The sequence below is a fragment of the Cellulomonas gilvus ATCC 13127 genome (assembly GCF_000218545.1).
Classification (GTDB): Bacteria; Actinomycetota; Actinomycetes; order Actinomycetales; family Cellulomonadaceae; genus Cellulomonas; species Cellulomonas gilvus.
Genome location: NC_015671.1, coordinates 1,080,875 through 1,195,342 on the forward strand (window position 1 = coordinate 1,080,875; position 114,468 = coordinate 1,195,342).

Annotated in this window: 100 protein-coding genes, 1 tRNA gene and 1 pseudogene (2 of these 102 only partly in view); 48 read left to right on the plus strand and 54 right to left on the minus strand. The window is 74.7% G+C overall.

From position 1 onward, the window contains the following. The 3 genes in view from CELGI_RS05015 to CELGI_RS05025 are tightly spaced (each overlapping or abutting the next) and all read left to right on the plus strand, a layout consistent with a single transcriptional unit that may run on beyond the window. Positions 1-822, plus strand: the 3' portion of a protein-coding gene (locus CELGI_RS05015; protein WP_013883026.1) for a metal ABC transporter solute-binding protein, Zn/Mn family. It extends 84 nt beyond the left edge of the window; 822 of the gene's 906 nt are visible here — the last part of the coding sequence; the start codon falls outside the window, past its left edge; it ends in the stop codon at positions 820-822. Then, positions 819-1,619: a metal ABC transporter ATP-binding protein gene (locus CELGI_RS05020; protein WP_013883027.1), complete on the plus strand. Its 801-nt coding sequence runs from the start codon at positions 819-821 to the stop codon at positions 1,617-1,619. Before CELGI_RS05015 ends, CELGI_RS05020 begins: the two co-directional genes overlap by 4 nt. Then, a complete protein-coding gene (locus tag CELGI_RS05025; RefSeq protein ID WP_013883028.1) occupies positions 1,616-2,530 on the plus strand; it encodes a metal ABC transporter permease in 915 nt (304 codons plus the stop codon). Before CELGI_RS05020 ends, CELGI_RS05025 begins: the two co-directional genes overlap by 4 nt. Positions 2,531-2,532: 2 nt before the next feature. Here CELGI_RS05025 and CELGI_RS05030 read toward each other — a convergent pair whose 3' ends face one another. After that, positions 2,533-2,946: a Fur family transcriptional regulator gene (locus tag CELGI_RS05030; RefSeq protein WP_013883029.1), complete on the minus strand. Its 414-nt coding sequence runs from the start codon at positions 2,944-2,946 to the stop codon at positions 2,533-2,535. An 88-nt stretch (positions 2,947-3,034) separates the two neighbouring features. On the opposite strand from CELGI_RS05030, the gene CELGI_RS05035 reads away from it, so the two are divergent. Then, entirely contained in the window at positions 3,035-3,865 is an 831-nt protein-coding gene (locus CELGI_RS05035; RefSeq protein WP_150104666.1) for a hypothetical protein, read from the plus strand. Between the two features lie 72 nt (positions 3,866-3,937). On the opposite strand, the gene CELGI_RS05040 is transcribed toward CELGI_RS05035, so the two are convergent. Beyond that, complete coding sequence (locus CELGI_RS05040) at positions 3,938-4,129, minus strand: CsbD family protein (RefSeq protein WP_013883031.1); 192 nt, start codon at positions 4,127-4,129, stop codon at positions 3,938-3,940. A 210-nt stretch (positions 4,130-4,339) separates the two neighbouring features. Between CELGI_RS05040 and CELGI_RS05045 the strand changes: the two genes are divergently transcribed. After that, a complete protein-coding gene (locus tag CELGI_RS05045) occupies positions 4,340-4,609 on the plus strand; it encodes a DUF7218 family protein (RefSeq protein ID WP_013883032.1) in 270 nt (89 codons plus the stop codon). Positions 4,610-4,616: 7 nt separating this feature from the next. Here CELGI_RS05045 and CELGI_RS05050 read toward each other — a convergent pair whose 3' ends face one another. Continuing rightward, positions 4,617-4,823, minus strand: coding sequence for a hypothetical protein (locus CELGI_RS05050; RefSeq protein ID WP_013883033.1), 207 nt, complete (start codon positions 4,821-4,823; stop codon positions 4,617-4,619). 64 nt (positions 4,824-4,887) lie between these two features. On the opposite strand from CELGI_RS05050, the gene CELGI_RS05055 reads away from it, so the two are divergent. Together CELGI_RS05055 and phoA are read left to right on the plus strand one after the other, a co-directional pair. Beyond that, complete coding sequence (locus tag CELGI_RS05055) at positions 4,888-5,331, plus strand: MarR family winged helix-turn-helix transcriptional regulator (protein ID WP_013883034.1); 444 nt, start codon at positions 4,888-4,890, stop codon at positions 5,329-5,331. Positions 5,332-5,548: 217 nt separating this feature from the next. Then, a complete protein-coding gene (phoA, locus tag CELGI_RS05065; protein WP_013883035.1) occupies positions 5,549-7,261 on the plus strand; it encodes an alkaline phosphatase in 1,713 nt (570 codons plus the stop codon). 55 nt (positions 7,262-7,316) lie between these two features. Here the strand turns inward: phoA and CELGI_RS05070 are convergent, their stop codons facing one another. From CELGI_RS05070 to CELGI_RS05080, 3 genes are read right to left on the minus strand one after another with little or no spacing between them, the layout of a single operon-like run. Beyond that, complete coding sequence (locus CELGI_RS05070) at positions 7,317-8,042, minus strand: hypothetical protein (protein ID WP_013883036.1); 726 nt, start codon at positions 8,040-8,042, stop codon at positions 7,317-7,319. Then, entirely contained in the window at positions 8,039-8,614 is a 576-nt protein-coding gene (locus CELGI_RS05075; protein WP_041574109.1) for an RNA polymerase sigma factor, read from the minus strand. The genes CELGI_RS05070 and CELGI_RS05075 overlap by 4 nt, the downstream gene beginning before the upstream one ends. Before the next feature lie 48 nt (positions 8,615-8,662). Beyond that, complete coding sequence (locus CELGI_RS05080) at positions 8,663-9,340, minus strand: TetR/AcrR family transcriptional regulator (RefSeq protein ID WP_013883038.1); 678 nt, start codon at positions 9,338-9,340, stop codon at positions 8,663-8,665. Between the two features lie 164 nt (positions 9,341-9,504). On the opposite strand from CELGI_RS05080, the gene CELGI_RS05085 reads away from it, so the two are divergent. Together CELGI_RS05085 and CELGI_RS05090 are read left to right on the plus strand one after the other, a co-directional pair. Then, positions 9,505-11,994 (plus strand): MMPL family transporter, encoded by a 2,490-nt coding sequence (locus CELGI_RS05085; RefSeq protein ID WP_013883039.1) that lies wholly within the window; start codon positions 9,505-9,507, stop codon positions 11,992-11,994. A gap of 145 nt (positions 11,995-12,139) precedes the next feature. Then, positions 12,140-12,772: a DUF6308 family protein gene (locus CELGI_RS05090; protein WP_013883040.1), complete on the plus strand. Its 633-nt coding sequence runs from the start codon at positions 12,140-12,142 to the stop codon at positions 12,770-12,772. A 4-nt stretch (positions 12,773-12,776) separates the two neighbouring features. On the opposite strand, the gene CELGI_RS05095 is transcribed toward CELGI_RS05090, so the two are convergent. The 4 genes and pseudogenes from CELGI_RS05095 to CELGI_RS05110 form a co-directional block, all read right to left on the minus strand. Beyond that, entirely contained in the window at positions 12,777-13,112 is a 336-nt protein-coding gene (locus tag CELGI_RS05095; RefSeq protein WP_013883041.1) for a PRC-barrel domain-containing protein, read from the minus strand. A gap of 17 nt (positions 13,113-13,129) precedes the next feature. Next, positions 13,130-14,095 (minus strand): annotated as a pseudogene (locus CELGI_RS05100) (NRAMP family divalent metal transporter); the annotation flags it as partial. A gap of 28 nt (positions 14,096-14,123) precedes the next feature. After that, a complete protein-coding gene (locus CELGI_RS05105; RefSeq protein WP_013883043.1) occupies positions 14,124-14,540 on the minus strand; it encodes a hypothetical protein in 417 nt (138 codons plus the stop codon). A gap of 143 nt (positions 14,541-14,683) precedes the next feature. Next, a complete protein-coding gene (locus tag CELGI_RS05110; RefSeq protein WP_013883044.1) occupies positions 14,684-15,106 on the minus strand; it encodes an organic hydroperoxide resistance protein in 423 nt (140 codons plus the stop codon). A 105-nt stretch (positions 15,107-15,211) separates the two neighbouring features. Between CELGI_RS05110 and CELGI_RS05115 the strand changes: the two genes are divergently transcribed. After that, complete coding sequence (locus tag CELGI_RS05115) at positions 15,212-15,790, plus strand: TetR/AcrR family transcriptional regulator (protein WP_041574110.1); 579 nt, start codon at positions 15,212-15,214, stop codon at positions 15,788-15,790. 4 nt (positions 15,791-15,794) lie between these two features. Here the strand turns inward: CELGI_RS05115 and CELGI_RS05120 are convergent, their stop codons facing one another. Next, the gene (locus tag CELGI_RS05120) at positions 15,795-16,184 is read right to left on the minus strand and encodes a DUF1304 domain-containing protein (RefSeq protein WP_013883046.1); all 390 of its coding nucleotides are present in this window, start codon (positions 16,182-16,184) and stop codon (positions 15,795-15,797) included. A gap of 73 nt (positions 16,185-16,257) precedes the next feature. On the opposite strand from CELGI_RS05120, the gene CELGI_RS05125 reads away from it, so the two are divergent. Beyond that, positions 16,258-16,836 carry a TetR/AcrR family transcriptional regulator gene (locus CELGI_RS05125; RefSeq protein ID WP_013883047.1) on the plus strand — a complete coding sequence of 193 codons (579 nt, stop codon included), beginning with the start codon at positions 16,258-16,260 and terminating at the stop codon, positions 16,834-16,836. Positions 16,837-16,857: 21 nt separating this feature from the next. Here the strand turns inward: CELGI_RS05125 and CELGI_RS05130 are convergent, their stop codons facing one another. From CELGI_RS05130 to CELGI_RS05160, 7 genes are all read right to left on the minus strand, one after another. Next, positions 16,858-17,823 carry a 2-hydroxyacid dehydrogenase gene (locus CELGI_RS05130; RefSeq protein WP_013883048.1) on the minus strand — a complete coding sequence of 322 codons (966 nt, stop codon included), beginning with the start codon at positions 17,821-17,823 and terminating at the stop codon, positions 16,858-16,860. 23 nt (positions 17,824-17,846) lie between these two features. Beyond that, the gene (locus CELGI_RS05135; RefSeq protein ID WP_013883049.1) at positions 17,847-18,902 is read right to left on the minus strand and encodes a magnesium and cobalt transport protein CorA; all 1,056 of its coding nucleotides are present in this window, start codon (positions 18,900-18,902) and stop codon (positions 17,847-17,849) included. Between the two features lie 131 nt (positions 18,903-19,033). Then, positions 19,034-19,107: transfer RNA gene (locus CELGI_RS05140), tRNA-Met, on the minus strand. 20 nt (positions 19,108-19,127) lie between these two features. Next, positions 19,128-20,090 carry a DMT family transporter gene (locus CELGI_RS05145; protein ID WP_013883050.1) on the minus strand — a complete coding sequence of 321 codons (963 nt, stop codon included), beginning with the start codon at positions 20,088-20,090 and terminating at the stop codon, positions 19,128-19,130. A 102-nt stretch (positions 20,091-20,192) separates the two neighbouring features. After that, positions 20,193-21,728 carry a DUF2079 domain-containing protein gene (locus CELGI_RS05150; protein WP_049785521.1) on the minus strand — a complete coding sequence of 512 codons (1,536 nt, stop codon included), beginning with the start codon at positions 21,726-21,728 and terminating at the stop codon, positions 20,193-20,195. A gap of 36 nt (positions 21,729-21,764) precedes the next feature. Next, a complete protein-coding gene (locus CELGI_RS05155; RefSeq protein WP_013883052.1) occupies positions 21,765-22,784 on the minus strand; it encodes a hypothetical protein in 1,020 nt (339 codons plus the stop codon). Positions 22,785-22,965: 181 nt separating this feature from the next. After that, the gene (locus CELGI_RS05160; protein ID WP_013883053.1) at positions 22,966-23,838 is read right to left on the minus strand and encodes a DUF4349 domain-containing protein; all 873 of its coding nucleotides are present in this window, start codon (positions 23,836-23,838) and stop codon (positions 22,966-22,968) included. Between the two features lie 682 nt (positions 23,839-24,520). Between CELGI_RS05160 and CELGI_RS05165 the strand changes: the two genes are divergently transcribed. Next, complete coding sequence (locus CELGI_RS05165; protein ID WP_013883054.1) at positions 24,521-24,985, plus strand: hypothetical protein; 465 nt, start codon at positions 24,521-24,523, stop codon at positions 24,983-24,985. Here the strand turns inward: CELGI_RS05165 and CELGI_RS05170 are convergent. From CELGI_RS05170 to CELGI_RS05180, 3 genes are read right to left on the minus strand one after another with little or no spacing between them, the layout of a single operon-like run. Further along, complete coding sequence (locus CELGI_RS05170) at positions 24,912-25,847, minus strand: DNA-3-methyladenine glycosylase family protein (RefSeq protein WP_013883055.1); 936 nt, start codon at positions 25,845-25,847, stop codon at positions 24,912-24,914. The genes CELGI_RS05165 and CELGI_RS05170 overlap by 74 nt on opposite strands. 52 nt (positions 25,848-25,899) lie before the next feature. Beyond that, positions 25,900-26,412: a DsbA family protein gene (locus tag CELGI_RS05175; protein ID WP_013883056.1), complete on the minus strand. Its 513-nt coding sequence runs from the start codon at positions 26,410-26,412 to the stop codon at positions 25,900-25,902. A 1-nt stretch (position 26,413) separates the two neighbouring features. Further along, entirely contained in the window at positions 26,414-27,727 is a 1,314-nt protein-coding gene (locus CELGI_RS05180) for a mechanosensitive ion channel family protein (RefSeq protein WP_013883057.1), read from the minus strand. Positions 27,728-27,911: 184 nt separating this feature from the next. Between CELGI_RS05180 and CELGI_RS05185 the strand changes: the two genes are divergently transcribed. Beyond that, positions 27,912-28,724 (plus strand): SDR family NAD(P)-dependent oxidoreductase, encoded by an 813-nt coding sequence (locus tag CELGI_RS05185; protein WP_013883058.1) that lies wholly within the window; start codon positions 27,912-27,914, stop codon positions 28,722-28,724. A 31-nt stretch (positions 28,725-28,755) separates the two neighbouring features. On the opposite strand, the gene CELGI_RS05190 is transcribed toward CELGI_RS05185, so the two are convergent. From CELGI_RS05190 to ppk2, 3 genes are all read right to left on the minus strand, one after another. Then, positions 28,756-29,058 (minus strand): hypothetical protein, encoded by a 303-nt coding sequence (locus tag CELGI_RS05190; RefSeq protein WP_013883059.1) that lies wholly within the window; start codon positions 29,056-29,058, stop codon positions 28,756-28,758. Between the two features lie 61 nt (positions 29,059-29,119). After that, entirely contained in the window at positions 29,120-30,556 is a 1,437-nt protein-coding gene (gene nhaA / locus CELGI_RS05195; protein WP_013883060.1) for a Na+/H+ antiporter NhaA, read from the minus strand. A 1-nt stretch (position 30,557) separates the two neighbouring features. Then, the gene (ppk2, locus tag CELGI_RS05200; RefSeq protein WP_041574113.1) at positions 30,558-31,400 is read right to left on the minus strand and encodes a polyphosphate kinase 2; all 843 of its coding nucleotides are present in this window, start codon (positions 31,398-31,400) and stop codon (positions 30,558-30,560) included. Positions 31,401-31,613: 213 nt separating this feature from the next. Between ppk2 and CELGI_RS05205 the strand changes: the two genes are divergently transcribed. Continuing rightward, entirely contained in the window at positions 31,614-32,996 is a 1,383-nt protein-coding gene (locus CELGI_RS05205; RefSeq protein ID WP_013883062.1) for an MFS transporter, read from the plus strand. Beyond that, complete coding sequence (locus CELGI_RS05210) at positions 32,997-37,217, plus strand: bifunctional nitrate reductase/sulfite reductase flavoprotein subunit alpha (RefSeq protein ID WP_013883063.1); 4,221 nt, start codon at positions 32,997-32,999, stop codon at positions 37,215-37,217. Between the two features lie 30 nt (positions 37,218-37,247). Here CELGI_RS05210 and CELGI_RS05215 read toward each other — a convergent pair whose 3' ends face one another. The 5 genes from CELGI_RS05215 to CELGI_RS05235 are packed head-to-tail and all read right to left on the minus strand — an operon-like array spanning position 37,248 to position 42,081. Continuing rightward, positions 37,248-38,807, minus strand: a complete 1,560-nt coding sequence (locus CELGI_RS05215; protein ID WP_013883064.1) for a molybdopterin-dependent oxidoreductase — start codon at positions 38,805-38,807, stop codon at positions 37,248-37,250. A gap of 49 nt (positions 38,808-38,856) precedes the next feature. Next, positions 38,857-39,303 (minus strand): HIT family protein, encoded by a 447-nt coding sequence (locus CELGI_RS05220; RefSeq protein WP_013883065.1) that lies wholly within the window; start codon positions 39,301-39,303, stop codon positions 38,857-38,859. Positions 39,304-39,316: 13 nt separating this feature from the next. Then, on the minus strand, positions 39,317-40,540 hold the full coding sequence (locus tag CELGI_RS05225; RefSeq protein ID WP_013883066.1) for an ABC transporter permease: 1,224 nt from the start codon (positions 40,538-40,540) through the stop codon (positions 39,317-39,319). After that, positions 40,537-41,478, minus strand: a complete 942-nt coding sequence (locus CELGI_RS05230; RefSeq protein WP_049785605.1) for an ABC transporter ATP-binding protein — start codon at positions 41,476-41,478, stop codon at positions 40,537-40,539. Before CELGI_RS05230 ends, CELGI_RS05225 begins: the two co-directional genes overlap by 4 nt. 48 nt (positions 41,479-41,526) lie before the next feature. After that, a complete protein-coding gene (locus CELGI_RS05235; protein WP_013883068.1) occupies positions 41,527-42,081 on the minus strand; it encodes a DUF1697 domain-containing protein in 555 nt (184 codons plus the stop codon). A 242-nt stretch (positions 42,082-42,323) separates the two neighbouring features. Here CELGI_RS05235 and nirB point away from each other — a divergent pair, with 242 nt between their 5' ends. Genes nirB through CELGI_RS05260 form a run of 5 tightly spaced genes read left to right on the plus strand, consistent with a single transcriptional unit; the run spans position 42,324 to position 48,412 of the window. Then, positions 42,324-44,876 (plus strand): nitrite reductase large subunit NirB, encoded by a 2,553-nt coding sequence (nirB, locus tag CELGI_RS05240; RefSeq protein WP_049785606.1) that lies wholly within the window; start codon positions 42,324-42,326, stop codon positions 44,874-44,876. Beyond that, the gene (gene nirD, locus CELGI_RS05245) at positions 44,873-45,295 is read left to right on the plus strand and encodes a nitrite reductase small subunit NirD (RefSeq protein WP_013883070.1); all 423 of its coding nucleotides are present in this window, start codon (positions 44,873-44,875) and stop codon (positions 45,293-45,295) included. Before nirB ends, nirD begins: the two co-directional genes overlap by 4 nt. Then, complete coding sequence (gene cobA / locus CELGI_RS05250) at positions 45,292-46,566, plus strand: uroporphyrinogen-III C-methyltransferase (RefSeq protein ID WP_013883071.1); 1,275 nt, start codon at positions 45,292-45,294, stop codon at positions 46,564-46,566. Before nirD ends, cobA begins: the two co-directional genes overlap by 4 nt. After that, positions 46,563-47,705, plus strand: a complete 1,143-nt coding sequence (locus CELGI_RS05255; protein WP_013883072.1) for a uroporphyrinogen-III synthase — start codon at positions 46,563-46,565, stop codon at positions 47,703-47,705. Before cobA ends, CELGI_RS05255 begins: the two co-directional genes overlap by 4 nt. Continuing rightward, positions 47,702-48,412 (plus strand): sirohydrochlorin chelatase, encoded by a 711-nt coding sequence (locus tag CELGI_RS05260; RefSeq protein ID WP_013883073.1) that lies wholly within the window; start codon positions 47,702-47,704, stop codon positions 48,410-48,412. The genes CELGI_RS05255 and CELGI_RS05260 overlap by 4 nt, the downstream gene beginning before the upstream one ends. Positions 48,413-48,470: 58 nt before the next feature. On the opposite strand, the gene CELGI_RS16320 is transcribed toward CELGI_RS05260, so the two are convergent. Further along, the gene (locus CELGI_RS16320) at positions 48,471-51,158 is read right to left on the minus strand and encodes a membrane protein-like protein (RefSeq protein ID WP_013883074.1); all 2,688 of its coding nucleotides are present in this window, start codon (positions 51,156-51,158) and stop codon (positions 48,471-48,473) included. 1 nt (position 51,159) lies between these two features. Then, a complete protein-coding gene (locus CELGI_RS05270; RefSeq protein ID WP_013883075.1) occupies positions 51,160-51,771 on the minus strand; it encodes a hypothetical protein in 612 nt (203 codons plus the stop codon). A gap of 328 nt (positions 51,772-52,099) precedes the next feature. Between CELGI_RS05270 and CELGI_RS05275 the strand changes: the two genes are divergently transcribed. Beyond that, positions 52,100-52,852 (plus strand): alpha/beta hydrolase family protein, encoded by a 753-nt coding sequence (locus tag CELGI_RS05275; protein ID WP_041574114.1) that lies wholly within the window; start codon positions 52,100-52,102, stop codon positions 52,850-52,852. Positions 52,853-52,867: 15 nt separating this feature from the next. On the opposite strand, the gene CELGI_RS05280 is transcribed toward CELGI_RS05275, so the two are convergent. Next, positions 52,868-53,443, minus strand: a complete 576-nt coding sequence (locus CELGI_RS05280) for an NYN domain-containing protein (RefSeq protein WP_041574115.1) — start codon at positions 53,441-53,443, stop codon at positions 52,868-52,870. 121 nt (positions 53,444-53,564) lie between these two features. Continuing rightward, positions 53,565-55,016 carry an endo-1,4-beta-xylanase gene (locus CELGI_RS05285; protein ID WP_013883078.1) on the minus strand — a complete coding sequence of 484 codons (1,452 nt, stop codon included), beginning with the start codon at positions 55,014-55,016 and terminating at the stop codon, positions 53,565-53,567. Positions 55,017-55,139: 123 nt separating this feature from the next. Here CELGI_RS05285 and CELGI_RS05290 point away from each other — a divergent pair, with 123 nt between their 5' ends. From CELGI_RS05290 to CELGI_RS05335, 10 genes are all read left to right on the plus strand, one after another. Beyond that, positions 55,140-55,607, plus strand: coding sequence for a MarR family winged helix-turn-helix transcriptional regulator (locus tag CELGI_RS05290; RefSeq protein WP_013883079.1), 468 nt, complete (start codon positions 55,140-55,142; stop codon positions 55,605-55,607). Between the two features lie 120 nt (positions 55,608-55,727). Further along, the gene (locus tag CELGI_RS05295; RefSeq protein WP_013883080.1) at positions 55,728-56,228 is read left to right on the plus strand and encodes a flavodoxin domain-containing protein; all 501 of its coding nucleotides are present in this window, start codon (positions 55,728-55,730) and stop codon (positions 56,226-56,228) included. A gap of 80 nt (positions 56,229-56,308) precedes the next feature. Further along, the gene (locus tag CELGI_RS05300; protein ID WP_013883081.1) at positions 56,309-57,328 is read left to right on the plus strand and encodes a LacI family DNA-binding transcriptional regulator; all 1,020 of its coding nucleotides are present in this window, start codon (positions 56,309-56,311) and stop codon (positions 57,326-57,328) included. A gap of 168 nt (positions 57,329-57,496) precedes the next feature. After that, complete coding sequence (locus CELGI_RS05305) at positions 57,497-59,173, plus strand: glycoside hydrolase family 13 protein (RefSeq protein WP_013883082.1); 1,677 nt, start codon at positions 57,497-57,499, stop codon at positions 59,171-59,173. 94 nt (positions 59,174-59,267) lie between these two features. After that, positions 59,268-60,671 carry an ABC transporter substrate-binding protein gene (locus tag CELGI_RS05310; protein WP_013883083.1) on the plus strand — a complete coding sequence of 468 codons (1,404 nt, stop codon included), beginning with the start codon at positions 59,268-59,270 and terminating at the stop codon, positions 60,669-60,671. Between the two features lie 77 nt (positions 60,672-60,748). After that, positions 60,749-61,726 carry a carbohydrate ABC transporter permease gene (locus CELGI_RS05315; RefSeq protein ID WP_013883084.1) on the plus strand — a complete coding sequence of 326 codons (978 nt, stop codon included), beginning with the start codon at positions 60,749-60,751 and terminating at the stop codon, positions 61,724-61,726. Then, on the plus strand, positions 61,723-62,736 hold the full coding sequence (locus CELGI_RS05320; RefSeq protein ID WP_013883085.1) for a carbohydrate ABC transporter permease: 1,014 nt from the start codon (positions 61,723-61,725) through the stop codon (positions 62,734-62,736). Before CELGI_RS05315 ends, CELGI_RS05320 begins: the two co-directional genes overlap by 4 nt. A gap of 94 nt (positions 62,737-62,830) precedes the next feature. Then, entirely contained in the window at positions 62,831-63,979 is a 1,149-nt protein-coding gene (locus CELGI_RS05325) for a ferrochelatase (RefSeq protein WP_013883086.1), read from the plus strand. A gap of 60 nt (positions 63,980-64,039) precedes the next feature. Continuing rightward, positions 64,040-64,744, plus strand: a complete 705-nt coding sequence (hemQ, locus tag CELGI_RS05330) for a hydrogen peroxide-dependent heme synthase (RefSeq protein ID WP_013883087.1) — start codon at positions 64,040-64,042, stop codon at positions 64,742-64,744. A 39-nt stretch (positions 64,745-64,783) separates the two neighbouring features. Further along, complete coding sequence (locus CELGI_RS05335; RefSeq protein ID WP_013883088.1) at positions 64,784-65,209, plus strand: META domain-containing protein; 426 nt, start codon at positions 64,784-64,786, stop codon at positions 65,207-65,209. A gap of 26 nt (positions 65,210-65,235) precedes the next feature. On the opposite strand, the gene CELGI_RS05340 is transcribed toward CELGI_RS05335, so the two are convergent. The 6 genes from CELGI_RS05340 to CELGI_RS05365 form a co-directional block, all read right to left on the minus strand. After that, the gene (locus CELGI_RS05340) at positions 65,236-66,486 is read right to left on the minus strand and encodes a Glu/Leu/Phe/Val family dehydrogenase (protein ID WP_013883089.1); all 1,251 of its coding nucleotides are present in this window, start codon (positions 66,484-66,486) and stop codon (positions 65,236-65,238) included. Positions 66,487-66,595: 109 nt separating this feature from the next. After that, positions 66,596-67,645, minus strand: coding sequence for a LacI family DNA-binding transcriptional regulator (locus tag CELGI_RS05345; protein ID WP_013883090.1), 1,050 nt, complete (start codon positions 67,643-67,645; stop codon positions 66,596-66,598). Between the two features lie 108 nt (positions 67,646-67,753). After that, complete coding sequence (locus CELGI_RS05350) at positions 67,754-68,668, minus strand: carbohydrate ABC transporter permease (protein WP_013883091.1); 915 nt, start codon at positions 68,666-68,668, stop codon at positions 67,754-67,756. Next, the gene (locus tag CELGI_RS05355; RefSeq protein ID WP_013883092.1) at positions 68,665-69,702 is read right to left on the minus strand and encodes a carbohydrate ABC transporter permease; all 1,038 of its coding nucleotides are present in this window, start codon (positions 69,700-69,702) and stop codon (positions 68,665-68,667) included. The genes CELGI_RS05350 and CELGI_RS05355 overlap by 4 nt, the downstream gene beginning before the upstream one ends. A 173-nt stretch (positions 69,703-69,875) precedes the next feature. Then, the gene (locus CELGI_RS05360) at positions 69,876-71,201 is read right to left on the minus strand and encodes an ABC transporter substrate-binding protein (protein ID WP_013883093.1); all 1,326 of its coding nucleotides are present in this window, start codon (positions 71,199-71,201) and stop codon (positions 69,876-69,878) included. 384 nt (positions 71,202-71,585) lie between these two features. Then, positions 71,586-72,080, minus strand: a complete 495-nt coding sequence (locus tag CELGI_RS05365; protein ID WP_013883094.1) for a DUF2505 domain-containing protein — start codon at positions 72,078-72,080, stop codon at positions 71,586-71,588. A 110-nt stretch (positions 72,081-72,190) separates the two neighbouring features. Here CELGI_RS05365 and CELGI_RS05370 point away from each other — a divergent pair, with 110 nt between their 5' ends. Further along, complete coding sequence (locus CELGI_RS05370) at positions 72,191-73,675, plus strand: sensor histidine kinase (protein ID WP_013883095.1); 1,485 nt, start codon at positions 72,191-72,193, stop codon at positions 73,673-73,675. Positions 73,676-73,780: 105 nt separating this feature from the next. Here CELGI_RS05370 and CELGI_RS05375 read toward each other — a convergent pair whose 3' ends face one another. Continuing rightward, entirely contained in the window at positions 73,781-74,029 is a 249-nt protein-coding gene (locus CELGI_RS05375) for a WhiB family transcriptional regulator (RefSeq protein ID WP_013883096.1), read from the minus strand. A 336-nt stretch (positions 74,030-74,365) separates the two neighbouring features. On the opposite strand from CELGI_RS05375, the gene CELGI_RS05380 reads away from it, so the two are divergent. Next, positions 74,366-74,809: a hypothetical protein gene (locus CELGI_RS05380; RefSeq protein WP_245528178.1), complete on the plus strand. Its 444-nt coding sequence runs from the start codon at positions 74,366-74,368 to the stop codon at positions 74,807-74,809. Positions 74,810-74,908: 99 nt separating this feature from the next. On the opposite strand, the gene CELGI_RS05385 is transcribed toward CELGI_RS05380, so the two are convergent. The 4 genes from CELGI_RS05385 to CELGI_RS05400 form a co-directional block, all read right to left on the minus strand. Further along, positions 74,909-77,446, minus strand: coding sequence for an FtsX-like permease family protein (locus tag CELGI_RS05385; RefSeq protein ID WP_013883098.1), 2,538 nt, complete (start codon positions 77,444-77,446; stop codon positions 74,909-74,911). Then, positions 77,446-78,252, minus strand: coding sequence for an ABC transporter ATP-binding protein (locus tag CELGI_RS05390; RefSeq protein ID WP_013883099.1), 807 nt, complete (start codon positions 78,250-78,252; stop codon positions 77,446-77,448). The genes CELGI_RS05385 and CELGI_RS05390 overlap by 1 nt, the downstream gene beginning before the upstream one ends. Positions 78,253-78,426: 174 nt before the next feature. Then, positions 78,427-79,158, minus strand: a complete 732-nt coding sequence (locus CELGI_RS05395) for a response regulator (protein ID WP_013883100.1) — start codon at positions 79,156-79,158, stop codon at positions 78,427-78,429. After that, positions 79,155-80,468, minus strand: a complete 1,314-nt coding sequence (locus CELGI_RS05400) for a sensor histidine kinase (RefSeq protein ID WP_013883101.1) — start codon at positions 80,466-80,468, stop codon at positions 79,155-79,157. The genes CELGI_RS05395 and CELGI_RS05400 overlap by 4 nt, the downstream gene beginning before the upstream one ends. 141 nt (positions 80,469-80,609) lie before the next feature. Between CELGI_RS05400 and CELGI_RS05405 the strand changes: the two genes are divergently transcribed. The 3 genes from CELGI_RS05405 to manA all read left to right on the plus strand — a co-directional run bounded on the left by CELGI_RS05405 (position 80,610) and on the right by manA (position 84,001). Beyond that, positions 80,610-81,314, plus strand: a complete 705-nt coding sequence (locus tag CELGI_RS05405; RefSeq protein WP_013883102.1) for a response regulator transcription factor — start codon at positions 80,610-80,612, stop codon at positions 81,312-81,314. 12 nt (positions 81,315-81,326) lie between these two features. Further along, a complete protein-coding gene (locus CELGI_RS05410) occupies positions 81,327-82,652 on the plus strand; it encodes a sensor histidine kinase (protein ID WP_013883103.1) in 1,326 nt (441 codons plus the stop codon). 155 nt (positions 82,653-82,807) lie between these two features. Beyond that, on the plus strand, positions 82,808-84,001 hold the full coding sequence (gene manA, locus CELGI_RS05415) for a mannose-6-phosphate isomerase, class I (protein WP_013883104.1): 1,194 nt from the start codon (positions 82,808-82,810) through the stop codon (positions 83,999-84,001). A 10-nt stretch (positions 84,002-84,011) separates the two neighbouring features. Here manA and CELGI_RS05420 read toward each other — a convergent pair whose 3' ends face one another. After that, positions 84,012-84,578: a GtrA family protein gene (locus CELGI_RS05420; RefSeq protein ID WP_081465331.1), complete on the minus strand. Its 567-nt coding sequence runs from the start codon at positions 84,576-84,578 to the stop codon at positions 84,012-84,014. An 83-nt stretch (positions 84,579-84,661) separates the two neighbouring features. On the opposite strand from CELGI_RS05420, the gene CELGI_RS05425 reads away from it, so the two are divergent. Then, positions 84,662-85,849 (plus strand): 5-(carboxyamino)imidazole ribonucleotide synthase, encoded by a 1,188-nt coding sequence (locus CELGI_RS05425; RefSeq protein ID WP_013883106.1) that lies wholly within the window; start codon positions 84,662-84,664, stop codon positions 85,847-85,849. A 2-nt stretch (positions 85,850-85,851) separates the two neighbouring features. Next, positions 85,852-86,397, plus strand: coding sequence for a 5-(carboxyamino)imidazole ribonucleotide mutase (purE, locus tag CELGI_RS05430; protein WP_013883107.1), 546 nt, complete (start codon positions 85,852-85,854; stop codon positions 86,395-86,397). A 40-nt stretch (positions 86,398-86,437) separates the two neighbouring features. On the opposite strand, the gene CELGI_RS16325 is transcribed toward purE, so the two are convergent. Further along, a complete protein-coding gene (locus tag CELGI_RS16325) occupies positions 86,438-87,628 on the minus strand; it encodes a class I SAM-dependent methyltransferase (RefSeq protein WP_013883108.1) in 1,191 nt (396 codons plus the stop codon). 145 nt (positions 87,629-87,773) lie between these two features. Between CELGI_RS16325 and CELGI_RS16330 the strand changes: the two genes are divergently transcribed. Both CELGI_RS16330 and CELGI_RS16335 read left to right on the plus strand, forming a co-directional pair. Continuing rightward, positions 87,774-90,128, plus strand: coding sequence for a glycosyltransferase family A protein (locus tag CELGI_RS16330; protein ID WP_013883109.1), 2,355 nt, complete (start codon positions 87,774-87,776; stop codon positions 90,126-90,128). Further along, positions 90,125-92,503, plus strand: coding sequence for a glycosyltransferase family 2 protein (locus CELGI_RS16335; RefSeq protein WP_013883110.1), 2,379 nt, complete (start codon positions 90,125-90,127; stop codon positions 92,501-92,503). Before CELGI_RS16330 ends, CELGI_RS16335 begins: the two co-directional genes overlap by 4 nt. 21 nt (positions 92,504-92,524) lie before the next feature. Here the strand turns inward: CELGI_RS16335 and CELGI_RS05450 are convergent, their stop codons facing one another. From CELGI_RS05450 to CELGI_RS05475, 6 genes are all read right to left on the minus strand, one after another. Further along, a complete protein-coding gene (locus CELGI_RS05450; RefSeq protein WP_013883111.1) occupies positions 92,525-93,964 on the minus strand; it encodes an asparagine synthetase B family protein in 1,440 nt (479 codons plus the stop codon). 36 nt (positions 93,965-94,000) lie between these two features. Further along, complete coding sequence (locus CELGI_RS05455) at positions 94,001-96,097, minus strand: acyltransferase family protein (RefSeq protein WP_013883112.1); 2,097 nt, start codon at positions 96,095-96,097, stop codon at positions 94,001-94,003. A 75-nt stretch (positions 96,098-96,172) separates the two neighbouring features. After that, on the minus strand, positions 96,173-97,360 hold the full coding sequence (locus CELGI_RS05460; RefSeq protein WP_013883113.1) for a DUF6716 putative glycosyltransferase: 1,188 nt from the start codon (positions 97,358-97,360) through the stop codon (positions 96,173-96,175). Further along, entirely contained in the window at positions 97,357-98,349 is a 993-nt protein-coding gene (locus CELGI_RS05465) for a hypothetical protein (protein WP_013883114.1), read from the minus strand. Before CELGI_RS05465 ends, CELGI_RS05460 begins: the two co-directional genes overlap by 4 nt. Before the next feature lie 23 nt (positions 98,350-98,372). Then, positions 98,373-99,254, minus strand: a complete 882-nt coding sequence (locus CELGI_RS05470) for an N-acetylneuraminate synthase family protein (protein WP_013883115.1) — start codon at positions 99,252-99,254, stop codon at positions 98,373-98,375. A 37-nt stretch (positions 99,255-99,291) separates the two neighbouring features. Beyond that, positions 99,292-100,458 carry an acylneuraminate cytidylyltransferase gene (locus CELGI_RS05475; protein WP_013883116.1) on the minus strand — a complete coding sequence of 389 codons (1,167 nt, stop codon included), beginning with the start codon at positions 100,456-100,458 and terminating at the stop codon, positions 99,292-99,294. 234 nt (positions 100,459-100,692) lie between these two features. On the opposite strand from CELGI_RS05475, the gene CELGI_RS05480 reads away from it, so the two are divergent. Genes CELGI_RS05480 through CELGI_RS05490 form a run of 3 tightly spaced genes read left to right on the plus strand, consistent with a single transcriptional unit; the run spans position 100,693 to position 104,072 of the window. After that, positions 100,693-101,679: a glycosyltransferase family 2 protein gene (locus CELGI_RS05480; protein WP_013883117.1), complete on the plus strand. Its 987-nt coding sequence runs from the start codon at positions 100,693-100,695 to the stop codon at positions 101,677-101,679. After that, positions 101,676-102,203, plus strand: coding sequence for a hypothetical protein (locus CELGI_RS17305; RefSeq protein ID WP_013883118.1), 528 nt, complete (start codon positions 101,676-101,678; stop codon positions 102,201-102,203). The genes CELGI_RS05480 and CELGI_RS17305 overlap by 4 nt, the downstream gene beginning before the upstream one ends. A gap of 57 nt (positions 102,204-102,260) precedes the next feature. Beyond that, positions 102,261-104,072 carry a glycosyltransferase family 2 protein gene (locus CELGI_RS05490; RefSeq protein WP_013883119.1) on the plus strand — a complete coding sequence of 604 codons (1,812 nt, stop codon included), beginning with the start codon at positions 102,261-102,263 and terminating at the stop codon, positions 104,070-104,072. Here the strand turns inward: CELGI_RS05490 and CELGI_RS16340 are convergent. Together CELGI_RS16340 and CELGI_RS16345 are read right to left on the minus strand one after the other, a co-directional pair. After that, positions 104,041-105,114 (minus strand): glycosyltransferase, encoded by a 1,074-nt coding sequence (locus tag CELGI_RS16340; RefSeq protein ID WP_013883120.1) that lies wholly within the window; start codon positions 105,112-105,114, stop codon positions 104,041-104,043. The genes CELGI_RS05490 and CELGI_RS16340 overlap by 32 nt on opposite strands. Before the next feature lie 7 nt (positions 105,115-105,121). Next, entirely contained in the window at positions 105,122-106,681 is a 1,560-nt protein-coding gene (locus tag CELGI_RS16345; protein WP_013883121.1) for a polysaccharide pyruvyl transferase family protein, read from the minus strand. A 157-nt stretch (positions 106,682-106,838) separates the two neighbouring features. Here CELGI_RS16345 and CELGI_RS05505 point away from each other — a divergent pair, with 157 nt between their 5' ends. The 5 genes from CELGI_RS05505 to CELGI_RS05525 all read left to right on the plus strand — a co-directional run. Continuing rightward, a complete protein-coding gene (locus CELGI_RS05505) occupies positions 106,839-108,935 on the plus strand; it encodes an acyltransferase family protein (protein WP_013883122.1) in 2,097 nt (698 codons plus the stop codon). A gap of 94 nt (positions 108,936-109,029) precedes the next feature. Further along, on the plus strand, positions 109,030-110,322 hold the full coding sequence (gene cysC, locus CELGI_RS05510) for an adenylyl-sulfate kinase (protein WP_013883123.1): 1,293 nt from the start codon (positions 109,030-109,032) through the stop codon (positions 110,320-110,322). Positions 110,323-110,363: 41 nt separating this feature from the next. After that, complete coding sequence (locus CELGI_RS05515) at positions 110,364-111,368, plus strand: hypothetical protein (RefSeq protein ID WP_150104670.1); 1,005 nt, start codon at positions 110,364-110,366, stop codon at positions 111,366-111,368. Positions 111,369-111,451: 83 nt separating this feature from the next. After that, complete coding sequence (locus tag CELGI_RS05520) at positions 111,452-113,374, plus strand: hypothetical protein (protein WP_013883125.1); 1,923 nt, start codon at positions 111,452-111,454, stop codon at positions 113,372-113,374. Next, positions 113,371-114,468, plus strand: partial view of a hypothetical protein gene (locus tag CELGI_RS05525; protein WP_013883126.1) — the 5' portion only. 264 nt of this gene lie beyond the right edge of the window; only the first 1,098 of its 1,362 coding nucleotides appear in the window; its start codon is at positions 113,371-113,373; the stop codon falls past the right edge of the window. Before CELGI_RS05520 ends, CELGI_RS05525 begins: the two co-directional genes overlap by 4 nt.

Genomic DNA, 114,468 nt, shown 5'->3' on the forward strand with positions numbered 1-114,468 from the left:
GACAGGTCCGACGACGCGCGGCCGTCCGTGGTCGCCTCGACCGACGTGTGGGGTGACGTCGTCGCGCAGGTCGGCGGCGACCTCGTGGACGTGACGTCGATCATCGACGACCCGTCGGCCGACCCGCACTCGTTCGAGGGCAACGCCCGCGTGCAGCTCGCGCTGTCGCGTGCCGACCTCGTGGTGGTCAACGGCGGGGGGTACGACGACTTCGCGAGCACGATGGTCGGCGCGCTCGACCACGCACCGCTCGTGCTGGACGCGGTCGAGATCTCGGGCCTGACCGCACCGGCCGGGGGCGAGCTCAACGAGCACGTCTGGTACGACCTGGACGCGGTCGGCACGGTCGCGCAGCGGGTCGCCGACGAGCTGGCGCAGGTGGACCCGGACCACGCCGAGCAGTACGCCGCCCAGGCGGACGCGTTCGCCGGCGAGCTGGACGGGCTGCGGGCCCAGGCGGACGAGATCGCCGCGGCGCACGCGGGTGAGGGGTTCGCGGTCACCGAGCCGGTGCCGGTCTACCTGGCCGCGGCCGCGGGGCTCGAGGACCGCACGCCGCCGGAGTTCGCCGAGGCGATCGAGGAGGAGGTCGACGTGCCGCCGGCGGTCATGGAGCAGATGCTCGACCTCGTGGCGTCGACCGACATGGCCGTCCTCGTGTACAACGAGCAGACGACCGGCCCCCAGACCGATCAGGTGCTCTCCGCGGCGCGCGCCGCGGACCTGCCCGTGGTGCCGGTGACCGAGACGCTGCCCGAGGGTGAGGACTACGTGTCGTGGATGGCCGGGAACCTCGAGGCGCTCGCGCAGGCGCTCGCGTGAGCGGTGCGGTGCCGCCGCTCGAGCTGGTCGGCGGTCGGCTCGCCTACGGACCCCGCACGCTGTGGGAGGGCCTGGACCTGCGGATCGAGCCCGGTGAGTTCGTCACCGTGCTGGGCCCGAACGGTTCGGGCAAGACGAGCCTGCTGCGCGCGGTCCTGGGCCTGACGCCGTTGACCGGCGGACGCCTCACCATCCAGGGCGCACCCCCGCGGCGCGGCAGCAGGCACGTGGGCTACATCCCGCAGCAGCGCCTGGTGGACCCCTCGGCGCCGGTCCGGGCGCGCGACCTGGTGCGCCTGGGCCTCGACGGCGACCGGTGGGGGATCGGGGGACGTGGGCCGCGCGGGCGCGTGGACGCGCTTCTCGCCGCCGTGGGGGCGAGCGCATACGCCGACGTGCCGCTGGGCATGCTCTCCGGAGGTGAGCAGCAGCGGGTGCGGATCGCGCAGGCGCTCGGCACCGAGCCCGCGCTGCTGCTGTGCGACGAGCCGCTGCTGTCGCTGGACCTGCGGCACCAGCACGAGGTCACGGCGCTCATCGACCAGATGCGGCGCACCCGCGGCACGGCCGTGGTGTTCGTGACGCACGAGATCAACCCCGTCCTGCCGTACACCGACCGGGTGCTCTACCTGGCGCCGGCCGGCCACGCGGTGGGCGCGCCCGACGACGTGCTCACGTCCGAGCGGCTGACCGCGCTGTACGGGACGCCGGTCGAGGTGCTCCGCGCGTCGGGGCGCATCGTCATCGTGGGCGGCGACGACGCGCACGCCCACCACGTCGAGGAGGCCGCCGAGTGAGCGCCCTGCACACCGCGGTCGCCGACGACTGGTGGACCCGCGTGTTCGACTTCAGCGACTACGGCTCGCTGCTGGCACTCGTGCACAACTCGCTGATCGCGGGCGCCGTGCTCGGGCTCGTCGGTGGGCTCGTCGGTGTGTTCGTGATGCAGCGCGATCTCGCGTTCGCGGTGCACGGCATCAGCGAGCTGTCGTTCGCGGGCGCTGCCGCGGCGCTCCTGCTGTCGATGGACGTGATGCTCGGCGCGGTGCTCGGCTCGGTGGTGGCGGCCGTGCTGATCGGCCTGCTGGGCACGCGCGCACGCGACCGGAACTCGATCATCGGCGTGATCATGCCGTTCGGACTGGGTCTGGGCGTGCTGTTCCTGGCGCTGTACCCGGGACGGGCCGCGAACAAGTTCGGGCTCCTCACGGGGCAGATCGTCGCGGTCGACGAGACGCGACTCACGCAGTTCCTGGTGATCGCGGCGCTGCTGCTGGCGGCGCTCGTCGCGATGTGGCGGCCCCTGACGTTCGCGAGCATCGACCCGGACGTCGCCGCGGCGCGCGGAGTGCCCACGCGGGCCCTGGGGATCGGGTTCATGCTCGTGCTGGGCCTGGCCGTCGCGCTCGCGGTGCAGGTGGTGGGTGCGCTGCTGGTGCTCTCGCTGCTCATCACGCCCGCGGCCGCGGCCACGCGCGTGAGCGCGTCACCCGTGGTCGTGCCGGTGCTGTCCGTCGCGTTCGCGGTGACCAGCGCGGTGGGCGGGATCCTGCTGGCGCTCGGCGGCTCGGTGCCGATCAGCCCGTACGTCACCACGATCTCGTTCGTGATCTACCTGGTGTGCCGGCTCGTCGGGAACCTGCGCACGCGCCGTGGCTGGGCGCGCCGCGCGGCGGTGGGCGAGCACGAGGGTGCGCTCGTCCCCTGAGGTCAGCCCTGCGCCGCGGCGGCCTCGGCCGCGCACGACGCGCACGTCCCGAACAGCTCGAGCGTGTGCGAGACGTCGACGAAGCCGGTGTCGGCGGCCAGCGCGTCGACGAACTGCTCGACGTTGGGGCCCTGCACCTCGATCGTGCGCCCGCACGTGCGGCAGACCAGGTGGTGGTGGTGCGTGGCACGCGCGCACCGGCGGTACAGCGACTCACCGGACTCGGTGCGCAGCACGTCGAAGTCGCCTGAGCCGGACATCGCGCCGAGCGTGCGGTAGACGGTGGCGAGGCCGATGTCCTCGCCACGCTGCTGCAGCAGCACGTGGATCTGCTGCGCGCTGCGGAAGTCGTCCAGCTCGTCCATGAGCCGTCCGATCGCCACGCGCTGCCGCGTGGTGCGCTGGCCGTGGGCCATGTGTCCACCTCCGGGTGTGTCGGCCGATTCTACTCGATTCTCATGTGCAACAAGGGTCCGCTGGCCGTCGTAGCGCGCGGGTGCGACGGTGGGCGACGTGACGGCGATCGGTGCGATGTGGGCGTGGGACAACGCGGTGCCGACTGACCAGGACGCCCGGGGTCGGGGTTACGCGGCCTCTGCGCCGGACCTGCTCGCGGCGTTCTGCGCGACCCGCGGGCTCGACCGAGTGCACCTCGCGGCGCCGTGGGCGGCCGACGAGGGGCCGGTGGGCGAGTGGTTCACGCGTGCGGCGCGCGCGGTGGCCGGGACGGGCGCGGCGGTCAGCGCGCTCGGCGGCGACCCCGGCTGGCTGGACCGGCCGGCGCTCGCGGCGACGTGGGCGACCACCGCGCTCCGCGCGGGCGGTCCCGCGCTCGAGGGTGTGCAGCTCGACGTCGAGCCCTGGGCCCTGCCGGGCTGGGCGCAGGACCCGGCGGCGGGGGCGCGACGCCTCCTCGGAGTGCTCGACGAGGTCCGGGCCGCGCTGCCGGCCGGCGCGGTCCTGGGGACGGACGCGCCGTGGTGGCTCACGACGGTGCCCGCGCCGGACGACGCGGGCTCTCTGCTGGACGCGGTGCTGGCGCGTGTGGACCGCGTGGTCGTCGTCGCGTTCGCGGACCATGCGGGCGGCCCGGACGGGATCGTCGAGCTCGCGGCCCCCGCCGTCGAGGCGGCACGTGCGGCCGACGTCCCGTGGTCGGTGGGCGTCGAGACGGACACGCCCCAGGTCGCCGGGGGTGCGCAGTTCACGTTCTTCGACGAGGGCGCGGACGCGCTCGAGCGCGAGGCCGCTCTGGTCGCGGACGCGGTCGCCGCCCCGGGCTGCGTGTGCGTCGAGCACCACCGCGCGTGGCGCCGCCTGCTCGGGCTCGACTGACCGTGCGGCGCAGACGCGAGAGGACCCGCGGCGCTCGGCCACGGGTCCTCTCGTGCAGCGGTGCGCGGTGCGTCAGCGCAGGGCGTCCTTGACGTCGTCGGCGGCGTCCTTGGCGTGGTCCCCGGCCTGCTTGAGGTCGGCCTTCGCCTGGTCGCCGCGGCCCTCGGCCTCGAGCTGCTCGTTGTCCGTGGCCTTGCCGACGCCCTCCTTGGCCTTGCCCTTGAGCTCCTCGGCCCCGTGCTCCAGCTTGTCGCCGATGCCCATGCCGGTCTCCTCTCGTCGGTGACCGCGTGCCACAACGGTGCGGTCAGGTCGGGTGCCGGGCGGATCGTGTCCGTCGCCGGCCGATCGAACGTAACCCCGCGCACCGAGCCCCGCACGCCGGGAGCCGGGGCGCACCGGATGCCGTCCCGGCCGCCTCGGCGCACGCTGGGAGCGTCAGCAGCACCCGGACGACGAGGAGGGGAGGTCGCCGTGCCCGCACGCGATCCCGGACCGAGCATCAAGGACCCGGAGCTGTACGAGCGGCTCCGGGACGAGGGCAACAGCAAGGAGAAGGCCGCCCGCATCGCCAACGCGGCGGCCGCGACCAGCCGCGAGGAGGTCGGGGCGAAGGGCGGCCGCGCCGGGTCCTACGACGACTGGACGGTCGAGGACCTGCGGCACCGCGCGGCCGAGCTCGAGATCCCGGGGCGCTCGTCGATGACGAAGGCCGAGCTCGTCAAGGCGCTGCGCGACCACTGAGCGCGCGTCACTCGCGCGGACGCTCCACCAGGTAGGAGCGGCCCGAGGGCTCCTGGCGCCGCTCGAACGCCGTGCGCAGGTCCTCGTCGCGACCGCGCTCGTCCTGCGTGGCGGGGCGCACGGGAGCCGTCACGTCCCCGAGCTGCGCCGGGCCGACGAGGTACCGCGCGAGCCAGGCCGTCATGTCCAGGCGTTCGCCGCGTCGCCGTGCCATGGCTCCTCCTCGTATCAGTGAGTGCACACACTATCAGCCCACGAATGGTCGGTAGGGTGTGCGCGTGACCACCGCACCGGACCCCCTCGCGCTCGAGGCGCAGGTCTGCCTCGCGCTGTCCGCCGCGGCGCGCGCGCTCGTCGGGACGTACCGCACGCTGCTCGAGCCGCTCGGCCTCACGCACCCGCAGTACCTGGCGATGCTCGCGCTGTGGCAGGACGGCCCGCAGTCGCTCGCGCGGCTCGCCGAACGGCTGCACCTCGAGCCCGCGACCGCCTCGCCCCTGGTGCGCCGGCTCGAAGCACGGGGGCTCGTGACGCGCCGCACGGACGAGCGCGACGAGCGCGCCCTCGTCATCGCGCTCACGCCCGAGGGCGTGGCTCTCCGGGAGCGCGCCGTCGAGATCCCCGGCCAGATGCTCGAGCGGCTCGGCCTCGACCTGGCCGACGTGGAGCGGGTACGCGACAGCGCGCAGCTCATGCTCGACGCATGCGAGCGCGCGGGCTGACCACCCGTCTCCGTGCCCGGCCGGCACGGCGCCCCGGTCCGGCCGGCTCGACCGCGTTCATCGGGTTCGCCGCGTGCGCCCTGCTCGTCCTGTTCGTCCTGTTCGTCGGGACGTCATGCCGCCGTCACGCGGGGCTCGCCGGGCGGTCGGCCGACCCCGGTGGACTGCCGTGCGTGACGCGGACCCGCGTCGCCCGCACGAACCAGGGGAGTCCTCGATGCGTCGACGCATCCTTCGTCCGCTCGCCGCGACCACCGCGGCACTCGCACTCGTGGCCGGCGGTGCGGCCGGATGGGCCGCGACCGGCGGCTCGCCGGCCGGGCCCCTGACGGGCCACGGCGACGCCCGCCGGATCGACGGCGACCAGACCTCCACGGTCCGCAAGGCCCTGACCGGTGGGCACGCGCGCAACGTGATCCTGCTGGTGGGCGACGGGATGGGTGACTCGGAGATCACGGTGGCCCGCAACTACGCGCTCGGGGCCGCGGGGCGGTTCGCCGGGATCGACGCGCTGCCGCTCACGGGTCAGTACACGACGTACGCGCTCGACCGTGCGGACGGCCTGCCTGACTACGTGACGGACTCGGCGGCCTCGGGGTCGGCGTGGGCCACGGGCACCAAGACCTACAACGGCGCGATCTCGGTGGACGTCGACGGCGTCCCGCAGCGCAGCATCCTGGAGATCGCCCGCGCCAACGGCCTGCGCACCGGCAACGTGTCCACCGCGGAGGTGCAGGACGCGACCCCCGCGGTGCTCGGTGCGCACGTCACCAGCCGGTCCTGCTACGGCCCGGTCGCGACGAGCGCGACGTGCCCGACCAACGCGCTCGAGAACGGCGGGCTCGGCTCGATCAGCGAGCAGCTCATCGGCACGCGCGCGGACGTGACGCTGGGCGGAGGCGCCAAGAGCTTCGGTGAGCGCGCGACCGCGGGCCGGTGGGCGGGGCTCACGCTGCTCGAGCAGGCCGAGCGCCGCGGCTACCAGGTGGTGACCGACGAGGCCGGTCTGGCCGCGGTACGCACCGCGGACCAGCGCACGCCCGTGCTGGGCCTGTTCGGCTCGGGCAACCTGCCCGTGCGGTGGACGGGCCCGCTCGCCACCCCGACCGGTGGTGGTGAGGCGGCGGTCCGCTGCACCGAGAACCCCGCGTACGGCTCGGCGCCGACGCTGGCCGAGCTCACCACGAAGGCGATCGACCTGCTCGACGACACGGGCTCGCGCACGGGCTTCTTCCTGCAGGTCGAGGGCGCGAGCATCGACAAGCAGGACCACGCCGCCAACCCGTGCGGTCAGATCGGCGAGACGGTCGACCTCGACGAGGCCGTGCAGGCCGCGCTCGCGTTCGCCCGCCAGGACCGGCACACGCTCGTCGTCGTGACCGCCGACCACGCGCACTCGAGCCAGATCGTGTACCCGGGCACCACGACGCCCGGCCTCACGCGCACGCTGACCACCGCCGACGGCAAGCCCATGACGGTCGCGTACGGCACCGCCGAGGTGGGCGGCTCGCAGGACCACACGGGCAGCCAGGTGCGCGTCGCGGCCTACGGCCCGTGGGCGGCGAACGTCGTCGGGCTGACGGACCAGACCGACCTGTTCTTCACCATGCGGGACGCGCTGCGCCTCGATCCCGACGCCCCGGCCCCGGGTGCCCCGGTGATCCGGTCGATCGGGCTGGCGGACGGCGCGGTGCTCCGGGGCCACCGGACGGTGCGCGTGGTGCTGCAGGACGAGCCGCGGCAGACCGTGTTCTCCCTGGTCCGCGACGACCAGGTGCTCGCGAGCTTCACGCGCACGGGGTCGCGGCCCGCGGTGACGCTCGACGCGCGCCGGTACGCGGCCGGGCCCGCGGTGCTCCAGGTGGTCGTCACGGGCCACGACGGACTGGTCACGAGCCGCTCGGTGCCGGTGCGGATCTCGCACCGCTGACGCCCCCCGCGCGACGTGCCGGGCGGGGTGCGCCCGCGCCCGGCACGTCGCACGCTCAGCCGGCAGTGATGACGAACTCGCCGACCTCGGTCCGGCCGTCGGACAGGTACACGGGGATGCGGCGGACGTCGTCGCCGTGCTCCTCCTGCCACGCGAGGGCGTCGGCCGGGCTGGTCGGCTCGTGGCTCGGGGCGAGGTCCCGCGCGTACGCGTACCCCTCGGCACCGTTCGTCGCGACGACCGCGACGAGGTCCGGCACGGGCCGGCCGGGCGCCTCGATGCCGAACGTGTCGCCGTCGGCGTTGACACCCAGCGGGGTCACGTCGTGCCGCGCGTAGGTGAACGTGCCCTCCCAGCGCAGCGAGTCGGCGTCGATCCGCGTGGACGAGCCCTCGATCGGCAGGCTGTAGCCGATCTCCTCGCCTGCCGCGCACGCGCCCCCGGCGCCGTCGGCGAACGTGAACCGGCCCGCCGTCAGGCAGCGGATCTCGGCGTCGACGTGCGTCGCGTCCGCGGGCGCGGTGCCGAGCTCGACCACGCGTGAGCCCTGCGCCGTCACGTGCACCGGGTCGGCGAGCGCGGTGACGCGGTCCGCGCCCGGGAGCACGCCGAGCCCCGCGGCCGCGGCGGTCGCACCGCCGAGCCCGAGCGCGAGCGCGCCGCCGGTCAGCGCCCAGCGGCGCGCCGTGCGACGCCGAGGGCTGTGCGCGGCGACGTGCGCGACGAGTGCGCCGCGCAGCGCCTGGTGGTGCTCGGCCGGGGTGACCTGGGTGGTGCTCATCGCGGTGCCTCCTGGAGGTCGGGGGTCGGATCGGGGACCCACGCGTCACGCAGGTGTGCGCGGGCGCGGTGCAGGCGGGACTTGGCGGCCGACGGGGTCAGCCCGAGCACGGCGGCCGCGTCGGCGAGCGGGAGCCCGTCCAGCACGACCAGCGCGACCAGCCGGCGGTCGCGCGCGGACAGCGTGGCCAGCGCGTCGGACCACGGCCGGTCGAGCGTGCGGTCGAGCACGCTCTGCGCGGCATCCGGCTCGGCCGCAGGCCGGGGGAGCCGGGCGAGGAACGCGCGGTACCGCCGCGTGCTGCGGCTCGCGTTGCGCGCCACGTTGGTGGTGGTCACCAGCAGCCAGGGCAGCACGCAGCCGCGCACCAGCCGGACCCGGTCACGCAGCCGCCACAGCTCGAGGAACGCGGTCGCCGCCACGTCCTCGACGTCGGCCGGGTCGGGCACGAGGCGCGCCGCATGCCGGCGCACGCGGGCGTGGTGCCGGTCGAACAGCTGCCCGAAGGCCTCGCCGTCGCCCGCGCACGCGGCGCGCCACAGCGCCTCGTCGTCGGTCAGGTCGTCGCTCACACCCCGAAGTGTCCGCACCGCCGGCGGTGGGTGCACCGGGTTCCGGGGTCAGGTCGTGCGGGGGCGCGCGCGCGACGAGTGGTCGGCCCAGCGCCGCGAGACCTCCAGCGCCTGCGCGTCGGTGAGCGGGGGCTCGAGCGCGGCGTCCGCGGGCCGCGCGCGCAGGCCCTCCAGCAGCAGGTGCAGGTACCGGCGGTACGCCTCGGGCTGGACGTCCACCGTGTGCGTCGCGAGCTCCGTGACCAGCCACAGCAGGACGAGCACGTCGCTGCCCCGTGCGTCGGCGCGCAGGTCTCCCTCGGCGCGCGCGCGCTGCAGGAGCTCGTCGGTGATCCGGCCGATCGAGTCGTCCACCACGGGGCCCAGGTCGTCGTAGCCGCCCAGCGCGAGGTCGCGCAGCCCGATGTTCTCGACGAGCAGCTCGGTCACGCGCGTGAGGAGCTGGACCAGCCCGTCCCACGCGGGTTCGGCGCGGGACGCCTCGTCGGCCACCGCGAGCACGTCCCGCAGGGGTTCGGCGAACGCTGTCTCGAGCAGCTCGTGCTTGTCGGCGAACCGGCGGTACACCGTGCCGACCCCGACGCCCGCGTGCCGCGCGATCTCGTTGAAGCCCACGCCGAGCCCCTGGTCGGCGAACAGCTCGCGCGCCGCGGCGACGATGCGCTCGCGGTTGCGCTCGGCGTCGCGGCGCAGCGGGCCGCGGGGGGTGCTCGCCGGGCTGGTCATGCGCACAGGGTAGTCGGAACCGGATAGGTGGGATCAACATCACAACGGCCCGTACGCGACAAGCGGATGACCGTCATCAACTTTCGACCTACGATGCCGGAGGCGACGGCGCCCCCACCCGCACACCCGCACGGTCCCGGCATGCCCGGGCAGGAGGACTCGACATGGCAGAACTGCTCTACCGGATCGGCCGGTTCGCGGCCCGCCGGGCCTGGTTGGTCATCGGTGCCTGGGTGCTGGCGCTCGGACTCGCGGTCGGCGGCTTCCTCGGGTTCGGGGGCACGCTCAGCGAGGCCATCACGATCCCCGGGACCCCCACCGCGGAGGTGACCGACCGCCTCGAGCAGGAGCTCCCGTCCGCGAGCGGCGCCGTGGGGCGTGTGGTGCTGCAGAGCTCGGACGGTTCCGAGCTCACCGACGAGCAGCAGGCGGGCATCAGCGCCGCGCTCGCCGAGGTCGGCGGCATCGACGGGGTCGTGCAGGTGGCGGACCCGTTCGCGACGCGTGCACAGCTGGCCGAGCAGGCCCAGCAGGTCACCGACGGCCAGACCCAGGTCGACGAGGGGCGGGCCCAGCTCGACGCGGGCCAGCAGCAGATCGACGACGGCCGCGCGCAGCTCGAGGCCGGGCAGGCCGAGCTCGACGCGACCGTCGAGCGGGTGGGGGAGAACGCGCAGACCACGGCAGCGCAGGCGCAGCTCGACGAGCAGCGTGCGCAGCTGGACGCGGGGCAGAAGGAGCTCGACGCCAACCGTGCCGAGCTCGAGGCCAAGGCCGCGCAGCTCGCCGACGGCCGCGCGCTGCTCGACATGGCCGCCGAGATCCGGACGGTGTCGACCGACGGCTCCGTCGCGGTCGCGACCGTGGTGTTCGAGCTGCCGTCCAACGAGATCCCGGACGCCACCAAGAAGGCGGTCACGGCCGCGGTCGACGGCGCGCTGCCCGAGGGCGTCACGGCCGACTACTCGACCGAGATCGCCCAGGGCGCGATCTCGCTGGGCGGCGCCGCGGAGGCCATCGGCGTCCTGGTGGCCGCGATCGTGCTCGTCGTCATGCTGGGCACGTTCGTGGCCGCCGGGCTGCCGCTGCTGAACGCGCTCGTCGGCGTGGGGGTCGCCGCCGCGGGCGCCATGGCGTTCTCGGGTGCGGTCGTCATGACGTCGGTGACGCCCGTGCTCGGCGCGATGCTCGGTCTCGCCGTGGGCATCGACTACACGCTGTTCATCCTCAACCGGCACCGCCGCCAGCTGCGCACGGGCATGGACGTGCACGAGTCCGTCGGGCTGGCCAACGGCACGTCCGGCAACGCCGTGGTGTTCGCGGGGGCAACGGTGCTCATCGCGCTGCTGGGCCTCAACCTCACGGGCATCCCGTTCCTCGGCCTGATGGGCACCGTGGCGGCGGCGAGCATCGCGGTCGCCGTGCTCGTCGCGATCACGCTGACGCCCGCGATGCTCGGCCTGCTCGGCCGGCGGATCCTGCCGCGCAAGCACCGCGACGAGGCGACCGCGCCGGTGGCGCACGAGGCCGCGCAGCCGATGTCGAACGGCCGCGCGTGGGTGAGCATCCTCGTCGGGATCGGGGTCCTGGCCGTCGTCGCCATCCCCGCGACGTCGATGCGGCTGGGGTTGCCGACGGGTGCGTCCGAACCCGCGGACTCCACGCAGTACCGCGCGTACGCCGCGGTCTCCGACGCGTTCGGCGCGGGGGTCAACGGGCCGCTCGTCGTCGTGGCGGACGTGCCCGGTGGGGTGGGCGAGGACGAGCTCGTCGCGACGCAGGCCCGGATAGGCGGACAGCTGGCCGCGACCGACGACGTCGTCGCGGTGGCCCCCGTGGGCACGAACGACGACCGCAGCGTGCTCGTCTTCCAGGTGATCCCCGCCGACGGCCCGGACAGCGAGTCGACCACCGAGCTGGTGCACACGCTGCGCGCGACGGCGGTCGACGGCGGCCGGGGCACGTTCGCGGTCGCCGGCAACGCGAGCGCGAACATCGACATCTCGGAGAAGCTCGCGGACGCGCTGCCCGTGTACCTCGCGGTCGTGATCGGGCTGTCGATCTTCATCCTGATCGCGGTGTTCCGGTCCTTCCTGGTGCCGATCGTCGCGACCGGCGGGTTCGTGCTCTCGCTGTTCGCCGCGATGGGTGGCGTGACCGCGGTGTACCAGTGGGGCTGGCTCGCCGACGTGTTCGGCGTGAGCAACCCCGGACCCGTGCTCAGCTTCCTGCCCACGCTGCTGGTCGGCATCCTGTTCGGCCTGGCCATGGACTACCAGCTGTTCCTGACGTCCGGCATGCGTGAGGCCTACGCGCACGGGGCGCCCGCGCGGCGCGCCGTCATGGAGGGCCTGCACGCGGGCCGGGCCGTGGTCACGGCGGCCGCGATCATCATGGTCTCGGTGTTCGGCGGGTTCATGTTCTCCCACCTGGCGGTCATCCGGCCGCTCGGGTTCGCGCTCGCGTTCGGGGTGCTGCTCGACGCGTTCGTGGTGCGCATGCTGATCATGCCCGCGGTCATGCACCTGGCCGGCGACGAGGCGTGGTGGCTGCCCACGTGGATCGACCGGGTCATGCCCGACGTCGACGTGGAGGGTGCGCGGCTCGAGCGGCGGCACCACGTCCCGACCGCGGATCTCACGCCGCACGACTGACGGCGACACCCGCGGCGCAGGGCCCCGCCGACCAGCGGGGCCCTGCGCCGTCCGGGCGACCTCACCCGGCCGCGCAGTGCCGTGCGCGGAGGTGCGACGTAGCGTGGGGCGCACCCGCACGACGACGTGCTGCACGGAGGTGACGATGCTCCAGCCGGTCCCACGGCTCGCCCGTCTGCTGAGCCCGGCGGGGCACGTCGAGGCGGTCGACCTGCTCCGCGCCTACTTCGCCCCGCGGCCCGCGGGGAGACCCGGCGGCTACTTCGAACGCATCGGCCAGATCGGCGCGCACCCCGACGAGATCACGCCCGAGGACCTGGTCGCCGCGGGCACGCTGGGTGTGGTGATCCCGGGCGACGCGGCGCTCGCGATCCTGGTGGACCACCGCGACGAGCTGAGCTGGCTGCTGGCGCGCCTGCCCACCGACGTCGCGTTCGCCGATCTCAGCGTCGAGCAGGTCGAGTCGGTGCTCACGCCCAAACGCGCGTACCGCCTGCTGACCAGCGTCGGCGGGATCGGCACCACGGCCGCGACGGTGCTGCTCGCGCGCAAGCGCCCACACCTGGTGCCGATCCTCGAACCCGCGGTGGTCGACGCGATCACGGGCATCGTCGGGCTGTTCCTGCTCCCGCTGCGGGAGCTGCTGACCGCGGACGACCGCGCGTACCAGCGCCGCCTGGACGAGCTGCACGACGCCGCGGGCCTGGCCCCGGAGGTCTCGGCGCTGCGCGTGCTTCACGTGCTCGCGCGGACGGTGGTGGAGGGTGCTGACCGCTGACCGCTCACCGCTGCGGCAGCGCCGCGGACCACCGGGTGTGGTCCGCGCGCAGGCGCAGGACGTCGTCGACCTCCTCGACGTCCGGCCAGAGCACCAGGAACGTGCCGCGGTGGCGACGCCGCAGCCACCACGCGACCAGCGCGGGCGCGCTCTCGCCCGTGCGCTCGTAGCCCAGGAAAGACGAGCCCGTGCGCGGGCTGACCAGCACGCCGTGCAGGCGCGGCGCCGCCAGCAGACCGTCGAGCGGTCCGTCGAGCACCAGGCGGACGTCGACCACGAACCCGAGCGCGCGGCCCTCCGCGTCCGTCACGCGCCGGTCGAGCAGGTCACTCAGGAGCATGGCGGCACGGCGACTCCCATGGCGGTGTGGAACCGCGCGGCCTCCGCAGGCCGGTGGAACTTCCCCCAGGACCAGCCGAAGAACTGCGCGAGCGTGTACCCGGTGGACAGCGCCGTCTCGAGCGCGGCGCCGAACGTCGCGGCGACGATGCCGAGGATCGCGAGCGCGAGCGCGAGCTTCCCGCCGGCGATCGCGACCGGGAGCGTGATCTGGGACAGCGACGTGACGTCGATCTGCCGGGGGAGCAGGACCACCGCCGCGCAGCCCGCGATCGCGAGCGAGAGCACCCCGCCGAGCGGGAAGCCGACCAGGACGTTGGCGCGGGACGTCGCGAGGTCCTTCGTCGTCCAGCGCTCCTCGCGTGCGCCCGAGGAGAAGAAGAACACCTCGTACGGCGTCATCGCGGCGCCGAACAGCGCGACTGCGTAGTACCAGTACGTCGGCGCCGGCTCCTGCGCGGGGATCGACGGGCGCACCGCCTGGTCGACGAGCGCGCCCCAGTCCGGGCCCAGCTGAGCCAGCGCGACGGCGAACACGACGAGCGTCAGGCCCAGCAGCCCCGTGACGTTCTCGAGCACCGAGAACTTGACGCGCCAGAGCACGAGCCACACCGCGAGGCCCGCGAACGGGATCCAGAGCCGGGGCTCGACGCTGCTCGCGAGCTGCAGCGCGAGCGCGATGCCGCCGATCTCGGCCGTGAGGGTCAGCACCGTGACCGCGAACGAGGCGATCAGGTTGGCCCCGCCGGCTCGCGGGCCCAGGCGTTCGCGGATGACCTCGAACGTCGCGCGTCCGCTGACCGCAGCGACGCGGCCGGACATCTGCGCGAACAGGCAGATGCCGACGACCCCGACCACGACGACCCACGCGAGCGACATCCCGAACCGCGCACCGACCACCGCGTTGGTGACCAGGTCGCCGATGTCGACGAACCCGCCGATCGCGGTGAGGATGCCCAGCGCCACGGCGACGAGCCGCTTCACCGGGATCTCCCGCGCTCCGTGGTGGAGGTCATGCGCGCTCCGCACGTGCGACGGCTGCATCGAGCGCGTCCGCCGCGGAGCTCAGCTCGTCCAGCACCTCGGCGGCGTCCCGGTCCGCGGTCCGGTTGACCCAGGCGCGGGCGTCCGCGAGGGCCGCGACGGCCTGCGCGACCGCGACGACCGCCTCGTGCCGGGCCGCCACGAGCGGCGGGTCCCGGGGGACGTCGGCGGCGAGCGTGCTCTGGGCGCCGCCCGCATCGCCGATCGCGTCCAGCAGCGCGGTGTCGGCGACGGTCGCGAACGCCCGGTCGCGCACCGCGAGCTCGACGACGAGCGTGCCCGTGGCGACGGCCGAGGCCGCCTCGTCGACGGGGTCGGTCAGCGTGCGGGCCTCGTACCCGTCGGCGGACCCGGGGCCCAGCGCGCAGCCGCCGACCACGGCCACCGCGGCCCACGCGGCGGTCGCGCGTGCGGGCCGGGCACGCCGGGGGGCATGACCGCATCGTGTCCCCACCCGTCGGCCGCCGCACGCCGAGCGGTTCCCGGTGATCGGCCGCGGCACCCGAGCGCGCCGCGGCCGACCGGAGGTCACGCGGTGACGGTCTCCAGGCGGACCGGGACGTTGCCGCGCGTGGCGTTGGAGTAGGGGCACACCTGGTGCGCGCCCGCGACGAGCGCCTCGGCGGCCGCCTGGTCGATGCCGCCGAGCTCGACGCGCAGCGTGACCTCGAGCGCGAACCCGCCCGCGTCGTTCGGGCCGATGCCGACCTCGGCCGTGACCGCGGAGTCGGTGAACGTGGCGCCCTGCTGGCGCGCGACCATCTTGAGCGCGGAGTGGAAGCACGCCGCGTAGCCGGCGGCGAACAGCTGCTCGGGGTTGGCGCCGCCACCCGGGCCACCCATCTCCGTGGGCACCGCCAGGTCGAGCGCGATCAGGCCGTCCGGGGTCTCGGTGCGGCCGTTGCGGCCCTCTCCGGTGGCGGTGGCGACGGCGGTGTAGACGGCGGCCATGTGGCATCCTCCTCGTAGGAGAAAGAACGATCGTTCTCTCTGATGTCGCCACCTCACCGCACGGGAGCGCGGATGTCAAGCACGCAGCCCGGCTACGGTCGGACCATGACCGACGACGAGGGTGCCGCGCGCGCCTCGGTGGCACGCGACCGCCTGCTGCGCACCGCGTCCGCGCTGTTCTACGCGGAGGGTGTGCGCGCGGTCGGCGTGGACCGCGTGGTGGGGGAGGCCTCGGTCACGCGCGCGACGTTCTACCGCCACTTCCCGGGCAAGGACGACCTCGTCGTCGCGTACCTCGAGGCGACCGACCGGGCGGTGCGGGAGCAGGTGGGCGACCCGCCGCGCGAGCGTGCCGCAGCGGTGGCCTGGCTGCGCGCGCTCACCGGTGAGCTCGGGCGGCGCGTCTGCGGGCCGGGGTTCCGCGGCTGCCCGTTCATCAACGCCGCGGCGGAGTACCCGGACCCCGGCAGCACGGTGCGGGGAGCGGTCCGGGAGCACCGTCGCTGGCTCGAGTCGTCCGTGGCCGCGGCCTTCGCGGCGGCGGACCACCCCGACCCGGCCGCCGCCGCGCGCCGCTGGATGACGTTGCGGGACGGCGCCATGGTCGGCGGCTACCTCGAGGACCCGGCCGCGGCGAGTGTCACGTTCGCCGACGGGCTGTCCGACCTGATCGCGCAGTCCTGACGGTTCAGGCCGCCAGGCCGATCGCGAGCGCGACGACCCCGAGCAGCGGGAGCACGAGCTGCTTGAGCGCGGCCGACGTCTTGCTGCGGTCCGAGAGCAGGAGCACCAGGCCGGCCGCGACCATCGAACCCGCGCCCGTGAAGACCAGCGTCGCGCCCACCGCGGTGGACCCTGCGGCGACGACGATGATCCCGACGACGACGGCGACCGCCAGGAACAGGTTGTAGAAGCCCTGGTTGAACGCGAGCGCGCGCGTCGTCTCGGCCTCCTCGGCCGAGCGCAGCCCGAACGTCGCGCGGGCCTTCTCGCCCGTCCAGGCGATCGACTCGAGCCAGAAGATGTAGACGTGCACGAGCGCGGCGAGCGCGGCGAGCGCCAGTCCGACGACGACCATGGTGCCGACCTCCAGTTGTGTACCGACCAGTCCACTATATAGTGGATCAGTCGGTACGCAAACGGGAGGTGTGATGGGGCGGGTCCAGACGTTCGACACGGCGCAGGCCGTCGGAGCGGCGTTGCGCGTGTTCTGGGCGCACGGCTACGCGGACGCGTCGCTGCCGGAGCTGGAACGCGCGACCGGGTTGAGCCGGTCGAGCATCTACCACGCGTTCGGCTCCAAGCGGGGCCTGTTCGACGCGGCCGTGTCCGGCTACCTCGCCGACGTCGTTCAGCCGCTCCTGCGCCCGCTCGTCGCCGACGTCGTCGCACCCGACGCGGTGCTCGACTACCTGGCCGGGCTGCGGGACGCGCTGGCCCGGCCCGGCTCGCTCGTCGCGACCCACGGCTGCCTGCTCATCAACGCCGCGGGCGCGCCCATCGCGCACGACGAGGCCGTGCGCGCGACCATCGCCGCCTACCGCGCCGACCTGCGGCACGCTCTCGGCCGGGGTGTGGCGGCACACCTGCCGGGGCTGCCCGCCGACGAGCGTGACCGCCTCGCCGAGACGTGCACCGCGCTCGTCGTCGCGGCCTTCGCGCTCGTCCGCGTGGACCCCGCAGCCGCGCTCGCCTCGATCGACGCCGCGCGTTCCGTGCTCGAGGCCTGACCTCGCCGGGCGCCTCCCGGCTCAGGTCACGACGCGCAGCGGGCGGCCGTCCAGGAACGCCTCGACGCACTCGACCGCGCCGGTGGCCATCCGCGCGAGGGCCTGCGGGGTGCGGAAGCCGAGGTGCGGTGTGAGGACCGCGCCGGGCACCGCCAGGAGGGGGTCGTCGGCGGGCAGCGGCTCGGGGTCGAACACGTCGCACGCGATGCGCACGTCGCCGCGCGCCGCCCGTCGAGCCAGCGCTCCCGGGGCGATGACCTCGGCCCGTCCCGTGTTCACCAGCACCGCGCCCGGGCGCAGGAGGTCGAGCACCTCGGCGGTGACCAGCCCGCGGGTGGCGGGGAGCAGCGGCAGGTGCAGACTGACCGCGTCGGCTGTCGCGAACGCCTCGCGCAGGTCCACCTGGCGCGCGTCCGGCCCCGCGAGCGCGGCGAGGTCCTCCACGGGCCGGGGGTCCACCACGAGCACGTGCGCGTCGAGCGCCGCCAGGATCCGCGCGAACGCCCGCCCGATCGCCCCGGCGCCGATCACGGCGACCGTCGAGCCCGCGAGCTCGGGGCCGGCGGCGCCGGTCCAGTCGCCCGCGCGCACCGCGCGGTCCCCGGTCACCACGCCGCGCAGCGCCGCGAGCAGGAGCGCGAGCGCGTGCTCGGCCACCGCGCGGTCGCCGTATCCGGTGACGTTGGTGACCGTGATACCCAGGCTGCGGCACGTGTCGAGGTCCACGTAGCTCGCGGCGCCCGTGCCCGTGAATGCGAGCAGGCGGGTGCGGCCCGCGAGGTCCGCCAGGTGCGCGGTGCTCAGGTGGGTGCCGAGCAGCCCGACCTGCGCGCCCACGAGTCGTCGGGCGGCCTCGTCGGGATCCGGCAGGTCCTGGTGCACCACCACCTCACCGCGGGCCCTGAGTCGGTCCGCGAGCGGCCCGTGCGCGAAGTGCGCAGCCAGGGCGGGCTCGCCGCCGGGGAACACGATCGTCGGTCGCTGCACGCCCCCACCGTAGGGCCGCCGCGTCACAGCCAGCGGCGGCGCTTGAACACCGCCCAGAGGCACACCCCGAGCACCACCATGAGCACCAGCGCGAACGGATACCCCCACGCCCACCCGAGCTCGGGGATGCGCTCGAAGTTCATGCCGTACACCGAGGCGACCAGGGTGGGGGCGAACAGGATCGCGGCCCAGGAGGAGATCTTCTTGACCTCCTCGCTCTGGTCCATCGACGCCTGCGTCAGGCTCCGGCTCTCCTCGCCCTGCGCGAGGCTGGCCGCCGCGAGCTCGCGCATCGCGTCGTTCTGCTCCTGCATCACGAGGGTCGAGTGCAGCGTGAGCGCGTTCTCCAGCAGCGTGCGGAACGTGTCCGCGCGCTCGGTCACGCGGATCGCGTGGTCCAGGACGTTGCGCAGCTGGTTCTGGATCTCCTCGTCGGTGCCGTACTTCGCCGCACCGCGCAGCAGCGCGTCGAGCATCTCGGGCAGCGGCCCGATCGCGCGCTGGACCCCGATCACCTCCGAGAGCAGCTGGTAGATGCGCTTCGACGACGCCGGGTCGACCTCGCCGTCGAACAGGTCGTCCTCGATCTCGTCGATGTCGCCCTGCAGGCCCGTGACGACGGGCGCGTAGCTGTCCACGATCTCGTCCATGACGGCCGCCAGGACCGCCTCTGAGCCGAGCCGCAGCAGCTCCGGGTCGGCCTCGAGGCGCGTCCGCACGGCCGTGAGGTCCGGACGGGCGGCGTGCCGCACGGTCACGACGAAGTCCGGGCCGACGAACAGGTGGACCTCGCCGAACTCCACGCTCTCGTCGTCGTCGTGGTACCAGGCGGGCCGCAGGACCACGAACAGCGTCTGCCCGTACCGCTCGAGCTTGGCGCGCTGGTGGCCCTTGCCCGCGTCCTCGACCGCCAGCGGGTGCAGGTCGTACCGCGTGGCCATCGCGGCCAGCTCGTCGTCGGTGGGCCGCAGCAGGCCGATCCACGCCAGCGCGCCCCGCTCGGGATCGCCGCCCCGCGCGGTCGCCGGCGCCGGCACCCGGTGCCCGTCGACGTAGAGCGCGTCGTCCACGACTGCCATCGGTCCTCCCTCGCCTCGCCCACCGTGTGCTCGGCACGGCGCGCTGGATGCTATCGAGCGTCGTGTGCGGGGAGCCGTACATGACGAAGGCCCCTTCGCTCGTGAGAGCGAAGGGGCCTTCGTCGATCAAGTAGCGGGGGCAGGATTTGAACCTGCGACCTCTGGGTTATGAGCCCAGCGAGCTACCGAGCTGCTCCACCCCGCGTCGGTGTCCACAACCTTACGTCAGAGCCGCACGGTGTCCAAATCAGTGGGCTGTGACGAGCGCCGCACGCGCCTGCGCAGCGCGCCCTGGGCGACGATCACGCCGATCACGACGAGCACGCCACCCACCGGCTCGTGCCACTGGAGCCGTTCGCCGAGCACGGCCATGCCGAGCGCCACGCCGACGACGGGGGTCAGGTAGGTGACGGTGGAGGCCCGCTGCGCGCCCCAGGCGCCCACCACCTGGGTGTTCCAGACGTAGGCGATGCCCGTGCCCAGCACACCGAGGAGCACGGTGGCCACGATCACCGACGTCGAGAGCGCCACCGGCTCGCGTGCGACCAGCGGAGCCAGCGCGAGCGTGACGAGCGCCGCGGACCCCACCTGGCCCGCCGCCACGGTCTCGGCGGGCAGGCGCAGCGGCGTCACGAAGCGCCGCAGGTAGGTCATCCCCAGGCCGTAGCAGGCCGTGGCGCCCAGGCACGCGAGCACCGCGGGCAGGGGTGCGGCCTCGGCGAGCTCGCCCAGGTAGGTCCACGGGCCGACGATGACGACGACGCCCACCGCGCCCAGCGCGAGCCCGACGCCCTGCCGCCGCGTCAGGCGCTCGTTGGGCAGGAACGCGGCCGCGGCACCGGCCGTCATCAGCGGCGTCGTCGCGTTGAGGATCGAGGACAGCCCCGACGCGAGGTGCTGACCCGCCCACGCGAACGCCAGGAACGGCAGCACGCACAGCAGCACGCCGAGCACGACGAGGTGGCCCCACACGCGTCGGCCGCGCGGCCACGGCTTGCGCATGACGAGCGCGACGACGAGCAGCGCGAGCGCCCCGAGCACGATGCGGCCGAGCACCACCTGCGTGGGGGACAGGCCCTCGAGCGCGACCTTGATGAGCAGGAAGCTCGAGCCCCAGATGAGCGCGAGCATCACATACATGGCGGTGATGCGACCCGCGGGCGCCGGGGCGGTGGTCGGTGTGGTCACGGGACGACGATCCCCGAGGCCACCCACACGAGCAAACGAGTGTCTCGGGCCGGGTCGCAGGAGCACGTCGCGCGCGGGTCGGCCGGCCCGCCGGGTGCGACCTCAGCCGGCGACGCGCTGCGCGAGCTGGTAGCCCCCCGCGTCGTAGACCAGCGTGTACGTGCTGCCCGGGTGGCGCTCCTGCGCGTACGCCGCGGCGTCGACGGGCGCGGGGTTCCACCCACCGTTGTACGCGTCGATCAGCAGGAAGTCGGGGGCGGGGTTGCCCTCGTTGCCCACGTAGAACACGTCGGTGCGGTCGACCAGGTAGCTCATGAGCCCGATGTCGGTCTCGACGCTCGCGTCGTCGGGGATCGCCGCCAGCACCGCGCGCGACTCGGCCTCCCGGGTCGAGTGCGCCCACAGGTCCGCGGGTCGCCCGAGGCGGGCGATGTCGAGCCGCGGCACCATGAGGACCGCGACCGCGACGGCCACCGCGGCGGCGGCCATCGAGTAGCGGCGCAGCCACTCCCGGGGCGATCTGCGGGCCAGGAGCACGCCGTCGAGCAGCGCCGCGAACGCGATCGGCATGAGCACCGCCGAGTAGTGCCACGTGAAGCCGTAGTAGGAGTCGTTGTCCGCCCAGAAGCGCCAGACGATCGTCGGGACCGCGATCAGCAGCACGGGCGAGCGTGCGCCGATCAGGCCCGTGATCCCCAGCAGCACCAGGAGCGTGAGCACCTTGCGGCCGTCGTCGACCAGCAGCGTGACCGCGGTCCACGGGTGCGTCGCGATGCCGGCGAAGTCGATCCGGGAACCGTAGTCCCACTGGTCGCGCGTGCTCAGGAGCGGGATCAGCACGGCGGTGCTCAGCACCACCCAGCCGAACCCCCAGCCGGCGAGCCACAGCCCCAGCCTCGGCCGGTCGCTGCCGTGGCGGGCGCGCCACCACATGACCAGCCCGAACACCGCGACCGTGAGGCCCAGGTCCTCCTTGACGAAGACCAGCGGCGCGACCCACAGCGCGGCGGCCAGCCAACGCCCGCGCAGCAGCGCCACCAGGGCGATCGCCAGCAGCGGCACCGCGAACGCGATCTCGTGGAACTGCGCCGCGACGGCGCCCACGATCCCGAAGCTCACCGCGTACGCCGCGCCGACGAGCGTGCCCTGCAGCGCGCCCAGCACGCGCACGGCGTGGCGCGCGACCACGTACACCGAGGCGGCGAACAGCAGGTCCTGCGCGATCAGCAGCGTGAGCGCGTGCGGTGACAGCGCGTACACGGGACCGAGCGCGACGAGCAGCGGGTGGAAGTGGTCGCCCAGCAGGTTGTAGCCGTCGCCCTTGATCGTCACGACCGGCGCGTCGAGCGCCGCGTACCGGCGCGCGAGCTGCGTGAAGATCCCCAGGTCCCACGACGGGACCTCGAACCGGCGCCACTGCAGCAGCGAGAACACCACGTACGTGGCGGCCGCGAGCACCGCGACCACGGCGGGCCCGCACCACGCCGCGGTGCCTGTCGGCGTGGTCGGTGCCAGCGTGATCGTCTCGCGCGCAGACACCGGCGCTGCGGGCCGCTCCGGTCTGCCCGCGGGCGGCACCTGGTCGGCGTCGGTCGGGGGCGGGGTGTGCTCGTCCAGCGCTACCTCGTCGTCGGCCACCCGGGCATCATGCCAGGGCGGGCCGTGGGCCATGGGCTACCCGTGCTCACGCAGACGCGGCTGCGGGACGCGCGGCACCGGTGCGGTGAGAGGCGCCGTGACCAGCGGCACCGCGTCCGAGCGCACCAGCTCGGCCACCAGCGCACGCCAGCACCGTTCGGCGTCCCGCAGCGCCGCCGCGACGTCGTCGGGCGTGGCATGGCCCGCCACGTCGGCGCCCTCGGCCACGTCGAGCGCGTCGTAGGCGCGGTCCACCGCGAGCCGCGCGGCGCGGAACTGCGGGCTCTCCCGTGCCGCGTCCGGCGTCGCGACCTCGAGCGCGCCCGCGGCCTCGTCGAACATCGCGCGCACCAGGCCCACGGCGTGCGGTCGCTCGGCGAGCGAGAGCCGGTCGGCCGAGTCCGCCACGGCGGGGACCACGGTCGAGAGCGTGAGCCGCTGGATGGTCGCGTGCAGGGCCATCGGGTCGATCTGCAGCGCGAGCAGCAGCGAGACCGCCCTGCCGAGCGTGGCCTCGTGCTGGTCCCGCCGCCGACGCCGACGGCGCTCCTGCTCGCGGTCCTGCTCCTGCGCACGCAGGGCCGCCGCGTGGGCCTCACGCTCGAGGCGCTCCTGCTCGGCGCGCAGCGACGCGACGTGCCGGGTCAGCGCCGCGGCCGCGGTGCGCACCTGCTGCTCGGCCGCCTCGAGCGCGCGCGTCTGCAGCGCGTGACCCGCGCCGTTGAGCGGCGCCGCATGGCCGGCGTCGGTGTAGCCGAACAGCGCGACGCCGTGCTGGTCGGCCCACAGCACGGCCATCTTGGTGTAGCCGGCGCGGGCGTAGCAGACCGCGGTGCGTCCACCGGCCGCGGCGTGCAGGCGTTGCACGGTCTCGCGGCCGACCGGTGAGCGGTGGTGCTCGACGAAGGCCGCGAGGTCATCGCCGACGAGGTCGAGCGCGCCGTCCTCACCCGCGGCGGCGACGCGCGCGTCGAGGCGCGCCAGGACGAGGCGTGCGTGCCGCTGCGCGAACCGCTCGGCCTCGCGCCAGCGCGGGTCCTTGTGCGCGGTGCTCACGTCGGGCTCCTCCCGGGTCGCCTACGAGCTCCCGCGCCGGTGCGGTCGGTCGTTCGACCGTACGGGGGACCCGTGCAGGCCCGCGCGAGCCGACCGGGTGATGCCGGTCCGTGCTCGTCGAGCGCCGTTCGCCCGTCCGGACGACGCGTCCGGACAATCCCGGCGCGTCGTGCCCCGCGCGCTATGCGGCGGGTGTCTGCGCAGGTGAGGGAGCCGCGCGGCGGCGAGCGCGCCGGCGCAGGCCGACCACGACGAGCGTGCCTGCCGCGAGCAGCGCGAGCCAGGGGAGGAGCACGCCGAGCGCCACCAGCAGCCACGCCACGGTCGAGACGAGCGCGTCCCAACCCGTCGCGAGGCCCGTGGCGAACGTCCCGCGCTCGGCGGTCGCGGGCAGCGCACCGGGGCCCGCGACGCTGATCTCGAGCGTGGACAGGGCCACCTGGTCCGCGAGCCGGTCGCGCTGGGCCTGCAGGCTCTCCAGCTCGGCCTGACGGTCGGACAGCGCCGACTCGGCGGTCAGGAGGTCCTTGGTCGAGCCGGCGTCCTGCATGAGCGACTCCATGCGGTCCACGGAGATCTCCAGCGCGTGGATGCGTGCGTCCAGGTCCTGCGCCGTGCCCGTGACGTCCTGCGACGTCAGGTCGATGCCCGTCACCGTGCCGAGCTCGGCCAGCCGGTCCGTCAGCGGCGTCACGCGCTGTGCCGGCACGCGCACGACGAGCGAGGCCCACGCGGTCTCGTCGGCCGTGGCGGCGGTCTCCGAGCGGGAGTCCACGCGTCCGCCTTGCGCGACCACCCAGCGCGCGATCTCGGACGCGACCGCCGGCGCGTCGTCGGCCGTGACCGAGACCGACCCGGTCTGGATCACGAGGCGTTCGGTCTCGTCGGCGCTCGGCGCCTCCACGGCCGCGGCCTCGTCGGCCGCGGCCGCGTGCTGTGGCGCGCGGTCGACGCCCGCCCCCGGCGCGTCGCCCTCACCACCCGAGCACCCCGCGAGGAGGAGCGCGACGACGAGTGCGACCGCACCAGTCCGGCCAGCACGAGGAGGAGTCATGGCCCGACGTTAGGGCCGGGCATGCATCGTGCCGCGGCGCTTGACGTGATCGTGACGATGTCGTGACCCATCTGCAGCCGGAAGAACCCGATCGCCGTTCCGGATGCGCGATCGTCAAGACAGGTCCATCATTGGTCCACCGCGGTTGCAGGTCCGCGGTGTGCCGAGGGTCGAGGCGAGAGCCCGACCGCCCGTGAGGGTTGCAGAGTGCGCCACGCTTCGTGCCGGCGAGACGCCTCGTAGCGACGCCCCGCCTCCGCCCGGAGGCGGGGCGTCCGATCTTTCGGGCCCGATACGTCTACGGGGCTGGTCCGTCTGCGCGCCCGGTCTGCTCCCGCCCGAATGCTGATACGACTGGTTGACTTTTCTCGCGACGCCCGCTTAGCGTCGCCGGGCGGACCGCACCGGGCGGCCGCGACAGGAGGTCGGCACGATGGACGGACGACGGGTGCATCCCGCCGCGTCCCGTGCGCAGTCGATGGCGCGAGCGCCGCGACCGCTGACCGGCCGGTGTTGTCGCCGCTGACGCACGTCCGGTCCGCCTGACCTCGCGCCACGAGGACGCCGCCCGCACGCGGCGACGCCGTGCCGCCCCGAGCCCGCGCGGCTCGCACCCCCCTGAGCCACCCCGTGTGACGCCGCCCGCGTCCGCCCGGCGCCCTGCGCGCCCCCGGAGGAACCCGTGTCCCAGCTTCTCGATCTTCCCGTCGCTCCCACGCCGCTGCTCGGAGCGCCGCCCCGCATCGCGGGTGCCCCTGGGCCGGCCGTCGTCGTGCCCGAGCAGCGTGGGCCCGTCGACGACGTCGTTCTCGTCTTCGAGGACAACGCGCCCGTCGCGGGCGGCTCGTACCACCTCGCCGCCGTCGGCCCCGCGCTCGCGCATGCGGCTGACGGCGAGCGCATCGCCGAGCTCACCGGCGTCTGGGCGCTGCCCGGACGGCGCCGCCGCGACCGCGTGCGCCGCGCGCTCGCAGCGCTCGAGCGCAGCGCGTCCCTCGCGGGCTACGCGCGCCTGCGCGTGGCGGTCGACGCGAGCCGGACCGACGTGCTGGCCGTGCTGCGCGCGGGGTGGTTCACGCCCGTGGAGCGCGAGGGTCGTCCGCAGGCCGACGTGGTCGTGCTGGAGAAGTGGCTGCTGCCGGCGTGACGCGTGCGTACGCGGCCGCGGTCCACAGGTGCTGTGCGGCGTACGCGCGCCACGGGCTCCACGCCCGGGCGTGGGCGTGCGCGGCGCGCGCGTCGGGCACCGCCATCGCGCGGCGCAGCACCAGGTCGCCCGCGGGGAACGCGTCACGGTCGCCGAACGCCCGCAGCGCCAGGTAGTCGGCCGTCCACGGTCCGATGCCCGGCACCGCGAGAAGCCCAGCACGGGTCGCGTCGGGGTCGGCGCCCGGACGCAGCTCCAGTCCGTCGACGCACGCCCGCGCGAGGGCCACGAGCGTGCGGGAGCGTGCGCTCGTCACCCGCAGCACGGTGCGCAGCGCGTCGGGATCTGCGGCGGCCACGCGTGTCGCGTCCGGGAACTGCGTCAGGTCGTCGTGCGGCTCGCCGAGCGCGGCGGCGAGGCGGCCGGTGAACGTGCGGGCCGCCGCGAGCGAGACCTGCTGACCCAGCACGGTCTGTGCCGCCGCCTCGAACGCGTCGACGTGCCCGGGTACGCGCAGGTGGGGGCGCTCGCGCACCAGGCGCGCGAGCGGGTCGTCGGGAACCGCTGTCAGGTGCGCGACGACCGCGGCGAGGTCGTCGCCCACGCCGAACCACCGCTCGGCCACCGCGACCAGGTCGGGGCCCGGTCGGGAGGTCACCAGGCGCAGCTCGTCGGGGCGCACGTGCACCGTGAGGCGCACGGGCCCGGCGGGGCCGCGGACGAGGCGTTCGACGAGCCCGGCGGTCGCGTCGTCCTCGACCCGCACCCGCTCGACGCCGGGGACCGCGTGCAGCACCAGGTAGGCGAGCGCCGCCGCCGAGTCCAGAGGTCGCCGGACGACGACCTCGTCCGCTCCGTTCATCGCCACGCCCGGACCCTAGGCGCCCTCACCCACACGGTCGCCCGCCCGCGGTTCAGGCGCGGGGTGCGGTCGCGGCGGTCAGTGCCGCCACGGTGAGGTGGCCGGTCCAGCGCGCGCCGTCGACCAGGAGCGTGGGCGTGCCACGGACGTCGTGCGCGAGACCCGCGAGGTAGTCGGCCTCGACGGCGGGTGCCCAGCGCTGGGCGCCGTCGCCCACCACCTCGTCGGGGTCGATGCCGGCCGCGGCGGCGTAGCGGCGCAGGTCCGGGTCGGCCAGACGGTCCTGGTGCGCGAAGGCCTCGTCGTGCAGATCCCAGAAGCGGCCGTGCGCCGCGAAGGCCTCCGCGGCCAGCGCCGCGGTCAGGGCGTGGGGATGGACCTCGAACAGCGGGAAGTGCCGCCAGACCAGCCGCACGCGCCCGTCCGAGGAGTCGACCAGCTCACGCAGCACGGGTGCGGCGGCGCGGCAGTGCGGGCACTCGAGGTCGCCGTACTCGAGCACGGTGACCGGCGCCTCAGGAGACCCGTAGACGTGCCGCGACGGGTCGACGGTCGTGTCCGCCACGTCAGCGCTCCTGCCCGCGGCCGTGCTGCTCGCGCTCGTCGATCACGTCCTGCCCGGGCCCCCGGAACGCCTCCGAGCGGTGCAGCGCATCGATGCTGCCGGTGAAGAGCCGGGCGTCGCTGCTCGACTCGAGCTGCTCGGTGTCGTCGGGCCCGGCCCAGCGCCCCGGTGCGGGCAGCGCGCCCGTCGCGGCACGGGGTTCGAGGGCGGCATCCGGCTCGGTTCCCGGGACGGACTGCCACCGGCTGCGGGGCAGCCCCTGCGGGGCGTGCTCCTGCAGCCACGTCACCAGGCCCTCCCGCACGTGGCACCGCAGGTCGAACAGCGTCGGCGCGTCCACTGCGGAGGCGAGCGCGCGCACCCGGACCACACCACCCACCGCGTCCGTGACCTGCAGGACCCCGACGCGCCGGTCCCACAGGTCCGTCGCCTCGAGCAGCCGGGTCAGCTCGGTCCGCATGCGGTCCACGGGCACCTGCCAGTCGACGTCGAGCTCGACCGTGCCGAGCAGGTCCGCGGCGCGGCGCGTCCAGTTCTCGAACGGCGTCGTCGTGAAGTACGTCGACGGCAGGATCAGCCGCCGGTCGTCCCACACGTGCACGACGACGTACGTGAGCGTGATCTCCTCGATGCGGCCCCACTCGTCCTGCACGATCACCACGTCGTCGACGCGGATCGCGTCGGTGAACGCGAGCTGGATCCCCGCGAACACGTTGGCCAGCGAGCTCTGCGCCGCGAGGCCCGCGACGATGGAGAGCACGCCGGCCGACGCCAGGACGCTCGCGCCGAACGTGCGCGCCTGGGGGAACGTCAGCGCGACGCCCGCCACGGCGCAGATCGTGATGATCGCGACCGTCAGGCGGCGCAGCACCTGCACCTGCGTGCGCACGCGCCGGGCGTGCTGGTTGTCGACGACGTCCACGCGGTACCGGGCCACGGCGACGTCCTCGAGGACGAACGCGAGCGTCCCCACCAGCCACGACGCGGCCACGATGAGCGCGATCAGCAGGCCGTGCACCGCCACGCGTCGCCAGCCCGCGTCGTCGGTGGAGACCAGGAGCGCGACCCAGGCCGCGATCACCACCAGCACCACGCGCAGGGGGCGGCGCGAGCGGCGGGTGAGGTCGGCGGCGACGGTCGTCCGGTGGCCGACGCGACGGACGACGGCCGCGACGAGTGCCGCGACGATGAACGCGGCGACGCACCCGGCCGCGATCGCGAGCAGCGGGACCAGCACGTCCGCGACCTCGCGCGCGGCCTCGTCGACCGTGGTGCCGCCCGTGGGGGAGGGCGAGGGGGAGTCCAGGCGAAGCACGGCCCCACCCTAGGCGCGCCGTCCCACCCCGTCGCGGCAGCCCCCGCCCCGCCCTCCCATCACCGCCGAGCTGGCGGACAGGTACCAGTTCGGGGGGTGGGGATGGGTCGGGGTGGCGGCGGGGCGTCCCGAGGGTCGCCGAGCTGGCGGACAGGTACCAGGTCGGGGGTGGGAGGGTGGGGGGATGGGTGTGGGGCGCAGGGTCGTGGTGAGCGGGGCCGGGCGGGGCATCGGGCGCGGGATCGCGCTCGGGCTCGCGGCGGCGGGGTGGGACGTCGGGCTCGTCGGGCGGACGCGGGCGCACCTGGACGCGGTGGCCGACGAGATCGCGCGGGGCTCGTCGGGTGCGCGCACCGTGGTCGCGGTGGCCGAGCTCACCGACGCGGCGCAGGTGCGTGCGGCGGTGGCCGACCTGCAGGGCGCGTGGGGCGGCATCGACCTGCTCGTCAACAACGCGGGCGTGATCGAGCATGCGGAGACGGACTTCGCCGACGACGACGTCGAGGACGCGTGGCGCGTGGTCGAGACGAACGTGCGGGGTCCGATGCTGCTGGCGCACGCGGTACTGCCGGACATGCTCGTGCGCGGGTCGGGGCGGCTGCTGCAGATCAGCTCGGGCGCCGGGTACTCGCGCTCGTCGTCGTACACGGGGTACGGCATCAGCAAGGGGGCGCTCGCACGGCTGACCACGCTGCTCGACGCGCAGTACCGCGACCGGGGCATCCGGACGCTGGACCTGGCGCCGGGCGTGGTGGCCACCGACATGACGGCCGGGATGCCGGTGCACGCGCAGCGCACCGCGTGGACGTCGCTCGACGACGTGGTCGCGCTGGTCCGGGCGTTCGGCGACGGCGAGCTGGACGCGCTGTCCGGGCGCCTGGTGCGGGCCGGTGCGGACACGGTCGACTCGCTCCGGGCCGCCGCCGACCGGATCGTCGCGGCGGATGCGCGCCGCCTGCGCGTGCCGTCCTACGGCACGGACGACCCCCTGGCCTGAGCGGGGCCTCGTCGCCACCGGCTCACGGAGATCACTGCTGCGGGCTGCCCTTGTCCGCGAGCCGTGCGGGCTGGAGCCCCGGCGACGTGGCCCGCAGACCCGGGGCCAGCGTCTGGATCACCACGGCGGCGCCGATCAGGACCGCGCCCAGGGGGAAGAGAGCCGAACGCGCGATCGTCAGCACGATGTCGACGGCGTCGAGCCCGGCCTGCGCGTCCGAGCCCACCTCGTCCGCCAGCCACACGTACGCCTGTGCGCCGTAGATCAGCACCACCGCACCCAGCAGCCACAGCCCCACCGCCCACTGCACGCACCGCTTCGCCGTCTGATGCACGAGCACCCTCCCTGCCGGTCCGGGGGTGAGGTCCCCGATGACCAGGCCCCCCGTCCCGACCCTAGGGCCGCGCGCCGCCGCTGCGAGGTACCGAAGGCCCCTGCGGCGCGCTCTGGGCGGCGTCCACGGGAGCGGGACCTGTGCCGGGTGCGCGCCAGGGGAGCGGCGGGAGCGCGGACGGCGGTGCGGACGGCGGTGAGCACAGGGGGAGCCGTTCGCCGAGCCAGCGCAGCAGGAGCGAGCCGACGACGGCCGCGAGCAGCGAGCCCGCGAGGATGCCGATCTTCGCGCGCGTCAGGTGCTGCTCGTCGTCGAACGCGAGGCCCGCGATGAACAGCGAGATGGTGAACCCGATGCCGGCCAGCACCGCACCGCCCAGCAGGTGCCCGTAGCGCACGCGTCCGGGCAGGTCGCCCAGGCCCATGCGGATCGCGAGCGTCGCGGCGCCGGTGATGCCGATCGCGTTGCCGACGACGAGCGCGATCATGACGGCCCAGGTCAGGCGTGAGCCGGACGCGTCGCCGAGCGCGGCGGCGTCGAGCCGGACGCCCGCGTTCGCGAGGCCGAACAGCGGCACGACGACGTACGCGCTCCAGGGGTGCAGCATGCGCTGCATGCGGTCGCTCGCGGGGACGGCGGCGCGCGCGGCGAGCTCGGCGAGGTGCTCGCGCTCCGCGGTGGTCTCCTCCACCAGGTCGCGTGCGTAGCCGCGGACCGCCTCGACGTCCTCGCGGCGCGCCGCGGTCGCGGGCACGATCAACCCCACCGCGACGCCCGCGAGCGTGGCGTGCACCCCGGAGGCGTGCACCGCGAGCCAGAGCGCGACGCCGACCACCGCGTACGGCAGCAGGCGCCACACGCGCAGCCAGCGCAGCGCGAGCAGCACCAGCACGAGCACCCCGGAGGCGGCGAGCGCCGCGACGTCGACGCGGTCCGTGTAGAACACGGCCATCACGGTGATCGCCCCGATGTCGTCGACGATCGCGAGCGTCAGCAGGAACAGCCGCAGCCGGTCGGGGCACGCGGGCCCGAACAGCGCGAGGATCCCGACGAGGAACGCGGTGTCGGTGGACATCACCACACCCCACCCGTGCTGCACGTCCGTCCCCGCCGTCACGGCCAGGTAGAGCAGCACGGGCACCAGCAGCCCGCCGAGCGCGCCGAGCGCCGGCACCGCGACCGTGCGCTTGTCGCGCAGCTCGCCGCGCGTCGCCTCCCGGGAGATCTCGAGCCCGACGACGAGGAAGAACACCGCCATCGCCGCGTCGTTCACCCACGCGTGCAGGGGCATGTCGAGCGCCCACGAGCCCAGGTGCAGGCCGGCACCCAGGTGCCACAGGTCGTCGTACGCGGCGGACCACGGCGAGTTCGCCCAGACGAGTGCGACGAGCGTCGCGACGAGCAGCACCACCGCGGAGCCGGCCTCGGTGCGCAGGAAGTCGCGCACGGGCGGGCTCAGCGTCGGCACACGCACGCGCAGCGCGGGCCCCACGCTCACGTCACAGGTCCCGCTCCCGGTCGCCCAGCAGCGACGCGACGTGGTCCGGCACGTACGTGGACAGCTCCCGGGGCGGGCGCTCGTAGCCCGAGGAGGGTGCGGGCCGGTCGGGCAGCGTGACCTTCTCCCGCGGCACGTCCACGTACGGGATGGTCGAGAGCAGGTGGGAGATCATGTTCAGGCGCGCGTGCTTCTTGATGTCGCTCTCCACCACGAACCACGGGCTCGTGGGGATGTCGGTGTGGACCATCATCTCGTCCTTGGCGCGCGAGTAGTCCTCCCACCTGGCGATCGACTGCAGGTCGGTGGTGGACAGCTTCCACTGCCGCAGCGGGTCGCTCAGCCGTGACCTGAACCGGCGCAGCTGCTCGGCGTCGGACACCGAGAACCAGTACTTGCGCAGCAGGATCCCGTCCTCGACCAGCATCTGCTCGAAGATGGGCGTCTGCCGCATGAACGTCGCGTGCTCCTGCGGCGTGCAGTAGCCCATCACGCGTTCGACGCCCGCGCGGTTGTACCAGGACCGGTCGAACAGCACGATCTCGCCCGCCGCCGGCAGCTGCGCGACGTAGCGCTGGTAGTACCACTGCGACTTCTCGCGCTCGGTGGGCGTCGGCAGCGCCGCGATGCGCACGGTCCGCGGCGACAGGTACTCGGTGATGCGCTTGATCGTGCCGCCCTTGCCCGCCGCGTCGCGCCCCTCGAACACCACGGCGATCCGGGCGCCCGTGGACCGCGTCCACTCCTGCAGCTTCACGAGCTCGGTCTGCAGCCGGAACAGCTCGGCCTCGTAGACCTCGTCCGAGATCTTGTCCCGCCCGCCGCGCGCGTGCTTCTTGCCCATGGCCGGGACGCTACCGCGCACGGCGCTGACGTGCGTGGCCTTGTCGTCCGAGGCGTCGCGTACCGGCCCGCGGCCACCGCGCTTCTCACACCGGGCGGCCCGGGCGCGTGCGGGAAGTGTTCCCGCGACGCAACAGCGGGACGACGAGCGCGGAAACATCCGATTCCTAGCGTCGGTGCTGTCCGAGCCCCCACCCGAGCCCCGGAGGCCCCCATGGCGCAGTCGCTCGCGACCGTCGACGCAGACTCGACGTCACCCACCACCACCGTCGCCCCCGCCGCGGGCGCACCGCTGACCCACCGGCCCGGTCGCTGGATCGACGGCTGGAACCCCGAGGACGCGCAGCAGTGGGCGTCCGCCGGCCGGTCCGTCGCCCGGCGCAACCTGACCCTGTCGATCTTCGCCGAGTTCCTCGGCTTCGCCGTGTGGGCGCTGTGGAGCATCGTCGTGCCGCAGCTGCCCGCCGCGGGCTTCGCGCTCACGGTCGACCAGATGTTCTGGCTCATCGCGGTGCCCAGCCTCGTGGGCGCCACGCTGCGCATCCCGTACACGTTCGCGGTGCCGATCTTCGGCGGCCGCAACTGGACCATCATCTCCGCGCTGCTGCTGCTGATCCCGACGATCAGCCTCGCGGTGGTCGTGCAGGACCCCGACTCGTCGTTCACGCTGCTGCTGGGCGTCGCCGCGCTCGCGGGCCTGGGCGGCGGCAACTTCGCATCCTCGATGGCCAACATCTCGTTCTTCTACCCGGAGCGGGAGAAGGGCCGGGCGCTGGGCCTCAACGCGGCGGGCGGCAACATCGGCACCGCCGCGGTCCAGCTCGCGGTCCCGCTCGTCATCGTCGGCGCCGCGACCGTGCACCTCGAGCGCGCGGGCTGGATGTTCGTGCCGCTGGCGATCCTGGCCGCGGTGCTCGCGTGGCGGTTCATGGACAACCTGTCGCACGCGAAGTCCGACCCGCGGTCCTACGGCGTGGCCGCGCGGCAGCGGCACACGTGGATCATCTCGTTCGTCTACATCGGGACGTTCGGCTCGTTCATCGGCTTCTCGGGCGCGTTCCCGACGCTGCTCAAGGGCACGTTCCCCGAGGTCACGCTGTCGATCGCGTTCCTGGGTGCACTGGTCGGCTCGGTCGCGCGGCCGCTGGGCGGCACGCTCGCCGACCGGCTGGGCGGCGCACGCGTCACCATCGCCGCGTTCGCGGTCATGGGGGCTGGCACCGTCAGCGCGATCTTCGCGCTGCGGGCCCACTCATTCGGCGCGTTCCTCGCGTCGTTCCTCGTGCTCTTCGTGGCCACGGGCGTCGGCAACGGGTCGGTGTACCGCATGATCCCGGCGGTCTTCCGTCACGGCGCGACCGACGACGCCGACCGCGCACGCCGTGCACGTGCGGCCGCGGGCTGCCTGGGCATCGCCGGGGCGGTCGGGGCGTTCGGCGGGTTCCTCATCCCGCGCGGGTTCGCCGCCTCGACCTCGGCCACGGGCAACATCCAGGCCGCGCTGTGGGTGATCGTCGGGATGTACGCCGTGATGGCGGTCGTCACGTGGGCCGTGTACTCCCGGCGCGGCTCGTCGTTCGGCGCGACGGTCATCTGAGTGACCACCACCACCACGGCTCCGCAGGGGAGCACGCCGTCGCTCGAGCAGGTGACGACGGTGTGCTCCTACTGCGGCGTCGGCTGCGGGATCGTCCTGGACGTCGGGCACGACGACGAGGGCCGCAGGGTCGCGCGCGGCGCCCGCGGGGACAAGGCGCACCCCGCGAACGCGGGACGTCTGTGCACCAAGGGTGCGACGAGCGCGGACATGCTCGCGGCGGGCGGCCGCGCGACGCGTGCGCTCGTGCGCGCCGAGCGGGGCGCCGAGCCCGCACCCGCTGTCCTCGACGAGACGATCACGCTCGTGGCGGACCGCCTGCGTGCGGTGATCGACGAGCACGGGCCCGACGCCGTCGCGTTCTACGTCTCGGGCCAGATGAGCCTCGAGGCGCAGTACCTGGCCAACAAGCTCGCCAAGGGCTACGTGCGCACGCAGTGGATCGAGTCCAACTCCCGGCTGTGCATGGCCAGCGCGGGCACGGGCTACAAGCTGTCGCTCGGCTCCGACGGCCCGCCGGGCTCCTACGACGACCTGGACCATGCGGACGTCTTCCTGGTGATCGGCGCCAACATGGCGGACTGCCACCCGATCCTGTTCCTGCGCCTGCTGGACCGGGTCAAGGCGGGGGCGAAGCTCATCGTCGTCGACCCGCGGCGCACCGCGACCGCCGACAAGGCCGACCTGTTCCTGCAGGTGCGGCCCGGGACGGACCTCGCGCTGCTCAACGGCCTGCTGCGGCTCGTGGTGGAGGCGGGCGGGCTCGACGAGGAGTTCGTCGCGGAGCACACCGACGGCTGGGACGCGCTCGCGGCGATGCTCGAGGACTACCCGGCGGACGTCGTCGAGCGGCTCACGGGTGTCCCCGAGGCGGACCTGCGGGCCGCCGCCGCGCTGATCGCGGGCGCGGGGAGCTGGGTCTCGTGCTGGACGATGGGCCTGAACCAGTCCACGCACGGCACGTGGAACACGAACGCGTTGATCAACCTGCACCTGGCGACCGGCGCGATCTGCCGCACGGGCAGCGGGCCGTTCTCGCTCACCGGGCAGCCGAACGCCATGGGCGGCCGGGAGATGGGCTACATGGGCCCGGGACTGCCGGGGCAGCGCAGCACGCTGGACGCCGACGACCGCGCGTTCGTCGAGGACACGTGGGGTCTGGACCGCGGGACCCTGCGCGCGGACGCCACGGGCCGCGGCACGGTGGACATGTTCGAGCGGATGTCCGCGGGTGAGATCAAGGCGTGCTGGGTGATCTGCACCAACCCGGTCGCGTCCGTGGGCAACCGGCGCACCGTGATCGAGGGCCTCGAGCGGGCCGAGCTGGTGATCACGCAGGACGCGTTCGCGGACACCGAGACCAACGCGTACGCGGACGTGGTCCTGCCGGGGGCGCTGTGGTCGGAGTCCGACGGCGTGATGATCAACTCCGAGCGCAACCTCACCCTGGCGCGCGCGGCGCTCGCCCCGCCCGGGGACGCGCTTCCCGACTGGCTGCTGATCGCGCGCGTCGCGACCGCGATGGGCTACGACGGGTTCGGCCACACGTCCGCGCAGGAGGTGTTCGACGAGCTGCGCGCGTTCGCCAACCCGCGCACGGGGTACGACCTGAGGGGCGTGACGTACGAGCGCCTGCGGGCGGGGTCGGTGCAGTGGCCCGCGGCGCCCGACGGGCCGCGTCGCAACCCGATCCGCTACCTCAACGACGGCGTGAGCCAGCCGCTGCTCGAACGCCCCGACGGCACGCGGCCGCGGCTGCGGTTCGCGACCCCGAACGGCCGCGCGCAGTTCCACGCGCGCCCGCACCTGCCCGCCGCCGAGCTGCCCGACGACGACTACCCGTTCGTGCTCAACACCGGACGCGTGCAGCACCACTGGCACACCCTCACCAAGACCGGCAAGGTCGCCAAGCTCACCAGGCTCGCGCCCGGCCCGTTCGTCGAGGTCAACCCCGCGGACGCGGCCGCGCTCGGGATCACCGAGGGCGCGCACGTCGAGGTGTCCTCACGACGCGGCCGCGCGGTCCTGCCCGCGGTGCTCACCGAGCGGGTCCGGCCCGGTGCGCTGTTCGCGCCCTTCCACTGGAACGACCTGTTCGGGGAGTACCTCGCCGTGAACGCCGTGACCAGCGACGCCGTCGACCCGCTGTCGTTCCAGCCCGAGCTCAAGGTGTGCGCGGTCTCGCTCGCACCTGTCCCGGGTGCGCACGCGCCCGCCGATCCCGCGGCGGACCGGGCGGTCCCCGACGAGCCCGGGGCCGGAACCGACCCGGCGGCGGGCGGCGCGCCCGGCGCGGTCTCGATGCGTGTGCTCGGTGCCGCGCTGGGCCTCGACCGACTCGAGCCGCCCGTGCTGGGCGACGCCGAGCGGCGCTACCTCGCGGGGTTCCTGGCGGGGCTGGGCGGCGGCGCACCGGGCACGCCCGTGCTGCCCGCGGGCGCACCGCTCGACCCCGACCAGGCGCTGTGGGTCGACGGCCTGCTCGCGGGCCTGTTCTCACGCGCTCCCGAGCCGGTGCGTGGCCGCGAGCCCGGGACGGGGCCGGACGCCGGCACGCGCGTCCGCCCGCTCGTCGTGCTGTGGGCGTCCCAGACGGGCACGGCCGAAGAGCTCGCGGCGGGCGTGGCCACGGCGCTCTCGGCCGCCGGCCTCGCGCCCCGCCGCGTCGCGATGGACGGCTGCACGCTCGCGGACCTGCCCGTGGGCGCGGACCTGGTGCTGGTGACCAGCACGTTCGGCGACGGCGACGCGCCGGACAACGGCACCGCGTTCTGGGAGGCGCTCGCGGCCCCGGACGCGCGCCGCCTGGACGGTGCGCGGTTCGCGGTGCTCGCGCTGGGCGACTCGAGCTACGACCGCTTCTGCGGGCACGGCAGGCGCCTGGACCACCGGCTCGAGGAGCTCGGCGCGCAGCGTCTGGTCCCGCGCGTCGACTGCGAGCCCGGGGACGACGAGCGCGCGCAGGCGTGGTGCGCCGGCCTCGTCGCGACGCTGGGCACGGCGAGCGTCACGTCCGGGCAGCCCACGGCGGACGCGACGGAACCGCGGCCGCCCGCGGCCGTGGTGCCGTCGGCGGTGGCCGTTCCGGCGGGACCCTCGCGCGCGACGCGCCAGCACCCGGGCCGCGCGCGGCTGGTCGGCAACCGCCTGCTCTCGCAGCCCGGTTCCGCCAAGGAGGTCCGCGAGATCGTGCTCGACGTCGCCGAGAGCGACCGTGAGGTGGTCTACCGCGCGGGCGATGCGCTGGGTGTCCGCCCGACGAACGCCGCCGCGCTCGTCGAGGAGTGGCTCGAGGTCACCGGCTGGGACCCCGACCAGGCGGTGGTGCTCGACGGCACGCCGGTCCCGCTCCGCGCCGCGCTGACCACCGAGCTCGACATCACCCGCATCTCGCAGGACCTGCTGACCTTCGTCGCGGACCGGTCCGGCAGCGCCGAGCTGCGCCGGCTCCTGCGCCCGGACAACCGCAGCGACCTGGCCCGGTGGACGTGGTGCCGGCAGGCCGTCGACGTCGTGGCGCGGTACGCGCGCGACGTGCCCGCCGACGACCTGGTCGGCGTGCTGCGCCGCCTCGCGACGCGCCAGTACTCGATCTCCTCGAGCCCGCTGGTCGCGCCGACCGCGATCACGCTGACGACGTCCGTGATCCGGTACGCCTCACCCGAGGGCGTCGCGCGCGGCGGCGTGTGCTCGACGTTCCTGGCCGATGCGCCGCTGGGCACCACGGTCCCGGTGCACGTGCAGCCCACCGCGCACTTCCGGCCACCCGCACCGGACGTGCCGGCGATCATGGTCGGGCCCGGTACGGGAGTCGCCCCGTTCCTGGGGTTCCTCGCCGAGCGTCGCGCCGCCGGGCACCGCGGGGCGAACTGGCTGTTCTTCGGTGAGCAGCACGTCGCGACGGACTTCTACCACCGGGACGAGCTGGCGGCGCTGCAGGCCGATGGCACGCTCGACCGGCTCGACACCGCGTTCTCCCGCGACCAGCGCGCCAAGGTCTACGTGCAGGACCGCATGCGTGAGCACGGGGCGCGGGTGTGGTCGTGGCTCGAGGACGGGGCGTCGTTCTACGTGTGCGGCGACGCGGGACGCATGGCGAAGGACGTCGACGCGGCGCTGCGCGAGATCGTCGCGACCCACGGGGGCCTGGCGCAGGACGCGGCGGACGCCTACGTCCGCCGGCTGTCCACCACGCACCGCTACGTGCGGGACGTCTACTGAGCCGCACGGCCGCTCGGTGCGCGTCGCGGGTCAGGCGATCTCGCACCGGATCTCGTGGTACCCGGTCGCGCCGTCCGGGACGACGTCCGCGACCGCACCCGTCTGGGTGCCCTCGGGGTCGGCGGCGCGCACCCGCAGCCGGTGCTCGCCGGGGGTCGCCTCCCACGCGTACCGCCACTGTCGCCACGAGTCGATGCCCGCCTCGTCGGCCAGCGTGGCGTCCGCCCAGGGGCCGTCGTCCACCTGCACCTGCACGCGCGTCACGCCGCGGTGCTGCGCCCACGCCGTGCCCGCGACCACCACCTGACCCGCGGCGAGCCGCGCCCCCGAGGCGGGGACCTCGATGCGCGACTGCGTCTTGACCGGGCCCAGCGGCGCCCAGCCGCGCTCGGTCCAGTACGCCGTCGCGCGGTCGAAGCGCGTGACCTCGAGCTCGGTGACCCACTTGGTCGCGGACACGTACCCGTAGAGCCCGGGTACCACCATCCGCACGGGGAAGCCGTGCTGCGCGGGCAGCGGCTCGCCGTCCATCCCGATCGCGAGCAGCGCGTCGCGGTCGTCGGTCAGGGCACCGAGCGGCGTGGACGCGGTCCAGCCGTCGGCGCTGCGGGACAGCACCATGTCCGCGTCGGCGGTGGGCCGCGCACGGGCCAGCACGTCCCGCACGGGCAGGCCGAGCCAGCGCTGGTTGCCGACGAGGTCGCCGCCGACGGGGTTCGACACGCAGCACAGCGTCACCCAGGCCTCGACCAGGTCTGACGCGAGCAGCTCGTCCCACGTGAGCTCGACCTCCTGCTCGACGAGCCCGTGCACGCGCAGCCGCCATGACGCCGGGTCCACCTGCGGCACGACGAGCGCGGTGTCGATCCGGTAGAAGTCGTCGGCGGGCGTGACCCACGGCTCGGCACCCTCGACGCCCAGGTCGACACCTGCGGTCGGTGCCGGGGCTGCGCGCACCGGGCGGGGGAGCGTGAGCTGCTCGCGGACTGCGGCAGCGGCGCGCCCCGCGGCGCTGCCGAGCCGGCCGAGCCCGATCCCCACGACGCCGAGCCCGGTCGCCACCAGGGCGGCACGCAGGAAGCCGCGCCGCCCGTCGGGGTCCGGTCGCTGGTCGTCCCGGGCCCGGCGGCGCAGCGTCCGCAACGTCCACAGACCAGCGACGGTCCCGACGAACGACGGCACCGCGGCCGTCCAGCCGGCGTCGGGCCGACCGAGAGCGGCCGCCATCGCGACGACACCCAGCAGCACGACGAGCGCGGCACCCCAGGCCCAGCGCCGCACGGCGAGCACGCCCGCGAGCGCGGCCAGGCATGCCAGCACCAGCACCTCGCCCACCCCGAGCGCGAGCTTGTCCGCGGTGCCGAACGCGTCCACCGCGGCGTCCTTGAGCCACGCGGGGGTCGCATCGACGAACGCCGCCCCGACCGCGACGAGCGGGTCGGTGGTCGCGCCCGTGGCGAGCGCGACGACCGACGCGACGCCGACCGTGACCACGCCCGCGGCCAGACCCGCGACGGGCCCGGCCCATCGGCGGGTGCGCGCAGGCCCGAGCGGTGCGGCGGGCTCGGCCGGCGGGGCCACGGTCGTCATGCGCTCATGGTCACCCGGCGTCCGGGCGATCACCAGCCCCGCGGCCGGCTCAGAGCGCGGGCGACGTGAGCGCGGCGGGGACGTGCGCGCCGTGCCCCGCGGCGCGCAGCGCGTCGCGCAGCCGCTCGGCCGCGGCGTCGAGCTCGGCCGCGGGCACGTCGCTGCGCGCGTTGCGGAACGAGAGGCTCGCCTCGTCCCACGCGGGCAGCACGTGCAGGTGCAGGTGCGGCACCTCGAACCCCGCCACCAGCACCGCCGCGCGCGGAGCGCCCCACTCGGACTGCTGGGCCGAGCCCACCGTGCGCGCGACGACGGCCAGGTGGCCGAGCAGCGCATCGGACGCCGCGGTGTACTCGACGACCTCCTCGCGCGGGACCACGAGCGCGTGCCCGTCCGTGATGGGCGCGATCGTGGTGAACACGACGCACACGTCGTCGGCCCACACGAACCGGCCCGGGATCTGTCCGTCGATGATGCGGGTGAACAGCGTGGTCATGCCGACCTCCTGGTCATGCGCGCGCGAGCGCGTCCTTGAGCTTCATCCGCCCGCCCGAGTGCAGCACGGCCCCCGAGTAGATGCGGCCCGCGAGCCACACGAGGACCGGCACCAGCGCGACCGACAGGCCGAGCGCGAGCAGCACCTCCCACAGCTCGGCGGCGCCGAGCGCGATGCGGATGGGCATGAGCATGGGCGAGCAGAACGGCACGTAGGACAGCCAGGTGGCGAGCGAGTTGGTGGGGTCCCAGGGCAGCACCGAGATGCCGAGCACGTAGGGCACGATCATGAGGGTGGTGACGGGCCCGATGACCGAGCCGATGTCCTCCTGACGGGACACGAGCGCTCCGAGCGCGCCCAGCACCAGGGCGTACATGCCGAAGCCCACGACGAACCACACGAGCGCCCACAGCGCGGTCGATCCCAGGTCCAGCGACGACGAGTCGAGCAGCCCGAGCGCGGATGCGGTCCCCGCACCGGCTGCCACGACCAGCCCGACCTGCAGGAGCCCGATCGCACCGATGCCGAGCACCTTGCCCGCCATGAGCTGGGCGGGGCGCAGCGTCGCGAGCAGCAGCTCGACGACGCGGCTGGTCTTCTCCTCGACCACGCCCTGCGCGACGAGCTGACCCGCGGTCATGAGCGCGATGAACAGCAGGATCCCCGCGAGGTAGCCCGCGACGATCTGCCCCCCGTCGCGTGCCGGCTCGGGGTCGAGCGCGGTCACGTGGGGAGCGGCCTGCGCGACCTGCCCCGCGACGTCGCCCGGGTCCCCGCCGAGCTCGGTCACGGCCGACGCGAGCGCGAGCTGCTGGGCGAACGCGGCGAGCACGGGCCGCATCGACTCGCCCACGGACGACTCGACGTGCACGTCGAACGTGCCCTCGGTCGACGTGACCACCAGGTCCACGTCACCGTCCCGCAGCCCTTGCTCGACCGCGTCGGCGGCGACCTCGTGCGTCTCGACGTCGACGCCCATGCCCGCCGCCGTGGCCTCGAACGCGGGAGCCGACGCCGCCGCGTCCGGTGTGAACCCGACGGGTGTCGGGTCCGACTTCCCGCCGATGAGGTTGAGCAGGACGCCGCCGAGCACGACTGCCCCGACGAACAGGACCGTGGTCCACACGAACGCCTTGCTGCGCAGCCGGGTCGAGATCTCGCGGCCCGCGACCAGGCGGATCGCGGCTGCCGTACCCAGGTCGCGCGTCGCGCTCGGGTGGGGGGTGGGCGCGCTCATGCGGGGACCTCCGTGCCGGTCGTGGGGGCGGGCACGTCGTCGGCGGACACGACGTGGCGGTACAGCTCGACGAGCGAGGGGCGCACCACGGAGAACTCGCGCACCGGGCCGGCCGCGAGCGCGGCCGCCAGGAGCTGCTGGTCGACGTCGACCGCGTCCGGGTCGGCGACCTCGACGACCGTGCGGTCGCCGTCGCGCTCGACCAGCCGCGCGGCCGGCACGTGCGGCAGCCATCGGTCCGGCGGGGCGCCGTCGACCGCCCACCTGCGTTCGGTGGTGCGGCGCAGCTCGTCGATCCCGCCGCTGGCGACCATCGACCCGGCGCGGACGATGCCGACGCGGTCGCACAGCCGCTCGACGAGCTCGAGCTGGTGCGAGGAGAACATCACCGGGACACCCGCGGCGGCCTGGTCGCGCAGCACCTGGCTCATGACGTCGACCGCGACGGGGTCCAGGCCCGAGAACGGCTCGTCGAGCACCAGGATGTCGGGGCCGTGCACCAGGGCCGCGGCGAGCTGCACGCGCTGCTGGTTGCCCAGCGAGAGCTTGAGCACCTCGTCACCGCGCCGGCCGTCGATGCCCAGCACCTGCGTCCAGTGCTCCATCGCTCGCGTCGCGGCGACCTTGTCCATGCCGTGCAGCCGCGCCAGGTAGACCAGGTGCTCGCCGACCTTCATCCGCGGGTAGAGGCCACGCTCCTCGGGCATGTACCCGATGCGGCGCCGTGCGGCCAGGTCCAGCGGGCGTCCGTCCCAGCGCACCTCGCCCGAGTCCGCGGCCAGCACGCCCAGCACGATGCGCATGGTGGTGGACTTGCCGGCGCCGTTGGACCCGACGAAGCCGAAGATCTCCCCGGCGTGGACCTCGAACGACATGTCACGCAGGGCCCGGACGGGCCCGTACGACTTGGACAGGGACGCGATGCTCAGAGCGGGCATGCGCGCCATCCCATCAAATCCCGCGGTGCGATGCCAGGAGCGGCCCCGTCAGGCGCCCGCCCGCTCGTGCGCGAGCGCCGCGAGCGCCAGGACCGTGCGCCAGTTGCGGGACGTGCCGGTGCGGCCCGCCGCCCTCTCGAGCACCGGCAGCGTGAGCCTCGAGCGGCCCATGCCGTCCGGGTAGTACGCGTACAGCTCGGAACCGTGCCACGCGAGCTGCTCGTGCCCGTAGCGCGCGGGGTCGAACGCGTCGACGCGTGTGGTGTCGACGGGCCCGTCCCACGCCACGAGGGCCAGACGCGCGGGGTCGTCGCGCGCCGCGTCGGCGAACGGCAGCGCCGCGACCGCGCGGTCCCACTGCCGCGAGGTGCGGGTGACGACGCGCACCTCGAAACCCGCGGCCGTGGTGAGCGCGGCTCCGAGGTCGGCCGCGACCTGCGGCGCGCCGTGCACGGCGCGCAGCACGACGTTGCCGGACGCGGCGTACGTCACGACGTCGCGGTACCCCAGGTCCGACGCGGTCGCGCGCAGCACGGCCGACGTCAGCGTGCGCCCGCCCACGTTCACCGCGCGCAGCAGCCCGATCACGACGTCGTCACCCATGCCCGCACGCTCCCACGCCGCACCGACACCCCGCATCGACACCCCGCATCACACCAAGCACCGTCGGAGCACCCGCGCGACGGCTCACACCGGCCGCGCGTCCGATGTGCGGGAAAGGTTGCGGTGGGGAAACGCATGCACACGTGTGCCCGAAACACGCGCTGCCTAGCGTCGGCGCTGTTCTCGTGACCCGTCGGACGGAGACCTCCGTGAGCAAGCACCTCGTCGTCGTCGGCGGCGGCATGGTGGCCCAGCGCCTGGTCGAGGCGCTGCGCGACCGTGACGCCGCGGGTCTGTGGCGTATCACCGTCCTGGCCGAGGAGCCGCGTCGTCCGTACGACCGCGTGGCCCTGACCTCGTACTTCTCCGGCCGTGACGCCGAGGACCTCGCGCTCGGCGACCCCGCGCTGTGGGACGACCCGCTGGTCACGCTGCGCCGCGACGACGCGGTGGTCGCGATCGACCGTGCCGCGCGGACCGTGACCACGGCCCGTGGGCGCGTCGAGCACTACGACCACCTGGTGCTCGCGACGGGCTCGTCGGCGTGGGTGCCGCCCATGGAGGGCGCGGACCTGCCGGGTGTGTTCGTCTACCGCACGATCGACGACGTCGCGGAGCTGCGCGGCTACGTCGAGCAGCTGCGCGAGACACGCCCGGTGGTCCGCGGTGCGGTGCTCGGCGGCGGCCTGCTGGGCCTCGAGGCGGCGGGTGCGCTGCAGGCGCTCGGCGCGCAGGCCACGGTCCTGCAGGTGGGCACGCACCTGATGTCCGCGCAGGTGGACCTGGGCGGTGGCGAGGCGCTGCGGCGCCTGATCAACCAGCTGGGCGTCGGGGTGCGGCTCAACGCCGCGACCACGCGCATCCGGCCGCACCGCCGCGGCGGGGTGGGGCGGCTCGAGCTCGCCGACGGCGGGCGCGTCGACGCGGACGTCGTGGTCGTGGCCGCCGGGGTGCGGCCGCGCGACGAGCTCGCGCGCGCGGCCGGTCTGCAGATCGGGGAGCGGGGCGGGGTCGTCGTCGACGACGCGTGCCGCACCAGCGACCCGGACATCTCCGGGGTCGGCGAGGTCGCGTGCATCCAGGGTGCCTGCATCGGCCTCGTCGCCCCCGGTTACGCCATGGCGGAGGTGACCGCCGACCGTCTGCTGGGCGGCGCCGCGCAGTTCCCGGGCGCCGACACCGCGACCAAGCTCAAGCTCTCGGGCGTCGACGTCGCGAGCTTCGGTGACGCGTTCGGCACCACGCCCGACTCGCTCGAGATCGTGTGGGCGGACCCGGTCGCGGGCGTCTACAAGAAGCTCGTCATGTCCGACGACGCGCGCACGCTGCTGGGCGGCGTGCTGGTGGGCGACGCGTCGGCGTACGCGAGCCTGCGGCCCATGCTGGGCCGTGAGCTGCCGGGCGACCCGGCCGCGTACCTGCTGCCCGAGGGCGGCGCGGGCGCGCCCGACCTCGAGCTGCCCGACGACGCGAGCGTGTGCTCGTGCAACAACGTCACCGCCGGCACCATCCGGGGCGCGGTGACCGAGCACGGCTGCACCGACGTGGGTGCGGTCAAGGCGTGCACCCGGGCCGGGACGTCCTGCGGCTCGTGCCTGCCGCTGGTCAAGAAGCTGGTCGGCACCGAGCTCGCGAAGCAGGGGATCACGGTGTCCTCGGCGCTGTGCGAGCACTTCGCGCTGTCCCGGGCCCAGCTGTACGACGCCGTGCGCGTGTCCGGCGTCGCGTCGTTCACCGAGGTCGTCGCGCGGTTCGGCACCGACGCCGCGGGCCGCGGGTGCGACATCTGCAAGCCCGCGGTGGCCTCCATCCTGGCCACCACGGCGCCCGCGCACGTGCTGGACGGCGAGCGGGCCGCGCTGCAGGACACCAACGACCACGTCATGGCGAACCTGCAGAAGGACGGCTCCTACTCGGTGGTCCCCCGCATGCCGGGCGGCGAGGTCACGCCCGAGGGCCTCATCGCGGTGGGCGAGGTGGCGCGCGACTTCGGCCTCTACACCAAGATCACGGGCGGCCAGCGGGTCGACATGTTCGGCGCGCGGATCGATCAGCTCCCGGCCATCTGGCAGCGCCTGATCGACGCGGGCTTCGAGTCCGGCCACGCGTACGGCAAGTCGCTGCGCACCGTGAAGTCGTGCGTCGGGTCCACGTGGTGCCGGTTCGGCGTGCAGGACTCGGTGGCGCTCGCGGTCCTGCTGGAGCTGCGCTACCGCGGCCTGCGCAGCCCGCACAAGATCAAGCTCGGCGTCTCCGGCTGCGCGCGCGAGTGCGCCGAGGCGCGCGGCAAGGACGTGGGCGTCATCGCCACGGACAAGGGCTGGAACGTCTACGTCGGCGGCAACGGCGGGTTCACGCCGCGGCACGCGCGCCTGCTCGCGGAGGACCTGGACACCGACACGCTGATCCGGACGATCGACCGCTTCCTGCTCTACTACGTCCGCACGGCCGACCGACTGCAGCGCACCGCGCCGTGGGTCGAGGAGGTCGAGGGCGGGCTGGACGGCGTGCGTGCGGTCGTCATGGACGACTCGCTCGGCATCTGCGCCGACCTGGACGCCCAGATGGCCCGGCACGTCGAGGAGTACACCGACGAGTGGAGGGCGACGCTCGAGGACCCCGAGAAGCTGCGCCGCTTCGCGTCCTTCGTCAACGCACCCGACGTCGCGGACCCCTCGCTCGCGTACGTCCCCGAGCGCGGTCAGGCCCGCCCCGCCACGGCCGACGAGCGTGCCGCCGCGGGACGCGGCGAACCCGTCCTGGTCGCCGGCACCACCCTGGAGGTCCGCGCATGAGCGCCGTGCAGCACGCCGAGCAGGAGACGCGCGACCGCGTCGTGACGTGGACGCGCGCGTGCGCGCTGACCGACCTCGCACGTGAGCGCGGTGCCGCCGCGCTGGTCGGGGGCGAGCAGGTCGCGCTGTTCCGCCTGGTCGACGACACGGTGCTCGCGGTCCAGCAGCACGACCCGTTCTGTGACGCGTACGTGCTGTCACGTGGCATCGTGGGCACCCGCCTGGTGGACGGCGAGCCGGTGTCCACGGTCGCGTCGCCCATGTACAAGCAGGTGTTCGACCTGCGCACCGGGGTCTGCCTCGACCTGGTCGGCAAGCAGCCCGTGCGCGGGCTCGCCGCGGACCTGCGGACGTGGCCGGTGCGGGTGGTCGAGGGGATCGTCGAGGTGGGACAGGCCGGACCGGGGGAGGACGCATGACGACGATGCTCGGCATCGACCTCACGGGTCGTCGCGTGCTCGTCGTCGGCGGGGGACCCGTGGCGGCGCGCCGCGTCCAGGGCCTGGTCGCGGACGGCGCGCGCGTGCTCGTCGTCGCCCCCGCACTGTGCGAGCCGCTGCGTGACGCGCACCGCTGGGGTCAGGTGGAGTGGCGTGCGCGCGAGGTGCTCGAGGCGGACCTCGACGACGCGTGGCTGGTGCACACCGCGACGGGCGACCGCTCCACGGACGACCAGGTGGCCGCGTGGGCGGCCGAGCGTCGCGTGTTCTGCGTGCACGCGGGGCGTGCGGCGGCGGGCACGGCCCGGACGCCCGCGACGACGAGCCTGGGTGACGTGCTGGTCGGCGTCGTCTCGACCGGCGCTCCCGACCCCGCCCGGACGCTCGTGGTGCGGGACGCGCTCGCCGAGCACGTCCGCGACGTGGTGGCCGACCACCTGCGCGAGGGTCGCGTGGACGTGCGAGGCCGCCGCCCGCGCGACGCGGGTCGCGTGGTGCTCGTGGGCGGCGGGCCCGGCGACGTGGGCCTGCTCACGCTCGCGGGCCGACGCGCGCTCGCCGAGGCCGACGTCGTGGTGACCGACCGCCTCGGACCCGTGGCGGTGCTGGACGAGCTCGCACCCGACGTCGAGATCATCGACGTGGGCAAGACGCCGGGCCATCACCCCGTGCCGCAGCACGAGATCGGCCGCATCCTCGTCGAGCAGGCGCAGCGCGGCCGCGTCGTCGTCCGGCTCAAGGGCGGCGACCCGTTCGTGTACGGCCGCGGCGGCGAGGAGGTGCTCGCGTGCCGGGAGGCCGGCGTGCCGGTCACGGTCATCCCGGGCGTGAGCTCGGCGCTCGCGGCGCCCGCCGCCGCGGGGATCCCGCTCACGCACCGCGGCACGGTGGGTGCGCTGCACGTGATGAACGGGCACGACGGATGGTCGCCCGCGGCGCTCGTGGGGCTGCGGGACGCGAGCTGCACGGTCGTCGTGCTCATGGGCGTCGCGGCGCTGGGGGACCTCGCGGCCGAGGCGCTCGCGTCCGGGGTCGCCCCCACGACGCCCGTCGCGCTGGTCGAGCGCGCCACGACCCCGATGCAGCGCGTCACGCGCACCACGCTCGAGCGCCTCGAGGCGGATGCGCTCGCGGCAGACGTCCGGGCGCCCGCGGTGCTCGTGCTCGGCGCGGTCGCGGCGCCGGACCTGCTCGAGCCGGTGAACGCCCACCGCGCGCCCGACCTCACAGACCCCACAATGGCGTGGTGAGCGCGCCGACCAGCAGCACGACCAACGAGCAGGGGATCGACCAGACCCTGGCCGGCTGCGTCGTGCTCATCACCGCCGACCGCCGGTCCGCCGAGCTGACCGCAGCGCTCACGCGCCGCGGCGCGTCCGTCCGCCACGCGGCCGCGCTCGGCATGGTGCCGCACATCGACGACGCCGCGCTGGTCGCGGGCACGCGTGACCTGATCGCGGACCCGCCGGACACCGTGGTCGTCACCACCGGCATCGGGTTCCGCGGCTGGATCGAGGCCGCGGACGCGGCGGGCCTGGCCGAGCCGCTGGTCGAGGCGCTGCGCGGTGCCCGGATCGTCGCGCGCGGCCCCAAGGCACGCGGCGCGATCCAGGCGGCCGGGCTCACGCCCGACTGGGTGGCCGAGTCCGAGACGAGCGCCGAGGTCGCCCAGGTGCTGCTCGACGAGGGCGTCACCGGGCTGGACATCGCGGTGCAGCACCACGGCGCGGGCTCCGACGGGCTCGACGACGCGTTCCGGGCCGCGGGTGCGCGCGTGCGCAGCCTCGTGGTCTACCGGTGGGGGCCGCCGCCGGACCCCGCCGCGCTCGCGGCGTCGGTGCGTGCGGTCGCGGCGGGGGAGATCGACGCGGTCGCGTTCACGTCGGCCCCCGGTGCGGCCGCGTGGCTCGCGGCCGCGGACGAGCAGGGCGTCGCGGACGGGATCGTCGAACGCTGCCACGACGGTGCGGTGCTGCTCGCCGCGGTGGGGCCGGTCACGGCCGCCCCCCTGATCGAGCGCGGACTGACGCCCGTGGTCCCCGACCGGGGGCGGCTCGGGTCGCTCGTGCGGCTGATCGTCAACCACTACGGCGGGCTCGAGGCGCTCGACACGATCGCCGGCCCGCTGCGGGTCTACCGGGGCGCCGCGGTCCTGGGCGGGCAGGTCCTGCCGCTGACGCCCACGGGCCTGGAGATCCTGCGGCTGCTCGCGCACGCGCGCGGCTCGGTGGTGCCGCGGGACCGTGTGCTTGCGGTGCTGCCGGGCGACTCGCGCGACCCGCACGCGGCCGAGGTCGCGATCGCGCGCCTGCGCGACGCGACGGGTTCGCGCGGGCTGATCCGCACGGTCGTCAAGCGTGGGTACCGGCTCGAGCTGGCGGTGTCATGAGCGACGCGGTGCTCGTCGGCTGCTCGCACGGCACCGACGACCGGGCGGGGCGTGCGGCGATCGGCTCGATCCTGGCGGACGTCGCCGCGCGGCGACCCGACCTCGACGTGCGCGAGGCGTTCGTCGACGTGCAGGAGCCCGAGGTCGCGGACGTGGTCAGGGACGCGCTCGCCTCCGGCGCACCCGCCGTGGTGGTGCCGCTGCTGCTGTCCGTCGGCTTCCACGTGCGCGTGGACGTCACGGCTGCCGTCGAGCCCGAGGGCGCGTGCGCGGCCGCGCCGCTCGGTCCCGACGACGTGCTCGTCGACATCCTGCTCGACCGGCTCGCCGCCGCGGGGCTCACCGACGACGACGCGCTGGTGCTCGCCGCGGCCGGCTCCACCGACCCCGCCGCGGCCGCCGCGGTCGAGCAGGTCGCGGCGTCGCTCGCGGCACGCCTGGGCCGGCACGTCGGGCCGCCCGACGAGCGTGGCGGCGGGCTCGTGATCGGCTACGGCGCGGGCGCCGTGCCCCGCCTGCGGGACGCGGTCGCGACCGCACGCACGGGCGCCCGCCGCGTGGTGGTGGCCTCCTACCTCCTGGCGCCCGGCTTCTTCCTCGGCCGGGTCCGGGCCGCGGGCGCCGACGTGGTGAGCGCGCCGCTCGCGCCCGACCCGCGCCTGGCGGACCTCGTGCTGCGCCGGTACGACGAGGCGCGCGGCGCCTGACCGCGCACGACGACGCGGGCCGGCCCCGGAGGGTCGACCCGCGTCGTCGTGCCCGGGCTCAGGCGGGCCGGCGACGCAGCAGCGTGGTGACCACACCGACCGCGGCGAACAGCGCGAGCGCCGCGAGCCCCTTGCCGAGCGTCGACGCGCTGCCGCCGTCCACGCCGGCGATCTCGATCGAGTACGCGGTCGCACCCGCGGCCCCCTCCGGCGCGCCGTAGGCCATGCCCTCGGTCGCGGCGCGCTGCGCGCCGGCCTCGAGCACCGCGTAGCCCGTGCCGTAGCTCGCGGCGGTCTTCTCGCCCGACGCGACCAGCTGCGACGTCCCCTCGTCGGACAGGCGCTTCGTGCCGTCCACGATCTGCGGCGTCGAGTCGGCCGCGGTGCCGAGCCCGTCGGCGAGCTGCGACGACCCGTCGGCCGCGGCCGAGAGCCCGACCGCGAGCTCGCTCGAACCCGTGGCCGCGTCGTCGAGACCGGACGCGAGCTGCGACGAGCCGTCCGCCGCGGTCCCGATGCCCGCGGCGAGGTCACGCGAGCCCGCCGAGGCGCGCACCAGACCCTGGAAGAGCGTGCCCGAGCCCGCGGCCGCGGTGCCCAGGCCGTCGGCGAGCCGCGTGGACCCGCTGGCGGCCGAGCCCAGGCCGGTCGAGAGGCGCTTCGAGCCCGCCGCCGCGCTGCCGATGCCGTCGGCCAGCGCGTCCGCGCCCGCCGAGAGGTCGTCGGCGCCCGTGCCGAGCTGGCCGATGCCCGTCACGAGCTGCTCGCCCCCGGCCTGCAGCTGGTCCACACCCGCCTGGGCCGCGTTCATGCCGCCACGCAGCGTTCCGTCGGACGCGGTGTCGTCGCCGTCGCCCACGCCACCCTGGACGCTGCCGACCACCTGCGTCACGAGCGAGCCGACGCCCTGGTCCACACCCGCGAGGCCCTCGAGGAGCCCGGGGCGTGCGGGGTCGCACACGCCCGGCAGCGCGGCCGCGGACAGCCCGCACTCGACGCGCGCGAGCGTCGCCGAGGCCGTGCCGAGCCGCGTCGCCGACTCGCCCAGACCCGTTGCGAGGGCCGCCAGGTTGCCGTCGATCGAGCCCAGCGCCTGCGTGAAGCCCGCCTGCGCACCCGCGGGCAGCAGCGCCGTGTAGGCGGCCAGTCCCGCCGTGGGGTCGGTGACGCCCGCGCGGAGCTGCCCGACCTGCCCCGCGGTGGTCTGCGCGTCGGTGCCGGCCTGCCCGAGCTGCGTGCGCAGCGCGTCGACCGCGTACAGCAGCGACGGCTGCTGACCTGCCCCGGGTGCCGCCTTGGACCCGATGCCGGCGCGCAGCGACGCGATGCCGTCCCGCAGGGGCTGGGCCTGCGTCGGCAGCTGGTCGATCCGGCCGTACAGCTGGGCGAGCCCGGCGTCGATCCGCGCCAGACCCGCATCCACCTGCTCGAGACCGGCCACGAGCGCGGGTGCCGACGTCTGCGCGGACTCCAGCCCGGCGGCGAGGCGCGCGGCGCCCGACGCGAGCGACGTGGCCCCGGGGGCGATCCGCGTCGACAGCCCCGTGGCCAGGTCCTTGGCACCCGGCGCGAGCTGGTCGTTGAGCCCGTCGGCCAGGTCCTGGGCACCCGGCGCGAGCTGGTCGGTCAGGCCGTCGGTGAGGCGGCGCGCACCCGCGACCGCGTCGCCGGACAGGCCGTCCGCGAGCTGCTCGGCACCGGGCAGGATCTTGTCGTTGAGCCCCGCGGCGAGGTCGCGGGCGCCCGGTAGCGCGCGTGCGTTGAGCCCGGCAGCCAGCTCGGCCGCACCCGGGGCGGCCTCGTCGTTGAGACCGGCCGCGAGTGTCGTCGCGCCGTCGTGCATCTGCACCAGGCCCGCGAGCAGCTCGGCCGAGCCGTCGTGCAGCCGGCGCAGGTTGTCGTCGATCTGGATCGCACCCGCCGTGAGGTCCACGCCCGAGGCCGCGCCCGAGGCGTAGGACCGCGACCCGCCCGCGAACGAGGGGTAGTCGAGCGGCGAGACGGGCATCGACGTGAGCGAGGCCGCCGGCACGACGCCGTCGGAGATCCGCGCGGTGTACCCGAACTCGGCCGTGGGAGACCCGATCGGCGGGAACAGCGTCATCTGGAATGTCAGTCGGGTGCCGCCGCGGCCGTCGCCCGCGATGCCCGCCTGGCCGGACGTGACGTCCGTGAACGACGACGGCAGCGTGGTGACGAGCTGACCGATCATCGGCACCACCGTCGTCGCGGTCGCCGTGCCCGTGCCGCCCCGACCGTCGTCGTACGTGACCTGGTCCTCGCGGCTCGTCAGGTTGGTGACCGTGTAGTGCACCTCGAGCACGCCCGAGCGCCCGACGACGTCGCCCGGCTGCACGGGCTCGCCGTCGAGCGTGTAGGTCACCTGCACCCCGAGCGGGAGCTCGCCGTCGAAGTCGCTCACGGTCCGCACGCGCCGCTCGCCGTCGACGTCGAGCTGCGCGATCATCCGGCCGTCCTCGACCGTGTAGGAGCCGAAGCCGTCGAGGTTGCGCAGCCCCGACGTCGAGACGGGGTTGGCGATGGTCGCGGTGCCGTGCCCCGTCAGGGCGAGCTGCTCGTAGACGCGGGCCTCGCGCAGCGAGCCCGTGGCGTCCAGCTTGGCCTGCACGGTCTCGGTGTTCGTCACGGTCACGTCGCCCGAGTCGTCGGCCGCGGACGCGGCGGTGCCGCCGAGCACCAGGGGCAGGACGCTCCCGGCGGCGAGGGCGGGAAGGATGCGGCGCACGTCAGGCCTCCGGCTGGGGGTGGGGGTCACGGGTGAGCGGGTGCAACGTCACGGGCGTCGAGGCGGGCGTGCCGCCCGACGCGGGAGCGGCGTGGGCCGCGACCGCGGGGCGCTCCGGCGCGGGCTCCGGCGCGGGGTCGGGCGTGAGCAGCGCGCCGACGAGCAGCCCGATCGCGGACGCGAGCAGCAGCGTCGCGGTGACCTCGACGGACGACGAGACGACCGCGGTCGGGTCGGCCGCGTACGTCGAGTCGTACGCCCCGACGACGCCGACGACGCCGAGCAGGAGCGACCACAGGGGGAGCCGTCCCCGTGAGACTGCGAACGCCACGACGCACAGGCTGAGCACGACGAACGCCACGACGGCCCAGCCGGCGGGCGAGTCGGGCAGCGCGGCCGCGCGCGCCAGGTAGCCCGCCCAGGCGAGCACGACGCCGAGAACGAATCCCGCGGTGCGCTCCGCGACCGACCCGTGGGGCACCAGCCCGAGCGCCCCGCCGAGCGCGAGGCCCAGGAGCACCGCACCTCCGGCCTGTGCGCCGAGCAGGGACCAGGCGGTGATCACCGCCGTGAGGACCGCGAGGACGAGCCCCGCAAGGATGTACCGCTTCATGACCACCTCGTCGTGGTGCCTCGGGACCGGCCTGACCCGGACGTCTGTGCGGCGGGCGTCGTCGTCGACGCCTGCGCCCCGGTCGCCGGGATGTCTACCAGCGCGTCGGTACCGTGGCCATGGGGTACTGGGTAAAGGACGGCGGGTACCGGGTAAATCAGGGTCCGGTATCAAGTAATCGTGACCGTCCCGTGACCGGCGACGGGCCGTTGGTCCCTGGACCGGGTGCGCGCCGCCGCGACGGGCCCGAGGCCGCATGCGCCGGCCCGGCGTCTTCCTGGGCGGACACCCCTTGCGCCCACGGTCGGCGATCCCCTACGACGGTGCGATGACCCGCACCCGTGCCGCCTGGACCTGCACCTTTGCCGCCCTCGTCGCTCTCGGGGCGGCAGGCTGCTCCGACTCGTCGACCCCCGCCCCGGAGGCGACCACGCCCGCCGCCGCACCCTCCGAGGCGGCGCCCGGTGTCGAGGCCCCGGACTGCCTGCCCGAGGGCAGCACCGCGTCCCTGGTGGGCGAGGGCCCCGAGGGCACGCTCGTCGCGCTCGTGGGCGCACCCCCTGCCGAGGCCGAGCTCGGGGTGGTGCTCGCGCCGCAGTCGGGTGGTGACTGGTGCCAGTGGGCCGCGCAGGCCGAGCGCCTGACCGCGGCGGGGTACGTCGTGGGGACGTTCACGTGGGGCTCCGACGGGTCCGCCTCGGTCGAGGCCGCGGTCGAGCAGGTGCGTGCGGCGGGGGTCGAGCGGGTCGCGCTCGTCGGCGCGTCCAAGGGTGGCGCGTTCAGCGTGGCGACCGCGGCCGACGTCGACGCCGCGACGGTGATCGCGCTGAGCCCGCCCGCCGAGTTCGACGGCGTGAGCGCACGTGCGCAGGACGTCACGTACGCCGGGCCGCTCCTCGTCGTGGGCGTGACCGACGACTCGAGCGTCCCCGTCGCCGAGTCCCGCGAGGTCGCGCGCGACGACGACACGTGGCTCGAGGTGCCCGGCACCACGCACGGGGTCGGGGTCTTCGACACCGAGGAGGGCGCGACCGTGTGGCAGGCGATCGACGAGCGACTGGCCGCGGCCGCGAAGGGCTGAGCGGCGCGCCGCGCGTCAGAGGTAGCGCAGCGGGTCGAACTCCTCCAGGGGGATGACCTTGATGCGCGGCAGGATCACGTTGAACGCCGCGACGTCCTGCTCGAGGTCGAACGTCTCGAGCCCGCGCGCCACGAGCGAGGCGAGCGACGTCGACGTGAACTCGCGGAACGCGATCAGGCCCGTCCGCCGGTCCGGGTCGTCCACGAGCGTGCCCAGCTCGCCCGCGAAGTCGCCGTCGTGGCTCACGAGCATCACGTCGCCCTGGCGGCCGACGAGCGCCTCGAGCGTGCGCTTGATGCCGATGTCGACGACCTTCTCGTACGACTCGCCGGCCAGCGGGATCGGGGTGAACCCGATCGCCATGAGCGCCTGGATGAACGGCATGGGCAGGCTGCCGCCGGACGCGTTGAGGAAGAACAGACCCTTGGTGGGCTGCTGCCACCGCTGCTGCGCGAACGTCAGCACGCGCTCCCAGCGCGGCCGCTGGTCCGGCGTGGGCTTGGCGTTGAGGATCGACGAGCCGAGCGTGGCGTCGATGTTCTCGCCGTCGACGACGACGTAGGTGGTCCGCACGGCAGCGTCCTGGCTCATCCGCCCAGCGTAGAGGGCCCGCGGCGGCCGTGGGCGGCCGGGTGCGTCGCGGGGCCCGCGAGAACCCGGGACGCCGCAGGGCCCGCGCACCGGTGGGGAACGCGGGCCCTGCGGTGTCGCGTCAGACGACCGAGCAGGCCGCGCCGTTGAGCGCGAACCCGGTCGGCGTGCCGTTGGTGCCGGGGTGCGCGCCGTTGAAGCCGAACGTCTGGCTCTGCCCGGGCGCGATCGAGCCGTTCCAGGGTGCGTTGGTCACGGTGACCTGCGCGCCCTGCTGCGTGACGGTCGAGCTCCAGGCCTGCGTCACGCTCTGCCCGGACGGGAACGTGAACGTCAGGCGCCAGCCGTCGACGGGCGTGGCCGACAGGTTGCGCACGATCACGTTCGCGGTGAACCCGGTGTTCCAGGTGCTGGCGCCGTACGTCACGCTGCACGTACCGGCGGGCGGCGTGGTGGGGTCGGGCGTCGGGGTGGCGGTCGCCGTCGGCGTGGGCGTCGGCGTGGGTGTCGGTGTGACGCCCCCGAACGCGGCCTGGATCGCCGCGTAGGCCGGCTTGGGCGCGTAGCCGTTGTCCCACACGAGCGCGGCGCCCTGTCCCGAGAACACGTCGGGGACCCAGGAGTACTTGTCGGTGATGCCCCAGATGGTGACGCCCTGGCACCGCGCGACCGCGTTGCACGTGCTGAACACCGAGCGGTAGTCGGCGGCCTGCTGCGCGAGCTTGGTGGAGTCCGACGGCATGGTCATGCGGATGTCGAGCTCGGTGACGCGCACGTCGACGCCCAGGGCCGCGAAGCGCTCCATGTTCTGGCGCAGCGAGGACGGTACCTGGCCGACGATGAAGTGCGACTGCAGCCCCACGCAGTCGATCGGCACGCCGCGCGCCTTGAAGTCCTTGACCATGGCGTACACGGCGTCGGACTTCGCGTTGATGCCCTCGATGTTGTAGTCGTTGTAGCAGAGCCTGACCGCCGGGTCGGCGCTGCGAGCGGCGCGGAACGCGGTCTCGATGTAGCCGTTGCCCAGCCTCTGCTGGAACACCGACTGGCGGCGCGTGCCGTTCTCCTCGAAGGCCTCGTTGACGACGTCCCACGCCACGACCTGGCCCGCGTACCGCCGCACGACGGTGCTCGCGTGCGAGACCATCGCGGACTCCAGCTCGCTCGCGCCCAGGTTCTGCGCCCACCCGGGCAGCTGCTGGTGCCACACGAGCGTGTGGCCGTACAGCTTCTTGCCGGTGGTCGCGGCGTAGGACGCGACCGCGTCGGCCTGGCCCCACGAGAACTGCCCGCGCTGCGGCTCGGTCGACTCCCACTTCATCGCGTTCTCCGCGACCACCAGGGAGAACTCGGAGTCGGCGATCTGCTTGTAGGCGGTCTCGGACAGCCGGTTGGGGTCGAGCGCGAAGCCGACGTCCTTGCCGGCCGCGGTGCCGAGCTCGCGCAGCGTGGCGGCCGACGCGGGCACGGCGAACGTGGCGACCGCGAGCGCGGCGGCCGCCGCGACGACCGCGACGCGGCGTGCCACCTGCCGACGCGGCACACTCGTGCGCGTGGACTGGGTGATGGGCATGGGTTCCTCCTCGTCGAGACGACCGGCGGGGGACAGCGTGCTCACGCGCGTCGGCCCGCGCGAGACGGTGAATCCATTAGGTTGCGCGGCGCGTCTCGATAGTTGCGACGGCGTGGAGCGGTCATGACGGAGCGTGCGGGGCGCCGCGCGACCGCGCGTGAGGCGGCCGCGGCGTGGGAGTCGCTGTTCCGCGCGCAGGTCGCACTCATGCGCCGGTTCACCGCGCAGGACGTGTGGGGTGAGCTCACGGTGCGCGAGTACGACGTGCTGTTCGCGCTCTCGGGCCGGCCGGACGGCGCGGCGCGCCTGCACGAGCTCGCCGCCGAGAGCCTGCTGACGCAGCCGAGCCTGTCCCGCCTCGTCGAGCGGCTCGAGACGCGCGGCTGGGTGCGGAGGTCGCCCGCGCCGCAGGACGGCCGGGGGGTGGTGGTGACGCTGACCGAGGAGGGCGCCGCGCTGCAGCGGGAGGTCGGCCGTCGGCACGTCGCGCAGATCCACCGCCTGGTGGGCGGCGTGCTGGACGCCGACGAGCTCGCGACGTTGCGGGACCTGACGGACCGCCTGCGCACCGGGCAGGCGCGCATCCCCTGAGCTCGCGGGACGTGACGGCCGCCGCACGGACCGCGGGACCTCGGGCCCACGGCATCCGGACCCCTGTGACGCACGATGGACGGGCGAGGAGCACCGGGGATTCGACGAGGGGAGTGTGCCGTGCGCGTTCTGGTCGCAGTGGCGTCACGTCACGGGGGGACCTGGGGGATCGGCGAGAGGATCGCGGCCGAGCTGAGCGGTCGCGGCTGCCACGTCGACCTGCTCCCGGCCGACGAGGTCACCGACGCCTCCGGGTACGACGCCCTGGTCCTCGGCTCGGCGGTGTACACCGGGCACTGGATCTCCGCCGCGCGTGAGCTCGGTCAGCGCATCGCCGCGGACCGCGTGCCGCCCGCGGTGTGGCTGTTCTCGTCGGGTCTCGCGACGCAGCCCGCCGCCGCCGCCAACTCGCCGCACGAGATCGCGGCGCTGGCGCAGGCGCTGCACGCGCGTGGTCACCGCAGCTTCCGCGGCCGCCTCGACGTGGCGGCGCTGTCCTTCGCCGAGCGCGCCATCATCGCCGGCGCGCGTGCGCGGGCCGGTGACCACCGCAACTTCGAGGTCGTCGCGCAGTGGGCGCAGGGCATCGCCGACGCCCTGATGCTGCAGCCCGCGCACTGAGCTCGCCGGACGGCCCGCGGCCGTCAGCGGTTTGCGTGATGACGCAAGCGGTTTGCGTGCACGCGCGCTAGCATGACGGGATGTCTCGACGACTCGCAGAGGTGGCGCGCAAGGTCGGTGTCTCCGAGGCGACCGTGAGCCGGGTGCTCAACGGCAAGCCGGGCGTCTCCGACGCGACGCGGGAGGCCGTCCTGACGGCGCTGGACGTGCTCGGCTACGAGCGGCCCACCAAGCTGCGGGGCGAGCGCGCACGGCTGGTCGGCCTGGTCCTGCCGGAGCTGCAGAACCCGATCTTCCCGGCGTTCGCCGAGGTCGTGGGCGGCGCGCTCGCGCAGCAGGGCTTCACGCCCGTGCTGTGCACGCAGACCGCGGGCGGCGTCTCGGAGGCGGACTACGTCGAGCTGCTGCTCGGCCAGCAGGTCTCGGGCATCGTGTTCGCGGGCGGCAACTACGCCCAGCGGGACGCCACGCACGCCCACTACGAGCGGCTCACGGGGCGCCAGCTTCCCGTGGTGCTCATCAACGCGTCGATCGACGAGCTGCCGTTCCCGCGCGTCTCGTGCGACGACGAGGTGGCGATCGAGCAGGCCGTCGGGCACCTGGCGTCGCTCGGGCACACGCGCATCGGCCTGGTCCTGGGCCCGGCCGACCACGTGCCGTCGGAGCGCAAGCTGCACGCCGCTCGCGCCGTGGCCGCGCACCTGGGGCTGACGCTCGAGGACCGTCAGGTGGTGCGCTCGGCGTACTCGCTCGAGAGCGGGCAGGCGGCGGCCGGCCGGCTGCTGCGCGACGGCGTGACGGGCATCGTGTGCGCGTCCGACCCGCTCGCGCTCGGCGCGATCCGGGCGGCCCGCCGGGCGGGCCTGCGGGTGCCGGAGGACGTCTCGGTGGTGGGCTACGACGACTCGGCCTTCATGAACTGCACCGAGCCGCCGCTCACGACGGTGCGCCAGCCCATCGAGCCCATGGGGCGTGCGGCGATCGACCTGCTCGTCAGCCAGATCAACGGGGCAGCGGTCCCGCAGGACGAGCTGCTGTTCGAGCCCGAGCTCGTGGTGCGGGGCTCCACCGCTCCCGCACCGGCCACCCGCACGGCCTGAGCGCCGCGCAGACGGGCGCTCCGCGCCACCCCGTCGGGGGTGAGCACGACGCGCGTCCGGGCGTCGTCGTGCCTGACGCGCGCTCGTGTTCCGTGCTGATGTCACGCTTCGGTAACGCCGTTGTCGGGTTCTTGCGCGCTTTCTGTTCAGTCCTTTAGTGTCGCCGGTGTGACGACGACGTCCTCCCGACCTCAGCCCGCGACCGACCCCACGTGGTGGCGGGGAGCCGTGATCTACCAGGTGTACCCGCGCAGCTTCGCCGACGGGAACGGCGACGGGACGGGCGACCTCGCCGGGCTGCGCGCGCGGCTGCCGTACCTGCGCGACCTCGGCGTCGACGCCATCTGGGTCACGCCGTGGTACCGCTCGCCGCTCGCCGACGGCGGGTACGACGTCGCCGACTACCGCGCGATCGACCCCGCGTTCGGCACGCTCGAGGAGGCGGAGGCGCTCGTCGGCGAGGCGCTCGAGCACGGCATCCGGACCATCGTCGACATCGTCCCCAACCACGTGTCCGAGCAGCACGCGTGGTTCCGTGCGGCGCTCGCGGCAGGCCCGGGGTCGCCCGAGCGTGCGCGGTTCTGGTTCCGCCCCGGCAAGGGTGAGCACGGCGAGCTGATGCCCACGCAGTGGGTGTCCGACTTCCAGGGGAGCACCTGGACCCGCACCACCGACCCGGACGGGAACCCGGGCGAGTGGTACCTGCACCTGTTCGCCCCCGCACAGCCGGACCTCAACTGGTCGCACCCCGACGTGCGCGCCGAGTTCGAGGACGTGCTGCGGTTCTGGCTGGACCGGGGCGTGGCCGGCATCCGCATCGACTCCGCGGCCCTCCTGATCAAGGACGACGCGCTTCCGGAGTACACCGAGCACCCCGGTCCGGGCGAGCACCCGCACGTGGACCGCGACGAGATCCACGACGTCTACCGCGCGTGGCGCGCGCTCGCCGACGCCTACCCGGGCACGCGCATCCTCGTCGGCGAGGTCTGGCTCGCGGACCGCGCGCGCTTCGCGCAGTACCTGCGTCCCGACGAGATGCACACGGCGTTCAACTTCGACTTCATGGCGCGTCCGTGGCAGGCCAAGGCGCTGCGGGAGTCGATCGACATGACGCTGGCCGCGCACGGCCCGGTCGGGGCTCCCGCGACGTGGGTGCTCTCGAACCACGACGTGACGCGCCCGGTGACGCGCTACGGGCGCGAGGACTCGTCGTTCGCCTTCGCCCGCAAGCGGTTCGGCACCCCGACCGACCTCGAGCTCGGTCACCGGCGCGCCAGGGCCGCCGCGCTGCTGACCGCCGCCCTGCCCGGCGCGCTGTACGTGTACCAGGGGGACGAGCTCGGCCTGCCCGAGGTCGAGGACCTGCCGCTCGAGGTGCTGCAGGACCCGATGCACTTCCGCTCGCTCGGCGTCGACCCGGGCCGCGACGGGTGCCGGGTGCCGCTCCCGTGGTCCGGCTCCGCGGCCCCGTTCGGGTTCAGCCCGCCGGGTGCGACGCGGCCGCCGTGGCTCCCGCAGCCGGCGTGCTGGGCGGACCTGACGGTCGAGCGGCAGTCCGCCGACCCGGGTTCGATGCTCCGGCTCTACCGGGAGCTGCTGGCGCTGCGCCGCACCGAGCCGGCACTGGGCGACGGGTCGCTCACGTGGCTCGAGACGCCCGACGACGTGCTCGCGTTCGCGCGCGGCGACGTCGTCTGCGTCGTCAACCTGGGAGACGACCCGGCGGACCTGCCGCCGCACACCGATGTCCTGCTGACGAGCGGTCCGCTCGTGGCAGGTCGACTGCCGCGCGACACCGCCGCGTGGCTCCGCGGGCCCGGGGGTCCGCTCACCCCGACCCCCTGACCCGACGACGGTCCTGGCGCGCACCGCAGCCCGGCAGGACGCCCGCACCACCCCATCGCGCCGGTCGTCCCGGCGCACTCACGAAGGAGTGACGATGAGGCTCACCCGCACCACTGCGCTCGCGACCGCGGGCGTGCTGTCGCTCGGCCTGCTGGCCGCGTGCAGCGACGACTCGACACCGCAGGGCGAGCCCTCGGGAGGGACCACCGGGGACACGTCGGTGACGATCTCCGTCGCGGGCCTGCTGCCGACGGCCGACGACGCCGCCAAGAAGCAGCTCGCCGACCGGGTCGCGGCGTTCGAGGACGAGTACCCGAACATCACGGTCGAGACCGAGGACTACGAGTGGCGCAACTCGACGTTCACCACGCAGCTGGCCGGAGGCACGCTGCCGAACGTGTTCGAGATCCCGCTGACCGACGGCAAGACGCTCATCGAGAACGGGCAGCTCGCGGACATCGACGCCCTCGTCCGCGCGCTGCCGTACGGCGAGGACTTCAACGCGAAGCTGCTGGCGAACGGCCAGGACGACGCGGGCACGATCTTCGCGGTGCCGGCCAAGTCCATCTACGCCGTCGCGCTGCACTACAACCGTGACCTGTTCGAGCAGGCCGGGTTGGACCCGGACGACCCGCCCACCACGTGGGACGAGGTGCGCGCGGCCGCCAAGACCATCCACGACGAGACCGGTGTCGCGGGGTACGCGACGATGGCGCTCGACGCGTCCGGCGGCTGGCAGCTCGCAGCGGGCGCGAACTCGCGCGGCGGGGTCATCGAGACCGCCCAGGGTGACGGCGCGTACACCGCGACGCTGGACGACCCCGCGGTCGCCGAGCACCTCGAGTGGCTCAAGGCCCTGCGCTGGGAGGACGACTCGCTGCTGGCCCGCGCCGACCTCGGCTGGGGTGAGATCAACGCGGCGTTCGCGGGCGGTGAGGTCGCCATGTACACGTCGGGCTCGGACGTCTACAACGCGCTCGTCGAGGGGAACGGCGTCGACGCCGAGTGGGGCTACGGCCTCACCGCGATCCCGACCACGGGTGACGGCGGCGCACTGACCGGTGGCACGCTCGCCGCGGTGCGCAAGGACTCGACCGACGCGGAGAAGGACGCCGCGGTGAAGTGGATCGACTGGTGGTACCTGTCCAAGCTGCAGGACCAGGAGCAGGCCGTCGCCGACGCCCGGACGCGTGCCGAGGCCGACCCCGCGCAGGCCGTGGGCACCCCGGTGCTGCCGATCTTCTCCGAGGAGCTGTACGACCAGAACCTCGAGTGGATCGCGGACTTCGTCAACGTCCCGCTCGAGGACATGAGCGGGTACACCGACGTGATGTTCACGCAGAACCTGGTGCCCGAGGCGTCGGTGGCCACGCAGGACCTGTACAACGCGCTGTTCCCGGTGGTGCAGGCCGTGATCTCCGACGAGGGCGCCGACGTCGCGGCGCTGCTCGAGGCGGCGGACGCGACCGGCCAGGCGGCGATCGACGCCGCGAGCTGACCGACGGCGGCCGACCGGCACGCCCCTGCGCCCGGTCGGCCGCCCCGGCCGTGCCCGCCCAGCCCGAGGAGCTCGTCGTGACCACCCCTGATCTGACCGCCGCCCCCGCGGCACCCACCCCTGAGCCGGGCCCGTTCCGGCCGCACCAGCGCGAGCGCTCGCGCGGTACGCCCGCGACCTGGGTGCGCGGCGGCGGGTTGAGCGCGCTCGTGCTCGCCCTGCCCCTGCTCGTCGTGTTCGGCGTGTTCTCGTGGTGGCCCATCGTGTCCGCCGTCGAGATGAGCCTGCAGAAGACCAACCTCGTCGACGCACCCACGTGGGTGGGCCTGGACAACTTCCGGGCGGTGCTGACGGACCCGCTCCTGCCGACGGTGCTGCGGAACACCGCGTGGTTCGCGGTGCTCGCGCTCGTGTTCGGCTACCCCGTCCCGCTGATCGGTGCGGTGCTCATGAGCGAGCTGCGCCGGCGCAAGGGCTTCTACTCGGTGCTCGCCTACCTGCCCGTCGTCGTGCCGCCCGTGGTCGCCGTCCTGCTGTGGAAGTTCTTCTACGACCCGCGGCCCGAGGGCGTCTTCAACACCGTGCTCGGCTGGGTGGGTCTGGGTCCGTACCCGTGGCTCGCGGACGCGACGTGGGCCATGCCCTCGCTCGTGCTCGAGGCGACGTGGGCGGCCGCGGGCGGCACCGTGATCATCTACCTGGCCGCGCTCATCAGCGTGCCGGCCGAGCTGTACGACGCCGCGGAGGTCGACGGTGCCTCGGTGTGGCGCAAGCTCTGGCACGTGACGCTGCCGCAGCTGCGCGGCGTCCTGTTCATCACGCTGATCCTGCAGGTCATCGGCACGGCCCAGGTGTTCCTCGAGCCGTTCCTGTTCACCAACGGCGGTCCCAACCACGCGACCGAGACGATCATGCTGCGCGTCTACAACCTCGCGTTCGCCAACCTCGGCAACAACTTCGGGCAGGCGACCGCGCTGAGCCTGCTGCTCGCGGCGTTCCTGGCCGTCATGTCCCTGCTGTACTTCCGCCTGACGCGATCCTGGAGCACGTCGTGACCACCACCTCGCCCCGGTCGACCCCCGTCCAGGCCACCGGCGCACCCGCCGGGGCACCCGCGGCGGCGAGCCTCGGCCCGGCGCCCGCGCGCGGCACGGCGCCGGCCCGACCGCGCCGCCGTCGCGCGGCGCCCGACGAGCGTGAGCGCGGAGCGCTGTCGGTCGCCGACTGGCGACGGCCGGGCGTGCGCTGGACCTGGCGTGGCATGCACGGCGTGCTGCTCGTGCTCCTGCTGGTGTGGTGCCTGGGCCCGCTGCTGCTGCTCGCGAAGTACGCGTTCACACCGACGCAGGACATCCTGACCGCGCCCATGGCGGTGTTCCCGCACGGACCCACGCTCGAGAACGTCGACCAGGCGTGGAACAGGTACCACATCGGGCAGTACTTCCTGAACACCGTGTGGGTCGCGTTCGGCTCGTGGTTCGTCCAGGTGCTGGTCGCCACGACGGGCGGGTACGTGCTGTCGGTGCTGCGCCCACGCTGGGCGCGCGCGCTGCACTGGGCCGTGCTGACCACGCTGTTCGTGCCGGCCGTGGTGCTGCTGATCCCGCTGTACAAGATCGTGGTCGACCCGCCCGTGGGCCAGTCGCTCATCGACAACTACCTGGCGGTGTGGCTCCCCGCGGGGGCGAGCGCGTTCAACGTGGTGCTCGTGGCCAGGTTCTTCGACTCGCTGCCGCGTGAGGTGTTCGAGGCCGCGCGCGTGGACGGTGCGGGCCCGTTCCGGATGTTCTGGTCGATCGTGCTGCCGATGAGCCGGCCGATCGTCGGCGTGGTCTCGGTGTTCGCCGTGATCGCGTCGTGGAAGGACTTCCTGTGGCCGTTCCTGGTGCTCAAGTCCGAGACCGTCAAGCCGTTGTCGGTGTACCTGCAGTCGATGGCGAACGTGGACAAGGGCACGCTCATGGCCGCGCTCGCGATCTCCACGCTCATCCCCGTGGTGATGTTCCTGGTCTTCCAGCGCATGTTCCTGCGTGGTGCGGGTCTGGGCGGCGCGGTCAAGGGCTGACGGTGGACGTATCTGACACCGCGTCGGGTCGATCTCACGCCACGGCGTGCTCGGTTCGCCGGGCGTTCACGCGTCCGGCTGGGATGATCGGACGGTGCACGACGAGACCCCCCAGAACCTGACGGCACCGTACGACGCACTCCTGCTCGCCTCCTTCGGCGGACCGGACGGCCCCGAGGACGTGATGCCGTTCCTGCGCAACGTGACCGCCGGCAAGGGCATCCCCGACGAGCGGCTCGCCGAGGTGGCCGAGCACTACCACCACTTCGGCGGCGCGAGCCCGATCAACGGCCAGAACCTCGCGCTGCAGCGCGAGCTGGTCGCGGAGCTCACGCGCCGCGGGATCGACCTGCCCGTCTTGTGGGGCAACCGCAACTGGACGCCGTACACCAAGGACGCGCTGGCCGCGGCGCACGCCGACGGCGCCCGGCGCGTGCTCGCCCTGGTGACGAGCGCGTTCGCGTCGTACTCCGGGTGCCGGCAGTACCGCGAGGACTTCTGGTCCTCGCTCGAGGACCTGGGCGCGGACCTGGGCCTGCCGGCGGGGGAGCACCCGCTGGTGATCGACAAGGTCCGCCCGTACTTCAACCACCCGGGCTTCGTCGCCGCGAACGTCGACGCCGTGGTCGAGGCGCTCGCACAGGTCCCCGAGGACGCGCGCGTGGTGTTCGTGACGCACTCCGTCCCGCTGACCATGGAGGAGGCCTCCGGTCTGGCCGGTCCGTCCTACGCGCAGCAGCACCTGGACGTCGCCGCGACGGTCGCCGCTGCCGCGGGCGAGCGCATCGGGCGGACGGTCGAGTGGGACCTCACCTACTGCTCCCGGTCCGGCCCGCCGCACCAGCCGTGGCTCGAGCCCGACGTCAACGACCACCTCGCGGTGCTCGCGGCCGCCGGGGTTCACGCCGTGGTGCTCTCGCCCATCGGGTTCGTGTCCGACCACATGGAGGTCGTGTTCGACCTCGACACCGAGGCGCTCGAGACCGCGCGTGAGCTGGGCGTCAAGGCCGTGCGCGCGGACACCGTCGGGACGCGAGCGGTGTTCGTGAGCGGGCTCGTGGACCTGATCCTCGAGCGCGCCGCCACGGCCCGCGCCGCGATGGCCGGCGAGCCCGCTCCCGAGCAGGCGCGCGTGGGCGCGTTGCCCGCGCGGCCCGACGTGTGCGCGCCGGACTGCTGCCGCCGTCAGCACGGCGTCGACTCGGGTCGCCTCGCCGCATGCGGCGCGGACCCGCGGCGCTGAGCCCTCGCGCCTCGCCACACCCGCACCACCTCACCGCTCCGCCACCGGAAGGACCACCCCGTGAGCCACGCCCCCACCGACGTCGAGGCGCTCAACTCGACCGTCCGCTACGCCATGTGGTCGGTCTTCGCGCTCGAGGAGGTGCTGCCCGAGGCCGACGACGAGCGCGCCGAGCTGGTCGCGGACGCGCTGGCCGCGGTCGCCGAGGACACGGGCCTGGTGGTCCGCGGCTGGTACGACGTCGCGGGACTGCGCGCCGATGCGGACCTCATGGTCTGGTGGCACGCCGAGACCGTCGAGCAGGTCCAGGGCGCGTACCAGCGGCTGCGGCGCAGCGACCTGGGCCGTCACCTGCTGCCCGTGTGGTCGGTGGTGGGCCTGCACCGCGCGGCCGAGTTCAACCGGTCCCACGTGCCGGCGTTCCTCGCGGGGGAGGAGCCGGGCGACTACATGTGCGTCTACCCGTTCGTCCGCTCGTACGACTGGTACGTGCTGCCCGCCGACGACCGCCGGCGCATGCTCGTCGAGCACGGTCACGCCGCACGCGACTACGCCGACGTGCGTGCCAACACCGTCTCGGCGTTCGCCCTGGGCGACTACGAGTGGATCCTGGCGTTCGAGGCCGGTGAGCTGCACCGCATCGTGGACCTCATGCGGGACCTGCGCGCGACCGACGCCCGCCTGCACGTGCGCGAGGAGGTGCCCTTCTACACCGGGCCGCGCACCGAGCTCGGCGCGTGGGCGGACAAGCAGCCGCGCGGCTGACCCCTCGCGGCCCGCGCGGGCCGGTGCCATGATCGGCGCATGCTGCGACTCGTGGGGACGTGGCGGGTGTCGGTGCTGACCTCCGCCGCCGTTGCGGCGTCCGACACTCCCGACGAGCATGCGCGCACCGCCGAGCTGGCGTTCGACGGCGACGGGCAGGTCTACGGCAGCGGCGGCGTCAACCGCCTGCGCGGGACGTGGGCGCTCGCAGGCGACACGCTCACCTTCGGGCCGCTGGTCTCGACGCTGGTCGCGGGGACGCCGGAGGCGATGCGGCGCGAGAGCGAGCTGCTGCGCCTGCTCGCCGGCCCCCTGATGCTGCGCACGCCGGACGGCGAGCGCGTCGTCGCGGGCGACCCGGCGCGCGACCACGAGCCCGACCGCCGTGCCGCCGCGCTCGAGCTGGTGGCCGCGGACGGGGGCCGCCTGCGCCTCGAGCGCACCCAGGGCAGCGACCTGCTCTGACGTCCGGCTCCCGGGTCAGCCCGCGGTCAGGGGTACAGGCCCCGGATCTGGTGGGCCTCGGCGACGCGACGCACCCCGATCGTGAGCGCCGCGTCCCGCAGCGAGAGCGACTGCTCGCGCGCGGCCTGCGCGACAGCGGCGTACGCCTCGCGCATCCGCAGCTCGAGCCGCTCGGCGATCTCCGGTGCGGTCCACCAGTACGCCTGGTTCGCCTGCACCCACTCGAAGTAGGACACGACCACGCCGCCGGCATTGGCCAGGATGTCGGGCACCACGACGATGCCCCTCTCGGCCAGCACGCGGTCGCCCTCCGGGGTCGTCGGCCCGTTCGCGGCCTCCACCACCCAGTGCGCCTTGACGCCCTGCGCGGTCGCCTCGTCCAGCACGCCCTCGATCGCGGCGGGGATCAGCACGTCGACGTCGAGCGCGAGCAGCGCGGTGTTCGACACGGGCTCGCCGCCGGGGAAGTCGGTGACGCGCCCACCGCCGGCCAGGTGCCGCTGCAGCGCGGGGATGTCGAGGCCGTCGTCGGCGCGGATCCCGCCGTCCACGTCGGACACCGCGACCACGCGCGCACCACCCTCGTGCAACCAGTGCGCCGCATGCGAGCCGACCTTGCCGAAGCCCTGCACCGCCGCGCTCACCTCGCGCAGGTCCACGCCCGCGTCGGCCAGCGCCGCGACCGTCGCGTGCACGACGCCCCGTCCGGTGGCGGTCGCGCGGCCCAGCGAGCCGCCGACCGCGAGCGGCTTGCCCGTGGTCACGGCGGGGATCGTGTACCCCTGGTTGACGGAGTACGTGTCCATGACCCACGCCATGGTCTGCTCGTCCGTGCCGATGTCCGGGGCCATGATGTCCCGCTCGGGGCCGATGATCGGCATGATCTCGCTCGTGTAGCGGCGGGTCACGCGCTCGAGCTCCGCGTCGGAGTAGCCGCGCGGGTCGATGGTCACGCCCCCCTTGGCGCCGCCGTACGGCACGTCGACGACCGCGCACTTCCAGGTCATCCACATCGCCAGCGCACGCACCTCGTCGACGTCCACCGACGCGGCGAAGCGCAGACCGCCCTTGCCCGGACCGCGCGAGATGTTGTGCTGGACCCGGTACCCGCGGAACATCACGATGTCGCCGTCGTCGCGCCGGAGCGGGACGGCCACGTTCATCTCGCGGCGGGGCGTTGCCAGCATCTCGTGCAGACCGGGGGAGTACCCCAGGATCTCGACTGCCGATGCGAGCTGGACCTGGGCTGTGGTCAACGGCGACGTCACCCGCGACACTCTGCCACCGCGCCGCGCACGCCGCGCGGGCACACGCCCGCGCGTCCGGGTGGCGCGCGCCCGCGGCGTGATCAGGCCAGGCGAGGTGCCGTGCCGGCCGTGCGGTCCGTCAGGCGGAGGCGCGGACGACGATCTCGGGCGCGAAGATCAGGGGCTCGCGCGAGACGGGCTCCCCGTGCAGCTGTGCCAGCAGGCGGCTGCCCGCGGCGCGCGCCATCGACACGACGGGCTGGACGATCGTCGTGAGCGGCGGCGTGGTCGAGGCGGCCACACCGATGTTGTCGTACCCCACGACCGCGATGTCGCCCGGCACGTCACGGCCCAGCTCGGCGAACACGCTCAGCGCACCCGCGGCCATGAGGTCGGACGCGATGAACACGCCGTCGACGTCCGGGAACTGCTCGACGAGCTCGCGCGCCGTGCGGGCGCCCGACGCGAGCGTGAAGTCGCCGTGCAGCACCGCGTCGGTCGGCATGCCGGCCGCGTCCAGCGCGGCCCGCCAGCCCGCGAGACGGTCGACGCCCGCCGACATGTCCTCGGGACCGGCGATCGTCGCGATGCGGCGGCAGCCGCGCTCGATGAGGTGACGCGCGGCGAGCGTGCCACCCGCCACGTTGTCGGTGTCGACGTAGTGCACCTCGGCGGGGTCGACCGACAGCGGCCGCCCGACGAACACGTTGGGCACGCGGGAGGTGAGCAGCGTGCGGTCCAGGTCGTCGGTGCGGTGGTGCGAGACCACGATGGCGCCGTCGACGTGACCGTTGCGCAGGTACCGCACCGTGCGCTCGCTCTCGCCCGGACGGGCGATGACGAGGACCACCTGGATGTCCGAGTCCGCGAGCGACGTGGACAGGCCGTTGAGCGTGCCGGCGAAGAACGGGTCCGACAGGACCCGCTCGTCGGGCTCGGGCACGACGAGAGCGATGGAGTCGGTGCGCTTCGTGACCAGCGAGCGCGCCGCGCGGTTGGGGGTGTACCCGAGCTCGGCCACAGCGGCCTCGACCGCGGCGAGCGCATCGGGCGAGACGCGCAGGCCGCCGTTGATGGCGCGCGATGCCGTGGAGCGCGACACCCCGGCGCGCTCGGCGACCTGCTCGAGCGTCGGAGCGCTCGGCCGGTCGTCACCCTCGACGGTGAGGATGGAGTTCTCGACCACCATGGGTCAGTTCCCTTTCGAGGAGCCGCCCTCGCGTGCCGGGCGGATCGTGGAGGGACGGGCGGCGTGGTCCGGGCCCGACGCGAGGAGCGCGGGCCCGGACCGACGACGTCAGCCCTTGACTGCGCCCGCCATGATGCCCGCAACCAGCTGGCGGCCGGCGAACGCGAACAGCACGAGCAGCGGGAGTGTCATCAGGAAGACACCCGCCATGATGAGCGAGTAGTCGACGAAGTAGTTCTGCTGCAGCAGCTTCACCGCGAGCGGGAGCGTCGGGTTCTGGCTGTTCAGGACGATCGACGGCCAGAAGAAGTTCACCCACTGGGCGACGAACGTGAACAGCGCGAGCATCGCGGCCGCGGGCCGGGCGGCCGGCAGCGCGATGGACCAGAACGTCCGGAACATCGACGCACCGTCGACGCGGGCCGCCTCGACGAGCTCGTACGGCAGCGCCTCCTCGAGGTACTGCGTCATCCAGAACACGCCGAACGCGCCGACGAGGCTCGGGATGATGACCGCCTGCAGGTGCCCGACCCACTCGAGCTTCGTCATGATGATGTACAGCGGCACCACGCCGAGCTGGGTCGGGACGGCCATCGTCGCGATGACGAAGACCAGCAGACCCTTGCGGCCCGGGAAGCGCAGCTTGGCGAACGCGAACCCGGCGAGCGTGGAGAACAGCACCGTCGAGGCCGAGACCACGACCGCGATGAGCAGCGAGTTCCAGACCGCCTGCCAGAAGCTGAACGCCTCGGCGTTGATCACCTGGTCGAACTTGTCGAACAGCGACGCGTCCGGGAACAGCTGGGGCAGCGGGCTCTTGGCGATCGACTCCGGGTCCGAGGACCCGACGACGAGCGTGTAGTAGATCGGCGCGACGCCGACGAGCAGGACGATGCCCAGCAGGATGTACATGAAGTACGGCGGGCGGCGGTCGTAGCCACCGACCTTGCGGTTCGTCTTGCGCGCCGCGGCGCGCGCGGCGCCCTTGCCGGCGCTCTGCTGGATGACCGGGATCGAGCTCATGCCGACTTCCTCTCGGCGTCGAGGCGCTTCTTCGCCCGACGCACCTGCTTCTTGCTGGGGCCGGAGGCTCCGGTCGCGATCCGCTGCGTCAGGAAGAAGTTGAGCATGCCGATCACGAGGATGAGCAGGAACAGCAGCCACGCGATCGCTGCGGCTCGGCCGAGGTTGTACTGGCCGGTCCATCCGGTGTTGTAGAGGTAGAGCGTCGTGGTCAGCCACTGACGCGACGCACCGCCGGTGCCGAGCTCGTCGAACACGCGCGGCTCGTCGAAGATCTGCAGGCCACCGATGGTCGACGTGATGACCACGAAGACGACGGTCGCGCGGATCGTCGGGATCGTCACCGAGAAGAACTGGCGGACGCGGCCCGCGCCGTCGATGATCGCGGCCTCGTACAGCTCACGCGGGACGGCCTGCATCGCGGCCAGGAAGATCAGCGCGTTGTAGCCGGTCCAGCGGAAGTTGACCATCGAGGCGATGGCCACGTGGCTCGCGAGCGCGTCGACGTGCCAGCGGATCGGGTCGATGCCGATCGCGCCGAGCCAGCTGTTGACGAGGCCGCTCTGGTCCGCGAAGAGACGCGTGAAGATCAGGCCGACGGCGACGGGGGCGACGACGTAGGGGAGCAGGACGCCCATGCGCCAGAACGTCTTGGCGCGCAGGTTCTGGTCCAGCAGCGCGGCGATGAGGATCGCGGCGATCACCTGCGGCACCGACGACAGCACGAAGATCGACATCGTGTTGCGCAGCGACTTCCAGAAGTCGGGCTGCGCGAACACGTCGCTGAAGTTCTTGAGGCCGACGAAGTCGCCCTGCCCCTGCAGCATCCCCCACTGGTGGACCGAGACCCACGCCGTGTACAGGATCGGGAAGAGACCGGTGACGAAGAACAGGATGAAGAAGGGGGAGATGTACAGGTAGGGCGAGACCTTCACGTCCCAGCGGCTCAGCGTCTGGGAGAAGCCCACGCGGCGTGGCTGCCGGGGGAGCCGGTCGAGCTCGTCCTCCGGGGCAGGGGGTGACTGGACGGACATTGCTACCTCATGACGGCGGGAGTGGGCGCGGCGCCCGGTGGGGGTCCTGGCTCGCGAGAGCCGGGGCTCCTACCGGGCGCCGCTCGGATCCGGCGGGCCGGCTCGGGGGAGCCGGCCTCGCGGTGGGCCGGGTGACCGTGGGACGTGCCCACGGCCACCCGGCCGTCACCGGGTCAGAGGCCCAGTGCGCCGAACGCGTCGAGCGCGCCCTTCCAGGACTTCTCGGCGTCGTCCGACTTGTCGACGTCGACGCGGGTGATGGCGTCGGTCACCGTCTGGTGGATCGAGAAGTAGTTCGGGCCCTTGAACGGGGTCACGGTGATGGCGGCGTAGCGGTTGGCGAAGATCTGGCCGACCGGGGCGTCACCCATGAACGCGTTCTTGGTGTCGAGCAGCGCGGGGTCCGTCTGGGCCTCGAGCTGGCTCGGGAAGGTGCCCGCGTTCACGAACGCCTTGATCTGGACCTCGGGCGAGGTCAGCCACGCGGCGAGCTCCTTGGCCGCCTCGGTGTTCTTGCCACCGGCGGGGACGGTCAGGTACGAACCGCCCCAGTTGCCGCCGCCGCCGGGGAAGACGTCAGCGACGGCCCAGCCCTCGACACCGGCCGAGCGCTGCTCGATCGGGCCGGTCATCCACGCGGGGCAGAGCATCGTGGCGAACTTGCCGGCCGGGAACGCGGCGTCCCAGTCGCCCGACCACTGGTTGAGGTGGGCCGACAGGGCCTGGACCTCGTCCGAGACGACCTTGTTGTAGGTGTCCTTGATCGCGGTGTTCTCGTCGAGCGGAGTGACGGAGCCGTCCTCCTTCTCGTACGCGAACTCGAGCTGGTTCACCATGCCCTGGTAGATCGCGTTGGCGGAGTCGAACCACGCCGCGTCGGACTTGTCGGTGAACTTCTTGCCCACCTCGAAGTACGTGTCCCACGTGGCGCCCGCGCCACCGAGCAGGTCCGCGACCTCGGCCGGGTCGGTCGGCAGGCCGGCCGCCTCGAACAGGTCGGAGCGGTAGCAGATGGCCTCGGGGCCGACGTCGGTGCCGTAGCCGATGAGCGCGCCGTTGGCGGCCGTGGCGGGCTTGGTCTTGCTCTCGGGCCAGCGGCCGTCCGTCTCGGGCGACTTCAGGTCGACGAACTTGTCCGCCGACTGCACGAGCTCGGGCAGCCAGTCGATCTCGATGGCCTCGATGTCCGCCAGACCGGCGCCACCGGCGGCGATCTTGGTGGTGAGGTTGGTGCGCGCGTCACCCGACTGCGCGGCCACGGTCTGCTTGACCGTGACGTTCGGGTGCGTCTTCGTGTACTCGGCGAGGAGCTCCTCGGTGTAGCCGAAGTTGTTGAAGGTCGCGACCGTGAGGGTGATCGGGTCCTCGTTGGCGGGCTTGCTCGCGTCGCCGGAGGCCGACGGCTTCGGGTCCTCGTCGCTCGAGCAGGCCGTCGCCAGGAGGGCGATGCTCGCGACGCTGGCCGTGACGGCCAGGAACTTACGGGTGGACTTACGCACTGTGACTCCCTTGTCAGTCGGACGGCAACCCTGCCGCGCCTGGGGCGCCTGGCCGTCCGGGGGGATCCGGGACGGCCGTGGCGTGGGTCTGGGGGACCCGGCCTGGAAGCGCTCCCCTCCGCAGTCTGCGGGAGCGTTCCCACGCGCTGGGATGAACAATCGTCCGGAACGAGGCGGGGTGTCAAGCACCACACGGGGGCGGCAGGGCGTGGTAGCGGTCCCACACGAGCGTCTGCGCAGGTCAGAGCGGATTCCCACGGTTCCCACGTTACCGAATCGTTACGGCGTGGAAGCGCTTCCGTTATCCCCGTTCGGCGCAGCGGTCGCACCCGTCCCGCCGGGCGCGCCGGGGCGCCGGTGGGAACGGGTGCGCTGGGCTCTCGCTCAGGTGAGGCGACGCGCGGCGACCTGTGCCTCGGCGGCCAGCGCGGCGCGCACCGCGCCGGCCGTCAGCTCCTCGACCACGGCGCCGAACATCGGCACGGACGCGCGCACCTCGCCCTCGTACCGCACGGCGGTCGCCGCAGGCCCGTGCGCGACGAGCGTGGTCCGGCCGTCGAGGCGCACGGGTACGCCCGCGACCTCGGCGACCACCGTCCCCGCGCGGGCCCCGTCGTCGTCGGGCGCGTCCCACGAGGTCGTCTGGCGGACCTCGAGGCGGCCGCCGACGAAGCCGCGCAGGTGCGCGGGCACCTGGTCGGCGGGCAGAGTGCGCCGGGACGTGACGGTGAAGGCCGCCGAGCCGTCGCCCGTGACCTCCACCGCGTCGTCGGTGGCGCCCGCGGCGCGGATCGCCTCGCGCACGTGCGCGGCATCGGCCAGCAGGCGCGCGGCGGACCACGGGTCGGTGGGCAGGAGCATCAGCTCGGCGAGGTGCACGGGACCCCCGGGGTCGGTGGCGGGTGGGTGGTGGCCGGGCCCGCGTCGGTCGTGCGGCCGGCCGCGGACGGCGCGCCGTCGAGCCTAACGGCGCGCCTACGCTGTCCTCCGTGTCCACCCTGAGCACCCTCGTCGAGCGGCACGGTCCGCTCGGCGCCGCCGACCTCGAGTGGCTGCACCTGCTGGTGGGCGACTGGCAGGTCGTCTCCGACCTCGCGTTCGCCGACCTCGTGCTGTGGCTGCCCACGACCGACGGCGACTTCGTCGCGATCGCGCAGTGCCGGCCCTCGACAGGAGCGACGGTGCACTACGACGACGTCGTCGGGTCCACCGCGCCGGAGGGCCAGCGGCCGCAGCTGCAGCGCTCGCTCGACGAGCGGCGGCAGCAGCGGTCGCGCGAGCCGCGGTGGTTCGGGTCCTACGCGGTGCGCGAGGAGGCCGTTCCCGTGGTGCACGACGGCCGCGCGATCGCCGTGATCGCCCGCCAGACCAACCTGGGCGGGGCGCGCACGCCCAGCCGCCTCGAGCTCAACTACGTCGAGGCGGCCGACGAGATCTTCGGCATGGTCGCGCGCGGCGAGTTCCCCGCGCCCGACGCCCCCACGGGCCCGCGCCGCGGCGCGCCGCGCGTGGGTGACGGGCTGGTGCGGCTCAACTCCGAGGGCGAGGTGCTGTACGCGAGCCCGAACGCGCTGTCCTGCTTCCACCGGCTCGGCGCGCTGGGCGACCTGGTGGGCCGCTCGCTCGTCGAGGTGACGGCGGACCTGCTGCCCGAGGAGCGCTCGACCGTCGACGAGTCGATGCCGTTGGTCCTCATGGGCCGTGCGCCGTGGCGCACCGACGTCGAGGCGCGCGGCGTGGCGCTGTCGCTGCGTGCGGTGCCGCTCCTCGAGCAGGGGCACCGGATCGGGGCCGTGGTGCTGTGCCGCGACGTGTCCGAGCTGCGGCGCCGCGAGCGCGAGCTCATCACCAAGGACGCCACGATCCGCGAGATCCATCACCGCGTGAAGAACAACCTGCAGACCGTCGCTGCGCTGCTGCGGCTGCAGTCGCGGCGCATGACGTCACCCGAGGCGCGCGACGCGCTCGCCGAGGCGATGCGCCGGGTCGCGACGATCGCGCTGGTGCACGACTCGCTGTCGCAGACGATCGACGAGTCCGTGCCGTTCGACGACCTGGTGGGCCGCAGCCTGCGGCTCGCGGCGGACGCGGCCTCGGCGGGAGCCCGGGTGCGCACCACGGTCGCGGGCACGTTCGGCTCGATCCCGGCCGAGGACGCGACCGCGCTCGCGCTGGTGCTCACCGAGCTGGTGACCAACGCCGTGGAGCACGGCTTCGAGGGCCGGGAGTCCGGTGCGGTCGAGATCGTGGTCGAGCGGACGGGTGACGACCTCACCGTCCGCGTGGACGACGACGGCGCGGGCATCCCCGAAGGCAGGGGAGCGGGGTCGGGCCTCGGGACGCAGATCGTGCAGACGCTCGTCAGCAACGAGCTGCGCGGGACCATCGAGTGGGGTCAGCGCCCCGAGGGCGGCACGTCGGTCCGGGTGACCGCGACGCTGCGCGGCTCGCGCGACCTGCCGACCTCGGGCTGAGGGTCCACCCGCGCACTCCGCCGACCGGGCGACGAGCCCGCCGTGCACGACGCAGGGGCCGGACCATGGCGGTCCGGCCCCTGCGGGGTTCGTGCGTGCGGTGGTTCAGCCCGCGCGACGCTGGCGCGCGGTGCGGCGCTTGAGCGCGCGGCGCTCGTCCTCGGACAGGCCGCCCCACACGCCCGCGTCCTGACCGGTCTCGATGGCCCACTTGAGGCACGTGTCGACGACGTCGCAGCGACGGCACACGGCCTTCGCCTCCTCGATCTGGAGCAGCGCCGGTCCGGTGTTGCCGATCGGGAAGAACAGCTCCGGGTCCTCGTCGAGGCACGCTGCGCGGTGGCGCCAGTCCATGATTGCTCTCCTTGGGCGCGCGGCGACGACGTGCCCGGATGGGGGCGCGCGACTCGGCCGCGTCGATGGGGGTGGGGGGAAGGCTTGCAACCTGCTGCAGACCAGCCTCACACCCGTCAGTCGTCCGCACAAGGGGTTACGGGATCGTTTCGACTCGGTAACGGCTGAGGCATTCATCACACTTGACACGGCGCGACACGCCGGGTGGACGCGGTGCGACGTGCTCCGACGCCGTGATCTGGGCGGCCGTCCAGCAGGACCACCGCACACGCGTGGTATGGGCCGCGCGGCCGGTCCGCGCCGGGACCCGCGACGCGCGGCACGTAGCCTGACCGCGTGAACCCGCCCCGCCCCGCCCCCGCGAGCCCGCCCGCACCTGCGCGGCGCCCTCATCCGGCGCTCGTGGTCGTGTGCGTCCTGACGTTCCTCGAGGCGGCGGTCGCCGCCGGGTTCGGCGTCGCGTGGGCCGTGGACCTCGTGGCGGGGGAGGCGGTCCTCGCGGCCGCGAGCGTCTTCCTGGTCCTCGTCGCGCTCGGCGTCGCGCTGCTGCTGACCGCGGCCGGCCGTGGGCTGTGGCGCGGGCGCCGGTGGGCGCGTTCGCCCGTGATGATGTGGCAGGTCCTGCTGGTCGTGCTGGCGGTCGGCTGGCTCGGGGCCGAGGTCAGCCCCGGCGCGGTGGCCGCGCTGGTGGTCGCTCTCGTCGTCGGGGTCGGTCTCCTGCTGCCGCCCGTGGTGGCCGCGACCACCGGCGCCGACGAGGCGGCCCCCACGCGCACCTGACCGCTGGCGGCCGGTGCCGGACGTGCCAGCGCCCGGTGCCCCCTCCGGCACCGGGCGCCACTGACCCGGGGGCGGCCGCGCGGACCGCCCCCGGGTGGCTCACTCGACCGCGAGCGCCGCGACGGGCGGCGTGCGGACCGCGGACCGCGCCGGCAGGACCGACGCGAGCAGACCCGCCCCGAGCGCGACGACCAGGATGATCCCCAGGTCGCGCCACGGGACCGCGAGCTCGGCGCTGCCGAGCCCGCCGAACACCACGGCCGCGCCGGCCCAGCCGTACAGCACCCCGATGACCGCGCCGAGCACGCCACCGACACCCGAGATCAGCACGCCCTCGGTCGCGAGCGACAGCCGCAGGCGGCGGCGTGTGAGGCCGATCGCGCGCAGCGTCGCCGACTCGCGGCGCCGCTCGATCACGGACAGCGAGAGCGTGTTCGCGACCCCGACGAGCGCGATGACCACCGCGACGCCCAGCAGCGCGACCACGATCGCCAGGAGGGTGTCGATGACCTGCTCGAACTGGAGCCGTGAGGAGACCGGGCTCTCGACGATCACCGACGCGTCGCCGAGCGCCTCGCGCACCTCGTCGACCACGGCCGCGGCATCCGCGTCGGACGCGATGCGCGCCCACACGGTCGTCGTCGGCACGTCCCCGCCGCCGAGGGCGGCGAACGTGCGCGGCGCGAGGAACGCGTCCGCGAACGTGCTCGAGGCCAGCACCGTCACGTCGAGCTGGGTGGGCGTGCCGCCCGCGACCGGCTCGCTCGTCTCGGGGTCGAGGCGGCTGACCATCGCGGTCGAGGCCGATCCGCTCTCCCCTGCCGCGACGCTCTGCGGGACGACGACGTTCGAGTCCGTGACGGCCTCGGCCACGGAGTCGTCGTGCAGGACCGCGACCACCTCGGGCGTCAGCGAGTGCGCCGTGAACCACGAGTCGCCGACCGTCACGGGTGCCGTCGGGACGTCCACCGCGCGTTCGACGCCCGGGACGTCGGCGACCGCGGCGAGCGTGCCGGCCTCGAGCGCCGTGCCGGACGCGGGCGTGACCGCGATGTCCACCTGGTACTGCTCGTCGAGCTCGGCGCTCATCGACAGACGTGCGCTCGCCGCACCCGTGCTCATGAGCGCCACGAGCGTGACGCCGATCAGCAGCGCGGTGCTGGTCGCGGCGGTGCGGCGCGGGTTGCGCACGGTGTTGGCGGCCGCGAGACGTGCCGCAGGACCGGCCGAGCCGAGCAGGCGGCCCACGAGCGCGACCGTACGCGGCACCCAGAACACCGCGCCGACGAGGATGCCGATGAACGAGACCGCTCCCGACAGGATGCCGAGCGCGAGCCACAGCATCGTGCCGCTGCGGGTCAGCAGCGAGCCTGCGACCGCGAGCACGAGGCCCGCGGTGCCCCCCAGGCCGAGCAGGAGCGCGACGCCGAGGCGGACCTTGCCGGCGCGCGTGGCGACCGCGGGTGCGTCCATCGGGCGCAGCGCGGCGACCGGGCTGACCTGCGTCGCGGCGCGGGCCGGCACCAGGGCCGCCAGCACGGTCACGACGACGCCCACGACGAGCGGCGCGATCACGACGGCTGCGGACATCGGGACGACGCGCGGCAGCGGCATCTCGGTCTGCACGTTGCGCAGCACGGACAGCGCCCCCTGCGCGACGCCCGTGCCGAGCACGACACCCACGGCCGAGGCCGCGAGCCCGAGGATCCCCGCCTCGAGGAGCACCGAGCGGCGCAGCTGGCTGCGCACGGCACCGACGCAGCGCAGCAGCGCGAGCGTGCGGGTGCGCTGGGCCACGATCACCTGGAACGTGTTCGCGATGACGAGGCCGGCGACGACCAGGGCGATCGCCGCGAAGCCGAGGACGGCGGCGACCAGGAAGTTCTCGCCCCCGCCGAGCTCCTCGATGCGCTCCTGCGCGGCCTCGTCACGCGTCAGGACGCGGGCGCCGGGCGCGGCGTCCGCCAGGGCCGCGCGGACCGTGGACGGAGCATCCGGTGCGGTCCGGACCAGGACGCCGTTCGACCCCAGCCCGGACTCGGTGTCGCCGGACCACAGGACGACCGCGTCGAGCGTGCCCATCGCGGCCCCGCCGTAGCCGGTCCACGCACCACCCGGGTCTGACGTGATGCCCGTGACGGTGAGGGTGACCTCGTGCTGGGTGTCCGTGCCGTCGGCCTCGTCCCACGTCCAGTAGGTGGCCGTGACCGTGCCACCGATGCGCGCCTTGATGCGCTCGGCCGCGTCGGCCGGCAGTGCGATCTCGTCGACCGCGCTCGGGGCCGTGCCGTCGGCGATCGTCAGCGTGGACAGTGACGGGCTCGAGGCGACCGGCACGGCGAGCTGCCAGGAGCGCGAGCCGCCGTTGGACAGCTCGACGCCGCCGCGCACCACGGGGTCGGCCGCGGCGACACCGGGGACCGCGCGGATCGCGTCCAGGCGGCCGCTCGCGTCACCCGTGAGCACCAGATCGGCCTTGGCGAGCGAGGCCGTGACCGAGTCGTAGCTGCTCCGGGTGATCACGTTCCCGGTGAGCAGCGTGGCCGCGACGAACCCCGTGCCGATCGCGATCGCGATCGCGGCGGCGGTCAGGCGGCCCAGGCTGCGGCGCATCTGCGCCAGCGTGAGGCGCAGCATCAGGCGCTCACCCCGCCGGGCACGGGCGCCTCGAGCTGACGCAGCGCGTCCAGGCCGGCCAGCACGGACTCGGGCGTCGGGTCGACGATGTCGCCCGCGATGCGGCCGTCGGCCAGCAGGACCACGCGGTCCGCGTACGCGGCGGCCGTCGGGTCGTGCGTGACCATGATGACCGTGCGGCCCAGCTCGCGCACCGAGCGGCGCAGGAAGGACAGCACCTCGGCGCCCGAGCGCGAGTCCAGGTTGCCGGTCGGCTCGTCGGCGAACACGACGTCGGGCCGGGTCACCAGCGCGCGTGCGATCGCGACGCGCTGCTGCTGACCGCCCGACAGCTCGCTCGGCCGGTGCGTCAGACGCTCGCGCAGGCCGAGCGTCGTGACCAGGAGGTCGTACCACTCGCGGTCGGGCTTGGCGCCCGCGAGCTCGAGCGGGAGCAGCACGTTCTGCTCGGCCGTGAACATCGGCAGCAGGTTGAACGACTGGAAGACGAATCCGACGCGGTCCCGGCGCAGGTGCGTCAGGTCGTCGTCGCCGAGGCGGGTGATGTCGGTCTCGCCCAGCAGGACCGTGCCGGCGGTGGCCTGGTCGAGGCCCGCGAGCAGGTGCATGAGCGTGGACTTGCCCGAGCCCGAGGGCCCCATGATCGCGGTGAAGGCCCCCGCGGCGAAGTCGACGTCGACGCCGTCGAGCGCCTGCACGGCGGAGGCGCCGGAGCCGTAGGTCTTGCGCAGGCCGCGCGCGGACGACGCGGTGAGCCGCGGCTGCGCGCCGTGGGCGTCGGGCTGCGGGCTGGTGGTGGTGGACACGGTGCTCCTCGGTTCGCACGACTGGTGGTGAGCACCACGCTAGGCAGCGGGCCGCGGGCGCCTCGTCGGCCTCCGGTCGCCTCTTGCCCCGGCCGGGTCATCCCGTGGCATGACCCGCGGGGGGAGCCGCGGCGGGGGTGCCGGGACGGTCGCGTGCGACGAGGGGCGGAGGCGTCAGGCGCCCGGGCGCACCAGGCCGGCCTCGTAGGCCGTCACCACCGCCTGCACGCGGTCACGCGCGCCCAGCTTCGCCAGGATGCGCCCGACGTGCGTCTTGACGGTGGCCTCCGCGACGAACAGGTCCTGCCCGATCTCGGTGTTCGACCGCCCACGGGCCATGAGCAGCAGCACCTCGCGCTCGCGCTCCGTGAGGTCCGCGACCGCGAGCCGGGCCGGGTTCGCGCCGTCGTCCTCCTGCTGCTCGGGCAACGCCGTGACCAGGTGCTCGAGCAGTCGCCGCGTCGACGAGGGCGCGATCACCGCGTCGCCGCGGTGCACCGTGCGGATCGCCGCGAGCATCTCCTCGGGCGGGGCGTCCTTGAGCAGGAAGCCGCTCGCGCCCGCGCGGATGGCCGCGAGCACGTACTCGTCGAGGTCGAACGTGGTCAGCACGATCACGCGCGGCGCGGGTGCGTCGTCGGTGCCGCGCGCGACGATCCGCGCGGTGGCCTCGAGCCCGTCCATCTGCGGCATGCGCACGTCCATCAGGACCACGTCGACCCGGCCGAGCGCCGTGCGGCTCGCGGGGTCCAGCGCGTGCACGGCCTGTGCGCCGTCGCCCGCCTCGAGGACCACGTGCAGGTCGGGCTGCGAGTCGATCACCATCCGGAAGCCCGCGCGCACCAGCTGCTGGTCGTCGACGAGCGCCACCTGGATCACGGACGGGTTCGTCGTGGGGTCGCTCATCGCTGGTGCTCCTGGCTCGTGTCGGACGCGGGCTCGTGGTCCGTGGTGGTCGGGGTGCTCGGCACGGTACCGGCACGCTCGGGCTCGTCCTGGACCACGGGGCTGCCGGGCGGGATGGGCAGCTCGGCGCGCACGCGGAACCCGCCACCGGGCCGGGGGCCGGCGCTCACGGATCCCCCGAACATCGCGGCGCGCTCCTGCATGCCGCGCAGGCCCTGCCCCAGGCCGTCGGAGTCGGCGGACGCCCCGCGCCCGTCGTCGGACACGTCCAGGTGCACCGCATCGGGCAGCCACTGCACCACGACCGTCACGCGCGGACCGGGTCCGGCGTGCTTGAGGACGTTGGTCAGCGACTCCTGCGTCACGCGGTACAACGCGAGCCCCACGCCCGGCGGCAGCATCCGTGGCGTGCCCATGCGGACCAGCGAGACGTGCGCACCGCTCGCGCGGACCTGCTCGACGAGCGCGCCCAGGTCGGACTCGCCGGGCTGCGGCGTGGTGGCCGCGGGCAGCACGCCTGGTCCGTCCGCCGCGGTGCGCAGCCGCCCGTCCGGCTCGGTGCGCAGCACGCCCAGCAGTCGGCGCATGTCCGTCAGCGCCGCGCGGCCGGTCTCGGCGATGGTCGCGAGCGCGCGCGTCGCCGCGTCGGGGTCGGACTGCGCGGCGTACCGTCCGCCGTCGGCCTGCGCGATGACCACCGACAGCGAGTGCGCGACGATGTCGTGCATCTCGCGTGCGATGCGGGCGCGCTCGGCCGCGGTCGCGATCACGCCCTGCTGGTCGCGTTCCTTCTCGAGGCGTTCGGCGCGGTCCATGAGCGCCTCGATGCGCTCGCGTCGCGACCGGCGGACCAGGCCGAACGCCCACGCGGCGAGCGCGGCGGTGATGACGAACACGCCTGCGAACACCGCAGCGGGCGGGTCGGAGTCGTACAGCTTCGCGGTCAGGACGAGCCCGCCGAGCACCGCGCTGCCCATCGCGACGCGGTGCCCCCACACCACGCCGTGCACCGTGACCGAGTACAGCGCGAGGAGCACCGTGACATCGGCCACCAGGACCGGGAACGACGTGAGCAGCAGGTGCCCGAGCGCGACCGTGTAGATCGTCGCGGCGCTCGCCACCGGGCGCGTGCGGCGCCACGCGAGCGGCGCGATCAGGAGGACCGACCACACCGTGGGGGAGTCGCCCGTGACACCCAGCGGGATGATCGTGAGCGGGATCAGCACCAGGGCGAGCACGGCCGCGCCGATCGCGTCGACGACGGTCCGGTGCCGCTCTTCCCAGCGCAGCATCCGCTCCCAGGTGCTCATCCTGCGAGCCTAGGTGGCGGGTGCCGCGCGGCCGTCCGACCGGGGCGTGACCCGCAGGGGCGTCGCGTCCACCCACGGTCGGCATCCGGACACGGCGCGACACGTGGCCGCGGTGACCAGGGCGTGACCTAGCATGGGCGAATGACCCAGGTGCTGCTGGCGGAGGACGATCCCGCGATTGCCGAGCCTTTGGCCCGGGCGCTCGGACGTGAAGGCTATGACGTGCGCGTGCAAGGCACGGGTCAAGGGGCCATCGACGGGGCGTCCTGGGCGGATCTCGTGGTGCTGGACCTGGGCCTGCCGGACATGGACGGCCTCGACGTCGCACGCGCCATCCGGAACCAGGGCCTGACCACGCCCGTCCTGGTGCTCACCGCACGCGCCGACGAGGTGGACCTGGTCGTCGGGCTCGACGCGGGCGCCGACGACTACGTGACCAAGCCGTTCCGCCTCGCCGAGCTCCTGGCGCGCGTGCGGGCGCTGCTGCGCCGCGCGGCGGCCGACCCGATCGACGAGGACGAGCTCCACGCGCAGAACGTCCGCGTGGACGTCGCCGCGCACCGCGCGTTCCAGGGTGAGCGCGAGCTGCACCTGACCGCCAAGGAGTTCGACCTGCTGCGCGTGCTCGTGGGAGCCGCGGGCACGGTCGTCGCGCGCGAGACGCTCATGCGCGAGGTGTGGGACTCGGACCCGACAGGCTCGACCAAGACGCTCGACATGCACGTGTCCTGGCTGCGTCGCAAGCTCGGCGACGACGCGAACTCGCCCCGCTACATCTCGACCGTGCGCGGCATGGGCTTCCGGTTCGAGACGGGCGCCGCACGTCCCGTCGGCGAGCCCGTCTGAGGTCGCCGGCACGTGCGTCGTCGCGTCCTGCAGGCGACGATCGCGGCGGTCACCGTCGCGGTCGTCCTGCTCGGCTTCCCGCTCGCGTTCCTGGGCGCGCAGCTGGTCCGGGAGAACGAGGTGCAGCGCCTCGAGACGCGCGCGGCCACCGCGGCGCGCGCCGCGGACTTCCGTGTCGAGCAGGGGCTCGAGCTCAACGACCGGATGTTCGAGCCGTACGCGGACGCGGACGACGACGAGCTGGCCGCGTCCGTCGTCGTGCTGATGCCCGACGGGACGGTCTACCAGGCGGGTGACCGCGTCCAGGGGCGCAGCCTGTCCGTGCAGGAGCTGTCCGACACGGGCGCCACGGTGGTGCTGTACGTGTCCTGGTGGGACGTGTTCTGGCTGAGCGCGCGGATCATCGCGCTCGTCGTCGTCGCGGCCGTCGTCGCGTTCGCGGCGGGCATCGCGATGGCCATCTGGCAGGCGAACCGGCTCGCGGCGCCGCTCGTGTACCTGGCCGCATCCGCCGAGCAGCTCGGGTCGGGACAGGTGCGTCCGCAGCTCGAGCCGTCGGGCGTCGAGGAGATCGACCTGGTGGCCGCGGAGCTCGCGCGCAGCGCGGACCGCATGGCCGGCCGGCTCGCGGCCGAGCGCAAGTTCGCGTCCGACGCGTCGCACCAGCTGCGGACGCCGTTGACGGCGCTGTCGATGCGGCTCGAGGAGATCATGCTCGCCTCGGCGGACGAGCCCGTCCGGGAGGAGGCGCGGATCAGCCTCGAGCAGGTCGAGCGGCTCGTGCGCGTGGTGGACGACCTGCTGCTCGCGTCGCGCCGCGCGCAGGGCGGCACGACCGAGGCCGTGCAGCTCCTCGAGGTGGTGCACCAGCAGGAGGAGGAGTGGGCCCCGACGTTCCAGGCCGTGGGGCGCCGCCTGGTGGTCGAGGTCGACCGCAGCACGCAGGTGCTCGCGACGCCCGGTGCGCTCGCGCAGGTGCTCGCGACCCTGATCGAGAACTCGCTGCGGCACGGCGGCGGGACCACCACGGTCCGGTCGCGTGCGGGCGGCACGCCGGGCTCGGTGGTCGTCGAGGTCGCCGACGAGGGTGACGGTGTGCCCGACGAGCTCGCGGGCCGGATCTTCGAGCGTGACGTGACCTCGGGCAAGGGCACCGGTCTGGGGCTCGCGCTGGCCCGCGACCTGGCCTCGGCCGACGGCGGCCGGCTCGAGCTCGCGCAGCGCCGACCCGCGGTGTTCGCGGTGTTCCTGTCCGGCGTGCCCGCCTCGCTGCGGCCCGACGTGGTGCTCCCGCTCGGGGCCGTCGTCTCGGCGCGGCCGGACCGCCGACGCCGCTGACGCCGGCCCGCGCGACGAGCTGCCGACGCGCGGGCCCACGCGCGGGCCGGCACGGCCGGGCGCGCACCGACCGGTACGGTAGGCAGTCTCCGACGCACCCCACACCGCCGTGCGCGCGCCACCGGGCCCGCACGCCGAGCCCCGGAAGGACGGGCGTGTACCGCCTCGCACCCGCGACCCAGCACTACGCGTGGGGTTCCACGACCGCGATCCCCGAGCTCCTGCGGGTCGAGCCCGACGGCAGGCCCGTCTCCGAGGCGTGGTTCGGCGCGCACCCGAGCGCCCCGGCGCGGCTGGCCGACGCGGATCACTGCACGCTCGACGCGCTCGTCGCGGACGACCCCACGGGGGTGCTCGGCGAGGACGTCGTCGCGCGGTTCGGCACGCAGCTGCCGTACCTCCTCAAGCTGATCGCGGCGTCCGCCCCGCTGTCGCTGCAGGTGCACCCGAGCCGTGCGCGGGCGCGGGCCGGCTTCGCGCGCGAGGACCGGGACGGCGTCCCGCTGGACGCGCCCGAGCGCAGCTACCGCGACGACAACCACAAGCCCGAGCTGGTCTACGCGCTGTCGCGGTTCGAGGCCATGGTCGGGTTCCGCGCGCCGCGCCGGGCGGCCGAGCTGCTGGTCGGGCTGGAGTCCACGCTCGCCGAGCAGCTGCACCAGCACCTGGTGGCCGACCCGACGCCCGAGGGCGTGCGTGCGGCTTTCGCGTGGCTCCTGGCGCCCCGCACCCGACCGCACGCGGACGACGTCGCGGCGCTCGCGCAGGCGTGCCAGCGTCGGCTCGACGCGGGATCGCCCTCGCCCCGCACCGACCGGACCGTGATCCGGCTGCACCGCGCCTACCCGGGCGACCCGGGCGCGGTCACGTCCGTGCTGCTCAACCCGGTCACGCTGCAGCCGGGGGAGGCGCTGTTCGTCCCCGCGGGCGCCGTGCACGCCTATCTCGAGGGCGTCGCGGTGGAGCTCATGGCGAACTCCGACAACGTGCTGCGCGCCGGTCTGACGGTCAAGCACGTGGACCTGCCCGAGCTGCTGGAGAACCTCGACTCGGTGGCCGCGCCGCCCATCCGGATCGCGCCCGAGCGCGTGTTCACCTCGACCGAGATCTTCTACGCGCCGGTCGACGACTTCGAGCTCTCGGTCACGCACCTGGACTCCGACGACGAGGCGCGCCTGCCGGGCCGCGGCCCGCGCGTGGTCCTGTGCCTCGACGGGTCGGTGCGCGTGCGGGGCGAGCGCGACGGTGCGCTCGACCTGCAGCCCGGCCAGTCGGCGTTCGTGCCCGCGGCTGACGGTGCGCTGATCGCGAGCGGACGTGGGACGTTGATCCAGGCCGACGTGCCCTGACGCGCTCGGGTCAGCGGGGGAGCGGGTCCTCGGCGTGGTGCGCCGCGACGCTCTGCTCGGCCGCGACGACGGCGTCCAACGGCACGACCGGCTGCGCGGCGAGCGCGAGCGCGGCCTCGTCGGACGCGTCGTCGCCGCCCGTGAACACGAACCGCTTGTAGCCGACGTACCGCAGCACGGTGCCGAGCGCGATGCCCAGCACGTTGGCGACGTTGTCCGGCACGGGGCCGTCGAGGTGCAGCACGTACTGCGAGAACGCGAGCGGTGCGGCCGCGATGACCAGGCACAGGCCGTTGATCACGCCGAACAGCAGCAGCTCGCGTCCGCGGTGGGTCGTGCGCTGGTGCGAGAACGTCCACAGGCGGTTGCCCACCCAGGACACGAGCGTCGCGACCACGGCCGCGACCACCTTGGCCGTGATCGGCTTGGCGCCCAGCAGCTCGCCCGGCCCGAACCGCAGCAGGTTGTACAGCCCGAGGTCCACGACGAAGGCCACACCGCCGACGGACAGGAAGCGCGCGAGCTCGACGACCCGCGCCCAACGGGCGGGCCCGAGCAGCGTCGCGGGGTTGGTCACGCCCGACACGATAGCCCGTGGGCCCGGGCGTGACGCCGGACGCCCGCCCGCCCGGCGGACCTACTCGGTTAAGGTCAACGCCCGTGAGTGCACCCGTGGTGGCCGTGGTCGGTGGTGGGCAGCTGGCCCGCATGATGGCGCCCGCGGCCGGCGCGCTCGGCGTGCACCTGCGCGTGCTCGTCGAGAGCCCGTCCGCGTCCGCCGCGCAGGTCGTCGTCGACGCACCCGTGGGCGCCGCGGCGGACGAGGCGGCGGTGACCGACCTCGCGCGTGGCGCGCACGCCCTCACGTTCGAGCACGAGCACGTGCCGAACGCGCTGCTCGAGCGCCTGGCGGCCGACGGCGTCGCGGTGCGCCCGGGCGCCGCCGCGCTCGTGCACGCGCAGGACAAGATCGTCATGCGGACACGTCTGACGGAGCTGGGCGTGCCGTGTCCCCGCTGGTCCCCGATCGGCTCACGCGAGGACCTGGCCGCGTTCCTGACCGAGACCGGCGGGTCGGCCGTGGTCAAGACCGCCCGGGGCGGCTACGACGGCAAGGGCGTCCGCGTCGTGCACGCGGCCGACGAGGCCGACGACTGGCTCGCCGCGGCCGCGGCACCCGGCGGTGTGCCGCTCCTGGTTGAGGAGAAGGTGCCCTACACGCGTGAGCTCGCCGTGCTCGTCGCGCGCCGCCCGTCGGGGGAGGTGCGCGCCTGGCCCGTCGTCGAGTCGGTGCAGCGGGACGGCGTGTGCGCCGAGGTGATCGCGCCCGCGCCCGGGCTCGCCGAGGCCACGCGTGCGCAGGCGGTCGACGTCGCGGTGCGCGTCGCCGAGGGCCTCGGCGTGGTGGGAGTGCTGGCGGTCGAGCTGTTCGAGGTCGCGGCGGACAGGCCGGACGGCGCGCCGCGCGTCCTGGTGAACGAGCTCGCGATGCGACCGCACAACTCGGGTCACTGGACCATCGACGGCGCCGTCACCAGCCAGTTCGAGCAGCACCTGCGCGCGGTGCTCGACCTGCCGCTCGGGGACGTCACCCCGCGCGCGCGCTGGACCGTGATGGCCAACGTCCTGGGCAGCACGCGGGCCGAGCTCACCGACGCGCTCCCGGCCGTCGCGGCGCTCGACCCGGGTGCCAAGGTGCACCTGTACGGCAAGGACGTGCGGCCGGGCCGCAAGCTCGGGCACGTCAACGTGAGCGGCGACGACCTGGCGGACGTGCGGGCCCGCGCGCTCGCCGCCGCGGCGGTCCTGCGCGGCGAGGACCCGGCAGCATCGACGGACGGAGACTGACCATGGCAGCACCGACCACCGCACCCACGACCGGTGCACCCGCCGCCGCGGTCGTCGGCATCGTGATGGGCTCGGACTCCGACTGGCCCGTCATGCAGGCCGCGGCCGACGCGCTGGCCGAGTTCGGCGTCGCGGTCGAGGTGGACGTCGTGTCCGCGCACCGGCAGCCGGACAAGATGATCGCCTACGGGCGCGACGCCGCGGCCCGCGGGCTCCGCGTGATCGTCGCGGGTGCGGGCGGGGCCGCGCACCTGCCCGGGATGCTGGCCGCGGTCACGACGCTGCCCGTGATCGGGGTGCCCGTGCCGCTGCGCCACCTGGACGGCATGGACTCGCTGCTGTCGATCGTGCAGATGCCCGCGGGCGTGCCGGTCGCGACCGTGTCCGTCGGCGGTGCGCGCAACGCGGGGCTGCTCGCGGTCCGGATCCTGGCGTCGGGCAGCGACGACGAGGCCGCGCGCCTCGCCGCGGCGATGAGCGCGTTCCAGGACGACCTGCGCGCGCAGGCCGACGCCAAGGGCGAGCGCCTGCGGGCGTCCCGCGGCTGAAGGGGCTCGCGCCGGTCGGGCCGGGAGCGAGCGCTCGGGCCTAGGTGCCGGGGCGCGTGTAGCGCAGCACGACCAACGAGTCCGTCGGCGCGGCGACCTGCTCGAGGCCGTCGATCTCGTCGAGCCACCGCGTGACCGCGGCCTTCTCGTCGTCCCGCGCAGCGTCGTCCAGGAGGACCCAGGCCCGGTCGGCGAGCTGGTCGACCAGCACGGGCAGGGCGGGGTAGCGCGCCAGCGGTGCCGTGCGCTCGGGCGGTCCGTCGACCAGCAGGACGTCGATCTCGCGGAGGTCGGCGAGCGCGCCGCGGTCGTACCACGGCTGGTCGGTGGTCGGCAGGCCGACGGACGTCAGCGGCGCGAGGCGGACCTCGACGGTGCCGTCGAGCCCGTGCGCGGCGACCGCGGTCGTCGTCGCGTCTGCGTACTCCTCGAGGTGGTCCAGCGCGACGACCCGGCCACCCGCGCTCTCGGCGAGGTAGCCGAGCCAGACGGTCGACGTCCCGCTGCCGAGCTCGACGACCGTCGTCGGTCCGGCGTCCCGCACGAGCGTCACGAGGTGCAGGAGGTTGCGCGCGCTCATCGCGAAGCCGCCCGTGGGCGGGAGCGGCGCCCGCGCGGAGACGAGCGGGTGGAGCTGGAGGGTCGCGTCGATGTTGCGGACCGCCTCGACGATGAGGTCTCGCGTCGCGAACCGGTCGGCGGGCACCCGCTTCGTCAGCGTCACGACGTCGGCCGTGAGCCTGTCGACCGCCGCGGGCAGTCCGGAGGTGGCCGCGGCGAGCTCGTGGACGTCCTGGACCTCGAGCCGGACGCGCTCGGTGGAGAGCAGCAGGCGCCGCTCCGCCGCCTCGAGGCGGGTCAGCGTCCTGTCGCCGCCACCGGCCTCGCCGACGATCTTGCGCAGCCCGGCCGCGCCCACGGTCTTGTCCCCGACGCGCTCCACACGACGAGCGGTGCGGCTCTCGAGCCGGTCGATGCGACCGGCGAGGCCGTCGAACCGCGCGGTCAGCTCCCGGGCTGCCGCACGCTGGTCACGTGCGGACCGGGTGAGCGCCGCGCGGACCGCGGCGGTGCGGCGGAACGACTCCGCGGTCAGGCCTGCGGCGCTGCCGAGGACGAGCAGCCCGAGCGTGAGGGCCCACCGGGTCTCGTCGACTGCCGCGAGGACGGCCGCGGCGGTTGCGACGAGGGCCAGCACAGGCGCGAGTGAACGCAGGACGAGCTTCTTCATGGGGAGTCAGGTCACCAACTTCGAATCGGCTCGGCTACGTCGCGGCGGCGGCGTGAGTCTACACTCGGGGCGCTTGCGCGAGTGCTGGTCACGGGCGTGGGAGCGGGGGGACGTGCCACGAGTGGCCGGATGGACGGAGTGCAGGATGACGGGGACTGCCGACCGTTCGACAGCGGTCGCCCGGCAGGTCGTCGAGCAGTGGTCCCACCGGTTCGCGGAGTTCGACCACGAGGCCGTCGAGCGCACCGCGCTCCGCACGAGGTCGACCGACGTCCGCGAGGTGCTCGCCCACGCAGCGGCCGGCCGCGGCTTCGCCGAGACGCTCGCGCTCGTGGCGGCCGGCGGGCTCGAGCACGTCCACGAGCCCCGCTGGCTCGAGAGCCTCGCGCTCGTCGTCGGCCTGCAGGACCTCGAGGAGTCCGACACCGCGGACGCGTGCGCGCTGTACCGCGCGTTGGCGCTGGCGCACGGCCCGACGTGGCTCGAGCTCCGGCACCGGATCGCCTACGCCGAGCTGCTCCTCATCGCGGACGAGCGCCAGGAGGCCGCCGCGTTCGTCGACGCAGCGCTGGACGGGGTGGATCAGGGGAAGTTCCTCCGGGTCGACCTCCACAACCCGGCGCACGGTGGCGACCCTGCCGCGTGGACCGATGCGTGGCGCCAGCGGTTCGAGGAACGTGGGCTCCCCGCCCCGACGGTCGACGAGTCGGCGGCCACGCGGTTCGACGGGCTGGTCGCGCCGCGTGTGCCCGTGCGGACGGGAGGGCCGTTCGTCTCGGTGGTGATGACGGCCTTCCGGCCGGGTGCCGACCTGCTGGTGGCCGCCCGCTCGATCCTGGCGCAGTCCTGGCGGAACCTCGAGCTCATCGTGGTCGACGACGCGTCGGGCCCGGAGTTCGACGACGTGCTGCGCGCGGTCGAGGGGCTCGACGACCGGGTCGAGGTCGTGCGGCTGGAGACCAACGGTGGGACGTATCGCGCGCGGAACGTCGGCATCGAGCACGCGCGGGGATCGATCGTCGCGGGGATGGACTCGGACGACTGGTCGCACCCGCTCCGGCTCGAGCTGCAGCTGCGCCCGTTCCTCGACGATCCCGACGTCGTCGCGACGCGCTGCCGCGCCTGGACCGTCAGCCCGGCGCTGCACCTGCACCGTCGTGGCGTCTGGCCCGAGCGGTGGTGCGAGGGCTCGCTGATGTTCCGCCGCGACATCGTGCGGGCGCTGGGCGGCTACGTCGACGCGCGCAAGTCGGCCGACAGCGAGCTCGTCGGCCGCCTGAGGGCGGCGGGACGGACCGTCGTCGACGTGCCGCTGCCGCTGTGGATCACGCGGATCACGCCCGAGACGCTCTCACGCGCCGACTTCCGTGCGGGATGGCACCACCCCGCACGCGTCACGATGCGTGGCTCGTGGGAGGGCTGGCACGCCCGTGTCCGGGAGGGTGCGCGCAGCGCGGTCGCCGACGGCTCGTCGCCGCACGTCCCGGACCGGCTCGCGGCGGCGCCCGCGGTCGAGCCACGGTACGACCTCGTGCTCGTGGGCGACTGGCGGTTCGACACGCCCGCGGCCCGGCAGTGGTCCGAGCTCGCCGGGTCGGCTGCTCGCGCCGGACTGCGCGTGGCCGTGTGCCAGATGGACGACCCGTGGACGCCGGTGAAGCCGATCTGGGCCCCGGCCGGCGCAGCGGTCGAGCTCGCGACCGACGGCGTGGTCGGCCTCGTGAGCCTGGACGACGCGCGAGCCGCGCGCCTCCTGCTGGTCGTGGACGCCCGTTCGCTCGTGCTCGTGGACCGCGCCGCGAGCAGCGGGCTGCGAGCCGACCGCGTCGCCGTGGTCGGCTCGGCCGTGCAGGGGTGGGACGCGCCGACGTGCGAGCGCGCGGCGCAGCAGCTCTGGGGTGTGCCCGTGACGTGGCTCCCGACCAGCGCAGCGGTCCGGTCCCGGCTCCTGGCCGACGGTGCGGCGCTCCACCACCGGGAGCTCGCGGCGACCGTGGACCCCGGCGCGTGGCGCCGGGCACCAGCGGTGCGGCATCGGCGCCCGGCGGCGGTGGGCGCGCTCGTCGGCCGTCGTGAGGGGCGCTGGACCGTGCCGGGCGGGCTCGATCGAGGGCCGGAGGCCGGGACCGCGGTCGTCCACGTCGCGGACCGCCTGGTCGAAGGGCGCGTCGAGGGTTCACGCAGGCGCGACCTCGCGCTGCTCCGTGGCAGCGACATCCCGTACCGCGAGCTCCTCGCGCTGATCGACGTGCTGGTGCTCGACCCGGGGCTCGAGCAGGTCGAGCGCATCGCGCTGGAGTGCGCGGCTGCAGGCGTGGTCGTGACCGCCGAGACGTCCGACGGCATGCCCGGCGTGGTGCCGTGGCGGGAGGTGCAGCGGGCGTGGTCGGACGCGCGAGCGCTCGCGCGGCTGAGGTCGCAGGCGGCCATCGGCCTCGAGGCGCACGCCGTCACGACGGCGGTCGCCACGCTGCACGAGCTGATCGGGGCGGAGCGGTGAGCGCATCGCAGCCGGGGGTCCAGGACGTCGAGGTGCTGGCGCGCCTCGCGGATCGCCTGACGTCGTTCGGCCGGCGCGGACCTTCGGTGCTCGTCTCGACCGCGCTGCGTACGCGGGCCGCGGGCATGCTCGACCTCGCGGCGTTCCTCGCCTCGCGGCGGACCGCGACGTATCCCGAGATCGCGCGGGCGCTCGACGCCGGCGTGCCGCTGGAGCTCGACCCCGAGTGGTCGGTCGCGCTGGCGAAGGTGGCGGCCCTGCAGCGCGACTCCGACGCCGAGCACGGCCGTGCCCTGCGCCTGCTCGACACCGTCACGTCCGACGACCCCGACGTGTGGTGGCTCACCGCGACGCTGCAGGCCGCGCTGGGCCGGGGGGCCGAGCTCCTGCGGTTCCTCGAGGACCGGCCCGGAACCCCGCACGCCGACCTGCTGCGCCTCGATGTGCTGAACCCGTTCGGACCGTCGTCGCTCGCGGACGGCTCGTCCTGGCGCGCGGGTCTCGCCACGTACTTCACGGATCACGGTCTGGCGCCCGTGCAGGTTGCCGACGGCGAGGCAGACTCCCCGCTCGACCGGCTGACCTCACCTCTGCGTGCCGGCACCGTCCGGGGGCCGCTCGTCACGGTGGTGACCACGACGTACCGGCCCGGCCCGGAGCTGCTGGGCTCCGTCCGGTCGATCCTCGCCCAGACGTGGGCGGATCTCGAGCTCCTCGTGGTGGACGACGCGTCGGGGCCTGACCACGACGCGCTCCTCGACCGGGTCGAGGCGATGGACCCGCGCGTCCGGGTGCTGCGACTGCCGGAGAACGGTGGCACCTACCTCGCCCGGAACGCGGCGCTCGCGGTGGCGCAGGGCGTGTACGTCACCGGGCAGGACGACGACGACTGGGCGCATCCCCAGCGGATCGAGCGCCAGATGGAGCCGCTCCTGCGGGGTGAGGCGAGGTCGTCGATCGCGCTGGCGCTGCGGGCCACCTCCGACCTGCGCCTCACGAAGCCGGGCGGACGGCCCGTGGCGGTGCACCAGCCGACGTTCCTGGCGGAGCGCGACGTCCTGCGCGAGGTCGGCGGGTACCTGCACGCGCGCAAGGGCGCCGATCGTGAGCTCGTCGAGCGGGTCACCCAGGCGTCCGGCCGCTCGCCGCACCTCGTCGAGCTCCCGCTGTCGGTGTACCGGCTCACTGCCTCGTCGCTGTCCCGTGCCGAGTTCGGGCCGGGATGGGCGCACACCTCCCGGCTCGCGCTGTGGGCGCTCGCCGACCGTGCTCACGAACGCGCGGTCGAGGCGGGTGAGCCCTTTGCGACCGTCGTCGAGCGCGTGGCGGTCCCGCAACGGTTCGCGATCAGCAGCACGACTCCCCGCCTCGACGTCGTGCTGGTGGCGGACCTCCTGTGCCCGAAGGGCGGCCGGCACCCGTTGGTCGGTCCGGTCGAGGCCCTCGTGCACGCAGGTCTGCGGGTCGGGCTCGCGCATGTCGAGGACGCCCGACGATTCGCACGCGGTCGCGCGTCGTGGAGCGAGGACCTGCTGGACCTGGTGAACAGCAGAGCCGTGGACCTGCTCGCGTTCGACGACACCGCGGACGTCGCGCTCGTGCTCGTGCCGGACGCGGGGATGCTGCAGACGCCGCCCCCCGCGCCGGTGCAGTGGCACGTGGGTGAGCTGGTGCTCCTCGACGCGTTCGACGGTCGTCAGGGTGCCGACACGGCGCCGAGAAGCGCACCCGAGTGCCACGAGCACGCGCGTCGGATCTTCGGGGTCGAGCCGCGGTGGGCAGCGCGGACCGCGGGCACGCGCGACTGGCTCCGGGTGGAGGTGCCGCGCGCCGGCATCGACGAGGAGCTCGTGCCGCATCCTGTCGAGGCCGCGTCGCGCCCGCGCCGTGTCCCCGGCGCGGGCCGGGTCGTCGGCGCCGTGCTGAACGGGGTCGACCCCGCGGTCCTGGGCGTGCTCGCACGGTTGACGTGCATGGGGTGGGACGTGCGGCTGCTCGCCCCGCCCGAGGTCGTGGCAGCGGCCCGTCGGGAGTGCCCCGCGCTCGCGACCGCCGCTCACGCCTGGACGGACGAGCTCACGGTGGCCGACTTCGTCGCGGGGCTCGACCACATCACCGTCGCGGCCGAGCGCGACCTGCTCGGGCACGTGGTCGAGGCCGAGGCGTTGGCCGCGGGCGTCGTCCCCGTCGTCGGGCGGCGCAGGGCGTCGTGGCCCGCGGGGCTCGGGCTGAGCGTCGACGCGGCGGCACGCAGCACCGCGGCCGAGTACGCGCGGCAGTCCGCGACCGCACGGGAGCACGCCGCGGCGCACCACGGCGGACCCGGGTGGGCGGCCTGGGTGGCGAACCGCGTCCGTGGCCTCAAGACGGCGTAGGACGCGGCCGCACGCTAGGGGTCAGACGGGGTGCTCGTCGATGTAGCGCTGGAGCGCCTGCTTCTCGACCCGGTGCTCCAGCGCCGGGCCCTGCAGCGCCTCGACGACGGCCCGGGCGTTGAACGGCAGCATGAGGTGGTGCGTCAGGTCCACCTCCTGCATCCGCAGCGTGCCCCACCGGCCGATGCGGAGCTCCCAGTAGTAGAGGTCGTGGTAGTCGAGGGAGCCGAGCGCAGCGGGTGAGTAGTCGGCGTGCCGGAGGAAGCGCGCGGCCTCGGCGCGGACCTCCGGGAGCCGGCCGAAGTCCGAGCTCGAGTACAGGTACGCCAGCCGCTTGGGCGTCACGTCGTCGCGGCGCTTCTTGTAGAAGCCGGTGCCGACCTCGGCGACCATCGACTGCAGCTCGACGATGCCGTGCGGCAGGTCGTCGTGGTAGGCGGCCGCGAGAGCGGCGAACTGGGGCGTGTGGCGCAACGTCCTGGCGTACGCGTCGTCGAACGCGTCGCGCGCACGGTCGCCCGGGCGCTGGATGTTGATGACGCGGTGCTGGACGCCCGCACGCGCGGCCAGCGCGTTGGCGCCGACGAGGTCGTCCCGCTGCGCGTCGGTGGGCGCGTGGAACTTGAAGTACGTCCAGGCGAGCGCGTCCTTGCCGAGGTGCGGACGCGCGGCGGCGAACGTCGCGCGCGAGTCCAGGCCCGAGGTGAGCGAGACCCCCACCCGGCCCAGGCCGCACAGGAGCGCGACGTGCGTCGAGAACGCGTCGGCGAACCGTGCGTAGGCCGCGTCGACGTCGCGCTCGAGGACCGTGTCGTCGAACGGGTAGAAGCGCGCATGGCGGACCTCGCCGCCGTCGTACGTCAGCGCATGGTTCGGCAGCAGCGGCAGCAGGCCGACGAACGGGGTCACGATCCCGGGGGCGAACAGCGTGCCCTTGGTGGACATGGCACGCGCCTGGTCGATGAACCGCTTCGGTGCGGGGTCGACGTCGAGGCGCGCGACCTCGCCGGCGAGGTGGGCGTGCGACGACAGCAGCAACGAGCCGGGACCCGCCGCGTGGTAGTAGGTGGGCAGCGAGCCGACGCAGTCCGGCACGACGGTGACGGTGGCACCGTCCCACAGCAGTGCCGTGAAGCGACCGCCCAGGTAGGCGATGTACCTCACGGCGTGCTCGACCCCGCGCGCGAGCTCGCGCGCCGCGCGGGCCGCGATGCGACGCCGCGACGTCGACCGCGCGGCGAGGTCGATCGGGTCCCCGACGAACAGGACCGCGCGGCGCTCGTCCCCGTGCGAGAACCAGCCCAGCGCGGGGTGCACGCGCAGCGTCAGCCGTCCGATCGCCGCCTCGGGCCAGCGGCCCGCGACGTCGTGATCGATCGCGCGGGTGCTGGCGACCCACCCGCGCCGGAACGCCGATGCCTGGTCGTCGACGACGGGCGGGGTCGAGCGGAACCTGAGCACGCGCCGGAGCGTACCGGCACCGGCGCGGCACCCGGACTACGGCAGGCCGGCCCCGACGAGCTGCGCCTCGAGCACGGGCGCGAGGGACGTGACGAACGTCGCCGTCAGGTGCGAACCCTGCCGGTACGTGACGACGCCGCCGACCACGGGCCAGCACGTGCCGCCCGGACAGACCCAGGGGTTGAGGTCGACGACGGGCGTCTCGGTCGCGTGCGCCGCATCCGTGAGCGCGCGCGACGTGCGTGTCGAGGTGAACCGGCACTCGTCGACGTCGTCGAGGTGCTCCGCGACGCAGGGGATCATCTCCTGCGGGGGGCTCGGGTTGTCCGCGACCACCACGGGTGACATCCCGCTCGCCTGCGCGCGTCGCATGATCCCGGTCAGCCGCTCCGTCATGAGCTCGCGCGTGGGAGACCCGCACTCGTCGGGAGACGGGCACGCGGTGTCCTTGACCTGGGACATGAGGAGGTAGTCGATCGACGGGTCGTCGAGCACGGCGTCGATGCGGCTCGCGTTCGCCTTGACGCACGGGCGGTTCGGCTTCCCGTCCTCGTCGACCGTCGTCGCGTCGACGAACGGGCACGCGGACTTGAGGTACGTCACCAGGTGCCAGCCCCGACGATCCGCGATCTCGGACAGGGCGGGCAGCCACTGGTGCATCTTCGAGTCGCCGACGACGGCGACGACGGGGCCGTCGGCGGGGCCGTGCTCGCACGTCACCGGATCGCCCGTCGTCGTCGAGATGCAGTACTCGCCGTCCAGGCCGGCGACGTCCTCACCGATGGCGAGCGGTCCGGGGACGAACCCCGACGGGTTGCGGACTGCCGGTGTCCAGTCCGCCGGCGGCCGGTCGGACCCCAGCACCAGCGCGCCGGGGTGGTCGCCGGCGGCGTCGAGCAGACGCTGGTGCTCCTGCTGCTCGGCCCGGTGCACCGCGGTCCAGACCGCACCCGCGCATGCGAGCCCGACGAGGACGCACACGCCGGCGAGCACGGCGGCGGGCCGCGGCCGGGCGAACGCCGGCGCGGCGTGCAGCGGCTGCTCGACGACGCGGTACGCGAGCCACGCCGGGACCACGGAGCACCCGACCACGGCGATCGCCGTCGGAAGCCACAGGTCGCCGCCGCGGGTGTCCCACACCGCACCCGCGGCGATGAGCACCGGCCAGTGCCACAGGTAGAGCGAGTAGGACATCGCCCCGACGTCCTGCATGGGTGCGGACGTCAGCACGCGGGTCGACCCGCGGCCGTCGCCCGTACCGGCAGCGATCACCGCGGCCGCCCCGAGCGTCGGCAGCAGCGCAGCGAACCCCGGGAACGGGACGGTCCGGTCGAACGTCAGCGCCGCGACCGCGATCGCGAGGAGCCCGAGCCAACCGGCGCTCGCCCGCACGACGACGGGGAGGCGTGCCAGCCGGCGGGCGCCGACCGCCAGCAGCGCACCCAGCGCGAGCTCCCACGCCCTCGTCGTCGAGACGAAGTACGCACGTCCGGGGTCGGCCGTGGTCAGGTGCACCGACCAGGCCAGTGACGGCAGGGCGATGAGCAGGAGCCCGCCGGCCAGCCGCCGCCGGGAGACGGCACCACCCGCGCGGCGCGACCACCAGAGCAGCGCGAGCACGAGGAGCGGCCACACGACGTAGAACTGCTCCTCGACCGCCAACGACCAGAAGTGCTGCAGCGGCGAGGCCGCGGTGTCGTCGGCGAGGTAGTCGACCGAGCGGTCGGCGAGGCGCCAGTTGACGACGTAGAACGCCGACGCCGCCAGGTCGCCGGCGATCACCCGCCACTGCGTGACCGGGAGCAGCAGCAGGGTGATCAGCGTGACGCCCACGAACACGAGTGCGGTGGCGGGCAGGAGGCGGCGAGCCCGGCGGCTGTAGAACCGGGACAGCGAGATCCCGCCCGTCGACTCGACCTCGCGCAGGATCAGGCCCGTGATGAGGAAGCCGGAGATCACGAAGAACACGTCGACCCCGACGAACCCGCCGCCGACCAGCGGCACACCCGCGTGGTACAGCAGCACCAGCACGACGGCGACGGCCCGCAGCCCCTGGATGTCCCGCCGGAACGCGCCGGACGCCCCGGGAGCGCGTCCGCGCGTGCGCGGCTCCGTCATGGTGGAGGCGGTCATCGTGCTCCTCGGGCTCGCCTGCGGTCTGGTGCCGTCGGACACCTTAGGTGTGGTGGGTCGTCCGCCGGTGCGTGGTCAGCGCGGCAGCACGCGCCGGCCCGCGCGGAGCGTCGACTGCACCGCGCTCAGCGCTCCCGGTGCCGACAGGCGCATCCGGCGCCGCACCCGGCCACGCCACGTGCCCACGGGCGCCGGCGCCCGCAGGGCCGGCAGCACCGATCCGGCGAGGGAGTCCAGGGCTGCCGGGAGCTGGTCCGGCTCGTCGTGCAGGTAGTTGGCGCGCAGCCACGCGGGGTCCGCCGCGCGCATGCGGGCCGCCGCGAGGTCGTCGAGCGAGCCGACGAGCCCGCTGCCCGCGTAGACGCCGGTGAGGTTGTGGTCGCCGAGGCCGAAGTCGCCGAGGACGAGGGCGCGCAGCCCGAGCGCGAGCGCCTCGAGCACCGCGGTCGAGCTCACCGTGACCAGGGCCGTGCCCTGCTCGAGGTAGGCGCTCAGCGGGCCCGTGGCGATGCGCAGCGCTGCGACGCCCGGTGCGCCGCGGTGCTCGAGGGCGAGCCGGTCGAACGGCAGGTCCTCGTGGTGCGTCTGCGCGTCTCCGGCGAGCCCCCGGAGCTTGACGACGACGTCGAGGTCCGGGTGGCTGTCGGCGAGTCGACCCAGCGTGTGCAGGATCCGCACGCGGTCGGCACGCGTCTCGGGGAACTTGGCCTGCGGCGCGAACACGACGCGTCGCAGGGGGGCCGTGTCGGCGCGTCGTCGTTCGCCGCCCTCGCGGACGAGGAAGGGCAGGCGGTTGACGACGACCGTGGGCTCGATCCCGAGCGATCGGCCGAGCGTGCGGAACTCGTCGGCCTCCCGGTGGGAGTGCACGACGAACAGGTCCACGCTCGAGCGGTAGCGCAGCGCGAGCTCGGTCGCGGGCACCGACATCCCCGGCAGGCCGGTCACGGTGATCGGGCGTGCGGCGGAACCCGCCGCGGCGCGCAGGACGTGCTCGGCCGCGGGTCCGGTGGTCGCCACGAGCAGCACGTCGGGAGGGGTGCCACGCAGCACGCGGCGCAGCTGGCGCAGACGCACCGTGGCGGGGGTGCCGCCCGCGAGGCGCGTGCCGACGAGCGCGGCGTCGAGCTGCGCGGGCGTCGGGTGGACCGGGCTGGCGAGCACGACGAGCGTGGCGTCGTACCCGGACAGCGTCTCGAGGGTGGCCGCGGCCCACTTCACGTACGAGTCGGAGTCGGCGACCGCGAGGACCGACGGGGTCACGTCGCCGTGCCGCCCAGGGCGACGACGCCCGAGCGGAACCTGGCGGACGCGTTCGGGGTCCACCAGTCGTCGGGGACGGCGGAGCCCGCGAGCCGGATGCCGAGGTCGGCCAGCGCGGTGCGCAGCGTGAGCAGCGGGGTGGACGGCAGGCAGTGCACCACGGTGCCCGCGGGCAGGCAGCGCAGGCTGACCTCGACGGGCCAGGGGCCGCGCTCGACGCGGATCGACGGCCGGTCGGCCACGGTGGCGGTGATCGCGGGGCTCTCGCGACGGTGGGGGATGTAGACCACCTCGCCGTCGCCCTCGTCGGCGATCGCGTGCACCCAGCGCGCGTACGCGTCGGTGCGGATCAGGCCGTCGGTCGCCATCGCGGAGCCGACCACCACGATGTCCGCGCCGTGCAGCTCGGGCTCGCGCAGCGACGCGCTCCAGGCGAACGAGTGCCGCACCAGGCGCCCACCCAGCTCGGTGAACGCGTCGGCGACCTGGTCACGCACGGGCAGCGCGGTGAACACCGTCAGGTGCCCCTCGCGCGCCAGGTGCAGCAGCCGGGTCCGGGCGGCGCCGGCGAGCGCGCGACGCAGGCTCCCGGGGCGCGCGCGCGCACGCACGAGCGGACCACCCGCAGGCGCCGTGAGCAGGTCCAGCAGGTGGAGCGTCGCCAGGCCGTCGTCGAGCACGACGAGCGGCCGCCGCCGCGCGACCGTGCCGCGCGCCTGCAGCGCGCCCGAGAACGCGTCCCCGAACGCCTCGGGGTAGCCGCGCAGCCACAGGTTGCGCGTGTCCCACGCGGTCACCGACGTCCCCGCCGGCAGCGCGACGGTGCCCAGGCGCGCGGCCAGCTCCGCGAGCGAGGGGATGCCCGCGCGGTAGATCACCTCGACCGTGTCGCCCAGCTCGCCCGCCGCGCTGGCCTCGAGGGCCGAGACCATCTGCAGCGGCGACTCCACCCAGGCGCGGGTGGTCGCTGCGGTGTCGGGGACGGGCATCGTCGGCCTTCGGCTGCGCGCGGTCAGGCGCCGATGCGGCGCAGCCGGGACAGCGGGGCGAGCTCGCCGGGGAAGACGCGCTTCACGCCGTCGCCCATGGCCTGCTCGATGATCCGGATGTCGCGCACCAGGTGCTGCAGGCCGCTCGGCTCGAGCGACGAGGCCTGGTCGGAGCCCCACATGGTGCGGTCGAGCGTGATGTGGCGCTCGACGGCGACGGCACCCAGGGCCACCGCGGCGATCGAGATCTGCAGGCCGCGCTCGTGGCCGGAGTAGCCGACCGGCACGCGGTAGCGGTCCTGCAGCGTGTGGATCATGCGCAGGTTCGCCTCCTCGGGCGGGAGGGGGTACGTCGAGGTCGCGTGCATCAGCACCAGGCGCTCGGTGCCGACGATCTCCACGGCGGCGTCGATCTGCTCGAGCGTGGACATGCCGGTCGACAGGATGATCGGCTTGCCCGTCGCGGCGAGCGCGCGCAGCAGCTCGTGGTCGGTGACGGACGCCGAGGCGACCTTGTGCGTGACTACGTCGAGCTCCTCGAGGAACTCGACCGAGGGGACGTCCCACGGCGAGGCGAACCACTGCAGCCCGCGCGCCGCGGCGTGCCGGGCGACCTCCTGGTACTGCTCGCGCCCGAACTCCACGCGGTAGCGGTACTCGAGGTACGTCATCTCGCCCCACGGCGTCTGCCGGATCTGGTCGCGCTGCGCGGCGGGCGTCGAGATCTCGGGCGTGCGCTTCTGGAACTTGACCGCCTGCGCGCCGGCCTCGGCCGCCACGTCGACCAGCTGCTTCGCGATCTCGACGTCGCCGTTGTGGTTGAGACCGATCTCGCCGATCACGTAGACGGGCTGGTCGGCTCCGACCAGGTGCTCGCCGATCGCGACGGGTTCTGCGGTGGTCATGAGGTTCCTCTCCTGGCACGCAGGCCGTGCCGTCTCGTCATCGTGGCACGTCCTGCGCAGCGCGCGCGGCCAGGATCAGGTCGCAGACCTCGCGCACCGCCCCGGCTCCTCCGTCGTGGTCGAGCACGAGCCGCGCCGCGGCCCGGACCTCGGGCCGGGCGTCGGCGACCGCCACGGGCCAGCCGACGAGCGCGAGCGCGGGCAGGTCGTTGACGTCGTTGCCGACGTAGGCGACCCGCTCGAGCGCGACGCCCCGCTCGGCCGCCCAGGCCCGCAGCGCGGCGGCCTTGTCCGCCGACGCCTGGATGCACTCGACGCCCAGCTTCTCGGCACGCCGCGAGACGACGCCGTTGGTCTCGGTGGACAGGATCAGGACCGGCACGCCCGCGCGGCGCAGACGTGCGACCCCCAGCCCGTCGCCCCGGTGGACCACCACGGACTCGTGACCGTCCTGGTCCACGTGCGCCCGGTCGTCGGTGTGGACGCCGTCGAAGTCCGTGACCAGCGCGTCCACGTCGAGGCCGACGTGCGTGCCGGGAGCAGCCGCGTGCTCGTCGCCGCCCAGCGCGCGTGCGAGCGTCAGGTCGTCGACCGTGTCGACCTCGAGCGCGGTCCGCTCGTCGACCACCTCGATCGCGGTGCGCCCGAAGAACCGGTGCCCGGCGGCGCGCAGCCCCGACGTGCGCATGACGTAGAACGCGCCGGTCTCGGCGTACAGCGGCTCGCGGTCCTGGCGGCGCGGCCGGTGCGCGGCGTCGTGCCCGACCGCGACCGCGCGGCCGTCGTCGAGGCGCCACGTGAAGACGTGCGTCGGGGCCGCGGACAGGACGCTGTCGGCCTCGTCGGACAGCACGCGCCGCACCGCGCGGTCCAGCGCCGCACCGTCGATGAACGGCGACGTGGCCTGCACCAGGACGGTGACCTCCGGTGCGGCACCGCGCGCGGCGAGCACGTCGAGCGCGTGGAGCACGGCCGACTCGGAGCTCGCCTCGTCGCCCGAGAGGTCCGCGGGACGGTCGACCACGTCGGCACCCGCACGCCGGGCCTCGGCCGCGATCCCCGGATGGTCGGTGCTCACCACGACGAGGTCGACCGCGCCCGCCGACCGCGCCGCGTCCACCGCACGTGCGACGAGCGAGCGGCCGGCCACCGCCTGCAGGTTCTTCAGCGGGACACCCTTGGACCCCCCGCGTGCGGGGATCACGGCGACCGTGCGGCAGGCGGCCGGGTCGGCGGCTTCCAGGGCGTCCTCCGGGCGGTTCGGCTGTCGGTTCGGCGATCGGTTCGGCGGTCGCGGCGTGCGCGCGCTCGGTGCCGGGACAGGACCCTGGACCGTGCGGGGGTGTGGCGGCCGTTGCCGCGTCGGACATCCTATGGTGTTCCCGCTGCACCCCCGACGCTGCGTCGGCGCCGACGCAGCGGACGGAGGCCAGGCCGCGTGCACCGCATCGACGTCGTCGTCCCCGTGCGCGACGCGGCCCGGTTCCTGCCCACCTTCCTGGCGAGCCTCGACGCGAACTCGCCCGAGGGGTGCCGCTACCTCGTCGTCGACGACGCGTCCGGCGACGAGACGCCGCGCGTGCTCGCCGACGCGGCGCGCACGCGTCCCCACCTGGAGGTGCTGCGCACCGACCGGCCGCGTGGCGCCGCCGGGGCGCGCAACGTCGCGCTCGAGCGGCTCGACGCGCGCTGGGTGACGTTCGCGGACGTCGACGACTGGAGCGCCCCCGGGCACCTCGCGGCGATGCTCGAGCGCGCCGACGAGCTCGGCGCGGACATGGTGCGCACCGACCACGTGCGCGTCGTCGGGCACCGCCGCATCCCCGAGACCGCCCCCGCGCAGCGCCGCGGGGCCGTGTTCGCGGCGCGCGAGGGCATCGGCGGTCCGGATGGGCAGACGCTCGTCGACTACCCGTTCCTGTGGGCCGGCGTGTTCGACGCCCGGCTGGCCGCGCGCGGTCTTCTGACGTTCGACGAGCGGCTGCGCACCGCGTCCGACCGGCCGTGGTTCTGGCGCCTGCACCTGGCCGGGACCACGTGCGCGGTCGTGCCGAGCCCCGGCTACTTCTACCGCCGCAACCCGGCGTCCGGCTCGCTCACCGAGAACGCGGGTGCCGCCACGCTCGACTTCCTCCCGGCGTACGAGCAGGTGCTCGACCTCGCCGACGCGTCGGGGGACGCCGCGCACCGGGTGCGCGCGATGTACGGCGCGTGCCGCATCGTGGCCTACCACACGGGCCGCGAGGAACGCCTGCCGCCCGCGCTGCGCCGCGCGATGCACGCGCGCGCCGCGCTCCTGCTGGCGCGCGGTGACGACGACACGTTCGCAGCCGCGCTCGAGCACGCACCGGCGCGCGCGCGTCGGCTGCTGGCCGGGCTGCGCCGCGTCGGGCGGCGGCGCACCGCGGGGGAGCGTGCGTCGTGACGACGGTCGCCCTGGCGCTGTCCGCGCACGAGGCCCGCGCGACGCTCGCCGCGCACCGCGTCGACGTGCTGCTGTGCGTGACGTGCGACGAGCCGCTCGAGCTGTCGCCCCGGCTGGGTGCGGACCGCGAGCTGCGCGCGCTCGCCGAGGCGGCCGACGCGCGGGTCCTGGACCTCGCCGACCTGCTGTCCGGGCAGCACCCGCTCGCGTGGGGTGCCGCTGACCTGCCGCACGACGAGCCGCGCGTGCGGGCGGCGCTCGGCGACGTCACGGCGTTCGTGCTGCCCCCGCAGGACGCGGCCGCCCGGGGTGTCGCGGAGGTGCTGCGCGCGGTGTACCCCGACGCGCGCGTGCGGACGTCCGACGGCCACGACGTGCCGGCAGGCCCCGTCCCCCGCGTGGCGGCGACCCGTCCGCGTGGTGTGCGCCGGGTGCTGCGCGCGGCACGTGTGCGGCTGCACGAGGTCGTCGTCCTGGCCGCCGCGTGGCGCGACCTGAGCCCGCGGCGCCGTGGGCCGGCCTGACGACGCCCGCAGCGGAGCACCTATGCTGGCGCCGCCCGACGCCCTGCGAGGAGGAGCATGACCGCGCCGACCGAGGCCCGTGACCCCGAGGTGCTCGTCGCCCCCGGCGGAGCGATGGGCCCCGACGTCTCGGTCGTCGTGCCCACGCACGACGTGGTCGACTGGATCGACGAGTGCCTGACGAGCCTGCTCGAGGACCAGGACGTCGCGCTCGAGGTCGTCGTGGTCGACGACGCCTCGCGTGACGGCACCTACGAGCGGGCGCTCGAGCGGGCCGCACGCGACCCGCGGCTGCGCGTCGTGCGCAACGCCGGCGTGGGCGGCGGGCAGGCGCGCAACCACGGCGTCGCGCTGGCCCGCGGGCGCTACCTCGCGTTCGCGGACGGCGACGACATCGTCCCGGCGGGTGCGTACGCCGCGATGCTGGCCTCGGCGCGGCGCAGCGGCGCCGACCTCGTCGTCGGCGACTTCTACAAGTTCAGCGCGGCCGAGTCGTGGCGACCCGCGGCCCGGTGGCCGCTGTTCGAGCGTGCGCTGCAGGGCACGACGCTCGCGGCCACGCCCTCGCTGATCCGCAACCGCGCGTGCTGGAACCGCCTGTTCCGCCGTGACTTCTGGACGGACACGGCGATCGCGTTCCCGAGCGTCCCGCGCTCGAACGACGTGGTCCCGATGGTGACCGCGCTGACCGCGGCCCGGTCCGTCGACGTGGTGCGCGACATCGTCTACCTGTACCGGTCTCGGCCCGGGACCACGTCGATGACGTCGCGTGCGAGCGCCGACGACAGCGTGAGCAGCTACCTGTCCCAGGAACTGCTGTGCGCCGAGCTCGTCGGCGCGGTCCCGTCCGCCGAGCTCGCGCGCACGTACTGGTCGATGGTGCTCGACGCCGACGGGTGGGTGCACCTGCGCACGTTCGCGCGCTCGGTCGCCGAGAACGGCGCCGATCCGGCGTCGCAGGTGCCTGCGCTCGTGCGCCAGCTGCTCGACCGGCGGCTGCCCGCGGCATGGGACCGCGTCGACGCCGACCGCCAGGTCGTCTACACGTTGGTCGCCCACGGTGAGCTCGACCGGGCGGCGCAGGTGGTCGAGGCGATGGGGGAGCAGGGACGGACGCCCGTGGCGATGTCGCCCGTGTCGGCGCTCGAGGCCGCGGTGCGCGTGGAGCAGACGCAGGAGGTCGGCGAGGACGCGCTGCGCAGGTTCGTGCAGCGGCACGTCCTGGAGGGGCTGGCCGCGCGCGACGAGCCGCTCACGCCCGCCGACGCGACGCGTGCCGTCGAGCTCGCGGCGGGCCGGACGTGGTTCGTCGAACCGGTCGCGCCGATCGAGCGACCGGTCGAGGCGGCGGTCCGGCAGGCACTGGTCGCGGGCGACGTCGCGGCGCTCACCGCGCCGCGTGCGCGGCTCGTGCCCATGAAGGTGCGTCAGGGCGTCCTGCGCGACGAGTCGCTCGAGCTCGTGCTCGACAGCTTCCGCATCCGCGTGACGCAGCGCGACGTGCGGGTGCGCGCGGTGATCTCCGGGCGTCCCGAGACGATGCACGACGTCGCGGTCGCGGACACGTCCCGGCCGGACTGGGTCGCGACCGTGACCGCGCGCGCCCTGGGCGAGGACGGCAAGTGGCTGTTCGAGGTGGTCTACGACACCGAGCACGGGCGCGTGCAGGTCCCGCTCGAGGTCATCCGCGGCGACATCCGCTCGCAGCGGCACCGGTGGGGCCGGCTCGTCGTGCGGGGTGCGCGGCGCGGCCAGGTGCCGCTCGTCGTGCTGCGCGTGCCGAACCCCGTGCGGCGCGTGGCGGTGGCCGTGCGACGCCGGGGCGTGGGCGTGCTGGTCAGGCTGCCTCGGGCGCCACGAGGCGGGTGAGCAGGCGCGCGTAGTCGCGGCTCATCGCGTACGGCGTGTAGGTGCTGGCGAACGCGGCGGCCGCCTCGCCGTCGCGTGCCGCGGTCCGCAGCGCCTGCCGCATGGTCTGCGCGAGGTGTGCGGCCTTGTCGCCCGAGGCGTCGAAGAACGAGACCCAGTCGTGCGCGCCGAGCTCGTGCTCGAGGTGCGGCTCGCGCGGCAGCACGCACGGGCGCCCGAACGTCGCCGCCAGGAGGACCGAGCCGGAGTTGAGCACGCGCTCGTACGGGAACACCAGCAGGTCCGCCGCGCGGAACCACACCTGCAGCTCGGCGTCGTCGACGAACCCGTGGTGCCGCACCACGCGCACGTGCGCGGGCAGCTGCGCCTCGACGTCCGCGAGCACCTCGGGGCGCGTCGCTCCCGCGAGCAGCAGCGTCAGGTCCTCGACCTGCTCGCCCAGCCGGCTGACCGCGTCCAGCAGCGTCGTGATGCCCTTGTACGGCCGGATCTGGCCCACGAACGCGACCGTGGGGGACGAGCCCGGCACGCCAAGGCGCTCGCGCGCCTCCGCGCGCGTCACGTCGGCGGGGTACACGCCCACGTAGGACGCGTGCGGCAGCGTCACGAGCCGGTCGCGCGGGAGCACGTAGTCCTCGGCGACCGCCTCGACCGTGTGCGCGTTGATCTGGATGACCTGGCTCGCGACGTCGGCGAGCCGCGTCATCAGCTCGACCTCGAGGTCGTGGTGCAGCATCTCGTGCGGGAGCCGGTTGTGCACCGTCCACAGCACCGCGACCCCGCGCGCACGCGCGGCCGCGAGCGCGCCGAGGAAGCTCTCGAGCCGGTCGCTCGCCTCGGCGGCGTCCGGTGTCTCCTGGCACACCGGCTGCGTCCAGTGCACGTGCAGCGCGTCACCGCGGCCCAGCACGGACGCCTGGAACACGAGGTCCTGCAGCTCGGTGGTCCCGTCGACCTGCCAGCCCTGCCCGCGCACGGCCAGGTACAGCAGGTTGAGGTACGGGTTGTCCCGCCAGGCGGGGTACACGACGAGGCGGGGCATCGGTCTCCTAGGCGGTGGCAGCGGCGGGCGTGCCGTCGACGGTCCACGGCTCGACCTCGTGCGCGGGGCGCACGGACGCGACGCCCAGACCGAGCGTGCCGGGGCGCGCGACCGGGATCTCGTGCACCTGGTCCTCGACGTCGGTCACCGCGAGGCGGACCTCCCACGGACCCGCACCCGCGGTCGCGGACGCGGGCACCAGGACGTCGAGGTCGAGGTGCCACTGGCGGCGGTGGAACGGCGAGCGCGGGACGGCGACGACGCTGCGCTGCCGGCCGGGGCCGACCAGCACCAGGTCGAGGTGCCCGATCCCGCCCGTGACGCGGTCGCACTCCAGGCTCAGGCTGAGGACCCGGCCCGAATCCGTCGGGCGGTCGGCGCGGCCCTCGGCGCACAGCCCGCGGGCCGCGAGCCGCACCTCGAGCGCGAGCCGGCGTGCGTCGCGCTCGTCCACCAGGTCGAGCAGGTGGGCCGTCGTCCCCTCGGGGGCCGGCTCGGGCTCGGGCACGACCAGGTCGCGGAACGTGGCGGCGCCCGCGACGAGCGCATCGGCCTCAGGGGCGTCCGCGAGGGCGGCGTCGATCGCGCGCGGGAGCAGCTCGTCGACGAGCTGCGTCGTCGCGGCCCCGACGTCGAGCGTCCCCGCGACGAGCTCCGGCACCCGGCGCAGCACCTCGTCGGGGAACTCGGCCGTCGGGATCGGCCGGCCGTGCACCGTGCGCAGCCGCGAGCCGAGACCCCACACGTCCCGCGGGAAGGACGCGACGAGCGCGTCACGGTCGAAGGACGGCGCGCCGTGCCCGCCGAGCGCGAGAGCGTCGGGCACGTCGCGCGCGATGCGCGCGTGCGCGCGTCCGGTCCCCGCGAGGTAGTCGCGGTACTTCAGCGGGTCCTCGTGCGCCGACGCGACGAACCGGGCGGGGATGCCCAGCGCGTCGGCGACCACGACCGCGTGCAGCGACGACCCGACGACGATGCGCGACTGCGCGATCGTGCGCAGGACGCTGCGGACGCTGTCGGTCGGGTCGAGGACGCGCGTGCCGCCGTCGGTGTCGCCCGCGGGCAGGGCGTCGTCGGTCAGGTCGGCACGGTCGTTGAGGTTGGGCGCCACCAGGACGTCCCAGCGCTTGACCCGGGTCCAGCGGACCAGCTCCGGCAGCAGCTCGGGCAGCAGCAGCGCGGGATCGCCGTACACCTCAGGCACGTCGACGCCACGAGCGCGCAGGAACGCGGCGGTGAGCGGCCCGCGCACCGCCCGCACGTCGAGCTCGAGGTCCGCGGTGACGTGGCCGTTGTCGGCCTTGCCGTTGAGGCCCGAGCCCCACACGACGTCGCGGCGGCGGCCGAGGTGGAGCACCGAGCCGACCGAGAGCACGCGGCGTGCGGGCACCTGCGCGAGCCGGACCGTGGGATCGAGCCGCTCGAGCATGAGCTCGACGACGAGCGGGCCCAGCAGGTCGCCGACGTTGTTGACCAGGGCGCTGCGGCCGTCGTGCTCGCGCAGCGGGTTCCACTGGAACGCCGCCACGCCGCCGACGAGTCGCTCGAAGTCGCCCGGCTCGTCCACGGCAAGCGAGCGTACCTGACCGGCTCCGCCCGGCCCGGGCGGGTCAGCCGCGGCCCCAGCGGGCCCGGGGTATCGTTCCTGCGCGCCGGGGCGGTCGGGACGCGACCGGGCGAGGACCGAGGAGAGCCGTGGACGCGTACGCCTGCGAGACGACGGCATGACCTCGGCGGTCCCCGAGCCGGTCGCCGCATCGGCCCCCGCCGCGGGTCCCGCTGCCCGCACCGGGCGCTCGCTGCGACGCGACGTGCAGGGTCTGCGTGCGGTCGCCGTGCTCGCCGTGATCGCCGACCACGTGCTCGGCCGGCCGCAGGGCGGGTTCGTCGGCGTCGACGTGTTCTTCGTGATCAGCGGCTACCTGATCACGGGCCTGCTGCTGCGCGAGCACGCCCGGACGGGGTCCATCTCGTTCCGCGGGTTCTACGCGCGCCGCGTGCGGCGCATCATGCCGAACGCGCTCCTCACGCTCGTCGTGACCGTGGGCGCCACGGCCGTGCTCGTCGGCGGCGACCGGCTGGCGGCGACCGTCAAGGACGCCGTCGCCGCCGCGCTGACCGTGGTCAACTGGCGTTTCGCGGTGCAGGGCACGGACTACTTCGCGCAGGGGCTGCCGCCGTCTCCCGCGCAGCACTTCTGGTCGCTCTCGGTCGAGGAGCAGTTCTACTTCGTGTGGCCGTGGCTCATGCTCGGGCTGCTCGCGCTCGTGGCCCGCCGTGCCTCGGCCCGCTCCGGCCGGGTCCGCGGCACGTGGGTGCTCGGCGTGGCGATGGGCGTGGTCGTCGTCGCCTCGTTCGCGTGGGCGCTGCACCAGTCGGCCGCGCAGCCGTCGTTCGCCTACTTCTCGACGCTCACGCGCATCTGGGAGCTCGGCGTCGGCGCGCTCGCGGCGATCGGCGCGGTCCGGGTCGCGCGGTGGTTCGCGGCGAGGCCGCGGTGGACGCGTCCCGTGGCCGCGTGGGCGGGGCTGGTCGGGATCGGCGTGTCGCTGCTCGTCGTCCGCGCGGACCAGGGCTTCCCCGCGCCGTGGGCGCTCCTGCCCGTCGCCGCGACCGCACTGGTCATCATGGCGGGGGAGGGTGCGACGGGCTCGGGCCCGTGGCCGCTGACCAACCGCCCCATGAACTACGTCGGTGACGCGTCCTACTCGCTGTACCTGTGGCACTGGCCCGTCGTCGTGCTGCTGCCCGTGCTCGTGCCCGACGACTCGGCGTGGTTCGGCGCGCTCGCGGTGGCCCTCGGCGTGGCGCTCGCGCTGCCCGCCTACCACCTGGTGGAGAACCCGGCGCGCGGCGGGCACCCGGGGCATGATGCGCAGGGTCGTCGCGCGCACCCGCTGCGCCGCGCGTCGTTCGCCGCGGTCGCGCTGGCCGCCGTGGTCGTCGGCGGCTGCGCGGTGACCGTCTCGGCGCTCGAGAGCGCACGCGAGCCGGTCCAGGCGTCCCCGGTGGGCTCGCAGACCGAGTGCTTCGGTGCCAGGACGCTCGAGAAGCGTGCGCTGTGCGCGGACGTCGTGTTCGCGGACCCCGTGACGCCCGACCCGCAGGACGCGGAGTCGGACATGGGCGGCGCGTACAGGTGCTACAGCGCGCAGGACGCGCCCGCCAAGCCCTGCACGCGCGGTGACCTCGACGGCGCGACGCGCGTCGCGGTCGTCGGGAACTCGCACGCGGCTGCGCTCCTGCCCGGGCTGCTGCCCGAGGCCGAGCGGCTCGGCTGGAAGGTCGACGTGCTCGTCGGGTTCGGCTGCAACCTCACGACGACGCCCAACCCCGCGTGCGCCGGGACGAGCGCCGAGATCGAGCGCCGCCTCCTGCACGACGAGCCGTACGACCTGGTGATCACCACGTCCAGCCGGTCCGCCACGGGCGCCGCGCGCCTGGACCGCATCCCGGGGCTGCGGGACATGATGGACGCGGTCACCGCGCGCGGCACCGCGGTCGCGGCGGTCTCGGACGCCCCGATGGTGAGCGAGCAGGCGCTCGCGTGCGCCGCGCGGATCGGCGCCGACCTGTCGACGTGCGGCATGCCGCGGGACGAGGCGTTCGCGGTGCGTGACCCCCTGCGCGAGCCCGTGCGTCAGTCGGCCGACGCGGTCTTCGTGGACGTATCCGACCTGTACTGCCGCCCCGAGACGTGCCCGGTGGTGGTGGGTGGCGTGCTCGCGTACCGCGACACCGCGGGCCACACCACCGCGACGTACAGCCGCACGCTCGGCCCGATCCTCGTCGAGCGGATCCGCGAGGCGACCGGGATCTGACCCGGCGGCAGCCGCGCAGCGCCGTCGCCGGCCTGCTCACGTGCGGTGCGGGCGCGTTCGGAGGGTCCTGGCGACCTGGTTACGCTGAGGCACCATGAGCGACGACTGGTCCCGGTGGAGCGCGTTGCCGCACCTGGTGCTCGCCGATCCGGACGCGGACGCGGTCGAGCTCGCGCTCGGCGGGGCGCTGACGGTCGCGCAGCAGCCCGTGGTGGCCTCCTCACCGCTCGGTGCGGTGGTCCTGCTCGACGAGGAGAACACCCCGCTGGCCGTCCGCTCGGAGCCGCACGCACCGCTCGAGGCGCTCCGGCCGCGCGGCGTGCGGGGCGGCGAGGACGCCGACCGGCGGTACCGGGTGCCGGCGCGGGAGGTGCGCACGCGCCTGTCGGGTCTCGGCGTGCTGGGCGTGCTGGTGGACGACGTGCCGGGGACGGGCGAGCTCGCGCGCGTCGTCGAGCGGGCGGCGGGTGCGGACCACGTGCTGCTGCTGTGCCTCGTCGGGACGCCGCGCCCGGCCTACGCGGCGGACGTGTCCAGCGCCGGCGTCGTGCGGGCCGCGGCCGCGCTGGCGGAGGCCGTCGAGCGCGACACGGGGATCCCGGCGTCCACCGTCGCGGTGCCGTGGGCCGCGGGCGCCGTGCTGCACCGTCTCGCGTGGCCCGGCGGGGCGGGGCCGTCGCTCGACGACGTCGCGCGCGCGTACGGCGCGACGGACGTGCTCGACCTCTCGGCGCAGCCGGGCGCGGGACGTCAGGAGTTCACCGACGCGGTGCGGCGGCGCGACGAGGTCCTGGCGCGCAGCTTCCCGCCGGCGTCCGCGCGTGAGCTCTCCGGCGCCGCGACCGCCGGAGTGGGGCCGGGCGCCGTGGTCCTGTTCACGGGGCTGTCGGGCTCGGGCAAGTCGACGGTCGCGAAGGCCGTGGCGCAGCGGCTCGAGGTCTCCAGCGCGCGCCGGGTCGTGGTGCTCGACGGCGACGAGGTGCGGCACATGCTGTCGGCGGGCCTCGGGTTCGACCGTGAGTCGCGGTCGCAGAACGTGCGCCGGATCGGGTACGTCGCCTCGCTCGTCGCGGGTGCGGGCGGCATCGTGCTCGCCGCGGCCATCGCGCCGTACGAGGCCGACCGGGCGGACGTGCGCCACCGGACCGAGGCGGCCGCGACGTTCGTGCTGGTGCACGTCGCCACGCCGCTCGAGGTGTGCGAGGCCCGCGACCGCAAGCACCTGTACGCGCGGGCGCGCGCCGGTGAGGTCCCCGAGTTCACGGGCATCTCGGCGCCGTACGAGCAGCCGCACGACGCGGACCTGGTGATCGACACGACCGACCTCGACCTCGCGGCCTCGGTGGACGCGGTGCTCGCGGTGCTCGCGCGGTCGGGCGTCGAGTGAGCGCCGGCGCCGAGGACGCTGCGCCGGCGACGGTCGAGGCGGTGCCGGCGGGGACGCGGATCGTCCACATCGGCGCCGCGAAGACCGGGACCACGTCGGTGCAGGCCGCGTTCGCCGCGGCGCGCGAGCAGCTCGCCGGGCTGGGCGTCCTCTACCCGGGCACGGGTGCGAACCACAAGGCCGAGATGGACCGGCTGCTCGCGAACCGGCCGGGCGGTGCGCTCGAGCGGCTGCGCACCGAGCTGGCGCAGCATCCGGAGCATCGCGTGCTGCTGAGCGCCGAACGGCTCGCGCACCAGCTCGCACCCGGTCCGCAGCGTGTGCGCGAGCTCGTCGGCGAGCGGGCGCACGTGGTGCTCACGTTGCGCAGCGTGGCCGACTTCCTCGCCTCGATGTGGCAGCAGGAGGTCAAGAGCGGCGAGGTGCGCGACCTCGACACCTGGACCCGCGAACGACTCGAGGCGATCGACCGGTACAACCTCCTGCGCCGCGACGACGGGACGGGCGTGGCGCGTCGGTGGGTGCGCGAGTTCGGTCCGGAGCACGTCACGGTGGTGGTGCTCGAGCGGTCGAGCCCCGGGCGGCTGTTCGAGGTGTTCGAGGGGCTGTGCGGGCTGCCCGCGGGGACGCTGCGCGTCTCCGAGCTGAACCGCGGCCTCACGTGGCCCGAGGCGGAGCTGGTGCGTGCGGTCAACGTGCGCATCGCGGCCGGCGGTGCCGCCGAGCGTGCCGACCTGCGCCGGCTCGTGCACCTCGGGATCGTGTCCGGCATCGTGCGCGACTGGTCGCCCGAGCAGGGCGAGGCCAGGCCCGTGCTCCCCGCGTGGGCCCGGGCGCAGGTGGTGGAGGTCGCCGCGCGGCTCGGCGACGACGTCCGCGCGTCCGGCGCGCGCGTCGTGGGGGACCTCGCCGAGCTCGAGCGGTTCCCGACGCGCGACATGCCCGGACCCGTGGGCGCCGTGCCGACCGGGCTGCTCGACGCGGCGCTGCACGGCCTGGTCCGGCGTACCGCGGCCATGACGCGGCGGCGCAGCGGGCGGCCGTGACGCCCCCGGCGCCGACGTGGTGTCCGTTCCATTAGTCTTCTGGGGTTTCCCGTGCCGGCCGACCCGGAAGGTCGTTGACAGTCATGCCCGTCGATCGCGCCGCGAGCGACCGACTCCCGCAGGGGTGCCGGCTTCTCGTCGTCGGGACACCCGGGCGCGAGTCGGCCCGGCTCGACGCCCGGCTGGTCGACGAGGCCGACGCGCTCGCGGAGCACGGCGTCACGGTGCTCGCGGCGGGAACCCGGTCGGTCCGCGCCGCGCTGGACGCCGCCGCCGACGAGGCGCACGCGCTCGCCCAGGCGCTGTCGACCGCTGGTACCGGCACCGTGGCGGTGCTGTCCGACGAGAGCCTCGCGGCGGCGACGCCGGCGGAGCTCAGCGGACTGCCGACGCTGCTCGGGGGACCCGTGCACGTCGTGGTCGATGGGGCACCCGACCCATGGGTCGACCTGTTCGGCCCCGATGCCGTCACCGCCGTCGGTCCGACGCACGGGTCGCCCGGCCTGTCCGCGGAGCTGGCTCGGCTGCTCGACCTCCCCACGGAGCAGCTGGTGCCGCCCGCGGGCGACGCGCCCGAGCCTCCCGTCCTCGAGGGCGTCTGGTGGCGGCGCGCCCAGGAGCCGGTGCCCGCACCCCTGCAGCTGACCGAGGCGCTGCTGGACGCGGCGGCCGGTGCGCTCGACAGGGGTGCCGCGGGTGACGCCGGCACACCGTCCGAGGTGCCGCTGGACGGTGCGGCGGATGCGCTGTACGCGGCGTTCCGCACCGCGCGCGACGAGGTCGCCGCCGCCGGCCGGCCCGTGAGGCGCACCGTGGACGAGCTGCGGCCGCTGCCCGTGGGGACGACCCTCCTGCACGTCGGGCTGCCCGCCGCGGGATCCGACGTCGTGCAGCGCTCGTGGCGCGCCTGGAGCACGGCGGCACTGCCGGGCGCACGCGTGGCATACCCGGGTGCCCGCGACTCGCACGACGTCCTGGCGGCCTGCCTGCTCGCGGGCTCGCCCGAGGAACGCGCCGAGCTGCCCGCGGCGATCGGCAGGCTGCTGCCCCCGCAGGAGGCGGAGGACGCTCAGCACGTCACGCACGTGCTCAGCGCCGAGCGTCTGGCGCTCGCGGACGCCCGACGGGTGCGAGCGCTCGTCGCCGCGCTGCGCGCCGCGGGCTGCACCGGTCTCCACGTGGTCCTCACGCTGCGGAACGTCCCCGAGCTGCTCGTGGCCGCGTGGCAGCACACCGTCACCTCGGGCGGCGGCCACGACCTCGACACGTGGCTGCGGACGGCGTTCCAGGACGACGGCTCGGTCCGGATGCCGGGGCTCGACGCGCTGGGCGAGGCCGACGGCACGTCGCTCGTCGCCCGGTGGGCCGATGCCGTGGGACCCGCGCACGTGACCGTCGTCGTCGAGCGCGACGAGGGCCGGGACACGCTCGCGGTCCTCGCACGACTCGCGGGCCTCGGTCGCGACGCGGTCGATGCGGTGCCGAGCACGCGTGCCCTCACGGCCCGCGAGACGGAGCTGATCCGGGCGTTCAACGCGCACCTGCCCTACCGCGCGACGGTGCCGCCCGCCCAGCGCCGGCTCCTGGTGCGGCGCGGAGCGATCGCCGGGCTCCTGGCGGGCCCGCGTCCCGACGACGCGGACGCCGCGCTGCCGGCCTGGGCGCTCGCGCCCGCGCAGGCGGCAGGCCGCCGTCTCGAGGAGCAGGTGGGCGGGCTGCCCGTCACGGTCGTCGGTGACCTCTCCGTGCTCGCGGACGCGCCCTCGAGCACGCAGGGCATGCCCCCCGCGGAGGACCTGACGGTGCTGCACCGCTCGTCGGTCGAGGCAGCGCTGCTGGGCATGTTCGACCGCGCCGTGCGGTTCCCGGAGCCTGAGCCCGTCGTGGCGCCTGCTCCCGCGTCGCCCCGACCGTCGCTGCGCCACGTGCCGACCCGCGCGATCGCGCGTGAGCTCGTCGGGCGCGTGACGGGCCGGCGCGCCGGTGCGGGGGAGGTGCGCACGTGACCCGGGTCGACGACCCGCGCGCGCTGGTCCTCCCCGAGCGCACGCGCCTGCTGCACATCGGCTCGCCCAAGACCGGGACGACCGCGCTGCAGAACGCGATGTCGCGCCTGCGCCCGCAGCTGCTCGAGCAGGGCGTGCGCTACCCCGGGACCACGCTGCACCACCAGTACGGCGCCTCGGTGCTGCTCGGCCGCAAGTCCCCCGCGTGGGGCGGGACGCTGCCGCCGCACGAGTGGTGGGACGACCTGCAGGCGGAGATCGACGCCGAGACCGAGCGTCGGGTGCTCGTGAGCTACGAGATGATCTGCCAGGGCGACCTGCCGGCCGTCCAGCGGTTCGCCGACGCGCTCGGCGAGCGGACCCACGCGGTGCTCGTCGTCCGCAGCTTCGGCACGCTCCTGCCCTCCATGTGGCAGCAGCGCGTCAAGATGGGCCTGTCCCAGCCGCTCACCGGATTCCTCCGGGAGGCGCTCGCGGATCTCGACGAGGTCCGCATCCGGTACTCGGACGCGTTCCACCGCTCGGACGGGCTGCACCTGGTCGAGCGCTGGGCGCGCGTGCTGGGGCCCGAGAACGTGACGGTCGTCGTGCTCGACCCGGCGCGCCGGAGCCTGCTGTTCGACGCGTTCGAGGGTCTGCTCGACCTGCCCTCGGGCCTGCTCGACACGGCCCCGAGCGACGGTCACCGCGCGAACCGCAGCATGTCCCGCGCCGAGGCCGAGCTGGTGCGGCACCTCAACGAGCTCACGCTCGGCGAACGGCGCGCGCCCAAGCCCGAGCACCGGCGGCTCGTGTGGCAGGGCGCGGTGGACCGCATGCTCAAGACGCACGAGCCCACGCGTGCCGAGGGCCGGGTCGCGATCCCGCGGTGGGCGCTCGAGCCGTGCCAGGAGGCCGGGCGGCGGCTCGCCGAGGTCGTCCGAGCACAGGGCGTGCGGGTGCACGGCGACCTGGACGTGCTGTCCGCGCCCGTCCCGGTCCTCGAGGAGACGGGACCGCCCGAGCGCGACCTCTTCCCGGTCGACGCGGCGGCGCAGGCGCTCATCGGCATGTTCGCGGGTGCGCTCGGCCGTCCGGTCACGATGCGTCCCGTG

What these genes read in the sequence shown, in the direction of transcription:
- CELGI_RS05490 (WP_013883119.1), top strand. Translation starts at nt 102,261, where the DNA reads ATGACCGCGCCGACCGAGGCCCGTGACCCCGAGGTGCTCGTCGCCCCC.
- CELGI_RS05470 (WP_013883115.1), bottom strand. Translation starts at nt 99,254, where the DNA reads ATGACCACCGCAGAACCCGTCGCGATCGGCGAGCACCTGGTCGGAGCC.
- CELGI_RS05115 (WP_041574110.1), top strand. Translation starts at nt 15,212, where the DNA reads ATGACCGACGACGAGGGTGCCGCGCGCGCCTCGGTGGCACGCGACCGC.
- nirB (WP_049785606.1), top strand. Translation starts at nt 42,324, where the DNA reads ATGGTGGCCCAGCGCCTGGTCGAGGCGCTGCGCGACCGTGACGCCGCG.
- CELGI_RS16325 (WP_013883108.1), bottom strand. Translation starts at nt 87,628, where the DNA reads ATGAAGAAGCTCGTCCTGCGTTCACTCGCGCCTGTGCTGGCCCTCGTC.
- CELGI_RS05040 (WP_013883031.1), bottom strand. Translation starts at nt 4,129, where the DNA reads ATGGGCATCGGCGACAAGCTGGAGCACGGGGCCGAGGAGCTCAAGGGC.
- CELGI_RS05455 (WP_013883112.1), bottom strand. Translation starts at nt 96,097, where the DNA reads ATGACCGCCTCCACCATGACGGAGCCGCGCACGCGCGGACGCGCTCCC.
- cysC (WP_013883123.1), top strand. Translation starts at nt 109,030, where the DNA reads ATGAGCGACGACTGGTCCCGGTGGAGCGCGTTGCCGCACCTGGTGCTC.
- CELGI_RS05085 (WP_013883039.1), top strand. Translation starts at nt 9,505, where the DNA reads ATGGCAGAACTGCTCTACCGGATCGGCCGGTTCGCGGCCCGCCGGGCC.
- ppk2 (WP_041574113.1), bottom strand. Translation starts at nt 31,400, where the DNA reads ATGGGCAAGAAGCACGCGCGCGGCGGGCGGGACAAGATCTCGGACGAG.
- phoA (WP_013883035.1), top strand. Translation starts at nt 5,549, where the DNA reads ATGCGTCGACGCATCCTTCGTCCGCTCGCCGCGACCACCGCGGCACTC.
- CELGI_RS05335 (WP_013883088.1), top strand. Translation starts at nt 64,784, where the DNA reads ATGCTGCGACTCGTGGGGACGTGGCGGGTGTCGGTGCTGACCTCCGCC.
- nirD (WP_013883070.1), top strand. Translation starts at nt 44,873, where the DNA reads ATGAGCGCCGTGCAGCACGCCGAGCAGGAGACGCGCGACCGCGTCGTG.
- CELGI_RS05270 (WP_013883075.1), bottom strand. Translation starts at nt 51,771, where the DNA reads ATGAAGCGGTACATCCTTGCGGGGCTCGTCCTCGCGGTCCTCACGGCG.
- CELGI_RS05290 (WP_013883079.1), top strand. Translation starts at nt 55,140, where the DNA reads ATGACGGAGCGTGCGGGGCGCCGCGCGACCGCGCGTGAGGCGGCCGCG.
- CELGI_RS05235 (WP_013883068.1), bottom strand. Translation starts at nt 42,081, where the DNA reads ATGGGTGACGACGTCGTGATCGGGCTGCTGCGCGCGGTGAACGTGGGC.
- CELGI_RS05260 (WP_013883073.1), top strand. Translation starts at nt 47,702, where the DNA reads ATGAGCGACGCGGTGCTCGTCGGCTGCTCGCACGGCACCGACGACCGG.
- CELGI_RS05300 (WP_013883081.1), top strand. Translation starts at nt 56,309, where the DNA reads ATGTCTCGACGACTCGCAGAGGTGGCGCGCAAGGTCGGTGTCTCCGAG.
- CELGI_RS05465 (WP_013883114.1), bottom strand. Translation starts at nt 98,349, where the DNA reads ATGCCCGTCCCCGACACCGCAGCGACCACCCGCGCCTGGGTGGAGTCG.
- CELGI_RS05230 (WP_049785605.1), bottom strand. Translation starts at nt 41,478, where the DNA reads ATGCCCGCTCTGAGCATCGCGTCCCTGTCCAAGTCGTACGGGCCCGTC.
- CELGI_RS05225 (WP_013883066.1), bottom strand. Translation starts at nt 40,540, where the DNA reads ATGAGCGCGCCCACCCCCCACCCGAGCGCGACGCGCGACCTGGGTACG.
- CELGI_RS05505 (WP_013883122.1), top strand. Translation starts at nt 106,839, where the DNA reads ATGACCTCGGCGGTCCCCGAGCCGGTCGCCGCATCGGCCCCCGCCGCG.
- CELGI_RS05355 (WP_013883092.1), bottom strand. Translation starts at nt 69,702, where the DNA reads ATGTCCGTCCAGTCACCCCCTGCCCCGGAGGACGAGCTCGACCGGCTC.
- CELGI_RS05220 (WP_013883065.1), bottom strand. Translation starts at nt 39,303, where the DNA reads ATGACCACGCTGTTCACCCGCATCATCGACGGACAGATCCCGGGCCGG.
- CELGI_RS05405 (WP_013883102.1), top strand. Translation starts at nt 80,610, where the DNA reads ATGACCCAGGTGCTGCTGGCGGAGGACGATCCCGCGATTGCCGAGCCT.
- cobA (WP_013883071.1), top strand. Translation starts at nt 45,292, where the DNA reads ATGACGACGATGCTCGGCATCGACCTCACGGGTCGTCGCGTGCTCGTC.
- CELGI_RS05080 (WP_013883038.1), bottom strand. Translation starts at nt 9,340, where the DNA reads ATGACCAGCCCGGCGAGCACCCCCCGCGGCCCGCTGCGCCGCGACGCC.
- CELGI_RS05120 (WP_013883046.1), bottom strand. Translation starts at nt 16,184, where the DNA reads ATGGTCGTCGTCGGACTGGCGCTCGCCGCGCTCGCCGCGCTCGTGCAC.
- CELGI_RS05125 (WP_013883047.1), top strand. Translation starts at nt 16,258, where the DNA reads ATGGGGCGGGTCCAGACGTTCGACACGGCGCAGGCCGTCGGAGCGGCG.
- CELGI_RS05350 (WP_013883091.1), bottom strand. Translation starts at nt 68,668, where the DNA reads ATGAGCTCGATCCCGGTCATCCAGCAGAGCGCCGGCAAGGGCGCCGCG.
- CELGI_RS05070 (WP_013883036.1), bottom strand. Translation starts at nt 8,042, where the DNA reads ATGAGCACCACCCAGGTCACCCCGGCCGAGCACCACCAGGCGCTGCGC.
- purE (WP_013883107.1), top strand. Translation starts at nt 85,852, where the DNA reads ATGGCAGCACCGACCACCGCACCCACGACCGGTGCACCCGCCGCCGCG.
- CELGI_RS05160 (WP_013883053.1), bottom strand. Translation starts at nt 23,838, where the DNA reads ATGACTCCTCCTCGTGCTGGCCGGACTGGTGCGGTCGCACTCGTCGTC.
- CELGI_RS16340 (WP_013883120.1), bottom strand. Translation starts at nt 105,114, where the DNA reads ATGCCCCGCCTCGTCGTGTACCCCGCCTGGCGGGACAACCCGTACCTC.
- CELGI_RS05030 (WP_013883029.1), bottom strand. Translation starts at nt 2,946, where the DNA reads ATGGCCCACGGCCAGCGCACCACGCGGCAGCGCGTGGCGATCGGACGG.
- CELGI_RS05280 (WP_041574115.1), bottom strand. Translation starts at nt 53,443, where the DNA reads ATGAGCCAGGACGCTGCCGTGCGGACCACCTACGTCGTCGTCGACGGC.
- CELGI_RS05375 (WP_013883096.1), bottom strand. Translation starts at nt 74,029, where the DNA reads ATGGACTGGCGCCACCGCGCAGCGTGCCTCGACGAGGACCCGGAGCTG.
- CELGI_RS05285 (WP_013883078.1), bottom strand. Translation starts at nt 55,016, where the DNA reads ATGCCCATCACCCAGTCCACGCGCACGAGTGTGCCGCGTCGGCAGGTG.
- CELGI_RS05275 (WP_041574114.1), top strand. Translation starts at nt 52,100, where the DNA reads ATGACCCGCACCCGTGCCGCCTGGACCTGCACCTTTGCCGCCCTCGTC.
- CELGI_RS05170 (WP_013883055.1), bottom strand. Translation starts at nt 25,847, where the DNA reads ATGAACGGAGCGGACGAGGTCGTCGTCCGGCGACCTCTGGACTCGGCG.
- CELGI_RS05090 (WP_013883040.1), top strand. Translation starts at nt 12,140, where the DNA reads ATGCTCCAGCCGGTCCCACGGCTCGCCCGTCTGCTGAGCCCGGCGGGG.
- CELGI_RS16330 (WP_013883109.1), top strand. Translation starts at nt 87,774, where the DNA reads ATGACGGGGACTGCCGACCGTTCGACAGCGGTCGCCCGGCAGGTCGTC.
- CELGI_RS05050 (WP_013883033.1), bottom strand. Translation starts at nt 4,823, where the DNA reads ATGGCACGGCGACGCGGCGAACGCCTGGACATGACGGCCTGGCTCGCG.
- CELGI_RS05205 (WP_013883062.1), top strand. Translation starts at nt 31,614, where the DNA reads ATGGCGCAGTCGCTCGCGACCGTCGACGCAGACTCGACGTCACCCACC.
- CELGI_RS05095 (WP_013883041.1), bottom strand. Translation starts at nt 13,112, where the DNA reads ATGCTCCTGAGTGACCTGCTCGACCGGCGCGTGACGGACGCGGAGGGC.
- CELGI_RS05185 (WP_013883058.1), top strand. Translation starts at nt 27,912, where the DNA reads ATGGGTGTGGGGCGCAGGGTCGTGGTGAGCGGGGCCGGGCGGGGCATC.
- CELGI_RS05400 (WP_013883101.1), bottom strand. Translation starts at nt 80,468, where the DNA reads ATGAGCACCTGGGAGCGGATGCTGCGCTGGGAAGAGCGGCACCGGACC.
- CELGI_RS05310 (WP_013883083.1), top strand. Translation starts at nt 59,268, where the DNA reads ATGAGGCTCACCCGCACCACTGCGCTCGCGACCGCGGGCGTGCTGTCG.
- CELGI_RS05135 (WP_013883049.1), bottom strand. Translation starts at nt 18,902, where the DNA reads ATGGCAGTCGTGGACGACGCGCTCTACGTCGACGGGCACCGGGTGCCG.
- CELGI_RS05395 (WP_013883100.1), bottom strand. Translation starts at nt 79,158, where the DNA reads ATGAGCGACCCCACGACGAACCCGTCCGTGATCCAGGTGGCGCTCGTC.
- CELGI_RS05385 (WP_013883098.1), bottom strand. Translation starts at nt 77,446, where the DNA reads ATGCTGCGCCTCACGCTGGCGCAGATGCGCCGCAGCCTGGGCCGCCTG.
- CELGI_RS05345 (WP_013883090.1), bottom strand. Translation starts at nt 67,645, where the DNA reads ATGGTGGTCGAGAACTCCATCCTCACCGTCGAGGGTGACGACCGGCCG.
- CELGI_RS05520 (WP_013883125.1), top strand. Translation starts at nt 111,452, where the DNA reads ATGCCCGTCGATCGCGCCGCGAGCGACCGACTCCCGCAGGGGTGCCGG.
- CELGI_RS05110 (WP_013883044.1), bottom strand. Translation starts at nt 15,106, where the DNA reads ATGGCCGCCGTCTACACCGCCGTCGCCACCGCCACCGGAGAGGGCCGC.
- CELGI_RS05215 (WP_013883064.1), bottom strand. Translation starts at nt 38,807, where the DNA reads ATGACGACCGTGGCCCCGCCGGCCGAGCCCGCCGCACCGCTCGGGCCT.